The following is a 104682-nucleotide window of genomic DNA, read 5'->3' as shown; positions in this document are numbered from 1 at the left end:
CTATAAACAGATAAGTAATTCGACAGCAAAAAAGCAGAAGTTCCGACAAGACAATTATACATATCTGTTTCTTATCAAAGAAGAATTTTTCCCATAGACACAGAAAATTTTACGCCCTCAATCAGCAACATTACTGACAACTCCTATATCGACTCGTGCTCCTTAAAAATATAAACTAAAAACTTTCGTCAGTTATATTATCAGAAAATTCATAAGCCTTTCCAAACACATTTTCTATATTATTCTTTATTTCTTCTAAATTATCAATATATAAGATGCGCAAATTTTTTATCGTTCTCGTAACTGCAACATACAAAATATTTCTTCCCTTTTCATATTTCAAAGAATTACCTGCATCTGCTTTTCCATAGCTTTTAAAATATATCTCAAATAATCCACGATCCACGCCAAAATCTTTTCCTAAAATAATAACCACATTCTCATACTCCAATCCCTTTGTACTATGAAAAGTATGATAACAAATGCTTTTTTTCTCGTCTCTATTAATATAGTGAAACCAATTTAACAGTTCTTCAACCTTTATATTCAAAAGATCACTAATAACCACTTTGGTTTCGATTGCTTCATCCCATGATTTATACAATGATGTTAAAAAGTATTTCAACACACTATCATAAGATGTCTCTTCATCCATATCAAATATTTTTTCAATAATGAATTTATACGTTTTGTCCTCCGATATACTATATTGATTAAATATTACACTTAATAAATCATCCAATGTGTTACCGTCTAGTGATTGTAGCAGTGATACAAGCGCTTTTAAATTAGCAAAACTTATATTTCTATACTCATTCGTTGTAAAAATTCTCCTAAGAGGTTGCTTCGGTTCACGCACCTCTGTATATAACTTCATTAGCCTATACAACAATGCTTGTGCTTTACCTAAATGAATAGTGTCATGGCTCAACAATTCCGAATTTAATTGTTTATAACCGATCCCTTGATATACTTCTGCGTTTTTAAACACTTCGTATACTTTTAAAAAGCCACTGTATTCCGCCACCATTTGGTTTGTCGCAAATAGACAATGTAACGGGGTTTCTTCTTGTGCCTTCCACTTTTTTGCACATTTATTTATAAAATTATTTACATTTTTTGCATTACCGTAATATAACTTTACACTTCCCCCACTACTATCAGAGTAAATTGATTTTTGAATAATTTCGTCATTACGCACCTTATTAGCTACATTTATTACTTCTGTATAAGATCTTCGATTATATATTTTAGATACAGATGATAAATCTGAATGCAAATCATTCAATTTTTTTCCGACACCAGTATCGTAAATATTTTGAACCGAATCTCCAAAATATGCAATAAATAGTTCATGATGAATTTTTTTTGCATATTTATCAAGGAGATTCATTATTTTTACTACAATATCTGCTGTATCCTGATATTCATCAATAAGAATATATGGATATCGATCAATAATAAGTTGTCTCATTCTTGGATATTTTTCAACCAATTCATACCCATATTCTAACAGCGTGTCATGGCTAATACGCATTTTGTCTAATCGATCACGATTATACATAGCATCGTAAGTTACTTCTCTGTACCCCTTCTTTCCACTTTCAATATTATTCATACAATCCAAGTATCTTTTTTTCTTAAAAAGTTTGTCCACAAGTCCTTTAAATTTTGACACATTAGATATTAATCCTGCAAATTGCAAATGTATTTCTTGTGGCATAGCAGTTTTAAACTCTGCCGCTCTTAAATTGTATGCTTTATTATATTCCCTTTTATTGGCATACATAATTTCAAAGAATTGTTCTTTTGACTCTTCATCCAACGCCCGATATTTCTCGAAATCAGATTTATTTTGTAATTGATTATCTATATATGCTATTTCTCTCTTCAACTTTTCAATGTGCAAGCTTAATAGTGCTGTTTTTTGATCACAAATAATATGCCATATTCTCTCATGAATAGTAGATACCTCTACAACATCTGAAGCCCCTAACTGTTGTCTAATGTTTTCGGCCGCAACATTAGTATATGTAATACATGCGATTTTTTGATTATGAATTTTTAAGTTTTCTCTATTATGAGTAATAACATATTTTAAACTCTTAACCAAGGCATACGTTTTTCCCGACCCCGCACCAGAATTAAAAACCACACTATCAAAATCATCACTGCATTGAAATAGTTTTTCCAGCGATAATTTTTCATTATCTAAATCCTCATTATTAATTTCTGATAATCCCATTATTTTTCCCCTAATTTTCTTTCTATCCAATCTAGTCCATCAACTATATACTTCGGTAATTCTGGTATTTTTTCCTCAGACTCTTCATTGACAATTTTATAAAGTAGTCTACTTGCAAATTCACCTTTATCTTTTTCTAGCTTAACTTGCCATTTATAGGAATTTTGTATATTCTTCATATAATCAGTTTCTGTTGTGGTAATGTTCTTATAGATTCTTGGTTTCATTTCACTAAGCAAATCATTTAAAATTTCATTTGCATAATTAGTCAAAATAAAAGCCTCTTCAAAACTTGTAGCGTAAAATCCATTAACTTTGCCTTGATATGCCAAATATAAATTTCCTTTTTCTATATGTTGCGGAATATCAGACAAATTGGTTTTTCCATGCAAATTGGCTATAGTCGCATTTGTTGTTTCCCTATCTACCAAGGAATCAATTTGCGGAAATACTGCTACTTTTTTACTTTTTTTATCTTTCGAATCCGCCCCTTCATCATTTTCATCTTCACGTTTAATATCTAAATCTGTAATTATTAGCACTGGTATTCCTAATGCTTCTATAAGCCTCTTATACAAAAAACCATGGGCTCCGTTTATATTAAAAATAGAAATATAATGTTTATTTAAGTTTTCTCGCTTTTCAATATAATACGGAATTATCATGTCCTCTGCAAATCCCTCTACAAACACTGCAGCATCAGAAAAAAACAATTCTGAAATTTTATATTTTATATGTTTTTTCAAAAATTTGAATGAACTTGAGTTTACATCTTCATTCTCATTAGGCATTATTTTTTTATTACTTAAATTTGCGACAGCAGCATTATGTTTGTCTTCATATAAGTAGCAAATATTATCGAATGTATTTGCGCTATGTATCTTGCTATTCAAGATGTGTGAAGAATGTGTTGTAATAATTATTTGACTATTTACATCCTTATTCTTACTAGCTAGTAAAACTCCTATTGCATCATTAATATTTTTAATAAATAATTCTTGCATCTGAGGATGCATAAAAGTTTCAGGTTCTTCAATAGATATCAAATTAATCTTACTATTAAAAGATGCGTCCGGGTATCTTTCCATATAGTCCATAATAGCTGCTATTATCATCACTAGATTTGTATATCCCAGTCCAAACTGGTTCTCCGGAATATTGACATCACCATCAATATATTCATACTTAATAAGATCTCTCATTAGTTTATCGAATGTAATATCTGCACTTATATCTACACCCATATTTTCCATAGAAATTAGTTTCTTTAAAACTTCTCTTATAACTTCCGTATGATTTTTTTTAATATTACTTGTTAGGTTACTATTAATTTCCTCCAAATTTTCAGTTACTTTTCGCTTTTCATCCCTAAAAAGATATTCATACCTATAATTAATTATTTTATTAAAAGCATCTGTTAAACAATGCTCGTTTTTCAAATGATTTGCTTTAATACATTGTAATTCCATCAAGTTAGAAAGTTTAAAATCTATGTCAAGCTTGACATGATTTTTATCATAATAATTCAGTTGAAAATCTGTATTCTTTAATATTTTTAGGAATTTTACAAATAAATCTTTGTCCCTTCCTTCAGAAAAAAGTTCTTGCATATCTAGATTAAAGGATACTGAATCTACAATCTCATATCTGATACAAATATCCAATTCTGAATCATTCACATCTTCTACCAGCATAAATGGTATTAAATTTGAAATTCTATCGTTACTATCCTCCTCTAATTCAACAGTAATTACAAATTCTATAAAGGGTAACTCTTCTGTTTTATCAACATCGTATTCCTTCAGATAATCTTGCAAATATCTGTAATTAAAATCGTTTACACCAAATGAATTTGTATGATTTATTAAACTATCTAAAGCAGTAATTATTGTTGTTTTACCTGCATTATTTTTCCCAATAATTAATGTAGTATCCGATGCAACATCAATCTGTATTTCATCCGACCTCTTCTCTTCGCTAATATCTTCAGATTCTTCTGAAAAATCAGTTACACTATCTTCCAAGCATTGATCTTTCTTAACTATTTTTGAACTGACAAATTCTACAACATTTTGCTCAGCATAAAACTTTCTATAATTTGTAAGTTTTAATTTTTTTAAATACATCAGTTTTCTCCCTTGTCGATCAGTTATTATATTTTCTCTTTGAATGCAGAAAAACCTCTCATCGAAAACATAACGATAAGAGGCTAGCATTCCGCACTAAATACAAGCATTTCTATGACAAGTAGCCTTGCCCATAAATTGCTATGTACGCTTTATTACCTTTTCATTATATCCTAAGCATTCGTTTGCTATTTTTAATATATTACCATATATATCCTACTTTTTCAATGTGTTCATCTCATCCAAATAGTATGGGAACTAACCTTAATTTCAAAAATGGATTGTCCCTACGAACAAGCCACTTCATCAAATATATTCCTAAACTTCCAGATAATCTCATATCGGTCATCCCGATATACTCTCACTTCCTTTATCATATATTCAGCCATTTCTTTAGTCAGTGCCGGTTCTTTTGCAAACAAGGAAATATTCTCTATTTTCTTCAACTGTTCATCATCTACCTCTGCCTGCATCGCCATTTCTTTACTTAATTCAGCTATCTGATACCGCTGAAATTCTTTCATCCACAGGTTACAGCCCCTGTTTCCCTCTACAGCTTCCATCCGCTCATGCTCCAGCCGTTCCAGTGCCTGCTCTTTCTCTGCAATCCTCTGTGAAAAGCTGCTCCGGTATTCCTGGTATTCTTTTACATCAATAATCCCATCACTCAAATCTTCATACAGCTTCATTTTCATTCGCTTATACTTCTGTATTTCCTGCTGCAGCTGTTCGATCTGTGCATCATAATTAAAGACGGTTCTCTGATGTTCCGGCAGTTTATCTATATAAGAAAGGAACTCATCCATCTTGCAGACAACCTCTATCTGGTCCTGCACAGCATGGAGGACTCTCTCCGTCAGTTTTTTCTCACTGACTGAATGGCTGGTACATTCCCTGCTGTGCTTATTTGTGGAACACACATAGTAGTAATACTTTCTTCCACCGGACGGCACAGCCTTCCTTACCATGCTGTTTTTACAATCTCCGCAGAACAGATACCCCGAAAACAAATATAATTCCTTCTGCTCCGGCACTGTCCTCGTATCCCGTTTTAATAACTCCTGAACAGTCTGAAAATCATGGAACTCAATGATCGCCTCGTGTGTGCCCTCTACCCTGATCCATTCCTCCGGCTTTTTTGCTATCTGGGTTTTCACTTTATAATTCGGGGTGCTCGTTTTTCCCTGAACCATGACACCGGTGTAAACCTCATCTGTCAGAATCCGGTTAATGGCATTTACAGACCACCGGGCAACCGGATGGATTTTAAAGCTGGTGGAGTATTTCAGGCCCTGGGATTTTTTGTATTCCATAGGAGACAGTACACCATTATCATTTAAAAAATCCGCAATCCTCTGTTGGTTAATCCCCTGCAGTTTCATCCGGAAGATTGTCTGCACAATCTCAGCAGCATATGTATCCACCACAAGCCTGTTTTTGTCCTCCTGTGATTTCTGGTATCCATAGACCGCAAAGCACTGATGCACTCACCTTTCTTCCTCTTAATATCCAGCTGACTCCTGATTTTTACGGAAATATCCCGGCAGTAAGCATCGTTTACCAGATTTTTAAATGGGAGCATCAGGGAATCTGAATCATTCTTTTTTCCTTCACTGTCATAGTTGTCATTGATAGAAATGAAACGGACTCCCATAAATGGTAAAACACGCTCAATGTATTTTCCTACTTCAATATAATTTCTTCCGAAACGGGATAAGTCTTTGACGATCACGCAGTCAATCTTCTTTGCTTTGATGTCCTCCATCATCCGTAAAAAGCCAGGACGGTCAAATAATGAGGTGTGATAGCGATAGCGGCAAAAAGCTAATAAAATCAATGGTTTTGCGGACAGCGGATAGACAGGGAATGTGTTAAAAACTGAATACGCACACAAACGGCGTTACCTTAACCCCTTTGGGGGAGAAAGTAACGCCGTTTTTTTATGCCCGCAGGAAAGGAGGTGCAGCCGGAATGTATTTCACAAAGGGCAAGCAGCGGGCGTTTGAATTGCTCATGCAGCAGAAGCCGGGATTTGACCGCTATCAATCCGGTTGTGCCGGAGATGATGAAGATTGCGGCACTTGCCGTTTCTACCGCCCCGGGTGGAAATATGAGTTTTGCGTTTTCAAAGAGTGTCCCTATTGCCCCGGCAAAAGGACGCGGAAAACGCACGCCAGCATGGACAAATAGACGGGCAAAAGCCCTTGTGCCATGCGGCTTTGCAGACGCGAAAACGGCAAAGGGCATATTGCAATACCAAAACAGCCGAAAACGGCTTTCTAATTGTCCACGCATACCAAGAGAGGAAGTGAGGAAATATGGCAGTTTTCAGAGTGGAGCGAAATACGGGATATACCGTTATGAGCAACCACCACTTGCGAAACAAGGAATTGTCCTTAAAGGCAAAGGGCTTGTTGTCGCAAATGCTTTCGCTGCCCGAAGATTGGGATTATACCCTTGCGGGCTTATCCCATATCAACCGGGAGAAGATCGACGCAATCCGCGAAGCGGTAAAGGAACTCGAAAAAGCCGGATATATCGTGCGCAGCCGGGAGCGCGACGAAAAGGGACGCTTGCGGGGCGCAGATTACGTCATATACGAGCAGCCGCAGCCGCGAGAGCCGGAAGCAGCTACCAGCGGCGGACAGCCGCCTATATTGGATTTACCTACATTGGAAAATCCAACATTGGATAATCCAACGTTGGAAAAACCTACGCAGGAAAAACCTACGTTGGAAAATCCAACGCAATTAAATAAAGATATATTAAGTAAAGAACAATCAATTACTGATTTATCAAGTACCGATTCCATTCCTTTCCATTCCCTAAACCCCTTGCCCTTTGCGCATGGCGAAGCGGCTACGCCGCCGGAAAGGAAAAGAACGGAAGCGAAAAGCAATAGCGCAGTAGAGATTTACAGGGAGATTATCAAGGACAATATCGAATACGACCATCTCATTCAAAACTGCAAAATTGACAAAGACCGTTTGGACGAGATTGTTGACCTTATGCTGGAAACCGTCTGCACAGCCCGAAAGACAATCCGTATTGCCGGGGACGACTACCCCGCCGAATTGGTGAAATCCAAGTTTTTGAAGCTGAACAGCAGCCATATTGAGTTTGTTTTGGATTGCATGAGGGAGAACACAACCAAAGTGCGCAACATCAAGCAGTATCTAAAAGCGGTGCTGTTCAACGCGCCGAGTACCATTGACAGCTACTATACCGCCCTTGTCAATCACGACTTATACGGCGGCGAATGAGCATAGCCGCACTTTACCGGGAAAGGAGTTGATACCTTGCAGGAGGAAGTAACCCAAAAAACGATTGCCCTATACGTCAAAGTGGGAAAAGGCGCGGCGCGGCTTACCGAACAGGCGTTACAGAAAGCAATCCAAAAGTTTTTGGAGCAGAAAAGCAAACCCGCGCATGGGAAACAGACCATGCGGCAGCTTATGAAGCAGAACGCGGGTGTTTCCAACATCGAGATCACCGACAGCAATATTAAAGCCTTTGAGAGTACGGCGAAGAAATACAACATAGATTTTTCGCTAAAAAAGGTTAAGGGCGAGCAGACCCGTTACCTTGTGTTTTTCAAAGGCCGGGACGCGGACGTTATGACCGCAGCGTTTCAAGAGTTTTCCGCAAAGAAGCTGAACCGGGAGAAAAAGCCCTCTATCCGCAAAGCCCTTGCCGCTGCAAAGGACAAGGCGAAGCAGCTTAACGCCGCCCGCGACAAGGTAAAGAAAATGGACAGGGGGCGCGAGATATGAAGCAGATCAACTACAAAAAGCTGATACTTCCGAATATCCCCTATGTGTTCTTTGTCTATCTCTTTGATAAAGTCGGACAGGCGGTGCGGCTTGCCCCCGGCGCGGATATTTCTGCAAAGATACTGAATATCACACAAGGATTTTCCGCAGCCTTTGAAAACGCCTTGCCGAGCGTTTACCCGTTGGATTTGCTTGTCGGCATTGTCGGTGCGGTGATTATCCGCTTGATAGTCTATGTCAAAGGGAAAAACGCGAAGAAATACCGCAAGGGCGCGGAGTACGGCTCTGCCCGATGGGGAAACGCCGAAGATATAAAGCCCTACATAGACCCGGATTTCCAAAACAACATCATTTTGACGCAGACGGAACGGCTTACCATGAACAGCCGCCCGAAGCAGCCGAAGTACGCGAGAAATAAGAACGTCGTCGTGATCGGCGGCAGCGGCAGCGGAAAAACAAGATTTTTTGTCAAACCTAATCTAATGCAGCTTCATTCCTCTTACGTCTTAACCGACCCGAAAGGTACGGTTTTGATTGAGTGCGGGAAGCTGCTGCAACGGGCGGGCTACCGCATTAAGGTACTGAATACGATTAACTTCAAAAAATCTATGCACTACAACCCCTTTGTGTATATCCGCAGCGAGAAAGATATTTTGAAGCTGGTAAATACGTTGATAGCGAATACCAAAGGTGAGGGAGAAAAAAGCGCGGAGGATTTTTGGGTAAAGGCAGAACGGCTTTTGTATTGCGCGTTGGTGGGCTACATCTGGTACGAAGCCCCCGCCGAGGAAATGAACTTTATTACCCTGTTGGAACTTATCAACGCCAGCGAAGCCCGCGAGGACGACGAGGAATATCAAAGCCCCGTCGATTTGCTGTTTGCCGACTTGGAAGAACGCGACCCCGACCATTTCGCGGTGAAGCAGTACCGAAAATATAAATTGGCGGCGGGCAAAACCGCAAAATCAATCCTCATTTCTTGCGGTGCGAGGCTCGCTCCTTTTGATATAAAGGAATTGCGCGATCTTATGTCCTACGACGAATTAGAACTTGACACGTTAGGCGACAGAAAAACAGCTTTGTTTTTGATTATGAGCGATACGGACAGCACGTTTAATTTTGTTATCGCTATGCTGCAATCGCAGTTATTTAATCTCTTGTGCGACAAGGCCGACGACGAATACGGCGGCAAGCTGCCGGTTCATGTTCGCTGCCTGTTAGACGAGTTTGCAAACATTGGACAAATCCCGCAGTTTGAAAAATTGATTGCCACAATCCGCAGCCGGGAAATCTCGGCTTCTATCATTCTGCAATCGCAGAGCCAGCTAAAAGCCATTTACAAGGACGCGGCAGAAATCATACTTGACAATGCCGACAGCACCTTGTTTTTGGGAGGGCGCGGGAAAAATGCAAAGGATATTTCGGAGAACTTGGGACGTGAAACAATCGACAGTTTCAACACTTCCGAAAATCGCGGCACGCAGGTTTCTCATGGCCTCAATTATCAGAAATTGGGAAAGGAGTTGATGACACAGGACGAAATCGCAGTTATGGACGGAGGAAAATGTATTTTGCAGTTGCGCGGCGTGCGCCCCTTTTTCAGCGATAAGTACGATATAACGCAGCACCCGAACTACAAATACCTTTCCGACTTCGACAAGAAAAACGCTTTTGACGTTGAACGGTATATGTCCACCCGTCCGGCAATCGTAAAGCCCGACGAACCCTTTGACATATACGAAATAGATTTGTCCGACGAGGACGCAGCCGCCGAATAAAAACGGCGGCATTTTTATTTCCAACAACATTTTTTGAGCCGTTTTAGCGGCAGAAAGCGAGGTTTATATGGATTTTTTCAACAGCGCAGTTGACGTATTGCAGACTTTGGTAATCGCGCTTGGCGCAGGACTTGGCATTTGGGGCGGCATTAACCTCATGGAGGGGTACGGCAACGATAACCCCGGCGCGAATGCTCATGTGTCATAAAGAAACACACAAGAGATTGATAGACAGCAGCCTACTATTCCGTAAATTTTGTTTCAGGACTTTCTTTTTCAATGCCGATATGCTATAATATTTCTATTCCAAGTAAGGAGTTAAAAATATGCGGCAAGGTATTCTTAATTAACTATAATCAAATAGTGGGAACAAAGAATTGTAACCGTCCCTTGCAAGGGGCTTAGTTTTTTGTACCCTTTTTAAGAATACTTTTGCCTTATATATTTGACATATCAAAAGAGCGACCGCTGCTTGCAGTGCGTTGTATGTATGTGTATGTCTATTCGCTATATCCCCAGCGGTAAAAGTATTTTGCTGCTGGGGATTTTTATGCCCTTTGGGGGCTGAATGGAGGACAAACACATGAAAATAATCAATATCGGCATTCTTGCTCATGTAGACGCAGGAAAAACGACTTTGACAGAAAGCCTGCTCTATACCAGCGGAGCCGTTCCGGAATTAGGGAGTGTAGATAAGGGAACAACGCGGACAGACACCATGCTGTTGGAACGCCAGCGTGGGATTACCATTCAAACGGCCGTCACTTCTTTCGGCTGGAAGAATTATAAGATCAATATTGTCGATACCCCCGGCCATATGGACTTTTTGGCGGAAGTATATCGCTCACTTGCTGTTCTTGACGGAGCAATTTTAGTAGTTTCCGCAAAGGACGGCGTGCAGGCACAAACACGGGTACTGTTCCATGCGCTCCAGAAAATGAAAATCCCAACGATTATTTTTGTAAATAAGATAGACCAGGAGGGCATTGACTTACAGAGCGTTTATCAAAATATCAGAGAAAAACTTTCTGATGATGTCATGGTTATGCAAGATGTTTCGCTCACTCCGGAAGTGTCTCTGACAGACATTGAGGATATAGAAAAATGGGATTCTATTATTGCTGGAAATGATGAACTTTTGGAAAAATATATTGCGGGGGAACCTTTGAAAATACAAGATTTACAGAGGGAGAAATGCAGAAGAATGCAAAACGGTTCCCTGTTTCCTATTTATCATGGGAGTGCAAAGAACAATATCGGAACTGAAAAGCTGATTGAAGTGATTGCAGAAACATTTACTTCTGGTGCGGACAACGATCAATCCGAGCTATGCGGAAGCGTTTTTAAAATCGAGTACACAGACCAGAAAAAGCGGCTCGTTTATTTGCGGTTATACAGCGGGACACTTCATTTACGGGATACGATTCTCCTGCCCCAAAATCAAAAACTAAAAATCACAGAAATGAGGATTCCGTCAAACGGAGAGATTATACCGGCGGACACAGCCTGTTGCGGAGAAATTGTTATTTTGACCAATGACACTCTGAAGCTGAATGATACTCTCGGAAATGTAGAACTTTTGCCGCGCAAGGCATGGGAAAAAAATCCGATTCCTTTGCTTCGGACGACGGTGGAGCCGCAAAATCAGGAACAAAGAGACCTCCTGCTGAATGCCCTGACGGAAATTGCAGATACAGATCCGCTGTTGCATTACTATGTGGATACGATAACGCATGAAATCATCATTTCTTTTTTAGGAAAAGTCCAGTTAGAGGTTGTATGCTCTCTGTTAGTAGAGCGATACCATGTGAACATAAATGTGAAAGAACCTACGGTCATTTATCTGGAAAGGCCATTAAAAACAGCCAGTTACACGATTCATATTGAAGTGCCGCCGAATCCGTTTTGGGCATCCATTGGCTTAACTGTAACGCCACTTCCTGCCGGAAGTGGAACCCGGTTTAAAAGCAAAGTATCTCTCGGCTATTTAAACCAAAGTTTTCAAAATGCCGTTATGGAAGGGGTGCGTTATGGAATGGAGCAAGGCTTATACGGTTGGGAAGTGACAGATTGTGAAATTTGTTTTGACTATGGAGTTTATTACAGTCCAGTTAGTACCCCCGCAGATTTTCGTTCCCTTGCTCCTATCGTGTTAGAACAGGCATTGAAAAGAGCAGGAACACAATTATTGGAACCATACCTTTCCTTTACCCTTTTTGCACCGCAGGAATATATTTCACGGGCTTATAATGACGCACCGAAGTATTGTGCAGTGATTGAATCAACCTTGCTTAAAAATGATGAAGTTATTTTTACGGGAGAAATCCCCGCCCGCTGCATCGGCGAATATAGGAATGATTTAAATTTTTATACAAATGGGAGAAGCGTCTGCCTTACCGAATTAAAAGGGTACCAAGAAATTTCCGGGGAGCCTGTATTGCAGCCACGCCGTCCTAACAGCCGTTTAGATAAGGTTCGGCATATGTTTCAGAAAATAACGTAATATTTTGTGCGTTATCACGGATAAAAATCTTTGAATATAAGGAGAGTCTATGTTAGTTTTGTTTTCAAGTCGGTTTTGTGTAAACTTATATTGAGCAAACGGCCTTTATTTATAACCCGACTAATTTTGTATGCTAATGTCGAGCATATCTTTCTAAATTGTGAAATTCTTATTCGGAAGGAGGGGCAATGTGTTAAAGAAATTGAATGACGCGATGGACTATATTGAAGCGCACCTGGAGGACGAGTTTTTACTTGAGAAGATTTCTGAGCATATAAATGTTTCAGATTATCATTTTAGAAAAATATTTTTTGCGCTTACCAATATGACGCTGAATGAGTATGTAAAAAACAGACGACTTTCAGAAGCTAACAAAGAATTGTTGCAGGGGGCGCAGGTAACAGATGTCGCTTATCAATATGGGTATCAATCCGTAGACGGATTTACACGTGCCTTTAAAAAATGGAGCGGTATCTTACCGTCACAAGTCGCAAAGTTGAAACAATGTAAATCATGCCAAAAGTTACAATTTGTTGTAACTATGAAGGGAGGAACTTTAATGGAATATAAAATTGTTGAAAAACCTGCTTTTACGTTTGCAGGTGTAAGTAAACGAGTGCCGTTACAATATGAGGGAGTAAACAACGCTATTTTGGAACTGGCACAAAGCATAACACAGGAACAGAAAGAAGAAATGCACCGGTTGCAAAACATTGAGCCATATGAAACTGTAAATGTTTCCTATGAATCAGATACGAACTTTCTTGAAGAAGCTGGTGAATTAACGCATTTAATTGGAGTTTTAACAACTAAAAATGACATTAGCAGTAATCTGGACACATTTCCTGTTAAAGCTCATACGTGGGCAGTTTTTCCAAATGAAGGAATCTTCCCGTTTACTTTGCAGGATACAATGGCAAGAATCTACTCCGAATGGTTTATGACGGCAGATTATGAACTGGCAGAGCCGTTTTCTTTCTCTTTTACAAAAATGGACGACAAAAAGCCCAACTACGCATACAGTGAAATTTGGATTCCAGTAACAAAAAAAGAATAAGCAATTACACTCAAATAGGAAAGCCAGCCGAGCCAGCGGGCAGTCAAGATAAACGGCGCATATGCGCCGCTGTTGACAGCCCCGCCCGCCTTTGCTGGTAGGCAATCAAGGGGCGACAGCAAGGGGTGCTGCCGCCCTCTGATATTATAAATGAAACCCGTCAACCATACAACGCCCTATGTGGGAGAAAGGGGGAATCATCTATGCCTTGCACAGAAGCATACAAAGAACACATCATGTACACGTTCAATGGCTTTGCAAGACCGTCATACACTATGCGGCTATCAACGCATGGCGTGACAGGAGCAGACGGCGGCAAAAAGAAATATCCCTTGAATACCTCACAGAAGAAAAGTTTTACCCTTTAGGCACAACAGACGAATATTTTGAAGCACCCCATGAAGAACACCCTATAACGATATGCGGTCAGGCAGTTATCCTCACCAATGGAAAACTTGCCGCCGTCCTGTTATCCCTGCCACAGAAAAACCGGGAAATCATTTTCCCTTATTTTTTCAAAAATGGGCTTACAATGGGTGAAAAATTCGAAAACCAAAGTATGATGAGGCAGGTATTGAAATGAAAGTTGTTTCTATATTAAATAAAAATAATGATTACCAGAGATTTGAAGTATTGAAGCATAATCGAAATAAAAGATATAAATATAATCAATTTATTGTTGAAGGCGTAAGAAGTTTAAATGAAGCGGTTAAAAATAACTGGAAGATTATTTCTTTTATTTATGACAAGAATAATCTGTCAGGCTGGGCAAAACATATGATAGAAACAGTAAAAACAGAAGTCAATTATACTCTTACGGCACAGTTGCTAAAGGAATTAAGTGGAAAAGAAGAAACTTCTGAATTATTGGCTATTATTGAAATGAGGGAAGACAGGTTAGAAAATGTTGCGTTATCTTCCAATCCATTTATTGTGTTATTTGACAGGCCCTCTAATAAAGGAAATTTAGGTACGATGATACGTTCATGTGATGCGTTGGGAGTAGATATGTTGATAATTACTGGACATGCGGTTGATTTGTATGAGCCTGATGTAATTGTTTCGGCGATGGGTTCTTTTTTCAATCTTCCGGTGATTCGAATCATTCACAATGAGGATTTATATAAATTCGTTGAAAGCCTTAGAATAAAATACCCTGGCTTTAAGATCATAGGCACAACAGCCCACCACGAAAAGCCTATCTATCATGAGGACTTGAAAACCCCGGTTATGTTAATGATGGGAAATGAAACCATGGGATTAAATAAGGCATTTAAGGAATATTGTGATGTTTTATGTACGATTCCTATGGCTGAAGATTCCTATGCCAGTTCTTTCAATGTCAGTTGTGCTGCATCTATAATGATGTATGAAATAGTAAGACAACGAATGAATTAGACAGCATAACCCTTTTGAGAGTGAGCCAGAGAAAAGGGAGGAGCAGGCGTTCTACCTCAAAAGTCTGCAAATAAAAAAAGAATAAGCAATTACACTCAAATGGCAAAGCCAGCCGAGCCAGTCAACAGTCAAGATGAACGGCGCATATGCGCCGCCGTTGACAGCCCCGCCCGCCTTTGCAGATAGGCAATCAAGGGGCGACAGCAAGGAGTGCTGCCGCCCCGCACTATTATTCAGAGAGGGGGAATTTCCATGACCGAAGATGAAGCCTACAAAGTGCATATCCAGTACACATTCAATGCCTTTTGCAAGATTGTCATTCGTCACGCAGCCATAGATATAATCTTAAAGCTGCGCCGGAGGTGGGAACGGGAAGTTTCTCTTGACTATCTGATGAATGAGAAGTTTGTCCAGCTTGCCGAACCGGAGCAGCTTGAAGAATATCTTTTTACCGCCTGCGGCCAGACCGCCGTTCTGTACCATGCGGAACTTGCCGCCGCCCTTGCCCTCTTGCCGGAGCAGACACAGGAAGAGATTTTCCGTTACTATTTCCTGCGCCAGCCGCAGCGAGTGATCGGCGTACATATTGGCCGGACACGCAGCACAGCGGGGCGGCATATCCAGCTTGCCTTGCAGCGGCTACGGCGGCTCATGGAGGGAAAAGACCATGAGTAAACTTCTCCCCTATGAAACAATCGTCAAAGCCCATGAGGGCGACCCGGACGCAATCGACACCGTCCTTTCCCACTATGCCGGATATATCCGCTACTTTTCCAAAGTACACGGTCAGGTTAACGCCGAGGTTGAGGAATATGTGAAGCAGCAGCTAATCTCCGCACTATTCAAGTTTCGCTTTGACCGATAAGCCCCAAAACTGAATACCAGCCGCCCACCAGCGGCCAGTGAAAGCAGTAAGTCTGAAAAAGATTTGCTGCTTTTTTTGTTGTCCATTTGGCAAAATCGCAAAGTCACCCGTAGTAGGTAGGTGAAGCCAGAAAAAGCTGCCTGCTCCGTTTGGCAAATTTCAAAACGCAGTGTTGTAGGGAGTGAAAGGAAAAATTCTCTGCCCCGTAGGTTGCCAAAATCCTGTTTCCCGGATTACTAAGGCAAAAGAAAATTTGAAAAATCCCCGGACAGCGGGTAGCTGGCGGCCTTTTGAATGTATCTTTGGCGAAAGAAAAAAAAGACCGCGCACAGCGGGCTGAAAGCCCCGCCCCGTTCGCTCTATGTACGGAAAAGCCCGGACAGGGGCAGTCTGCGGCTTACTAAGAGCAAGTTTCTACCACGGTGCCAAAATCCGCAATTCTGCGGTTTTGCCCCTCGCGGGAAACTTGTTGGGGAGTGCCTTCCCCAAACCCTGCTATACGCCCTTACGGGCGAAAAAGCTGAAAACAGTTTTTGTTATTTTCCAAAAAGTTGCCCAATGGGAGGTATAGAGGGATTTTTCTGCCGAAATGCAAAAAAAAGTTTTTGTAATTTCCCGAAAAGTTAAGCAATGGGAGGAGTGAGAGGAAATTTTCTCCGCCCAAAATCCGAAAAAAGTCAGCAATAAGAATAGTGAGAGGAGGTTTTCAGCCTATGCGAAAGAAATACAACACGCCCCACCGCAGCCGCGTTGTGAAAACCCGGCTGTCCGAAGATGAATACGCCGACTTCACAGCGCGGCTTGCGCCCTATGGTATCAGCCAGTCGGAATTTCTCCGGCAGGCGATACGGCGCACGACCATACGCCCCGTTGTCCATGTATCGGCGGTCAATGATGAACTGCTCTCCGCTGTCGGGAAGCTGGCCGCCGAGTACGGCAGGATCGGCGGCAACCTCAATCAGATTGCCCGGTATCTGAACGAGTACGGCTCACCCTACAATGCGCTGTCCGGCGAGGTACGCGCCGCCATAGCCGACCTTGCCGCCCTCAAGTATGAAGTCCTCAAGAAAGTAGGTGACGCAGTTGGCAACACTCAAGCATATCAACTCTAAAAACGCCGACTACGGAGCCGCCGAACAATATCTTCTCTTTGAGCATGACGAGTTTACCATGAAGCCCGTCCTTGATGAAACCGGCAGGCTTATCCCCCGCGAGGACTACCGGCTGTCAACGCTGAACTGCGGCGGGGAGGATTTTGCCGTTGCCTGTATGCGGGCAAATCTCCGCTATGGGAAGAACCAGCGGCGGGAAGATGTGAAAAGCCACCACTATATCATCAGCTTTGACCCACGGGACGGGCCGGACAACGGCTTGACCGTAGACCGGGCGCAGGCATTGGGCGAGAAGTTTTGCGCCGAGCATTTCCCCGGCCACCAAGCCCTTGTATGCACCCACCCGGACGGCCACAACCACAGCGGCAATATCCATGTGCATATCGTCATTAACAGCCTGCGGATAGAGGAAGTACCGTTCCTGCCCTACATGGACAGGCCAGCCGACACGAAAGCCGGCTGCAAGCACCGCTGTACCGACGCTGCCTTGCGCTACTTCAAATCCGAAGTCATGGAGATGTGCCACCGGGAGGGGCTTTACCAAATCGACCTCTTGAACGGCAGCAAGAACCGCGTGACCGACCGGGAGTATTGGGCGCAGAAAAAGGGACAGGCTGCGCTGGACAAGCAGAACGCCCCCATGATTGCAGGCGGTATCACGCCCCGGCAGACCAAGTTTGAAACGAACAAGGAGAAGCTGCGGCAGACCATACGGAAAGCCCTTGCCACCGCCGCCAGCTTTGACGAATTTTCCTCTCTGCTGCTGCGGGAGGGCGTGACCGTCAAGGAGAGCCGGGGGCGGCTGTCCTATCTCACGCCGGACAGGACAAAGCCCATTACCGCCCGGAAGCTGGGCGACGACTTTGACCGCACCGCTGTCCTTTCCGTTTTGGAGCAGAACGCCGCCAGAGCCACAGAAAAGGCCGCAGCCATACTCGAATACCCCCGGCATGGGAACACAAAAGCCCCACAAACCGCCCCGAAGCAGGACGGTGTGCAGCGGCTTGTGGACATTGAGCAGAAAATGGCCGAGGGCAAAGGCCGGGGCTATGAACGCTGGGCGACCATGCACAACCTCAAACAAATGGCCGCGACGCTGAATGTGTATCAGGAATACGGCTTTACTTCCCCGGAGCAGTTAGAAGCCGCCGTTGATACCGCCTATCAGGAAATGCGCCAGACCAGCGGCGAACTGAAAGCACTGGAAACGAAGCTACAAGGGAAAAAGGAGTTGCAGCAACAGGTACTTGCCTATGCCAAGACCAAGCCCACCCGCGACGGGCTGAAAGCGCAGAAATCCGAGAAAGCCCGCGCCGCCTACCGGCAGGCAAACGAGAGCGATTTTATCATAGCCGAAGCCGCCGCCCGGTATTTCAAGGCGCATGGCATCACCAAGCTGCCCGCCCGGAAAGCGTTGCAGGCCGAGATCGAGCAGCTTATCTCCGAGAAAGACGGCCTGTATAACACCTACCACGAACAGAAACAGCGGTTCAAGGAGTTGCAGACCGTCAAGCGGAACATCGACCAGATTTTGCGCCGGGAGGAACCCCACCGCAGAAAGGAGCAGAGCCATGAGCGATAACCTGCCCCGCATGGACTACCGCCAGCACCGGCGGGCGCGGCGGCTGGTACATGAGTGCTGTAACTACGACGAGGGAAACTGCCTGCTGTTAGACGACGGGGAGCCTTGCGTGTGCGTCCAAAGCATTTCCCTTTCCCTCATGTGCCGCTGGTTCCGTGTGGCTGTCCTGCCCCTTGACGGGGAACTGGCCGCAGCCCTCTTGTACCGGGGGAGCCGGAAACGGTGTGAGGTCTGCGGGGCGGCATTTGTCCCCAAATCCAACCGGGGAAAATACTGCCCCGACTGCGCCGGACGCATGAAGAAACTCAAAGCCGCCGAGAGAAAGCGGAAACAAAGGCAGAAATGTCACGCTTTAGAGCCTTTCAAACCCGCATGAATCAAGGTTTTTTTCGTGAGTGTCAAAGGGTACGCGATACATTTATCCTTTTCCCCCGGAAACGCCGTTCTAAGGCGTGACAAAACACCACAATCAACCCGAACACAGGGAGGTGATACTATCGCTGATTATATCATGGCAGACACGCCGCTGCCTATCTATCTGCCCTACCCCCGTTTCCTGCTGAAAATGGAGATTTCCCAGACCGCCAAGCTGCTGTATTCGCTGCTGTTAGACCGTTCCACACTCTCCCAGAAGAACAAGTGGCAGGACGACGAGGGCAGGATATATATTATCTATCCAATCGCGGAGATAGCCGAAATACTGGATAAGGGCAGCACCACCATAAAGGGGGCGCTTAATGAACTGGACATGGCGGGGCTGCTGGAACGGGAACGGGGCGGCTTCTCCGCACCGAACCGGCTTTATGTCAAAGTGCCGCGAGTGCCACAGGTACAGTTTTCCGACCAACTGATGGCCGGAAATCCGACCCTCATAGAGCCGGAAAACCGTCCTACTGATGGTCAGAAAACCGACCTTATGATGGTCGGAAAACCGTCCCCTAACCAAACTACTATAAACAACCTTACAGAGAGCCAAACAAAGGGAGTGAGTGGGGAGCCGCCCGCGCCCTATGGCCGATACCAGAATATTTTTCTGTCACAGACCGAATACGACGAGTTGCAGGCAGAGTACCCCGACAGGCTGGAACGGTTCATCGAGGAAATGAGCCGCTACCTTGCCGCCAGCGGGAAAAGCTACCAGAACTATGCCGCCGCCCTTCGGATATGGGCGGGGAACGACAAAAAGGGCGCCCCGAAAAAGGGCATCCCTGACTACTCATGCAAGGAGGGCGAGAGTTTATGAAGAACGAAATCAACGCTGTTTTGGAGAATATGACGACTGCCACCCCGGAGCCGGAGGACTACACCGGCGAGGACGGTTTACTGTACTGCGGCAGGTGCCGCAAGCCGAAAGAAGCCTATTTTGCGCCGGATAAGGCCGCTATCTTTGGCCGCGACCGCCACCCGGCAGAGTGCGACTGCCAGAGAGCCGCCCGCGAGGAACGGGAGGCCGCCGAGAAGCGGCGCAGGCACTTTGACACCGTGGAGGAACTGAAACGCCGGGGCTTTACCGACCCCACCATGCGGGACTGGACTTTTGAGAACGACAACGGCAGGAACCCGCAGGCCGGGATTGCCCGCCGGTATGTGGAACACTGGGAGGATATGCGAGCCGACAATATCGGCTGCCTGTTCTGGGGCGGCGTGGGAACCGGGAAAAGCTACCTTGCGGGCTGTATCGCAAACGCCCTTATGGAGAAAGAAATCCCCGTCCACATGACGAATTTTGCCCTTATCCTCAACGACCTTGCCGCCAGCTTTGAGAACCGCAACGAGTACATTTCCCGCCTTTGCCGCTATCCGCTGCTTATCATTGACGACTTCGGCATGGAGCGCGGCACCGAGTACGGGCTGGAACAGGTTTTCAATGTGATTGACAGCCGTTACCGCAGCGGCAAGCCGCTGATCGTCACGACCAACCTCACGCTGGACGACCTGCGGAACCCGGAGGACACCGCCCATTCCCGGATTTATGACCGCCTGCTTTCCATGTGCGTCCCGGTACGCTTTACCGGCGACAACTTCCGGCAGGAAGCCGCGCAGCGGAAAATGGAGAGCATGAAGAAACTGATTACCGACTGAAAGGAGTATTGCCTATGACAGATAACAAGCAGCACGACACCCGCACCGCCCGCCGCCCCGACTGCGTGACGGAAATCCGCATGGGCAATTCCGTCCTTGTCGTGTCCGGCTATTTCAAGAAAGACACTACCACCACCGCCGCCGACAAAATGGCGCGGGTACTGGAAGCGGAAGCCGCTGCTACACAAAAACCGGCAATTTGACAAACCATAAAGAAGCAGATTTTACACTTTTGCCGCTATACAGCCCCCGCTATTCCGTGGTACAATAAAGCTACGGAATAGTGGGGCTGGCTGTCGGAAACGGAGGATTTTATGTTAAGACAAGCCACCCAAAACCTCATTACCGCCCTTTATCCGAGATTGTCCCATGAGGACGAATTGCAAGGTGAGAGTAATTCCATATCGAACCAAAAAAGGATACTCGAAGCCTTTGCAAAACAGAATGGCTTTACCAACCTGCGCTGGTACACCGACGACGGCTTTTCCGGCGCGAACTTCCAGCGCCCCGGTTTTCAAGCCATGCTTGCAGACATTGAAGCCGGGAAAGTGGGTACGGTCATCGTCAAGGACATGAGCCGGTTAGGGCGAAACTACTTGCAGGTAGGGTTTTACACGGAAATGCTGTTCCCTCAAAAGGGAGTGCGTTTTATCGCTGTCAACGATAATGTGGACAGCGCAAACGGCGGCATGGACAACGATTTTACCCCTCTGCGAAATCTGTTCAACGAATGGCTGGTGAGAGATACGAGCAAGAAAATCAAAGCAGTAAAACGAGCAAAAGGCATGAGCGGCAAGCCCGTTACCAGCAAGCCGGTCTATGGCTATCTCATGGACGAGGACGAGAACTATCTCGTTGACGAGGAAACCGCGCCGGTTGTCCAGCAGATATACCAGCTTTGCCTTGCCGGGAATGGCCCGACCAAGATTGCCCGTATGCTTACGGAGCAGCAAATCCCTACGCCGGGAACGCTGGAATACCGCAGGACGGGCAGCACCCGCCGCTACCACCCCGGCTATGAGTGCAAATGGGCGACGAACACCGTTGTTCATATCCTCGAAAACCGGGAGTACACCGGCTGTCTGGTAAACTTCAAGACGGAGAAGCCCTCTTACAAGGTCAAGCACAGTGTAGAGAACCCCGTAGAGAAGCAGGCCATTTTTGAGAACCACCATGAGCCTATCATAGACCGGGAAACATGGGAGCGCGTGCAGGAGTTACGCAAGCAGCGCAAACGCCCGAACCGCTATGATGAAGTGGGGCTGTTCTCCGGTATGCTGTTCTGCGCCGACTGCGGTCATGTGATGTACCAGCAGCGGTATCAGAACAAGAACCGCAAGCAGGACTGTTACATCTGCGGCAGCTACAAGAAGCGCACCCGCGACTGTACGGCGCACTTTATCCGCACCGACCTGTTGACCGCCGGTGTCCTCTCCAATCTCCGGCAAGTGACCGAATACGCCGCCAAGCACGAGAGCCGCTTTGTGAAGCTGCTTATCCAGCAGAACGAGATCGGCGGCAAGAGAAAGACCGCCGCAGCCACCAAGCAGCTTGAACAGGCGCAGGAGCGCATTGCCGAAGTGAGCCGCATTATCAAGCGGCTGTATGAGGACAATGTGAACGGCAAAATCAGCGACGAGCGTTTCATGGAACTGTCGGCAGACTATGAGCAGGAACAGCGGGAACTGAAAGACCGCGCCGCCGCTTTGCAGGCCGAACTGGACAAGTCGCAGGCCGCCACCGTCAACGCGGAAAAGTTTATGGGTATCGTCCGAAAGCACCTTGCCTTTGAGGAACTTACCCCCACCCTCTTGCGGGAAATGATTGAGAAAATCGTCGTGCATGAGTGTAGCTATGACGAGAACGGCACCCGCAGGCAGGACATTGAGATTTATTACAGCTTTGTCGGCAAGATTGACTTGCCCGAAGCCTAACGCCCGACCTATCCGACACAATGGCCAAGTGCCGGATAGGAACGGCAAAATTTTTTACACTTCTATTACTTCTTTATCACACATAAGCAAAGTCCCAGGGCATGAAGCAGCTCATGGCTGGCGCTGGCGTCGCCGTGGTCGGCATGGTCCTCGTACCCCTGCTCTCCAGCCTGTTCACCGTCTGATCGCTCCCGTCGTTAAGCTGTCATAAGAAATCCTTGCCGCCCCTGCCCCCAAGCGGGGGCGGCTGAAAGGAGGTTGACACCGTATGGATTTCTTACTCGATGCCCTTACTGACTGGCTCAAGGAAATGTTGGTAGGCGGCATTATGAGCAACTTATCGGGGATGTTCGATAGCGTGAACCAGCAGGTCGCAGACATTGCGACACAGGTGGGCCAGACCCCTCAGGGCTGGAACGGGAGTATTTTCAGCATGATCCAAAATCTCTCCAACTCCATCATGGTGCCGATTGCTGGCGTGATCCTGGCTATCGTGATGACGCTGGAGCTGATTCAGATGATTACCGACAAGAACAACCTGCATGATGTGGACACCTGGATGATCTTCAAATGGGTGTTCAAATCTGCCGCTGCCATCCTCATCGTCTCAAACACCTGGAACATCGTGATGGGCGTGTTTGACGCAGCTCAAAGTGTGGTGGCGCAGGCGGCGGGCATCATCGGTTCCGACGCTTCCATCGACATCTCCTCTGTCATGACCGATATGGAGTCCCGGCTGATGGATATGGACCTGGGGCCGCTGTTCGGCCTGTGGTTCCAGTCGCTCTTTATCGGCATTACCATGTGGGCGCTTTACATTTGTATCTTTATCGTGATTTATGGCCGTATGATTGAGATTTACCTTGTGACCTCGGTGGCTCCCATCCCTATGGCCACCATGATGGGCAAGGAATGGGGCGGTATGGGCCAGAACTATCTGCGCTCGTTGATCGCCCTGGGCTTCCAGGCATTTCTCATCATCGTCTGTGTGGCGATCTACGCCGTGCTGGTGCAGAGTATTGCCACCGAATCCGACATCATTATGGCCATCTGGAGCTGCGTGGGCTATACGGTCCTGTTGTGCTTTACGCTCTTTAAGACCGGCAGCCTCGCAAAATCCGTTTTCAATGCACATTAACCAGGAAGGAGGTAATCCCTTTGGCTTATGTACCTGTACCCAAGGATCTTACGAAAGTCAAAACCAAGGTCGCGTTCAACTTAACCAAGAGGCAGCTTGTCTGCTTCGGCGGCGGTGCGCTGATCGGCGTACCGCTTTTCTTCCTGCTCCGGGGGCCTGTGGGAAACAGCGTGGCTGCCATGTGTATGATGCTGGTCATGCTGCCCTTCTTCATGCTGGCGATGTATGAAAAACACGGTCAGCCCCTGGAAAAGATCGTGGGCAATATCATCAAGGTGGCCGTCATCCGGCCCAAGGAGCGCCCGTATCAGACCAACAACTTCTATGCCGTTTTGGAACGGCAGGAAAAACTCGACAAGGAGGTGTATGACATTGTTCACGGTAATCAAAAGCTGGCTGCACCGGCTGTTCGGAAAAGACGAAAAGACCGCGCAGCCGGTTAATCAGAAAAAGATGAAAAAGCTGTCCCGCGCCGACAGAAAGCAGATCGAGGCTGCCATTGCCCGTGCCAATCGCACAGACAAAAAGAAAAAATCGGCTCAGGACAGTATCCCCTATGAACGGATGTGGCCGGACGGCATCTGCCGTGTGGCAGGCAGCCGCTACACAAAGACCATCCAATTCCAGGACATCAACTATCAGCTCTCGCAGAACGAGGACAAGACAGCGATCTTCGAGGGCTGGTGCGATTTCCTCAACTACTTCGACAGCTCCATTCAGTTCCAGCTGTCCTTTTTGAACCTGGCAGCCTCTGAGGAGACCTTTGCCCGCGCCATCAACATTCCTCTCCAGGGGGATGATTTTGACAGCATCCGGGTGGAGTACACCACCATGCTGCAAAACCAGCTGGCAAGAGGCAACAACGGTCTTATCAAGACCAAGTACCTGACTTTCGGCATCGACGCCGACAGCCTCAAGGCCGCCAAGCCCCGTCTGGAGCGCATTGAGACCGACATTCTCAACAACTTCAAACGCCTGGGCGTGGCCGCCGAGACCCTGGACGGCAAGGCGCGGCTGGCACAGCTTCACGGCATTTTCCACATGGATGAACAGGTGCCGTTCCGCTTTGAATGGGACTGGCTGGCTCCGTCCGGTCTGTCCACCAAGGATTTCATCGCGCCGTCCGGCTTCGAGTTCCGCACCGGCAAACAGTTCCGTATGGGTAAAAAATACGGGGCTGTTTCTTTTTTGCAGATCCTCGCCCCGGAGCTGAATGACCGGATGCTGGCGGATTTTCTGGATATGGAAAGCTCTCTGATCGTCAGCCTGCATATCCAGTCCGTAGATCAGATCAAGGCCATCAAGACGGTCAAGCGGAAAATCACCGACCTGGATAAATCCAAAATTGAGGAACAGAAAAAAGCCGTCCGCGCCGGATATGACATGGACATCATTCCCTCCGACCTTGCCACCTACGGTGCCGAGGCCAAGAAGCTCTTGCAGGATTTGCAGAGCCGAAACGAGCGAATGTTCCTTGTGACCTTCCTGGTGCTGAACACGGCGGACAATCCCCGGCAGCTGGGCAACAATGTGTTCCAGGCCAGTTCCATCGCACAGAAGTACAACTGCCAGCTGACAAGGCTTGACTTCCAGCAGGAAGAAGGGCTGATGTCTGCGCTGCCCTTGGGCCTCAATCAGATCGAGATTCAGCGGGGGCTGACCACCAGTTCCACGGCTATCTTTGTTCCGTTCACCACCCAGGAGCTTTTCCAGAACGGCAAAGAGGCGCTGTACTACGGTATCAACGCCCTGTCCAACAACCTCATCATGGTGGACCGCAAGCTGCTGAAAAACCCCAATGGACTGATTCTCGGCACCCCTGGTTCCGGCAAGTCCTTCAGCGCCAAGCGCGAGATCGCCAACTGTTTCCTGCTCACCAATGATGACATCATTATCTGCGACCCGGAGGCCGAGTACGCGCCCTTGGTGGAGCGCCTGCATGGGCAGGTCATCAAGATTTCGCCCACCAGCAGCAATTACATTAACCCTATGGATTTGAACCTGGACTACTCGGACGATGAAAGTCCGCTGTCTCTCAAGTCCGACTTCATCCTGTCTCTGTGCGAGCTGATCGTAGGCGGCAAAGAGGGCTTGCAGCCGGTTCAGAAAACCATCATTGACCGCTGTGTGCGGCTGGTGTATCAGGACTATCTCAATGACCCCCGCCCGGAGAATATGCCCATCCTGGAGGACCTCTACAACCTGCTGCGGGCGCAGGACGAGAAAGAGGCGCAGTACATCGCCACGGCGCTGGAAATCTATGTGACCGGCTCCCTCAATGTGTTTAACCATCAGAGCAATGTGGACATCAACAACCGTATTCCTCCGGGGTCAGCAGTTCCTTCAGCTGGGCATATTCCTTGCTCCAGCTTTCCTTGTCGGGGTCAAAGGCATCGGCAAGGCCGCCCCAGCCCACATACCGAGAAAGGATTTTCTGCTGTTCCGGCGTTGCCTGCTCGGTGGTTTCCTCCAGGTATTTCAGCAGCTTGATTGCCTCGACATTGGCCTGGAACTTAGCCTTGGGGCCGCCTTCGCCCAGGTGATCGTCAGTGATACGGAAATTCTCGGCGGTGCGACGCAGATTGGCCTTATCCTGCTGGTGATAGCATTTCTCATTAGTCCCTATGGTTTGCCAATGGCTGCAATCTGGCTACTGGGCAAGGTACAGGACTTGAAGTTTATCATTCAAGATTTGGTTTATGGATAATATGAAAACCTCCGACGAATTTCGTCGGAGGTTTTATGGTTCTAGGTTATCTTCTTGAAAAAGCGGCGATGCAAAAAAGGTATCTATCCCAATCCCCATTCCTTGGCACATCTCATGAATGATCCGTAGCTTAACCGAATCATACGAGCAGTTGATGACATTTCCAATCGTAGACTTGGGAACACCGCTTTTCATATACAGTTGATATTGTGTCATTTTTCTTTCATCTAGTAATTCTAACAGACGTTTGCTTACCGCCTCGTTTAGCTTCATTCTATACACCGCCCCTGTGACTGTACTATATTTAGTATATGGGCAGTTTTGCTAAAATTGGTCCCTGTACCTGTACTAATAGAGCTATTTGCAGTATGATGGTAATAGGGGTGCCATCGTATGAACGTAACTTTTTGTGGCCATTCGCAAATCACAAAGGCAGACAATATTGCGAATTGGCTTCGCAATGTAACACAAGACCTAATTGAGCAAGGAGCAACAACTTTTTATCTTGGAGGATATGGAGAGTTCGACAGTTTAGCAGCGTCTATTTTACGGGAACAAAAGAAAAAGTATCCGCAAATCGAGCTGGTTCTTGTATTGGCATATTTGAACACTGGCCGGGATGTTTCTGGCTATGACAGTACCGTGTATCCACCGCTGGAAAACGTACCGCGCCGTTTTTCGATTTCTCATAGAAATCGCTGGATGGTAGAGTCCGCCGATGTAGTGGTGGCCTATGTTCTCCATGATTGGGGCGGAGCAGCCACAACGTTACGGTGTGCCAAACAGAAAAAGAAGCAGATTATTTCATATCGTGATGAAATGGGCAGCTGAGGTTGTCTATTTTGCTGCCACTTCATATTTCCAAAACTGTTGAACGTTAAGCTGTCGGTAAAATTATGCCGAATTTTCATCACTTTACTTTTGAACTAATATTGCTTATAATATTAGTGTGAAAGGAAGTGGTACGGTGGGACAATTTGAACAGCTGGATCAGCTGCTGGAAACACAGGATGGGATGCTGCGAACAGCTCAAGTAGTATCTGCTGGTATTTCTAAGCCTGTTTTTTATGATTATGTGCACTCACGGGAATTGGAGCGGGTCGCGCATGGAATTTATCTTTCCAAGGATGCCTGGGTCGATGCCATGTACTTACTTCATCTGCGGGTCGAACAGGCAGTGTTTTCCCATGAGACAGCTTTATTTTTTCACGATCTGACAGACCGCGAGCCGCTGGAATATACGGTCACAGTCAAGACCGGATATAATCCCTCCAAGCTGAAAGCAGAGGGCGTACAGGTATTCACCATTAAGGCGGAACTGCATGGGGTGGGCCTGACAACGGCTCAGACACCATTTGGGCATACAGTTCCTGTCTATGACCTGGAGCGCACCATCTGCGACCTGCTCCGCAGCAGGAACAACATGGAGATGCAGACTTTTCAAGGGGCATTAAAGATGTATGCCAGAAGAAAAGACAAAGACCTGCGGACATTGATGCGGTATGCCGGTATGTTCCGGGTAGAAAAAATTCTGCGGCAGTATTTGGAGGTGCTTTTATGATAAAAACAGCAAGGCAGTTGAAGGATCTGATCCGCAATCTTTCCAGAAAAAAATCTGCGGACGCCCAGCTCTTGATGCGGAACTACATGATGGAGCGTTTTCTGGAGCGTATCTCCCTTTCTGAATATCGTGACAAATTTATTCTGAAAGGCGGTATGCTGGTAGCGGCTATGGTTGGTCTGGATGCCCGTTCCACGATGGATTTGGACGCTACTGTAAAAGGAGCCAATGTCAATGTGGAGGACATAGAGAATTTGATTTCCGCTATTGTGAGTGTCCCGCTTGATGATGGCGTCAAATTCCAGCTGAAAAGTATTTCGGAGATTATGGATGAGGCGGAATATCCGGGGATTCGCGTAAATATGACTACAACCTTTGACGGTGTGGTGACGCCTTTGAAGATTGACATTTCCACAGGGGATGCCATTACCCCCAGGGAGATCCGCTACTCTTTCAAGCTGATGCTGGAAGATCGCTCCATTGATATTTGGGCGTACAATCTGGAAACGGTTCTGGCCGAAAAGCTGGAAACGATCATTACCAGAACTACCACCAACACCCGCATGAGAGATTTCTATGACATTTATATTCTGGAACAGCTGCATGGGAATACATTGGACCCTCAGATTCTCCATGATGCGCTGCGGGCCACTGCTCACAAACGCGGGACAGAACGACATCTTGCAGAAGCTGCCGAAGTTTTTGAGGAAGTGGAGAACAGCTCGGTTATGCAGAAACTTTGGGAATCGTACCGCAAAAAATTTTCCTATGCGGCAGATCTGGAGTGGAACATCATCATGGGGGCGGTGCGCAGTTTATACGCTCTCAGTGAAAAGGAATCGAGCCTATGAAGAAGCACGGCCATTATTGTAAAGTCTGCGGAGAATATAAGGCTAATGAAAAATTTTCCGGCAAAGGTCATGCGGCGCACGTCTGTAAATCCTGTGCTTCTTTGCCGCCGGAGAAGCAAGCGGAGCAAATGACAATAAACCGCTTGCTGAATCTCCCATGGAGATTATCAAAGGAGCAGATTTCCTGGCTGAAGAACCGAATGAAAGATAAGCGCCGGGAAGTTCGTGCGCTGGCAAAAGAACAATACGAGATGAGGTTTCCTCCGAAGCGGTTAGAGGACATCGAGGACAATTTTGATTTTCTCGATGAGGACGATTTAATAGAATAACAAAAGCGGTCTGCACCATGCAGGCCGTTTCTTTTTTGGAAAGGAGGTCTCCCTTATGGCAACCACACGCATCATGCCGCTGCATATCGGCAAGGGTCGGACTGAGAGCCGTGCCATCAGCGATATTATTGACTATGTGGCAAATCCCCAAAAGACCGACAACGGAAAATTGATTACCAGCTATGGATGTGACAGCCGCACTGCTGATGCAGAGTTTCTGTTGGCAAAGCGGCAGTATATTGCCGCCACCGGACGAGTGCGCGGTACAGATGATGTGATCGCCTACCATGTGCGCCAGTCGTTCAGGCCCGGAGAGATCACACCGGAGGAAGCCAACCGGCTGGGCATAGAATTTGCCAGGCGGTTCACCAAAGGCAATCATTCCTTTGTGGTCTGCACCCACATCGACAAATCGCATATTCATAATCACATCATCTGGTCGGCGGTCAATATGGATTGTGACCGGAAGTTCCGTAACTTTTGGGGAAGCACCAGAGCTGTTCGACGTTTAAGTGACACCATTTGTATCGAGAACGGACTATCCATTGTGGAGAACCCCAAGCCCCACGGAAAAAGCTACAACAAGTGGCTGGGCGAACAAGCCAAGCCCTCCCATCGGGAACAGCTACGGGTGATGATTGACCGGGCGCTGGAGCAAAAGCCAGCAGACTTTGACACACTTCTGCAACTGCTTTCCGAGATGGGCTGCGAGGTATCTCGGCGCGGGAAAGCAATCCGCCTTAAAGCTCCCGGCTGGAAGAATGTAGCCCGTATGGATGACAAGCTGGGAGCCGGGTACAGCGAAACAGAAATCCGTGCGGTGCTGGCTGGAGAAAAGCAGCACACGCCCCGCAAGAAATCCACCGTGCAGCCGGAGCCACCCAAGGTCAATTTGCTGGTGGATATTCAGGCAAAATTGCAGGCCGGGAAAGGTGCTGGATATGCACGCTGGGCCAAGGTTTTTAACTTAAAACAGATGGCGCAGACCGTGAATTTTCTTACCGAACATCACCTACTGGACTATACAGAGCTGGAAGAAAAAGCGGTGGCGGCTACCGCCCATCACAATGAGCTGTCAGCGCAGATTAAGGCGACGGAGAAACGCATGGCAGAGATCGCCGTCCTGCGTACCCATATCGTTAATTATGCCAAGACCCGCGAGACCTATGTTGCCTATCGCAAGGCCGGTTATTCCCGAAAATTTCGGGAGGAACATGAGCAAGAAATTCTGCTCCATCAGGCGGCAAAAAATGCCTTTGATGAGATGGGAGTGAAGAAGCTGCCCAAGGTCAAAGACCTGCAATCTGAGTATGCCAAACTGCTGGAGGAAAAGAAGAAAACCTACGCCGAGTACCGGCGTTCCCGTGAGGAAATGCGGGAACTTTTGACGGCAAAGGCCAATGTGGATCGGCTGCTGAAAATGGATGAGGAACAGAAAAAAGAACAAGAAAAAGACCACGGCCAGCGGTAAGCCGGTCATGGTCATAAGCGTCCATCGGACGCGTAGCCGCAGAATGAAATTCTGCGTTCAAAGGGGCTTGGGGGCGCTGCCCTCAACAAGCAAAGCAGAGGGGGAAATCACGTCAGGATTTTTCCCTCTGTGGGCCGAGTGTATTAACACCGGCATTGCTTGCCACTTTTGTTCGCAAACAATATCCGTATCCTTTACACGATGATTTACTTTTATTATCATAGTCGTAATAAGTATATAAACTACTTACATATAAGCACCTAAAATATGAAAGGGCTGATAAAATGATGACCTTTGAAAAGGTTTTAGAAGTATTCAACGATTACCTAAATAAAGATAGTGTTTTGGAGGTGGTGAACACTAAGCGAGGATACACCGTTATGATTTGGGATGAAAAAGATGAGCAATGGTTTGGTGTGGAACATTGCAAAGCCCCCGAGCTTTTACGGGATGCCTTACTTGATGGCTATCGTGATTTTTTAGAGCAACAACTTACTCATAACCGCAGGAGTTTAACCGAAACAGAAATCTTAGATATTCAAAACCGATGTGAACAGCTTTATGATTTGTGTGGAGAATAAAAAAATAACCTAAAAAGTGCGATAGCCTGTGTAGGTGTCGCACTTTTTTCAGTTGGCTTGGCTTACGAAAACAGCGTTAATTATTCCGCAGTTTCTCTTGCCTTTTTCAAGCCTTGAGCCGTAGCTTCCATCACGATAAGCTCCTTTTCTTCCATATCATTCAACAGTACATCAACTTGTTTGCGGCGATTGTTGTCGCCATCTTCATTGCATGGAAAAAAGAACTGGTCTACAGAGATGTCAAGCAAGGTAGTAATGAGATAAAATTTGTTAAGCCTTGGGTGCTGCCCCCTGTTCTCTATATACATAATAGAGCGTGGCGTAAGGTCTACCAGTTGGGCAAGATATTCCTGTGTCCACCCTTTTGCTTCCCGAGCTTTTTTTATCGCTATACCTAACGGCTTAAAATCAAGTTTTCTTTCATCTTGGTACATTTTAATATCATCCTATATCATTGTACATTTCGGGTGATGATATTTGAACGAAGTATGATTTTATGTTTAGTAGTGTATAATTTCGTATTAGTGGAGAGAAACTTGCTATTATTCGTCATTCCGTATATAATAATTATATACTCTTTGCGAAAGGAAGTTGATATTATGAATTACATTTCTGTGAAAGCCGCTTCTGAAAAATGGGGCATATCGGAAAGACGGATACAAAAATTATGTGAGGAAAATCGCATTGACGGAACTGAAAAATTTGGTCGTGCATGGATGATACCAAAAGATGCAGAAAAACCCGTTGATGGACGTATGAAAACAAGGAACAAACAGGAGGAGAATCATGGAATTTAATGAAAAGCTACAACAGCTTAGGACTGGAAAGAACTTAACGCAGGAACAACTTGCGGAGCAATTATATGTATCAAGAACAGCCATTTCAAAATGGGAAAGCGGCAAGGGTTACCCTAACATTGAGTCGCTCAAGTGTATTTCTAAATTCTTTTCTGTGACCATAGATGAACTGCTATCGGGCGAAGAACTGATTACACTTGCCGAAACTGAAAATCGTTCCAACTTGAAAAAAATTTACAGTTTCATTTATGGAATATTAGATATGATGGCGGTTACTTTTATACTTTTGCCGTTGTATGGTAACCTTGTTGACGGATATATTTATTCTGTCAATCTACTTTCATTTACAGACACTACCCCAATATATCTTGCAATCTATTGGATTGTTTTTATTGTTTTGATTGCACTTGGGATAGCGAAACTGATGTGTGTTTGTTTTGAAAAGGAATCATGGAGCAACATAATCACAAAATGCTCTCTCGTGCTGAGTACGCTTTTTATCTGCTTCTTCGCTGCGGCAAGACAACCCTATGTAACCGCCCTTATGTTTCTGCTATTTGTTGCTAAAATATTTGTCTGGATAAAGCAAACCCAAACAAAGTAAAATGCCATAAACCCTTTAAAATAGGCTCTGACACGATAAGTGTCGGAGCTTTTTTCGTGCTGACATCTATTGTGTCGGCATTGTGACGGTAGATTTCTTGGCTTCTATGCAATACTCGTGGATAATAAGATTGTGGTCAGCGAAAACAAGAACAGCAACCCACGGAAAGGAGAATCAAATATGGATTATATCATTGAAACAGAAAATCTTACGAAGCGATACGGAACAGCCACCGTTGTCGATAAGGTAAATCTTCATGTGCCAAAGGGCAAAATTTATGGTTTGCTCGGCAGAAACGGAGCAGGCAAAACCACAGCAATGAAAATGATGTTGCAGCTTGCTTTCCCAACGGAGGGAACGGTACGCTTGTTTGGCACAAACTATAAGGAAAATATCCATACCCTTTATAGCAAAGTAGGCTCTATTATCGAAACACCGGGATTTTACAGTAATTTAACAGGGTATGAGAATTTGCAAATTCTCGCTAAACTGCGAGGGGGAGTATCTAAAAGTGGAGTAGAAAAAGCTCTTGAAGTTGTGGGGCTGCATAAGGAGAAAAGAAAAGTCTTTTCCGATTATTCCCTCGGAATGAAGCAACGGCTTGGTATTGCCGCCGCCATTATGCACGAGCCGGAGCTTTTAATACTTGACGAACCGATTAACGGACTTGACCCCATTGGAATAGTTGAAATACGCTCATTTTTATCTGAACTTAGTCACAATCATGGCATTACCATTTTTATCTCAAGCCATGTTTTAAGCGAGATTGAACAGATAGCAGATATTATCGGCGTTATGCACGAGGGGCATTTAGTAGAGGAAGTGAATATATCCGAGCTTCACAAAAGGAATCGAAAATACATTCAATTTGATTTATCTGACAGTGAGATAGCCGGAAAGATTTTAGAAAACCACTACCACATGACGGATTTTACAGTGCAGGACGGTACGGTGAGAATTTATGACTTTAGCCAAAGTGTTGGAGAAATCAATCGAGAATTTGCACGAAATGGACTGCTCGTGACAAGGATAAATGATAGTGAGGAAAACTTAGAGGACTACTTTTCTAAACTGATTGGAGGTGGCGGTATTGCTTAATCTTATTTCTTGTGAATTATTAAAACTAAAGCGTTCAAAAATGGTGCTAATTAGTGTGGCAGGGGTATTATCTACCCCACTTTTGATGTTAATAGAAGCCTTGCAAACACATTTTGATAAGCCGGAGATTATCTTTACCTTGTCTGACATATACAGCGACAGTGTACTGTATATCATGCTGCTGGTAAACATTATGATATATGTGGCAATTGCAGCTTACTTGTTTAGCAGAGAGTACACAGAAAGCACCCTCAAAACCATATTGCCCATACCCATTTCAAGGACAAAACTATTAATTGGAAAATTTTGCACCCTGCTTCTTTGGATTGTTATGCTAACCCTTGTAACATGGGCAGGTATATTTATCGTTTGTGGGCTATATGACGCTGTCTTTACATTGGAGGGATATAGCTTACTAGTGGCAATAGTATGGCTCCCCAAGTTTTTGTTTGGCAGTATCCTGATGTTTTTAACAGTTTCTCCTTTTGTGTTTGTTGCTATGAAAACAAAAGGATTTGTCGCCCCGATGATTGGCTCTGCCGTGATTGTCATGGGAAGTGCCGCACTTTCAAATCAAGAATGGGGAGCGTTGTATCCGTGGACAGCCACCTATTTCTTGGTGCAGGGTAAACTTCAGAGTACCGGCTATCCTACACTGCTGTCTGTATCTATTATTATTCTTGTATCAGCAGTTGGTTTTCTTATGACCTTTCATCATTTTAAAAAGGAGGATTTGAAATAATGGTACTTGATTTTATAGAAATTTTAAAAGTTATTTTTCTTGGAATTGTTGAGGGTATTACTGAGTGGCTACCTATCAGCAGCACAGGACATATGATTCTTGTGGACGAATTTATCACACTTAATATGAGCGAAGCATTTAAAGAAATGTTTTTTGTTGTTATTCAACTTGGAGCTATACTCGCAGTGGTTGTAATGTTTTGGAACAAGATGTTTCCCTTTCAATTTAAGAACAAAGCACAGTCAATTGTTAAAAAGGATACTTTCTCGTTGTGGTTCAAGGTTGCGGTAGCTTGTGTACCGTCAGCTATTATGGGGATTCTATTTGATGATTATTTGGATGCTTACCTCCAAACCCCCATTGTGATTTCAATCATGTTAATCTTTTATGGTTTGTTATTCATTCTCATAGAAAATTGGAATAAAAAGCGTACTCCTACTACTATGGCACTTTCTGACATCAGCTATAAAACAGCAATCTTGATAGGGGCATTTCAAGTGTTATCACTTATACCCGGCACATCACGGTCGGGAGCAACGATTATAGGTGCTTTACTCATAGGAGTTTCACGAGTGGCAGCAGCAGAGTTTACTTTTTTCCTCGCAGTACCTACTATGCTTGGAGCAAGTGCTTTTAAGCTGTTAAAATTCGGGTTTGAATTTACAAGTGCAGAACTGCTCGCTCTTGTTCTCGGTATGGCTGTGGCATTTGCGGTATCTGTCTTAGTAATTAAATTCCTAATGAACTTTATCAAAAAACATGATTTTAAGGTGTTTGGTTGGTATCGAATTGTGCTTGGTATACTTGTTGTACTTATAAAATCTTAATAATGCGTTTTCTTTGTGCGCGAATAAAAATGCCAGTTGGTCCTTAAGATCAGCTGGCATTTTTGTTTCTGGGGATGGAAAACAACCCAGAGATTCTCGTTGTCGATCTCCTCCTGATTTTAGTTTGCATGGTGAATTTTGCAAATTGAATCTACAGGAGGTTAATAATGGGATTTAATTATGGATATGAGAAAAAGAAGTTTGATAGTAGATGGAAGCGTTTAGAAGTTGAGTATTGTGATGCAGGGATGAGCGAAGAACAGATCGGAGCTACTGGATCTCTGTAATGAAGTGAGTGCTGAAACCGCCAGCGTATATATGGAAATAGGAAATGATGCAAAGCGATTACATACACAATTGGATCAATGTGTAGAAAAACTCGATTCTGCTAAAAAGAGAATGCAACAAGATATGGAAAATATCTGGGAAGATTTAGCTAATGCACAAACATTAGAAGATATTGAAAATGTCCAAAGTTGCATTGCTATGGTAATGAACTATCGAATGGCTACTCGTGATTTGCAGGATTTTGAAGAACTTAATACAGCCTTAGATAATTTTGTATCAGATATTAATGTTTTGAAGGAAGCTGTGAATGATAGAAATTTATTACAGAAAGAAATTGCTTCATTAAGAAATAAATACTCTAATGCAGAATTAGATTTTGATGTTAATGCAGTTCTTGAAGATGTTATTTCGAGTGCAGAAAATGCAATCGATACAAAGGATCATGTATGGAGAACTCAGTATCTTACTTTAGGAAACCAGACAAGAGAAGAAATACATATATGGAAGGATAACACCCGAATTTTACCAGCATTTTTAAAACAAGAAACAATAGAAGCTGTTGAGAAAATGAAAGTAGAAGCCGACCAAATTGTAAGTAAAGCAATGATTGAAGATGTGGTTTTCTATTTTAAGAAATTAAATCCAGAAGAGAGAACTCGCTGTTTAGCATTGTTAATGAGTAATAACGAGGAATGTTAAATATGAGAATCTTAATGCTTGGCAATAGTTTTACTTTTGCAAACAACATGCCAGAAACCCTGGCCAACTTAATAGATGGCGAAGTGGTCCAGCATACCCGCGGTGGAGCACGTCTGGCCGAGCAGTTGAATCCTGACACCAAGATGGGAGGAATGACACAGGCAGCGCTGCAGAATGAAAAGTGGGATTATGTGATTCTTCAGGAGATGAGCAACGGCCCGATCACTTCCAGGGAAAGCTTCCTGAATAACACGGCACTGTTGTGTGAGCAGATTCGTGCTAATGGTGCAGTTCCGGTTTTGTATGCTACTTGGGCCTACAAAAGGGGAGGCAAGCAGTTGGAATCTTTTGGTATGGATTATGATGAAATGTATCAGAAGATGTATGATGCTTATCATGAGGCTGCCAATCAGAACGAAGCATTGATTGCGGATATAGGCAAGCGCTTCTATGAGGAAGCTGATAAGCAGGATATCTTTGCTGAGGATGGCTGCCATCCAAATGAGCTTGGTTCCAGGCTTGCAGCGCAGGTGATTGCTGATGTTATCTTAGCTGATCAGGCAACCAAAACAGAAATAGTGATTGAACCAAAGGCAGAGGACAACGATACAAGACTTCGAATCCTGTATCTTTATCAGATGCTTCTGACCCAGACCGATGAGGATCATACCCTGTCTACAAAGCAGATCACTGACCGTATGATGGAGCAGCACAATATTCTTGTGCATAGAACCACCGTGCCAAAGGATATTGATTTGCTTCGTGCAGCTGGTTTTGAAATTATTGGAGAGCGTAAGCGTGCCTGGGAATACTACCTGGCAGACCGCAAGTTCTCTGTGCCGGAGTTAAAGCTCTTGATCGATGCGGTACAGTCTTCAAAGTTCATTACAGAAAAGAAGAGTGAGAGTCTGATTGAAAAACTGATCTCTTTGACCAGCGAGACCAACGCAGATAAGTTAAAGAGATCTGTGCATATCACTGGTCGTGTGAAGTCAGAGAATGAAAAGGGCTATTACATAGTGGATGCCATCAATGAGGCTATCAATGCCGGCGTGAAGATTTCCTTCTATTATTTTGAACTCAATGGTAAGAAGAAGGAAGTGCTCAGGAACGATGGGAAACCATATACAGTCAGTCCATTTGATCTGATCTGGGATGGCGACTATTATTATCTGACCGGTTACTGTGATGAGAGGGAGGCTGTTCGCACCTATCGAGTAGACCGCATCAAGAAGCAACCTGAGTTGCTGAAGGAGAAGGCTGTTAAGAAGCCAAAGGGCTATGATGTATCCAAATATACAACAGAAGTCTTCCGAATGTTCTCTACTGATGAAGCAGTTGACGTGACCTTGCTCTGTGACAACCGCTGTATGAAGTCTGTGGTAGATAAGTTCGGTATGAAGATCAAGACTCGCAGTGTTGGGGAGGAGCAGTTCCGGATAACGGTTAAGGTCTGTGCAGGTCCTACATTTTATCGCTGGGTATTTGGAGCCGGTGGGAAAATCGTGATCGAGAGTCCAATTGAAACACGTAATGAATATAGAGAAATGCTTCAAAAGGCACTTAATCAACTATAGAAAGTAGGAGAAAATTAGAGAAGTATCTAGATATTAGGCATGTGCCTTCGCATATCTGAAAGATAGCTCATAGTTGTGTATGGTTCATTATATCTGAAAATAGTTATTCGAATAAAATCGAGTCGGGACAAACCGAATAAGAATTGAAAAAACACAAAAACATGTTATAATATATTCGAACGAAACCGAGTCGGAGGTGACCGAATAAAATGAAATTCATTGGGAGAAAGGAACAGCTGAGAAAGCTTAATCGAGCAATTGCCAACACTAATAAAGAGGAAGCGATGCAAACCGTCTTGATCTATGGTCGAAGACGGGTGGGAAAAAGTGAGCTGGTGAAGCAGCTTCTCAAAAGTACAACGTGCCAAAGCATTTATTATGAGTGCAAGCAGGTGGCAGAAGAAAGCAATGCACAGGGAATCTGCAATATTTTATCGGAAGAGTTACATCTTCCAAAACTTGGATATCAATCCATAGAGGAGGTTCTTGAGTACATCTTTCAAAGATCATGCGAAGAGAATATGATTTTTGTTCTGGATGAATATCCTTATCTGAGAGAAAACATCAAGGGAATGGACAGCATTCTGCAGGCGATGATTGATAAATACAGAGACTCTGCAAAACTTACATTTATTATTTTGGGATCATTTGTAGAAATCATGAGAAATCTGATGGAACCTTCCAATCCTTTGTATGGCCGTATTGATCTTACGATCAACCTAAAGCCTATGGATTATTATGAGTCTACAGAGTTTTATCCGGCATTTTCCGAGGAGGACCGAATAAAGATTTATTCTGTATTTGGAGGTATCCCATATTACAATCGTTTAGTGGATGATTCCATTTCTGTTGAAGAGAACCTGCTGGAACTTATGGTGGCTCCAGAGGCGCGTTTGGAAAATGAGGTTTCCATGTACTTAAACGCAGAAATCTCCAAAATTACAAACGCAAACGAGGTATTTGAAGCTTTGTCCAGGGGATATACCAAGTATAAAGATATTCTCGATCAATCTCATGTATCCAGTGGTCCTACATTAGTGGACGTACTTGATAAACTCTCTAAGATGGAGGTGGTCGAGAAAAGAACGCCGATTAATGATGAGGGAAATAAAAGAAAAGCAAGCTACCATATCAGTGATCCACTTTCAGCATTTTATTACCGGTATATTTTCCGGTATGCTTCGCAAAGAAAGATCATGGATCCGTCGATTTTTTATGAGAAATATATCCGCGAGGATTTTGAATCCTTCTATGTTCCGCATTATTTCGAAGAAATCTGTAAGCAGTACTTGATCCGAAAGAACAGGGCAGGAGAGATTTCTCCGGTGATTGAGAAAATTGGAAAGTACTACTATGACCTCCCGTCAGAGAAAAGAAACGGAGAATTTGATGTTGTAACACAGGACGAAAATGGATATGTTTTTTATGAAGTTAAATTTCGAAAAGAAACGATTCCGACGGCAATTGTTCGAGAAGAAATCGAACAGGTAAAGGCGACAGGAATGAATTGCTATAAATATGTGTTTGTTTCAAAATCTCCAGTTGACTTGGAGGGAATAGAAGAAACAGTGGAAGTCATAAGACTAACGAATTTATGGAATTGAAATCTAAGAGTTCTCTATCAAGGTCGTGTCCTCGAATATTCCATCATATTTATTGGTTACTCTATTTCAGATCCTGATGTTCAGCAGATCCTTGGCGATGCAGTAGAATGTCTTTCCTTAGATAAGATAGATTCTATTCAAAAAAAGGTAAGCGCCAAATATTAATGCGGTCGGATACAAAATTACCCCAGCCCTTTGCGAGTTGGAGTAATTCACTATAATTCACATGCGATTTTTGATAGATTGGAGTTTTTCACTCCAAGGGGCCAGCTCTGCAAGCTGTTCATCGGTCATATCTTTACCTGGCCGATGCTCCAGCAGAAATTTAAGATATCCGTAAATGTTCAGGCCGTGTGCTTTTGCCATCTCAACCATTGTGTAGACTACCGCACTGGCATTCGCTCCCTCTACGGAATTGCTGAACAGCCAGTTCTTCCGGCCTACTGCGAATGGACGGATCGCATTCTCGCTGAGATTATTGGTAAAGCTGCACCGCCCGTCTTCCAGATAGGTCTGGGCGATATGTACATGGCTGATGTGACGCAGGATGATATCAATATGGCACTGGTGCAGGTTTCAAAGAAATCTGAATCGGTATATCATTCTGTGGTGATGCTGCTGAAGTGCATTTTCTATTCAGCAGAGGACAACCATTTAATAAGGGAGAATCCAACGAAGAGAATCCCTTCCAGGGGAGGTATTCCTGAGAAGGAGAAGCCACCATTGACAGATGAGCAGGTGGAAATGCTTTTGGATGCAATCAAGGGCCTGCCGCCCTATGTGTTTGTAATGCTTGGATTATATGCGGGACTCAGGCGAGAAGAAATCCTGGGACTTAAATGGGATTGTGTGTTTCTGGATGAAGAGGTGCCTTATCTTTCTGTGAAAAGAGCCTGGCACACAGAGCATAATCGTCCGGTTATTACAGAACAGCTGAAAACGAAGGCTGCAAGAAGAGATATTCCACTTCCGGATTGTCTGACTGAATGCTTAAGAGAAGCAAAGGAGCAGTCGAAATCTGAATTTGTGGTATGCAATAGAGATGGAGAGGCCCTTTCCTATACACAGTTTAGGAGAGTGTGGCAGTATATTGTGACACGATCAACCAAGGAGAGAACTTATGTGAGATATGTGAACGGTGAGAAAATCAAGCATACAGTTACGCCGGTGCTTGGAGAAAAGGCTAAGCATAATAACACGGTTGTATATACATTGGACTTTCAGGTGACACCGCATCAACTGCGACATACCTATATTACAAACCTGATCGCAGCATCTGTGGACCCGAAAACAGTGCAGTATCTGGCTGGTCATGAGAGCAGCAAAATTACAATGGACATATACGCAAAAGTGAAGTATAATAGACCAAAGGAGTTGTACGCTGTTGTGAATGGAGCATTCGAACAGAGACAACTCGAGTTATTAAAGACGGAATAGGCCCCTGGTTTGGGGTGAATCAAGGGGTGAAGAAATTAGCGAAACCGCTAAAAACCCCGAAAAATAGAGAAAGGGAACGTGTGGTCAGACAAAATACGGTCTCAAAGCCGCTCGTCGTGCACCACAGTTCTCCAAGAGATAATCAAAGAGCCTGTGCTCGATTACAAAAGATTTTTATCCCGGAAGTTTCGGCTTCCGGGATTTTTTCAAAGGTAGAAGCTTCATTTAAATCTAAATTCATTTCTTAATTTTACTTTTCACTGACGGCAGGAATACTGCTGACACAAATCCAATATTCAAAATAATTCCAGACAATAAAGTTTAGAGAAAAATATGCTTAGATATGAAAATATTGATTCCAGGGGTGTAGATTTCAGAATTACTGTGGCCCAGATATGAGGAATATTGATATCGGTATAGAATCCCGAATTACTGCAGCCCATATAAGAGAAATACCGATTCCAGGGGTATAGAATTCGGAACTATTGCGGCCTAGATATGAGAATTGTCGATACCGGAGGTATAGAATCCCGAATTACTGCGGCCCATATAAGAGAAATGCCGATTCTAGGGGTATAGAATCTCGAATTGCTGTGGCCCATATAGGGGAATCGTTGATACCGGAGGTATAGAGCCTAAAATTACTGTGGCCCAGATATGAGAAATGCTGATACCGGAGGTATAGAGCCTAAAATTACTGTGGCCTAGATATAAGAAGTACTGATTTCGAAGGTATAACTCCTAAAATAGCTGTGGCTCATATATTGAAAATATTAATTTTAGAGGTATAAATACAAGTAAAAGGTTAACTATTAAATTTCAAGTTTACATTGTGAAAACAGGGAGGAATTCATATGACAGGTCTTAGGGAAATGTTATTACAAGAACAGGACCGGCTGGAGAAAATTCTTCAGAAAACCACGGAACGTCTGAAGGATGCGCCTCAGGGAAGACTTCGATTATCTACCAACAAGAAATGGACGCAGTATTATCATTGTGTTCCCGGCGGAAAGCAAAGTGGGGAATACATTGCAAAAACCAATGAGAAATTGATTTCCGGACTTGCTCAGAAGGACTATGACAAAAAGATATTGAAACTGACGGAAAGAAGGCTGTCGCAGATTAGGAAAATTACGGGAGATTATGATGAAAAAGAAATTGAGAAGATATTTTTGAAGGAACATATGACAAGGCAGAAGTTAATCGAACCGGTTGAACCTACATGGGAACAGCAACTAAAGGACTGGATATCCGAAACATATAAGGGAAAAGAATTTCAGGAGGGAACACCCCTGATTTTGACTGAGCGGGGAGAGCGGGTGCGTTCAAAATCAGAGAAAATCCTTGCAGACTTTTTTTGTCGGAAGAGGATTCCGTATAAATATGAGCATCCATTGTATCTGAAGCATTTCGGCACAGTCTATCCTGATTTTACATTTCTCTCGAAAAGAACAAGACAGGAAATTTACTGGGAGCATGACGGCAGAATGGATGATCCCATATATGCCCAGAATGCAGTAAGAAAAATACAAGCTTATGAAGAAAACGACATCTATCCAGGAGAAAGGCTGATCCTTACTTTTGAGACAGAAAGGACGGCATTGGATATGCAGCTCATAGAGAAACTTGTTTGCAGGTATTTGACAGAATAAGAGCTGCCGCACAGACAAAATTACGGCAGCTCTTATGGGAATTGACGGTTCGCATAACCAGCTATTTGTTGGCCCATGGTGTTATTTATTTTAATTTGGCATAGGTATCGTCATCTACAGCTTCCAGCCATTCGTTGCTGGTTTCTGTTCCCGGAGCCTCAAATGCGATATGAGAGAACCAGCTGTCTGCTTTGGCTCCATGCCAGTGTTTTACTTCCGGTGGGATTACAATGACAGTTCCTGGCTCCAGGCTTACAGGATCTTTGCCTTCTTCCTGATACCAGCCGCTTCCTGCTGTGCAGATAAGGATCTGTCCGCCGCCGGTTTTTGCATGGTGGATGTGCCAGTTATTGCGGCAGCCTGGCTCAAAGGTGACATTTGCCAGAGAGATAGGACATTCTCCTGGTTTTGTCAGAGGATTTAAATAAGAATTTCCAATAAAATACTGGGCAAAAGCAGAGTTTTCCTGTCCCTGACCAAATACGTTTGCCTTATCGAATGTTTCCTTGTCCTGAATCTTCATAAAAAATACCTCCTTAAATCGTTCTTTTGGTATCCTGATTTTTGCGGATGCTGTAGCGGAGATAGTCCAGATGACTTAGCTGCTTTTCACGGAAGTGGATATCCGCCAGAATACTCTGCCGCTTTCGCTCAAGGATATTCAGACACTGAGCTTTTGCGTCGCTTTTTTCCAGCAGCAATTTCATGTAGGTTTCTATCTCAGAGCTTTCAAAGCCGATATCGTGGAGAGTCATGATCATGCTCAGGCGTTCCAGGTCTGTATCATCATACTGCCAGGAACCTATTACTTTCTTTACGGCTCCGCATAATCCCCAGCGCTCATACTCATGAAGAATCTCAAGGGGTATGTGATAACGCTGGCTTGCTTCATCGATAGTCATCTTTTCACTCCTCTCTGCCCGCAGACTTTTTGTCCGCTGATACCATAAATGTAGGTGTCCATCTCTGAACACTTATATTTTAGTTCCTTTGCAAAAATCTGTCTAATGCTTATATTCAATCATCATAAATGCCTGAAAGATATTTTTAGACTTTTCCGGGAAAAATAGAAAAAAGGCATGAACAGAGATAAAACTTAAGCATTAGACAGGTAAAGAACCTGGAACTATAATTAAACATAGATAAAAAACTGTATTACCCTCAGTGTACAGAGGGATTTTTAGGTACTGAGAATAAAATCAGTACAGGACAAAACAGGGAGGTAAGCTTTTATGCAATATACAAAACTGGGAAATTCAGATCTGACAGTCTCCCGTATCTGTATGGGATGTATGGGATTTGGAGAAGCTGGAAACGGGCAGCACAGCTGGACCATCGATGAAGAACATTCCCGTGAGATAATTAAAGAAGGACTGGAGTTAGGGGTTAACTTTTTTGATACAGCAGTAGGATACCAAAGCGGCACCAGCGAGCAGTATGTAGGCCGGGCTTTGAGAGACTTTGCAAAGCGTGAAGATGTGGTAGTGGCTACCAAATTTCTTCCGCGGACACAGGAGGAAATCCGTCAGGGTATTACCGGGCAGGAACATATTGAACGGCTGATCAACACCAGCCTGAAAAATCTGGGATTAGACTATGTGGATCTGTATATTTATCATATGTGGGATTACGAAACACCTCTTTATGATATTATGGAAGGGCTGAATCGAATCGTAAAAGAAGGAAAAGCCAGGTATATCGGAATTTCCAACTGCTTTGCCTATCAGCTTGCCAAGGCAAATGCCCTGGCGAAAAAAGAAGGGTTTCCTAAATTTGTATCCATACAGGGCCATTACAATCTGATTTTCCGTGAAGAGGAAAGGGAAATGGCAAAGCTCTGTGCGGAGGACAATATTGCTATGACGCCTTACAGCGCTCTGGCAGGAGGCCGTCTTTCCAAACGTCCGGGAGAGACTTCCAAGCGTCTGGAGGAAGACAGTTATGCAAAGTTCAAATACGACGCTACAGCACAGCAGGATCAGGTGATCATTGACCGGGTGGCTGATCTGGCAGATAAACGGGGAGTATCCATGACAGAGATTTCTCTGGCCTGGCTGCTGACCAGGGTGACAGCACCGGTGGTGGGTGCCACAAAACTGCACCATATCCAGGGAGCGGCAAAAGCAGTGGATCTTGTGCTGACAGAGGAAGAGAAAAATTATCTGGAAGAGGCCTATGTTCCCCATAAGCTGGTGGGAGTAATGGCTCAGAATACACCGGCTGCAGCAAAACAGGAGCATGTATGGTCCACAGGCAGTCAGAAAATAGTGACAAAATAGAAAAATAAATAGATCGCAGGAGGATAATAAAATGAATTACAGAGAAACAGATCCAGAATTTGCAGAACGTTTTGAACATTTTACCTTTGAAGAGGTAGTCCAGGAAGAAGGCCAGCAGCTGGAAGAAACCACCCGCCATATGGCGATCATCGCTACCCTTTTAGGATGCCAGGGAATCGATGAGTTTAAGCTGGAAGTGCCACGGGCTTTGGATGGAGGACTTACTCCGGTAATGATCAAAGAGGTAGTTTATCAGGCAGTGGACTATCTGGGAATCGGCAGAGTCCGTCCTTTCCTGGATGCAGTTAATGAAATCCTGACCCAGAGAGGCGTGAAGCTGCCTTTAGAGGGACAGGCTACCACCACTATGGAAGACCGTCTGGAAAAAGGTGCACAGGCACAGGTGGATATTTTCGGCGAAGGAATGAGGGAAGCCTGGAAAAACGGCCATATCAACCGCTGGCTGGCTGCCAACTGCTTTGGAGATTACTATACCCGTACAGGTCTTAACCTGGCTCAGAGGGAAATGATCACTTTCTGCTTCCTGGCTGCTCAGGGAGGCTGTGAACCTCAGCTCATCGCCCATGCAGGAGGAAACATGAATCTGGGAAATGACAAAGAATTTCTCACGAAAGTGGTATCTCAATGCCTGCCCTATATAGGATATCCAAGGAGCCTCAACGCTATTACCTGTATCAATAAAGCGGCAGAGGCCAGAAAAGATTCCTAAAGGGACTTTGCAAAAAAATATTTATAAAATTTTTGAACATCAGGACAGTGCCTGGAACAAGGAGAGGTTGCCTTGGAACGGGGGCTGTCCTTTTTTATACCAGAACAGGAAATGCCTCAATGAGGTATGTAGCATCAAAAAGATACAGGATATATGAACAGGACATTTTATGTCTGGATAATTTTTCCTCATTTCACCGTTTATGTCCTGGTTTTTTTTGATTCGGCGATGTATCCTGAAGGCAGAAGAGGAGGTGAAGGCCATGGACATGAAAAAAATCGGAGCATTTCTGAAAGCCCTTCGCAAAGAAAAAGGACTTACCCAGGAACAGGCAGGTGAAATTTTTATGGTAACGGGACGGACAGTTTCCCGCTGGGAAACCGGTGTCAATATGCCGGATTTAGGACTGCTGGTACAGATTGCAGAATTCTATGATGTAGATCTTAATGAAATTTTCAGCGGAGAAAGGAGAAATGAGGATATGGATAAAAAACTGAAGGATACCTTATTAAAGGCAGCGGATTACAGCGAGCTGGAAAAGGAAAAGAAGGCAAAGGCAGGGAATGCAGGTTTTATGCTGATGTTTTCTGTCTGTGTAATTGCTATTGTAATACAGATGGCATTGACTGCAGATCTGGGAAGGGCGGCAGGAGAGACGGCAGCAGTCATTATCGGAGGAATCGTATATCTGGCACTGATCCTATATAATGGACTGTGGGAGAGAAGAACTGAGAAGAAGCTATGGCTTACAGATTTGGTAGTCAGTATCCTTTGCGGGGGATTTTTTTCAGTATTGTACGGCTGTTGTATACTGAAAATGGGAGCAGAGAGAATAGAGGCAGTACGTCTGGGCACAGAATTTTTTGTAGGAATTACAATTGTTGGATTCCTGATTCTGAGAGGGATTGCCTGTATCAATAAAAAGCAGAGGGACAAAGGGAAGAAGGTGGAACTGTGATCTACGAGGAAGAAGCTGATTATATCATGCGTATGATAAAAGAGATGGCCAGAGTTCTGTTTTCTCTTATGTTGGGAAAGAAATATACCCAGGTAGAACTGCCAAAGGAGAATAAGTTTTCCGTTTCGGGAAAGGGACTGGAGGATTTTACAGGACTGGCAGACCAGGGGAAGATCAATGAAGCGGAGAACATGCTTTTGGAATCTATAGATTATAAGAACCGGGAAGAACTGGCTGCGGCCATTCTGTTTTATGAATATGTCAGTGAAAAGGGAGAGGAATTTCTGAGAGAACACGGATATTCTCTGGAGGAGGCAGCAGAGGGAATGAAACAGATTGGGGAGCATGCCGGATATGGAGAACTTATAAAGGATCTGGAGCTGTAAATCTGAATCTTTAGGAAAGTCTAGCTTGCTATTATCGATATTCGATGTTATAATGAAATTAAGAAGAATATCGATATTCGATAAAAGGAGCGATGCTATGGCCAGAGCAAAGTTTCAGACTTTAACGGAGCAGATGTTTTATATCCTTCTCTGCCTTCGGCAGGAATGCTGCGGTATGGATATCATGGAGAGAGTCCGTGAGATGACAGAGGGCAGGGTGAACGTGGGACCGGGAACCCTGTATAATCTTCTGGACCAGTTCTCTCAGGCGGAAATGATCGTAGAGACAAAGGTAGAGGGGAGAAGGAAAAGCTATATCCTTACAGAGACAGGAAAAGAAGCACTTCAGGCAGAGTATGAGAGGATATGCGGTCAGGCGGCAGATTACCGCCGCTATATGGAGGTGCAGGAAGATGAGCAGGGGGAAGCTTGAACTCGTATGGACGTATTATTTTGACCATACCACAATGGAACAGCACTTTGAAAAAATGGCCAGGAAAGGCTGGATTCTGGATCGAATGGGGATTTTCTGGCACTACCGCTGGTCAGAGCCAAAAGAGCTTCATTATGCAGTAGCATATTTTCCGGGAGGCGGGGTTTATGCGCCTCCTACCGGAGAAGAGCTGACCTTTGAAGAATACTGCCAGATGGCGGGCTGGGAGCTGGCGGCAGAGCATGGAGCCATGAAGATTTTCTGTAACGAAAGAGAAAATCCCGTTCCTCTGGAAACTCAGGCAGATATTCAGGTAAAGAATATCCGCAAGGGTTCAAGAAGAGTCCGGATCGCAGATGGGATCCTGGGAATAATCGGCTGGCTGCTTACAATTTATTTCTTCTTGAGCCTTTATTTTGACGGAGCAAGGACTCTTTCTGACGGAAGCGGCTTAACTCTGGCCTTTACGGGATTTATGCTGGGAGTGTATGGATCAGTGGAATTTATCACTTTTCGGCGCTGGTATAAGAAGGCAAAAGCAAATGCTAAGAGAGACCAGTCTTTTACACCAACAAAAGGGTATCCGGCGCTTTCAAAAATAATTATGCTTTTGACCATGGCTGCTGTAGTTTTTTATGCCTTTACAGCAGGAGGCGGCCTGGTGCTGGCCGTACTGGCAGGATATTTTATCGTTTATTACTTTCAGGATATCATCAGAAACCGTATGCGGGACAGAGGCTCTGCCACTGCAGCAAACATAGGCGTAAATCTTGTCCTGGCCTTTCTTATTTTCTTTGTGGTGTTTAATGGTTATTACTATTTTAGTTCTTTTGAAACCGGAGATTATTATGAAGAAAGAGGATTTCACTTGCAGTGGCAGGAAAATCCTCTGACTCTTCAGGAACTGGCAGGACCGGAGTTTAATAGGAAGGGGTACATTGATACCGAGAATATCCAAAGCTCGGCTTTCCTTTCCAGATTGGAGATTGAACAGTTTTATGATGAGGCTTTGTCGGGAGCAAAGGGGACTCCGGGATATTATCTGGAATATGTGGTGACAAAGGTAAAGCTGGCTCCTTTTTACGAATTTGCCAGGTCCTCCATGGAAAGAACTTATAGAAGCGGAGAAAACTGGCAGACCATGGATTCCTGGGGAACGGGAGAGAAGAACGAGCTCCAGGCTCTGCAGTCGGCTTTTGACAGAGAAGGACAGAAAATTTTCCGCTATCTCCTCTGTATGGGAGACAGAATATTGAAAATAGATCTGAGCTTTGAGCCTACAGCCAGCCAGCAGGAGGTGATCCTGGAACGGCTAAGAGAGATTTAACAAGCATTGACAAAGACATGTAAACAAGAGTATTATATAGAAGATAAGCAATGGTGCTTCGGCCTCAGGCTGAGGCACCTGTTTTTTTATTGTTTGCTTTTACGCGATAAAAGATTAATGCGATAATACTGCGATTAAAGGGAGATGTACAGATGAAGAAAAATATGTTCAAAGACATTCTGATCACCGGATTTGCTATGTTTGCCATTTTTTTTGGCTCTGGCAATCTGATATTTCCGCCTCAGGTAGGGCTTCTTTCCGGTGAATATGTATTCTGGGCCATTGGAGGACTGGCCTTATCGGGAATTTTATTTCCCATGCTGGCAGTGGCCGCAGTAGGAAACGTAGGGTACGGACTCCAGGATATGATGAAGCATGTGACCAGCTGGTGGCATTACCTCTACATGGGACTGGGGCTGCTGGTGGTTATCTTCGGAACCATTCCCAGATGCGGAGGGGTGGCTTATGAGACAGGATTTGAGGGCATCTTCGGCTCCCTTCCGGTGTATGCAAGAATTCTCTTTCTGCTGATTTTTTTCGGCGTTTCCTATTACTTTGCCATGAATAAGTCTAATGTTATTGACCGGATCGGGAAGTATCTTACGCCGATCCTTCTGATCACCCTTCTGGTCATTATCCTTCTGGCAATTTTTCAGCCTATGGGAGCCATTGGAGGCGGCCTTCAGGAAAGCGGCCAGGAAGCCTTTCTCAGTGCTTTTCTCACAGGATATAATACCGGAGACGTGGGAACGGGAATTATCTGTGCAGGGATTTTTATAGCAGCTTTCCGGGAAAAAGGCTATACTGGAAAAGAAGAATATAAGAAAATGATGTTTGGAATCATTGTGATAGGTTTTCTTCTGCTCTTCATTGTCTATGGAGGCCTGGCCTATCTGGGAGCCCAGGGAGGAAGCGACTATCCAGCAGATGTGGATACTACCTATCTTCTCACAGATCTGGTAAGAAGGCTGGCTGGCTCAGGAGGAAGTATCGTTCTTTCTCTGGCTGTGATTTTTGCCTGTCTGACTACGGCGGTGGGCATGATCGCCACTACAGGACAGTGGGTGGAAGAATGGACAAAGGGGAAAATTCCTTATAAATGGGCTTCTCTGATAATCACCATTGCCATTTTTCTGGTATCTTCCACCGGAGTCAGCAATGTGCTGACCATTTCAGGGCCGATTTTCACCATTCTCTTCCCTATGTCTGTGGTAATGATGATACTGGGGCTGTTTAAGAAATTTGTGCCCAATGACGGAGCATGGAAGGGAGCAGTGATCGTATCTGCAGTTATGTCCCTTTTTGACGCTCTGAATGTGGCCCAGTCTTCCGGCTTGATACCAATAGATGTTTCCGGTATTATGAATATTATCTATAAGATACCTTTTGCCAGACAGGGATTCGCCTGGGCAGTGCCTACGATCATTGGATTTTTTGTGGGGGCAGTGATTTATAAAGTCAGGGGAAAGGAAAGTATTCCCTATACCATATGATGAGAAGCAGAGTGGGGAGTTTTCCCCGGACTATGGAGGTGCAGTACATAAATGAAAGCTTGTATTTATGAAAATGGAAAAATATTCACATCAGATAAGGAAAATCTGTATGGAGAAGCCATGCTGGTGGAAGATGGTTTTATCCGGAAAGTGGGGAAAGCAGAAGAAATAGAAAAACTGGCTTCCCAGGACTGCCAGAGGGTGGACCTTCAGGGCCATCGTGTGATACCGGGGTTTATAGATGCCCATATGCATCCTATGATGCTGGCAGACTACAGCCGGCAGATTTCTGCCCTGCCGCCGAAAATCCATTCTATTGAGGAACTGATCCAGGCAATACGGGAGAAGAGAGAAGAGCAGGGACCGGGGAAATGGTGCCTGGGATGGGGATATGATGAAGGAAAATTTGCAGAACGCCGTTCTATTAACCGCTGGGACCTGGATAAGGGATGCAGTGATTCTCCTGTGTCCATTATCCGGACTTGCGGACATATCCGCTGTGTAAACAGCAAGGCCCTGAAGATTGCCGGAATAGACAGGAATACCCCGGACCCGGAAGGGGGAGAAATCGAGAGAGATGAAAACGGGGAGCCTACAGGAGTTTTGAAAGAAAACGCCAGAAATCTGGTCACACCTTTTATGCCCGTATCGGAAAAAGAAGAAGCTGTGGAAAATCTTGTAGAGCTGGGGAAACTTCTTATATCCCAGGGAATCGTAGCGGTAACGGACATGGGAAATCTGGATGAGGGAGATAATTATCCGCTGTATCAGGAAGCGGCAGAGAAAGGATTTCTTCAGGAAGTAGGCGTCTACTATATGTGGGACTTTTTCATGGACAAAGAAGACTTTCAGATTCCTCAGAAGCGTTTTGATAAAAAGCAGCAGATTTTTGTTTCAGGGTTGAAACTTATCGGAGACGGAAGTGTTTCCGGAAGGACCGCCTGGATGGCAGAGCCTTATCTGAATTCTGATTCCTGTGGGATTTCCGTGTGCAGCCAGCGGCAGATGGAGACAGCAGTTGACTTCTGCAAAAAGAACCACTGCCAGCTTTCTATGCATGCCATGGGAACCAAGGCCATTGAGAGAGTAGTGGACCGGGCTGCCAGGGAAGAAAAGTGGAATCTGGGACCAGAGCCCTATGTACGGGTGGAGCACATTACCCTTCCATCTGAGGACAGTATTGAAAAAGCGGCAGGAAAAGGGATCGGATTTGTGACCCAGCCTATTTTCCTGTATGCGGAAATAGAAAGTTATCTGAAAAATCTGGGCACAGAGAGGATGAAGACCTGCTATCCAGTAAGACATCTTTTAGATAAGGGGGTACGGCTCTGCTTTTCTACAGACGCTCCGGCTACTTCCTGGGCAGTTCCCTCTGATCCTTTTACTAATATCAAGGGCGCTGTTACACGAAAAGCCTATGACGGAACAGACTGCGGCCAAGAACAGGGGGTAGATATAGAAACCGCTTTGCTCCTCTATACCAGGGAAGCTGGGGAAATGGCAGGATTTGACCGTCTGGGACAGCTGAAAGAAGGGTACAAAGCCGACTTTCTGATTCTGGACCGGGATATTTTAGAGATACCTGCCAAGGAGATCGATCAGGTCCGGGTAGCTGAAACATATATCGGGGGCCGCCGAGTTTATAAAGAGGGAAAGTTTTTCCCATTCTGAGTCCTATGGACGGATAATTATGAAAATAAAACACAAGGAGAGAAGCCTATGTTTACATTACCAAAATACTATGAACCGGATTTTTCATCAGAAAAGTTAAAAAATGCTCCGGACGTCCGATGGGAAGAAGCAGAGGCAGACGGAGTGGCACCGGAGAATTACCACAGCACCTCTATGTATCCGGAATATTTTAAGATCCATGGAGAATGGAAACTGCCGGAAAAATCCCGGATGGATTCCAGTGTGGTCCTGGAAAAAGATGGGACCTTAAAAGTTGTGGAGAACCGGAATCTGAAAAAAGGGGACCGGGTGATACTGGGAAGGACAGAGAAGGGAGAAGAGGGAATCTACCTTCATACCGGGGGTTTTGAAGATCCTGAAGAGACAGAGAAGGATCAGTTCGTATTCCGTCAGGGAAGAAGCCGGGAGACCTCTTACGCCAGAGATTATGACCGTTTTTTTGAACTGCTGAACTATGAGCGGGAACATGGGAATATCCTCTGGGTCATGGGGCCGGCTTTTGCTTTTGACGCCGACGCCAGAAGGGCCATGGAAGCCATGGTGGAGAATGGATATGTAGACGGACTTATGGCTGGGAATGCCCTGGCTACCCATGATCTGGAAGGGGCTATGTTCCATACGGCCTTGGGACAGGATATTTATACACAGAAATCCCATCCAAACGGCCACTACAACCATCTGGACGTGATCAACCGGGTAAGAAGAAGCGGCTCTATCGCCCAGTTTATTGCGGATTATAAGATTGACAACGGCATTATGTACAGCTGTGTGAAAAATAAGATACCTTTTGTCCTTACCGGTTCTATCCGTGACGACGGTCCGTTGCCGGAGGTTATCGGAAATGCCTATGAGGGACAGACAGCTATGAGGAACATGGTAGAAAAGGCCACTACCGTAGTCTGCCTGGCTACGATGCTCCATACCATTGCCACAGGAAATATGACGCCTTCCTATACAGTAACGGCGGATAAGGAGATCCGTCCCGTCTTCCTCTATACTGTAGATGCAGACGAGTTTGTAGTGAACAAGCTTCTGGACAGAGGCAGCCTTTCCGCTACGACTATTGTGACTAACGTACAGGATTTTATTATGCTTACCGTAAAGGGACTGGGAATTCTCTAAAACTTTTCTTGACTTTGCAGAGGGCCTGTGATAAATTTCTAGTTGTTAAAAAAATTATAAAAAATGATTGCCGCCGGGTAACGCCTTATTCATTCCGATAGGCCTTAGAAGGGATGAATCAAGGCGTTCTTTCTTTTGCCCGGAGAGAAAGGAAGAAACTAGAAAATGCAAGAAAAATCATGTTTTGGCATGTTTATAAAATATGCCTCCCTGAATGTGCTGGGAATGATCGCCCTTTCCTGCTACATTCTGGCGGACACTTTTTTTGTATCCAAGGCCCTGGGTGCCAACGGACTTACGGCGCTGAATCTGGCTATTCCGGTATACAGCTTTATCAATGGAAGCGGTCTGATGATCGGTATGGGAGGAGGAACCAAATACTCCATTTTTAAGAGCCAGAAAAATAAAGACCGTGCAGATCAGATTTTTACCAACGGCGCAGCGATGACTGCCATGATGGCAGGAATCTTTTTCCTGCTGGGGCTGTTTGCCGCCGGTCCTTTAATCCGACTGCTGGGAGCAGACGACACGGTTTATGAGATGGGAAAGACTTACCTTAGGGTAATCCTGATGTTTGCGCCGATGTTTATGACAAATAATCTTCTGCTGTGCTTCATCAGAAATGACGGGGCCCCTCAGCTGTCTATGACGGCCATGATCGTGGGCAGTCTTTCCAACGTGGTTCTGGACTATGTGTTTATGTTTCCTCTGAATATGGGAATTTTTGGAGCTGCCTTTGCCACAGGACTGGCTCCGGTGATCAGTATCGGGATTTTATCCTCTTATCTGCTGAGAAAGAGAAACCAGTTCCATCTGAAAAAATGCAGGATACTGCCTAATCTGATCCAGGGTATCTTTTCCAGCGGTCTGCCCTCACTTGTCACAGAGGTTTCTTCAGGAATCGTTATGATCGTATTTAATATGATCATCCTGGGACTTGCAGGAAATACGGGAGTTGCAGCTTATGGTGTAATTGCAAATCTTTCTCTGGTGGTAATTTCCATTTATACAGGTATTTCCCAGGGAATCCAGCCTCTTATGAGCAGCTATTACGGATCTGGAAACCGAAAGAATATAAGCAGTACTCTCCGATATGCCATGTGCGCCGTGGTCCTGGTATCTGCACTGATATATCTGTCCATTTTTTTTGGAGCGGACACGATTGCTTCTGTTTTCAACAGCGAGCAGAACCAGGCCCTCCAGAGCATTGCCCAGACCGGACTGAGGATTTATTTTACAGGTTGTGTTTTTGCAGGCTTTAATATTGTTCTGTCAGTATACTTTACCTCTACAGATAATCCTCTGCCGGCTCATATCATCTCGTTGCTGAGAGGCTTTATTTTCATCATTCCTATGGCATTTCTCCTTTCTGCTCTGGGAGAACTGCTGGGAGTATGGGCAGCCTTCCCGGTCACAGAGTTTCTGGTGTGCCTGACGGGCCTGGGCCTTTTCCTGAAACAGTCTGGCGCCCGTCACAGATCAGGAAGCTTTCAAGACCGGCTCTGATGAAATGGTCTACGGCCTGCTGGATTTCTCTCCAGTCCGTGCATTTATTTTTCAGCATTTTTTTATTAATGGCCAGACAGCCGTTCATCTGAAAATATAAGACAGCCTCCGCCTGTTCAAAGGTAAGGAGGCTGTTCTGCATGAGATGGGTGATAAATTCCTCCTTGGAAAGTTCACAGAGCTTTTCCAGAAGACAGGAGGAAGCCACATCGTCAAAAAACAGAACCTGGAGCCGGGTGTCTTCCTGTACTTTCTGACAGAAAGGAAAGGTACAGCCGATTTTTTCAGAACAGAGCACATGGTCCAGGACGCTGGCAGTGTCTGTGATCACATCTTCCAGAAGGCTGTCCAGTACATCATCTATATCGTAATAATGGAGATAAAAGGTTCCACGATTGATTTCTGACATACGGCAGACTTCCGTAACAGTGATTTTGGAAAAAGGTTTTTCCTTCAGAAGAGAAAGAAAAGAGTCTTTAATAGTCTGCTGGGTATATCTGGTACGCCGGTCTATAACTTTCGTCTTATTTTTCATATGCGCCTCCCTGTTTATAGACAGTTTTATAGATTTGTTGAGAAACATAGCAGATTTAAGAATCTGATGATTGCTTTCTGCTGGATTATATTATAATATCCATGATGTAAGAAAATCAACAATGTGTTCATTAAAATAGCCCTCTGCCAGAGGGAAAATTTAGTAGGAGGAATAAATCATGGGACATATTATTGCTGTTTCCGGAAAAGGCGGAGTAGGGAAGACCACATTATGCGGACTTTTGATCCAGTATCTCTGTGATACAGGGAAAAAACCGGTACTGGCTGTAGATGCAGACGCCAATTCTAACTTAAACGAAGTTCTGGGAGTAGAGCCGGGAATCACTCTGGGTGAGCTGAGAGAGGAGATTGAACGGGCCGGATCAGACCCGAAATATAAGATTCCAGCAGGAATCACCAAAGCAGAGTATCTGGAGAGCCGTATGATGGATGCTGTTGCAGAGGAAGATGACTATGACCTGATGGTCATGGGACGGTCTCAGGGACAGGGGTGCTACTGTTTTGTAAATGGTCTGGTACAGACTCAGGTGCAGAAGCTTCAGAGCCATTATCCTTATATTGTGGTGGACAATGAAGCGGGAATGGAACATATCAGCAGAGGAATCCTGCCGGCCATGGAGGTTGCTATCTTAGTCAGCGACTGTTCCAGAAGAGGAGTCCAGGCCGCAGGAAGGATCGCCAGACTCATGGAAGAGCTGAAGCTCCACCCAAAGAAAACCGGGCTCATCGTAAATCGGGCTCCCCATGGCAAACTGGACCAGGGCACTTTGGAAGAGATTAAAAATCAGGGCCTTGAACTTCTGGGCGTGGTACCTCACGATGATATGGTCTATCAGTACGACTGTGATGGAAAACCAACGGTACAGCTGCCGAAAGATTCTCCAGTGCGGATGGCGCTGAAAGAGATCATTGAGAAGCTGGGGTTATAAGATATGAAATCAAGTGGACATGGGAGCATGCCCGTCACCTGGCTCATTGTCTGTAGAAATAAAAATAAAATATAGGAAATCTATTGCAATTATCGAGTGTCGATATTACACTGAAAGTAGGAAATATCGACACTCGATAATTTGTTTTTGGGGAATGATTTTTCGGAGAACGGGGGTGTTCTTTATGAAGAAAAAAATTGTGTTTAGAAACTATGGATACAGGGAATGTGACAGCTTCGCCCGGTTTTTGGAAAAGATGGCAGCTAAGGGTTGGTTCTTCAGAGGCTGGCGATTTGGAATGATATTTGAAAAAGAGGCGCCCCGAAAAGAAATTTATGATGTAGAGGTGTTTCCGGAAGGTGACGAAAATGATGTAAAACCGGAACCTAACACGAAAGAGTATGCTCAATATTGCCGCGAGGCCGGATGGGAATTGATAGACAGCACCAGAAAGCTTTGCGTATTCCGGAAAATCAGAGAAGATGCCCTGCCTATTGTTACAGAGAGAGAAAGATATGAGAATATACGGGAAGCTGAGTGGAAGGCCTTCAGGGGAAGACTTGCCTTTACTTGCCTTATGGCAGTCAGTGAATGGTATGTGCTGTTCAATATAGACTTTGCCAGAAATATTTTTTCTGATATCTGGATAGCAGTGTTTATTCTATGGAATCTATATTTTCTTAAAAATGCTGCCAGGTGTGTTAGCTATCTGCTTTGGAAAACAAGAACAGAGAAAATGCTGGGACAGGGAAAGACTCCTTTTTACGGCAGCCGGGTAAAAGAAATTTCTCCATGGAAGACGATTCAGAAAATTATTTCATGTGTTGTCTTTTTGGGGATTATAGCCATTGTCCTGTTTTTGGCAGACTCCGGAACCATGCAAATGTATCTGGTATTTATTGTAGGAATGATATTGATGATGGTACTGTTACCGGCACTTCGTCCTTCCAGAGAATGGAATATGTTGCTTCAGGTGATTTTCGCCTTCCTTATCATTTTCATAGGTTTTTCCGCTCTTATGGTAAATATGGCAGAAGATTCTCCGGCTGCTAAAGAGAATACTCAAGTCATAGAAAATACATATGGAACCGGAGAATTGGAACTTACCGATGAATTGGAAGGGATTTTGGAAGTGCCAGACGCTATTCAGTCCTTTTGCCTGATGGTTATCCCAGGACAGATGACCCCTATGATGAAAACGAGATTATCTGCCAGGTATACCAGTCCCCTTATCAATGGATTCTGGACAGAATCTATTCTTTATATACAAAAGAAGAAGGGGAAATCCCTCCAGACGCAGAGGCATGGGAGGCCATCGAAACAGAACAGAATAGGAATAAAAATTATACAACTGTAAAGTATGGGGACAGATTGTTGTATATTATCGGAAAGAAGAATCTGGACAAAGAGGAAATCCTCTTTATCCGTCAGGCGTTGGGGCTATAAAAATGTTTGAAAAGGAGGCTTTAAAGAATGGCAAGGGAACAGTTTCAGACATTGACAGAACCTATGTATTATATTCTGCTGGCCCTTACCGAGGAATGCTGTGGGGTGGACATTATGGAAAAAGTCCGGAAGATTTCCGGCGGCAGAGTAAAGGTAGGCCCAGGGACTTTGTACGCCATGCTGTCTAAATTCGAGAAAAACCAGATCATACGGCTGACCGGTGAAGAAAACCGGAGGAAATCCTATATTATTACAGAGGCAGGAAGAAAAATGCTTTTGGAAGAGTATGAACGGCTGAAGATTATGGCAGAAGACGGCAGAATATTTATAGAAAAAATGAAAAATCAGAAGAAGTGAAAATAAGATTGAGGCAATGGAAGGGATATGATAAAATGTCTCAAAATAGAGAAAAAGAGAGGTGCGGAAGAATGGGGCATTTTTATTATGTCAGGCATGGACAGACAGTATGGAATGTGGAGAACAAAATCTGCGGAGCAACAGATATTCCTCTTACGCCTCTGGGATATGAGCAGGCCAGAGAACTGGGCGAAGAAATCCTTCGCCAGGGATTGAAGATTGATAAGATTCTCTATTCTCCTTTAATCCGGGCAAAAGAGACAGCCAGACAGATTTCTGAGGCTGCGGGGATTCCTATGGAAGAGGAAATACGACTGAAGGAGCAGAACTTCGGCATGTACGAGTCTACGCCCAGAGATGGGGCAGAATTTCGGAAAGCAAAAGAGAATTTTGTTTCCAGCTACAATGGGGGAGAATCTATGCTGAAGCTCTGTCAGAGAATCTACAATCTGCTGGACGACCTTAGGGAACGCTCTGATACAGAAACGGTTCTGCTGGTGGCCCACAATGGGATCGCAAGGGCTGTGCACTCCTATTTTTATGATATGACCAATGAAGAATTTGCGGCTTTCGGCATGAAAAACTGCCAGATCCGAAGATACGATTTTTAAAAAGAAAGGGAAAAAGATGAAACTTTTAATTAAACAGCGGGTGTTTTCCTGGACAGACACTTTTGATATTTACGATGAAGAGGGGAATGTGAAATATTTTGTAAAAGGAGAATTTCTGTCTCTTGGACACAAGCTTCATGTCTATGACAATAAGGGAGAAGAAGTAGGACTGGTGCGGGAAAAACTTTTTCAGCTGCTGCCGGTTTTTGAAATTATGATCCATGGACAGGAAATGGGACGTATCCAGAAAAAACTGACTTTTCTCAAACCCAGATATGAGATTGATTATAAAAACTGGAAAGTACAGGGAGACTTTCTGGAGTGGAATTATGATGTCACAGACAACTTTGGAACTGTGGTACATATCACTAAGGAACCTTTACATTGGGGTGATACTTATGTCCTGGATTTTGCCAGTGAGGAAGATGAGCTTCCGGGGATGTTGACAGTGATCGCCATTGATGCGGCCAACTGCGTAAACCAATGATAAAAAATCTGATAAAACTTGACAAGTTCCTCTTTTTGGGTATAAACTGTAAGAAGTTTATTGCGATAAAAAGGTGAAGTGATACAAGGGTGTATGGACTTTGATGGTGTCATATACCCTTTTTCCTTATCTTTCTGCCGCAGAGAAATTTGAAGGAGGAGTACAAAAGTGTATGAGACAATCTATTCTGCCGTCCAGGCGGTAGATGATCTGGTCTGGGGCTGGGCCATGATCATATTGCTTTTAGGCACCCATATTTTTATGACCATCCGGACAAAAGGCATCCAGAGAAAGGTCTTTAAAGGGATTAAGCTTTCTGTGACGAAAGACCCTGATGCGGAAGGGGAGGTAAGCCAGTTCGGCGCTCTTACCACAGCTTTGGCGGCAACCATTGGTACAGGAAACATCATCGGTGTGGGAACGGCCATTGCCCTTGGAGGACCCGGCGCGGTACTCTGGTGCTGGCTTACCGGCGTATTCGGAATTGCCACAAAGTACAGCGAGGCTCTGATCTCTGTGAAATATCGTGTAAAGACAAGAGACGGACGTATGCTGGGCGGGGCCATGTATGCTCTGGAGAGAGGTCTTCATGCAAAATGGCTGGGCCTTCTTTTTGCCATCTTCGGCGGTCTGGCTTCTTTCGGGATCGGCTGCGCCACCCAGGTAAATGCCATTGCTTCTGTATGTAATGAGAACCTGGGGATCCCTACCTGGATTATTGGTATCGTAGTGGGTGTTCTGGTGGCTATGGTTATTTTCGGCGGGATCAAATCCATTGCCAATGTATGTGAGAAGCTGGTTCCTTTCATGGCCTTCTTCTATGTATTTGGCTGCATTATCATCCTTTGCTTTAATTATGACTTTATCATTCCTGCTCTTCAGACAATCTGTACCCTGGCCTTTAAGCCGGGAGCAGCAGCCGGCGGTCTCATTGGCGGCGGTATTATGCAGGCTATGCATTACGGAGTTGCAAGAGGTCTGTTTTCTAATGAATCCGGTATGGGTTCTGCACCTATCGCTGCAGCGGCTGCCCAGACCAGAAATCCTGTGCGCCAGGCGCTGGTATCCAGTACAGGAACCTTCTGGGATACGGTAGTAGTCTGTGCTATGACAGGCCTGGTACTGGTAACCAGCATTATGAAAAATCCGGATATCGATATGGGAAGTATCAGCGACGGCGGCGTGCTGACGACTCTGGCATTTAATCAGATACCGGGCCTGGGTCCGGTGATCCTGGTAATGGGTATCATTACTTTCGCTTTCTCTACGGTTCTGGGCTGGGCTTATTATGGAGAGCGGTGTATTGAATACTTTGCAGGAAAGAAGATTATGATCCCATATCGTGTCCTGTACATAATCGTGGCAGTGATCGCGCCTATCGCACCGTTAAACCTGATCTGGCTGGTAGCGGATATCCTGAACGCACTGATGGCTATACCAAACCTGATCGCTGTGCTTCTTCTGTCGCCGGTGATCGTTATGGAGACAAAAAAATATCTGAACAATCTGGATATGAAGGACGATACACCGGTTCCTTATGAGGATGAGGTATAAGTAGTTTTCACAGAGGCTCTTTTGTGTTAGAATAGTCCCGTTAGGGGGAAAGAAATATGCAGAAAAATCTGACACAGGGGCCGATCACAAAGACATTAGTATTTTTTGCCCTGCCTATGATCGGCGGAAATATGCTGCAGCAGCTTTATAATATTGCAGATACCCTGATCGTAGGCAGGTTTATTGGTTCCGGGGCATTGGCGGCGGTAGGTTCTTCCTATACCCTGATGACCTTTCTCACATCTATCCTGCTGGGGCTGTGCATGGGCAGCGGGGCGGTATTTTCTATCCGCTATGGAGAGGGCGATATGGAAAAGCTCCATGAAAGCCTGGGAGCTTCCTTTGTTCTGATCCTTGCAGTGGCTGCAGTGCTGAATCTGGCAGTTTTTCTTCTGATAGATCCCATTATGTATCTTCTTCAGGTCCCCGAAGAAATCTATGCTATGATGCGGGAATATCTCTGGGTGATCTTCTGGGGGATTCTGGCTACATTTTTATACAATTATTTTGCCTGTCTTCTCAGAGCAGTGGGGAATTCTGTGGCACCGCTGATTTTCCTGGCAGTATCCTCTGTGATGAACATTGTTCTGGATCTGTGGTTTGTCCTGGGATTTCATTGGGGAGTGGCAGGAGCGGCTTTTGCCACGGTGCTGTCCCAGTATGTGTCCGGGATCGGTCTGGCAGTCTATACTTACTGGAAAACTCCAGAGTTCCGCATCCGGTTAAAATATCTGAGGCCGCGGCTGGCTATGCTCCGGGAAATCGCCCAGTTCTCTTTTCTCACCTCTGTCCAGCAGTCGGTGATGAATCTGGGAATTCTTATGGTCCAGGGCCTGGTAAACAGCTTTGGAACAGTGATCATGGCGGCTTTTGCGGCAGCGGTAAAGATTGATTCTTTTGCCTACATGCCTGCCCAGGAGTTCGGCAACGCCTTTTCCACCTTTGTGGCACAGAACTATGGTGCAGGAAAAACGGACAGGATTAAAGAAGGCATTAAAAAAGCAGTAATGATGTCTGTGGCTTTTTGCCTGGTGATTTCTCTTCTGGTATTTATCTTCGCCAGACCGCTGATGATGATTTTTGTGGATCCTTCAGAGACAGAAATCCTAGCAGCAGGAGTGGAGTATTTGCGGATCGAGGGAGCCTTTTATTGTGGAATCGGTTGTCTCTTCCTCCTCTATGGACTGTACAGAGCCATTAAAAGACCGGGGATGTCTGTGGTACTTACCATATTTTCTCTGGGAACCAGAGTAGTGCTGGCCTATATCCTGTCTGCTGTGGACTTTATCGGCGTTACAGGGATCTGGTGGTCAGTGCCTATTGGCTGGGCTCTGGCGGATTTTGTGGGATTTCTGTATTACAAAAAGAATAAGAAAAAGCTGTTTACCAAGATTTAACCAAAAACAGGTAACAGGTAAAATAAAGGAAAGTTATAATTTCTGTAAAGGAAAGAATAACTTTCCTTTTTACATTTGTGGGATACGTCCGGCAGGCGACTGCCGTGAGCTGTCCTATCGAAAAGTATATATGGTAAAGGAGACCTGCGTATGGTAAAAATCTATGTCATTGACACCAATGTTCTCATCCAGAACCCTCAGGCTCTGCTGAGTTTTGAAGACAATCAGGTAATCCTTCCGGTAGTGGTGCTGGAAGAACTGGACAATCTGAAGAAAGCAGAAGGGGAGAAAGGAAGAAACGCCAGAGCGGCCACCAGGATCCTGGAGGAGCTTCGCCTGAAGGGAAACCTGCTGGAGGGAGTAAAGCTGGAATCTAAGGGAATAGTCCGGGTGGAAAAGAATTACATAGATGTAAAGCTCCCGGAGGATCTGCCGGAAGACAAAATGGATAACCGGATTTTAAAGGTCTGCAGAGGACTGGCAGATACTTCCGGAGAACAGGTGGTCCTGGTGACAAAAGATATCCTTCTGCGGATCAAGGCTCAGATCATAGGAATCCGGGCAGAAGATTATACTACTGAGCAGGTTGTGGAATATGAAGGACAGTATAAGGGAAGAATTGAGGTATATGTGCCGGAAGAGAAGTTTAAGGATTTCAAGAAAAAAGGGGTTCCGGTAGAGGAGGTTTACCTTTCCGATGAGTTTGGAAACAGAAAAGTGCCCCGATTAGAAGAAAATGAATTTGTGATTCTGAAGGCAGATCAGTCTGCCAAGAAGACACAGCTTGGAAGAGTGGAAAAGGGAGTTATAAAAAAACTGGAATACCGGAAGAGTATGCCCTATGGAGTATCTCCCAGAAATGCAGGACAGTATTTTGCCCAGGAGGCCCTTATGCAGCCTGCAGAGAAAGCTCCTCTGGTGATCATTAAGGGCATGGCAGGGACCAGTAAGACTTTCTACACTCTGGCCGTAGGTCTGGAAAAGGTGCTGAACAACCCCACAGGAGAATACCGGAGAATCCTGATTTCACGCCCAAATGCCCAGTTTGATTCCGATATCGGCTTTCTGCCGGGAGATGAGCAGGAAAAAATCTCGCCGTTGATGCGTCCAATTATTGACAATCTGGAGCAGCTTATTGATTCCAGCGAAGAGGAGCGGTATGAGGATGAGAGGGAGCTTCAGGGAAAAATAGAGGAAATTTTTGAGCGGGGACTGATCCAGACTGAAGCTTTGAATTATATCCGGGGCCGTTCTATTGTAAAAACCTACCTGATCATTGACGAGGCTCAGAATATGACGCCTAATCAGGTGAAGGGGATTATTACCAGAGCAGGAAAAGGTACCAAGATCATACTTCTGGGAGATACCAATCAGATTGACCGGCCTATGCTGGATGAAAGGACCAACGGACTGAGTTACGCTTCCGAATATATGAAAGGAAGCCCTCTTTGCTGGCAGGTTACTTTCTCCCCGGAGGAGTGCGAGCGTTCTCTCCTTGCCATGGACGCGATTACCAGATTATAAAAGGAGTTACAAGATATATGGCTGAAGAGAAAAAAGGTGAGATCACCTATCGGCAGATTAAGAAAAATGAAGAAATAAACCTGCTCATAGAACGGGGAAATCAGGTGCTGAATGTGCTGGGATTTACGGAACATTCCAGGAAACACGCAGCAAAAGTGGCAGAGACCGCAGGAAAGATCCTGAAAGACCTGGGATATGGAGAAAAGGAAATACGGCTGAGTAAGATTGCCGGATATATGCATGACATCGGCAACAGCATCAATCGCCACGATCATGCCCATACAGGAGCACTGCTGGCTTACGGGATACTGAAAGAGATGGGAATGCCTCTGGAGGATGTACTGACTGTTACCACTGCCATCGGAAATCATGACGAATCTACAGGCACTGCGGTGGATGTGGTGTCTGCCGCTCTGATCCTGGCAGATAAAACAGATGTGCGAAGGAACCGGGTTCAGAATTCCTCCATTGCCAATTTTGATATCCATGACCGGGTAAACTATGCGGCCCTTACATCCACTCTGGAGGTAAAGAGGGAAAAACGGGTGATCCAGATGGACCTGGAACTGGACGACGAGATGTGTACGGTAATGGACTACTTTGAGATCTTCCTGAAACGGATGATCATGTGCAGAAGAGCTGCGGAAGTTTTGGGATGTAAATTCAAACTGGTGGCTAACGGAAATAAAATATGCTGATCTGGCCGCCATAAGCGATAAAATCCAGCGCAGGACTGAAAACAAGATATTGAAGATGTAAACAAAGCGGGGCTGTCGCATTAGTCATATGTCAGGAATAAAATGTATAAATATTCTCGATTTTGATTAATGTGACAGCTCCCAATGTTTCTTTAATCAGAAAACTGCTTAATATTTCTGGAAAGTCAGCTCTGTGTCGCAGCTCCCGGCGGTGATCATCTGATAAATGCCCAGTATGCCGCATTTTACCATACTTTCCACTGCCGCATCGGTATAAAAAGCCATGTGCTGCGTCATGATCACATTCCGGAACTGATGCAGGTAAAACCAGTTCCGGTCAGCAAGGATATCGGTCTTGTGATCCTGATGGATGATCTTCTCTTCTCCTTCTGCAGTATCGATCCCCAGAGCGCCGATGTGCTCTGATTCGATACCTTCGATCAAAGCCTCCATATCTGCCAGCTCTCCTCTGGCACAGTTGATGATCACTACCCCTTTCTTCATTTTCCTGATACTTTCCCGGTTGATGATCTCTCTGGTAGAATCAAAGAGAGGCATGTGCAGAGTGATAATGTCAGACTCTGCATAGAGGGTATCCAGATCCACATAAATGGCAGGAGGGGTGACAGCAGGATTTTTTCTTACATCATAGGCCAGGATCCTGCAGCCAAAACCGGAAAGTTCCCGGATTACCTGAGCGCCTATCCGCCCTGTCCCCATAACCCCCACAGTAAGGTCTTTCATTTCCCGGCCCATTAATCCGGCCAGAGAGAAGTCGTTTACCTGGCCTCTCCAGAGGGCCTGTTTATACTGCCTCAGACACATGAGCATCATCATAATGGTAAAGTCTGCAACGCCATTGGGAGCGTAACTGGCATTGCATACATGGATGCCCAGTTTCTTCGCATATTCCAGATCAATGTGATTGTATCCAATGGTTCTGGTAGAAATATAGTGGACGTTAAGCCTGGCCAGGGCATCCAGAAAGGGCCCATCAATCCTGCCCTGTCCCAGAATGGAGATTCCGTCGTATCCTTTTGCCATAGATACATTTTCCAGAGAAGGGATTTCTGTGGTTATCCGGATTTCTATGGGCAGTTCCTTTTCTAACTTGCGGATGGCATCCAGCTCATCCTCCCGTGTTTCATAAACCAGTATTTTCATAGTATGTCTCCTTCTTGGGGCTGTCGCATTAGTCAATATCGAGAATATTCCTGAAATATGACAATGCGACAGCCCCATAATAGCAATATGGGTAAAATATGTCTCTAGATTATGATAGAGGGGGAAAAGATCGATTGCAACTGCAAATATCCTATGATAACATAAGATAAACTTATAATATGATACCAAAGTCAAGAGCCTGTTCATACGTGGGTGCAGGACCTTAGGGCTGCTTCGATATTTTATATGAGGAGGCCGGGCTTTGGGGGCAGAATATTTGTCGGGAGAACTATATTATGAACATCAATCAGCTTCGATATTTCATTGGGGTAGCAGAGTACCAGAGTTTCACAAAAGCTGCTGATCGCTATTATATTACACAGACAGCCATTACCCAGCAGATCCGTGCTCTGGAAAGTCATCTGGGCGTACAATTGTTTGATCGGAATACTCGTCCTGTGAGACTGACACCGGAAGGCAGCGTATTTCTCAGAGAGGCAAAAGGGATCCTGGAACGTGTGGAACAGGCGGAACACAGGGTCCGGGAAGCCTCCGTGGGACTGGTAGGCAGTCTGAAAGTGGGCTATATCAAGGGGTATGAAAGAAGCAGTCTCTCAGACAGGCTTCGCAGTTTTCATAATAAATATCCAAACATTCTGATTTCCTGTTACCGCTGGGATACAGGAGTCCTGGAGACCGGCCTTCAGAAAGGAGACTACGATATCATCTTTACATGGAACAGTGAAGATAGTGCAAAAAACGAGGATACCGGCTGTATCTGTGTGGAAAGATCGCCGCTGACGGTAGTGCTGTATGACGGTCATCCCTTTGCCCGCCGACAGGTGCTTAGGAGAGAAGAACTGGCACGGGAAGCGATTATTTATATGACTCTTTCAGAAGACGGAAATTCCTTTGGGGACCTTCATTTCCTGGAACTGTATCAGAAATCCGGCTGCCAGCCTCATATCCTGTTTCAAAGCAATGATATAGAAAGTATATTAATGATGGTTGCCGCAGAGGAAGGTATATCGATACTTCCCTCTTTTGTTACCAGCAAAATTACCAATGGAGACAATCTGAAATTTATTCCCCTGGAAGGATCCGAAGAATTTGTGGATATTTACGCTCTGTGGAAGAAAAACAGGAAAAACCAGATCCTGGAACATTTTCTGGAAGAAATCCGTTGAAAAGAACCCTTTATCGACTTATTTCTTCGTTTATATTATGCTATTATTGTTATCATAAACAAATTCAATAAAAGAAGATCGGAAGCTTATACCCGGTTTGACAGAAAACTGACAGAGAGGTGCTTAAATAAATATATGGGGAGGGATGAAATCTATGAATTTTGATATGGCCCAATTTGATTCCTACCGAGAGGATAATCGGCGGGAAGTAAAAAAGGCGAGGGGCGGCCTTCCAAACTCGTTATGGGAGACATATTCTGCTTTTGCTAACTGCTATGGCGGAATCATTATTCTTGGTGTAAAGGAAAACAAAGACGGCAGCTGGTATATGACTGGGCTGGACAATGCAACAAAACTGAGAAAAGACTTCTGGGACACAATTAATAATAAAAATAAAGTTTCAGTAAATCTGCTGACGGATAATGATTTGGAGATATATGAAGAAAACAACCATGTTATAATGGCTATCCATGTCCCTAAGGCAAAGCGTGAACAGAAGCCGGTATATATAAATGGAGACATGTTTAACGGTACTTTCCGCAGAAACTGGGAGGGGGATTATCACTGTGACCGCAGCGAGGTGCTTGCAATGCTCCGGGATCAACCGGAAGAAACAGCAGATATGAAGATTCTGCAGGATATGTCTCTTGAAGTGCTTAATTCAGAAACTGTGCGTGCCTATCGCAACCGGCATATGGCTTATAGAACAGAACATGTATGGGAAAGACTGAGTGATGAAGAATATTTGGAGAGGATAGGCGCTGCAAGGCTGTCTGCCAGAGACCATACTTTACATCCCACGGCTGCCGGACTTCTTATGTTTGGAGAAGAGTATAAGATTTTATATGAATTTCCTGAATATTTTCTGGATTATCGGGAAGTCCTCGATCCGACAATCCGCTGGACGGATAGGCTGCAGTCCAGTTCCGGTGACTGGACAGGGAATATCTTTGATTTTTTCTTTCGGGTTTACGGGAAACTTGTGAAAGATCTGAAGATTCCTTTTAAGCTGGAGGGAATAACACGTATAGATGATACACCTGTACACAAGGCATTGAGAGAAGCTTTGGCAAATTGTATCGTAAATACAGACTTTTATTTCCCGAGAGGGATTGTGATTCGGAAAGATGCAGATTCCATTGTAATGGAGAATCCGGGAAGCATTCGGACTGGAAAAGCACAGATGCTCAAAGGCGGCATATCAGATCCCAGAAATAAAGCATTGATGAAAATGTTTAATCTGATCGGTATTGGCGAGAGAGCCGGCAGCGGCGTACCGGATATTTACAGTGTGTGGGAACAGCAGGGATGGAGGCGACCGGAGGTTATAGAAGAGTATGGTCCAGACAGAACTATTTTGAAATTATCATTTGTAAAAAATACAGATAAAAAAGCGCTGATAAAAAACGCTGATAAAAAAGCGTTGATAAAAAACGCTGATAAAAAGGGACTTACAAGTAAAACCAGGCAACAGTTAGAAAAAATTATAGAATGGATGGAGCCGGACAGAGAATATAGAATAGCGGAAATAGCAGAATTCCTCGGGATTAAAGAAACAAGAACCCGCGAATTGGTGAGAGAACTGATACGGCTTAAAAAAATAGAAGCAGAAGGAAAAAATAAAGGGCGCAGATATAGGTTGAAGTAGTTGCATACAAAGAACCCTTTATCGACAGATCCCCCTTTCTGTGCTATGATTATATTTACACGATCATAGAACAGAAAGGGGTATTTTCATGGAAAATACGTCTGAAAATAGACAGAAAAACCAGGCTTTAATTCCTTCAAAGCATATCAGTATCGGCCTTCTGGCCCATGTGGATGCAGGAAAGACCACTTTGGCGGAAAGCCTTTTGTTTCATACAGGAAGTATCCGGAAGATGGGAAGAGTGGATCATCAGGACGCTTTCCTGGATACCAATGAGATGGAGCGGGCCAGAGGTATCACGATTTTCTCAAAGCAGGCAGTTTTTAAACTGAAAGACAAGGAGATCACCCTGCTGGATACTCCGGGGCACGTGGACTTTTCTGCGGAAATGGAGCGTACCCTCCAGGTGCTGGATTACGGGATTCTGATCATCAGTGGTCCTGACGGGGTACAGGGGCATGTAGAGACTCTCTGGAGACTTTTAAAACAGTATCAGATCCCTACAGTACTCTTTGTGAATAAAATGGATCAGGAGGGAACAGAAAAAGAGAAGATACTGGACCAGTTAAAGAAGCGTCTCCACGAACACTGCATAGACTTTTCCCAGGACAGAGACCGGGAAGAATTTCTGGAAGAGGCTGCTATGTGCGGGGAGCCTGCGCTGGAAGAATATCTGGAAACAGGAAATATCTCTCAGAAGAAACTTGGGGATATGGTAAAAAACAGGGAGCTCTTTCCCTGCTTTTTCGGTTCAGCTCTGAAATCCCAGGGAATTACGGAATTTCTGGAAGGGCTGGAGAATCTTTTGGAATGTCCTTCTTATTCTGAATCATTCGGCGCCAAGGTTTACAAGATTTCCAGAGACGACAAGGGGACTCGGCTGACTCACATGAAGATCACCGGAGGAAGCCTGAAAGTAAAACAGCTGCTTTCGGGAGAGGGATGGGAGGAAAAGGCGGACCAGATCCGGATTTATGACGGCCAGAGTTTTCAGACAGTAGAAGAGGCCGGGGCCGGCTGTGTCTGCGCAGTTACAGGTCTTACTAAAACCTGGTCAGGAGAAGGCCTTGGGGAAGAGACGGCTTCTGCTCCTCCGGTGCTGACTCCGGTGCTGACCTATGAGATCCGGCTGCCCCAGGGCACAGATGTTCATGGAATGCTGATTCGTCTCAGGCAGTTGGAGGAGGAGATTCCGGAACTTCAGATCCTCTGGAATGAACAGCTGGGAGAGATCCATGCTCAGGTTATGGGGAAAGTGCAGATTGAGATCCTGCAACAGATGATCCTGGAGCGCTTTGGCATAGAAGTGGAATTCGGCTCCGGGAATATCGTATACAAAGAAACCATCAAAGAGCCGGTAGAAGGCATCGGACACTTTGAACCTCTTCGTCATTATGCGGAGGTCCATCTTTTGCTGGAGCCTTTAGAGAGAGGGGCAGGACTGATTTTTGCCGCAGACTGCAGCGAGGATGTTCTGGACCGAAACTGGCAGAGACTGATCCTTACCCATCTGGAGGAGAAACACCATCTGGGAGTCCTTACCGGTTCGGAAATTACAGACATGAAGATCACTCTGATCGCCGGAAGGGCCCACCTGAAACATACGGAAGGGGGAGATTTCCGTCAGGCCACCTACCGGGCGGTGCGCCAGGGACTGAGAAAGGCAGAAAGTATCCTTCTGGAGCCGGTTTATGAATATTCCCTGGAGGTGCCTCAGGATACGGTTGGCCGGGCTATGGCCGATATCCAGCGGATGAGCGGAACTTTTTCCACTCCGGATATTCAGGGTGCATATGCTTTTCTTACAGGAACCGCTCCGGTGTCTGAGATGCGGGACTATCAGAGAGAAGTCACAGCCTATACCAGAGGAAGGGGGCATCTGTCCTTTGTATTGAAAGGCTATGAACCTTGTCACAACAGTCAGGAGATCATAGAAGCGGCGGCTTATGATCCGGAAGGGGATCTGGAAAATCCTACAGGATCTGTTTTCTGTTCCCACGGAGCCGGCTTTAATGTGCCCTGGGATCAGGTGGAGGAGTATGCCCATATCGATACAGGATTTGGGAAGGAAGAGGAGCCGGAAATGGAGATCCAGTCGGCACCGGCTCCCAGTTTTGAGGAGATCCGCCTGACCCAGCAGGAACTGGAGGAGATTTTTGTCCGTACTTACGGCCCTATAAAGAGACCAAGGTATAACCAGGAAGAGGACTTTGCAGTCAAGAAAGCTCCGGAAAAGACCAGAAGGTATAAGAAACAGGAGCCGGAGAAAGAATATCTTCTGGTAGACGGATACAATATTATTTTTGCCTGGGAAGATCTTCAGGAACTGGCCAAGGTGAATATTGAAGGGGCCAGAAATAAGCTGATGGACATGCTCTGTAATTATCAGGGCTACAAAAAATGCACCCTGATCCTGGTGTTTGACGCCTATAAGGTGGAAGGAGGACAGGGAGAAGTCCAGAAATACCATAATATCTATGTAGTCTATACAAAAGAGGCGGAAACCGCCGACCAGTATATTGAAAAGACAGTCCATGAGATCGGAAGGAAGTACCATGTAACTGTGGCTACCTCTGACGCTTTGGAACAGGTGATCATCATGGGGCAGGGAGCAGCCAGACTTTCTGCCAGAAATCTGAGAGAAGAAATCCAGATGATGAACCAGGAGATCCGGAATCACTATCTGGAAAAGACAAAGAAAAGCGGCAGCTATCTATTTGAAAGCCTGCCGGAACATATGACAGATTTTATGGAAGATGTCCGACTGGGAAAAAAAAATTTCGAGGATTTAGGAAAAAAGTCTTGACCTTCCACCTGGTAGAAGGTGTATAGCAAAGGTAAAAGAAAGCATATGTCCTGTACTGCAGGGAAAACGAGGCTGCAGAGAAATCCAGGATCAGAGGCAGGAGGTTACAGACTATGAAGATAGGAGAAGCGGCAAAGAAAGCGGGGATATCCCCCGGCAATATCCGGTTTTATGAAAAGAAGGGACTGCTGAAGCCAAAAAGAGAGGAAAGCAGCAGCTACCGGAGCTATACAGAAGAAGATGTAGAAAGACTGAAAAGAATCACCTGTTTCTGCATCTCACATTGTATTCTGGAGCGGATTGTTTCTTATCTATAACCTGAGTTTTTTAAAATACTGGTCAAATAAAAGAAAAACAGCAGAATAGAGCTAAATAGAAAAGCCCCCGGGCTGTTCTGTTTCACAATGTTGAAAAGGACAGTTCCGTGGGCTTTTATCTGTAAAGACAGAGACGTACAAAAGCGCAGCGCCTGATATTTTAGTATCTTCTCCAGGTACCTCTTACGAAGAGCAGCAGGATGGGAAAGATCTCCAGTCTTCCTGCAAGCATATCGAAGGTCAGCACCAATGTGGAAAAGTTTGAATATACAGAAAAGTTCTGGGTAGGACCGATCATTTCAAGGCCAGGGCCGATATTATTGAACGTAGCGGCTACAGCTGAAAAGTTGGTGATCAGGTCAAAATCGTCTACGGCGATGAGAAGCACAGAAAATGCGAAAATCAGCACATAGGCAATCAAAAATACATTTGTGGAACGGATGACTTCATGGTCTATGGAATGCCCATCCATTTTCAGCTTTTTGACACTTCTTGGGTGTATCAGAGTCTGCAGCTCTTTGCCGATAGTCTTTACCAGGATCACCAGCCGGGATACTTTAATACCGCCTCCGGTACTTCCTGCACAGGCGCCTACCAGCATCAGGAGCAGCAGGATCGTCCTGGGGATTTCCGGCCATAGATTAAAATCTGTAGTAGCGTATCCGGTGGTAGTGATTATGGAACCTACCTGGAATGCAGCCTGCTGGAAAGCTTCCCCGAAGCCGGAGTACATATCTGTTACCATAACTGCGATCACAACAGTAGAAGCCAGGATAATGCCGAAGTACCAACGAATCTCTTCGATAGCAAAAGCCTCTTTAAATTTTTTGTGAAGGATCAGATAATAGGCATTAAAATTGACACCAAAGAGGATCATGGAAATAGTTACCACTACCTGAAGGTATACCGAATAGCTTGCCACACTGTCGTTTTTGATCCCGAAGCCACCGGTTCCTGCAGAACCGAAGGTAATGGTCAGGGTATCAAAAAGCGGCATGCCCCCGATCAGCAGTAAGATGATTTCTATGATAGTCATTCCCAGGTAGATCAGGTATAAGGTTTTTGCCGTGGAACGGACGGTAGGGGTCAGTTTGCTTACAGAGGGACCCGGGCTTTCTGCCTTCATCAGGTTCATATGAGAACCGCTGCCGGTAATATGAAGGATAGACAGCAGGAAGACCAGAACTCCCATACCTCCGATCCAATGGGTAAAGCTTCGCCAGAAAAGAATACATTTAGGAAGAACCTCTACATCCGTGATGATACTGGCACCTGTGGTGGTAAAGCCGGACACCGTCTCAAAAAGGGCGTCTATGGGATTGGTGATAGAGCCGCTGATGAGAAAGGGGAGAGACCCCATAATACTTAGTATGATCCAGCTCAGAGCTACTGAGACAAATCCTTCCTTGGTATAAAATATTTTGTTTTTTGGCTTTTTATGTACCAGCACACAGCCGAAAAGTACACAGAGCAGGCCGGTGATCACAAAGGACCAGCCGCAGAATTCCTGGTAGATAATAGCTGTAATGCAGGGAGGCACCATAAAAGCTGCCTCGAAGAATAGTACATAGCCGATTATATATCTTACAATTGCATAATTCATGTCTGCCTCCGGTCTTATCTTTTCAGTATATCTTTTAAGTCTTTCAAGCCTTTAACAGTAGTTACTACGATTACTGCGTCTCCTACCTGTATGGTGTCCTGACCTCTGGGAATATGGACTTTTCCGCCCCGGTTAATGCAGGCCACCAGAAGATTATTTTTCAGATTCAGCTGAGCCAGAGGAATATCTGTTACTATAGAAGATTCTCTTACATAGAACTCCAGAGCTTCTGCCTGGCTGTCCAGGATCTGGTACAGGGTTTCTACATTACTTCCTACAGAATTGCTCATGGCTCTGACATACTGAAGGATATAGTCAGCAGTGATATACTTGGGATAGATCACGCTGCCAAGATCCAGTTCATCTACCACATCATCGAACATCAGACGATTTACCTTAGTAACCAGCTTGGCCTTAGAAACCTTTTTGGCAAAAAGAGAAAGGAAGATATTCTCTTCGTCCAGATTTGTAAGAGTTACAAAAGACTCTGCCTCTGCCAGTTCTTCTTCAAAAAGAAGTTTTTTATCAGTTCCATCACCGCAGATGATGGTGGCTTCCGGGAGAAGATCGCTTAATTCCTCACACCGCTCTCTTCTGGATTCAATAATTCTTACTTTAATCCGCATTTCAATCAGCAGAGAGGCCAGATAATATCCCAGAGTGCCGCCGCCTACAATAAGGGCATTTCTTACCTGATGGGTATGTACCCCGATTTTTTTGAAGAACAGGGCGGAATTTTTGGGAGAGGCAATGATGGATACCAGATCATTGTCCTGCAAAGTAAAGGAACCGGAAGGAATATAAACATTTTCCCCACGTTCCACTCCGCATATCAGGATATCGGTACGGAATTTTTCTATGACTTCCATAACAGACATTCCCTGGAGACGGAATTCCGGAAGAACTTTAAACTTCAGCAGTTCCACACGGCCTTTGGAAAAGGTGTCCAGTTTGATGGCAGAGGGAAACCGAAGAAGCCGGGAAATCTCCATCGCGGCTGCCAGTTCAGGGTTAATGATCATGGAAATTCCTAAACGCTCTTTCAAGAAATGTACTTCTTTATTGTAGATAGGATTCCGCACACGGGCAATGGTATGACAATCGCTGACTTTCTTGGCAATCAGACAGCAGAGAAGATTCAGCTCATCAGAACCGGTTACCGCGATCAGGATATCTGCCTCTTTTAGTCCGGCTTCGGACAATACCCGGATACTGGAGCCATTTCCTGTGATACCTAATAAATCGAGATCTTCTGAAAGCTGCTGTATTTTTTCTGAGTTGGTATCGATGACAACTACCTGGTGTTCTTCGTTGCATAGCTGTTCTGCAAGCGTCCATCCTACCTTACCGCAGCCAACAATGATAATATTCATGGTTACCTCCAAATTAGTGATAAATTATTTGTAAAATATTATGAAAATATAAAAAAAGATTAAAATATCAGACCTATTATAGCACTGCAAAATTTAAATGCAACAAGATATGATAAGATTTTACGAATTCCTTACATTTTCATAGATTGCTGTATAAAAGTTTTAGGAGAAAGGACTTTTGGGGGATTTTCTGTTATTCCAGAGGAATTATTGACAAGAAGGCGTACTGAGAGTAATATATAGATGACAGATATATAGAACATCTATATAAATATAAAATGGATTTTTGAAAGGAGGCAGTGTTTATGAAAGCCGGGAAAATTGATAAAAGCCTTCTCTCGGGAAGCACTACCCTTCTCCTGCTTCAACTATTGTCAGAGAAGGACATGTACGGCTATGAGATGATCGAGACATTAAAAGAGCGTTCGGAGAACATCTTTGAGCTGAAGGCGGGAACTCTTTATCCCCTTCTTCACGGGTTGGAGGGGAAGAAATATCTGGAATCCTATGAGAGGGAGGCCGGGGGAAAGATCAGGAAGTATTACAGGATCACCAGAGCAGGAAGAAAACATCTGGAAGAAAAGAAAAAGGAGTGGGAGACTTATACCGGCACAGTAGGCCGTGTTCTGGGAGGGCCTGCCTATGGAAGTATATGAGTATTTAGATCAGGTGGAGAAACAGATACGCCAGGAGGCTGTGCGGGAAGAAATCCGCACAGAACTGCGGCAGCATATTGAAGACCAGGCGGATTTTTATCAGGAATCGGGCATGAGCCGGAAAGATGCTGTGGAAAAAGCAGTAGAAGATATGGGAGACCCGGTGGAGACCGGCGTGCAGCTGGATATGGTCCACCAGCCGCAGCTGGATAAGAAGCTGATGCTGGCAGTGGCACTGATATTAGCTGCAGAAGCAATCCTTCAGATATTCTATTATTTGAGGGTAGAAAGACAATCCCTGGTTATTTCTGTTGTGGCGATGCTGATGTTTGGCCTGATAAATTTTCTGTGGATGCTGATGTTTGCTGCGAGAAGCTTTTTTTCCCAGAAATTTCATAAGGCCTCTACCTGGTTTGTCATGTGGCTGTCGATTGCTGTTTTAGGGGTTGTTTTCGGAGGAACAGGAATCAGCGGAACAGAGAGAGCTGGCCTTACCAGCCCGGAAGTTCTGCAAAGAATGGCAAGTATGCTCATTACTATGCTTCCGGCTATATATGGAGGAATGATTTTTGGCTATCGGGAGAAAAAGAAGGGATTTGCTAGGCTTATGGCTATCTTCGCCGGAGATCTTATTCTGGGCTTTCTGATCGGCGGCGGTATCTGTATGACACTGTTAGTACCTGCCCACATGGCTCTCCTGACAACAGGGATAAAAAAGAACTGGTATGGGGAAAAAAGGAAGAAACTTTTGGGAAGGATGTGGATTCTTTCCGGCATTTTGTCTCTCACGGGGATTTTGGTATCTGTTCATCAATACAGATACAGGCAGCTATGGAAGGATAATATACACAGTTATCTGGCAATGCCCGATCTGCCCGGGATCCTGAAGGTTCTGACCGGTGAATATTTTCCAGTAAGTCTTTGTGTATGTGCAGCAGTAATTTTGGGCTTCTTTCTATGGATGATCCTGGATATCCGGAAACTGACCAATGATCTGTGCCGGATACTGTGCCTGGGGATTTTAGGAGGTTTTTTGGTACAGACATTATATTCTCTGGGCTGTCTTGCCGGACTGGGACCATATGAATATGCATTTTTTCCTTTGCTGTCGGTATGGTACAGCGGCATGGGCGCCATACACTGGTATCACTACTGGTTTCTGGGGATTTTCCTGAACTGCCATAAATCCGACAGGATCATTCCGAAAAAAATGAAATAAAGACCAATGTAAAAGGACTGTCTCAAGATCCGAAACAGGAAACAATAGTTTCTTGTTCCGATGGATTGAGAGACAGTCCTTTTGACGTGGCATTTTTACCTGAAATGAATTCCGCTCCAGTAAACGTTATCCTTCACAATGGTCTCAGGAGGCAGTTCCACTCCATCCAGGGCCCATTTTTTAAATTCTTTAAAGCCAACCCGGTCAATAATATAGCCTACATGTTCCTTCCCACCGGGAGCTTTTGGGTCAATGTATTCTTTTGCGAATTTATAAGTATTCAGGATTACTTTTACAATGGTATCCTCGTCAGCCCAGAGAAGAAAATCTTCTCCCAGTCTTGGGTTTTTCTTTCCGGTACGTCCCATAATGGTGAGACGATAATATTTTTTCCGGCTCCTTGTCCAGGCTCTGGTAGGGCATTTGGTGACGCAGACCCCGCAGCCTACACATTTTTCTGTGTTCCGGACGATCTTATAATTTTCCATGTGGAGAGCGTCTACAGAAAGCTGGTCGCAGCCTTTGATACAGGCGCTGCAGCCCACACAGCGGCTGGGATCGTACTGAGGTTCCGTCATGCCGATAATGCCGAAATCGTGCATTCTGGCTTTGATACAGTCGTTGGCACAGCCGGTAAGGGCAATCTTAAAATGCAGATCATTAGGGAAAATAGCTTTCTCAATCCGTTTTGCAAAGGCCGCCGTGTTGTAGTTTCCGAAAGGACAGACCCGGTTGCCCACACAGGCGCTGACGTTTCTGGTGCCGGAAGAGGCGTAGCCGGTGCCGGGAGTCTCCTGATTGATCTCCAGGTTTTCAATAATGGGCTGAAGTTTTTCATTGACCTTTGCCATGTCCCGGATAGAGATCCCTTCGATCTCAAAGCCCTGGCGGGTAGTGATATGCACCTGGCCGTTGCCGTATTCTCTGGCAATCGCTGCTACCTGGGCCAGCACCTCTGCGTTACATGCCCCTCCGGGAACACGGACTCTGGAGGCTACGATATCTCTGTGTTTGGTCACACGAAAAGCGTTCTTTTTTAACTTCTTTGTATTTACATCAACATGCATCATTCCAACCTCCTTAATCCAGCAGTTTTTTGCCTTCAGTATAATTAAATACCGGGCCGTCCAGACAGATATAGGTGTCTCCCATCCGGCAATGGCCGCATTTGCCCAGACCGCAGCACATCTTTCTCTCCTGGGAGATCCAGATCTGGTGGTCTGCAATATCCAGCTTCTTAAATTCTGCCACAGCGAATTTCATCATTACGGGAGGCCCTACTACGATGACAGCTGCATTTTCCTTATTCTCAAAAGTAATATCCGGGATATATTTTGTCACCAGTCCCACGTTCCAGCCAGGCTCTTCGGCTGCGTCTACGGTAATGGTGAGATCCATTTTCTGGCTTTTCCACCGCTCGATGTCTTCTTTAAAGAGCACATCTTTGGGAGATTTGAATCCTGCAATGACGGTAAGGGATGTTACTTCTTCCGGGTGACTTCCGAAATAGTCGATGATCCCCTTTACAGGAGATACCCCTGTTCCTCCGGCTACCACTGCAAGTTCCTTTCCCCGGTAATTTTCCGGAAGGAAGCCGTTGCCGTAAGGCCCTCTCATAAAGAGACTTTTTCCTTCCTGGTTTTCAAAGATTTCATTGGTCACTTTGCCTACTTTCCGGATGGTCAGATCTACATAATCCTCTCCAATGCCGCTGACAGAGATGGGAGCCTCTCCGTATTTGGGAACAGAGACTTCAAAGAACTGACCAGGTTTTACCTCTCCCACATAGTGCATGCGGAAGGTGTATTCGATATCAGTATGGCGGATGACTTTCTGAATCTGGGACAGAAAAGGCATATAGGCGTTATTCATGGCTGTTCCCTCCTATCGCTGATAATTTATTTAAACATTCTATGTAAGAAATATATTCTGGACACACATTCTCACATCTGCCGCAGCCTACGCACATAGGGTAGCCGAAGCGGTTTTTGTAATTCTGGATCTTATGGAGCACCTTGAACCGCATACGCTCTCCCTGATCTTTGCGGAAGCTGATGCCCCCGGCAATGTCGCTGTATCCGTCTACCTGGCAGGAAGCCCAGACTCTCCGCCGTTCTCCTGCATTTTCATTATCCCGGTAGAAGATATCCTGCATGGTAAAGCAGGTGCAGGTAGGACAGACAAAGTTGCACCGTCCGCAGCCGATACATCTGCCGCTGTATTCTTTCCATACTTCATGAGAAGCAATATTTTCCGGGAGAGTTTCCGGGATCGGAACAGTTTCTTCATTTTCTTTTACATACTGGATTTCCTGGCTGTCCCGGGGAACGGAGATATCTTCTGCATAGGTAGAAAGAGCTTCATCTTTCAGCTCCAGGTAAAGACCTTCTTCAGTAGGGTGGGCGTAGCCGTCATAGTTTTCCGCCTGATTGGTTCCCATGGAGACACAGAAGCAGGATTTAAAGGACTGGCTGCAGCCCATTAAGATAAATCTGGCGTTTTCCCGGATATTTTTGTAGTAGAAATCTTCCGGTCCGTTGTGAAGATAGATCTCATCCAGACGTTTTAAAGCATTCAGATCGCAGGCTCTTAAAAAGATCAGCCGCTTCCTTTTCTCCTCGGGGATTTTTACGCTGTTTTCTGTAAAATACATGATGGTATCAGAAATAGGCAGCAGCGCCTCCTTAAAGCTGTAATCGGATTTTTCATCCCAGACAATTTCATCAAAGGACTCTATGATACCGTAGCGGACGATATCTGTGTCAGAATAACATCCGGCGCCGGCATAAAGCCTGGGAGCAAATACATCATAGTCTTTTTTCAGATTTTCCAGAAGCCGGGACAGGGCTTCCTTATTCCAGAGATTTCCCATAAACACACTCCTTTACATTTTATAAAATTCGGCCAGACCGTCAGGGTTTGGAAGGATGAAATGGCGGTCACGGCAGATAAGCAGCCCCCTGGCCGTCAGGCTTTTGCAGGCTCTGGAAACATTTTCCCTGGGCACGCCTACAAAGTCCGCCATTAAAGTCATGGTAAAAGGCAGGCGGATATACACCCCTTCTTCCCGCCGTTCTCCGAAGTCTCTCCCTAATTTCCACAGCTTTGCCGCAATCTTCCGCTCCGTGACCATACTGCCTGAGGTATTTTTCAGCTGATGGGCCAGACGCCAGAGATACCGCTCATATTCATCCAGTACCGCCTGGGTGAGAGGAAAGCTTTCCTTCATAAAGCCCAGAAAGCTCTTTTTGGGAATTTTCAGTACCAGGACCGGCGTGATAGATTCACAGGAAAGAGACAGGGAACGGGAACTGTTTATATCATGGTTCAGAAGATGGCCTTTCCCCAGAAAAAACAGGATTTTCCGCTGTCCGTGTTTGGTGATGTTGTAGACAGATACTTCCCCCGACAGGAGAAGGAGCACATTTTGGATATTTTCACCGTTGGAAAAAAGCAGGTTTTTTTTCGGTATATTCTGGATATGTCCGGCATTTAAAAGAGTCTGGACAAGCTCCAGGGGCAGACGGTGAAAAAATTTCAAGGCCTTTAGCTGGCTGGCAGATATAGTTTCCATGACTTCCTCCTTATGGAAATAGATTCCTGGTTTCAGTATAGCATAGAATAAATCTGCTGTCTGTGATATACATCACAGTAGGCTTTGCATAGTGCGGGGATAAATCAAGATAGACAAATCCTCTTAGAATGGATTATACTGTAAGAACAGATGATAATATCTGCTCTGACAAATGAAGTATTGACAGAAAGGAAGTTTGTTATGGGAGAGCGATTAACCCAAAGCGATGTGAAAAAGATCCAGGAGGAGATTGACTACCGGAAACTGGTGGTAAGGAAAGAGGCCATCGAGGCTGTAAAAGAAGCCAGAGCCCAGGGTGATCTTAGTGAGAACTTTGAGTATTATGCAGCCAAGCGGGATAAGAATAAAAACGAAAGCAGGATCCGTTATCTGGAGAGAATGCTGAAAACCGCCACGATTGTTTCTGACACCTCCAAAACAGGAGAGGCAGGTATGAACAACTTTGTGGAAGTTTATTTTGAAGATGATGATGAGACAGAAAGGTATAAACTGGTGACCTCCATCAGAGGAAATTCCCTGGATAACAAGATCAGTATAGAATCTCCTCTGGGAAAGGCTATCCTGGGACATCATGAGGGAGACAGGGTCTATGTGAAGATCAATGATAATGCAGGTTATTATATTCAGATCAAAAAAATAGAAGATACCACAGATGATGAGGCAGACGCTATCCGGAGCTTTTAGCGTAAATACAGAATAGAGAGCGGATTCCCTGGCTGAACAGGGAAGAACTGTAGCTGAGGTGAAGAAATGATTTACTGTGTGGAAGACGAAAGAAATATCAGGGAGCTTCTGGTATATACTCTGGGCAGCAGCGGTTATGAGGCAAAAGGAGTGGCCAATGGCAAAGAACTGAAAAAGGCTTTAAAAGAGGAAATACCGGATCTGATATTGCTGGATATTATGCTTCCGGGAGAAGACGGATATGCAGTTCTGGAATATCTGAAAGGAAGGCCGGATACCCAGGACATCCCTGTGATCATGGTCACCGCCAAAGAGGCGGAGTATGACAAGGTCCGGGGACTGGAAGGGGGGGCAGATGATTTTATCACCAAACCTTTCGGTATGATGGAGTTTCTGGCCAGAGTCAAGGCCGTGCTGCGCAGAACAAAAAAGCAGGAGATTCCCAGAGAGTACCACTATAAAGAGTTGACGGTAGATATGAAAAGCCGCAAAGTCTGGGAAAATGGGAGAAGCGTAGACCTTACTCTGAAAGAATTTGAATTACTGCGGTATCTGCTGGAAAATCAGGGAACTGTGCTCAGCAGAGAAAAAATCCTGGAAAAAATCTGGGGATATGAGATTTATGGAGAAACCAGGACCGTAGATGTTCATATCCGTACTCTGCGGCAGAAGCTGGGAGATTCCGGCAGTCTGATCGAGACTGTACGTGGAGTAGGATACCGTATAGGAGAAGAAACATGAGACAGAAGATCATGACCCATGTAACGGTGCTGGTCGTTCTGACTGTACTTCTGACTTATCTGGCGGCCAGCCTGGTCATGTACCATAAATACAGAGGAGACATGGAGGCAGATGTGATCAAGGAGGCAGAATATATCCGATATGCCCTGGAAAACGTAGGGGAGGAATACCTTGAAAAAGATCTGGGCCAGCTGACTACCAGCCGGATCACAGTGATAGATTCCCAGGGGAAGGCAGTCTATGACTCGAATCCTGAGGAGGACCAGAAAGATTTTCAAGAACTTCAGGAATTTCAAAACGCAAGGGAAGAGGGGGAGGGCCAGTCCCTTCGGTTTTCGGATATGCTTTCCCGTCAGACCTTTTATTATGCAGTTAGGCTGGATGATGGAGATATTCTCCGGGTGGGAAAGACCACAGACAGTATTTTTCAGACCATGGTTTCCAGCTTTACCCTTTTGGGAATCATTATGATTTTAATCCTGGTTCTGGGATTTCTTTATACGAAACATCAGGCGAAAAAACTTATTGAACCCATTAACCAGCTGGACCTGGAAAACCCCCTGAAAAATGTGGTTTATGAAGAGCTTCGCCCACTTTTGAACCGGGTGGACCAGCAGAACCGCCAGATCGCCAGTCATGTGGAGGAGCTGCAGCAGGCGGAAAAGGTAAGGCGAGAATTTTCGGCAAATGTATCCCATGAGCTGAAAACGCCTCTGATGTCTATTTCCGGTTATGCAGAGATCATGAAAAATGGAATGGTCCGCCAGGAAGATGTTCCTGAATTTGCCGCCAGGATTTATGATGAAGCTGCCAGGCTTTCCAGTCTTGTTCAGGATATTATTGAATTATCAAAACTGGAGGAAAAAAGCGGTGAACTGCCTTTGGAGACCGTGGACCTTTATGAACTGCTCCAGGATATCTGCAGGAACCTGACCCTTCCGGCAAGTAAAAAGAATATTTCTATTCAGACAGAAGGCAGCTCTGTGAAAATACGAGGGGTCCGTCATGTGCTGTATGAAATGTTTTATAATCTGGTGGACAATGCTGTGAAATACAACCGGGAAGGGGGCTGGGTAAAGGTTTCTCTTAAGGACCGGGAAAATGGCGCTGAATTTACAGTAGAAGACAACGGTATCGGCATTGCCAGAGAAGAACAGGACCGAATCTTTGAACGCTTCTACCGGGTGGATAAAAGTCATTCCAGAAAGACGGGAGGAACTGGTCTGGGGCTTTCTATCGTGAAGCATGGGGCGGCCCTGCATCATGCCGGCATCAGCCTGGAAAGCTGTCTTGGAGAAGGAACAAAAATTCAGATATTTTTTCGGAATCCGGAGGTAAGTGAGAAAAAATAGGAGAGGAGCAGGCCTATGGCTTATATTGAATTTCAGCATGTGAAAAAAATTTATGGCAAGAAAAATGAGGCAGTGATCAAAGCCCTGGATGATACGAATTTTTCTGTAGAGGAAGGGGAGCTGGCGGTGATACTGGGGGCCTCCGGTGCTGGTAAGACTACGGCTCTGAACATTTTGGGCGGAATGGACCAGGCTACAGAAGGAGAAGTAATCGTAGCAGGAAAGCACCTGAATAAATTTTCTGAAAAAGAATTGGTGAAATACAGAAGAAATGATGTTGGTTTTGTATTCCAGTTTTATAATCTGGTGCCTAATCTGACTGCCCTGGAGAATGTAGAACTGGCAGTGCAAATCTGTAAGGATTATCTGGATCCGGGAGAGGTACTGAAAAAAGTAGGGCTGGGAGACCGGATGAAGAATTTCCCCGCTCAGCTTTCTGGCGGGGAGCAGCAGAGAGTAGCTATAGCCAGGGCTATAGCAAAAAATCCAAAGCTTCTTTTATGTGACGAGCCTACAGGAGCCCTGGATTATAATACAGGAAAGCAGATACTCCAGCTCCTTCAGGACACTTGCAGAAAAGAGCATATGACAGTAATCATCATTACCCACAATTCAGCCCTGGCGCCTATGGCAGACAGGATTATCCGCTTTAAAAGCGGAAAGGTTACAGATATTACATTAAATGAAAATCCAACGCCGATTTCAGAAATCGAGTGGTAAAAGGTAAAAAGAAAAGAGGGCAGACAATATGGATATCAGAACAGAAGTGAAAAAAATGAAAGCAGACAGCCCTGTTATGGCAGCTCTGTCTCCGGAGACGAGGAATAAAGCCCTGGAGGCTGCGGCAAAGGCTCTGCTGGAGAATAAAGAGGAAATTTTCCGGGCCAACAGGGAAGATATGGAGAACGCCGAAAAATCCGGATTAGGCCAGGCGGTGATGAAGCGGCTGAAATTCGATGAGCATAAGCTGGAAGATGTAATCAAAGGAATCCAGGATTTAATCAGACTGCCAGACCCCCTTTCTCAGGTACAGCTTGCAAGAGAACTGGACCAGGGATTGGAACTGTATCGGGTTACCTGTCCCATTGGCGTGATCGGAATTATTTTTGAGGCCCGGCCTGATGCCCTGGTACAGATTTCTTCACTCTGTATTAAAAGCGGCAACTGTGCGGTTCTCAAAGGGGGAAAAGAGACTGCCAGGACCAATAAAGTACTTTTTACTGTAATCCATGAGGCAGTTACAGGCTGTGGCCTTCCCCAGGGCTGTATGCTCCAGGCTGAACTGCACAATGAGATTGACGAACTTTTAGCCTGTGATGACTGTGTGGACTTGTTGATCCCAAGAGGCTCCAATCAGTTTGTACAGTATATTATGAACCATACAAAGATTCCGGTAATGGGGCACGCAGATGGTGTCTGCCATATCTATGTAGATGAAACATATGATATGGAGAAGGCGATTCCAATTATTGTAGATGCCAAGACTCAGTATACTGCAGCCTGCAATGCTGTAGAGACGCTTCTTGTAAACCGGAAGGCAGCAGGAGAATTTCTCCCGGCTGTAGAGAAGGCTCTTACAGAGGCAGGTGTAAAGCTTCGGGGAACCAGAGAGGTGGGAGAAATCGTTTCCTGCGAGGTTATGGAAGAAGAGGAGTTCCATCGGGAATATCTGGATTTGATCCTTTCTGTAAAGATTGTAGAAGACCTGGAAGAAGCAGTTGCCCATATTAATACATACGGTTCTCATCACACGGACTGTATTATCACAGAAAACAGAGAACATGCCCTGGAGTTTATGCAGCTGGTAGATTCCGCAGGGGTATATCAAAACTGTTCTACCAGATTTGCCGACGGTTTCCGGTATGGATTCGGAGCAGAAGTGGGAATCAGCACCGGAAAAATCCATGCCAGAGGTCCTGTAGGACTGGAAGGACTGGTAACTTATAAATATAAGCTTTTCGGCCAGGGGCAGATCGTGGGAGAGTATGCATCAGGAAAGAAGTCTTTCCATTTTCGCGACCTGGATAAAAAGGAATATCTATGACGGGAAAAGGAAAGATTCTGGGACTTAGCCTTATGCCGGTCCTAATGTGGCTGTTTGTACAATGTGCGGTGGTTCTGGGATTTCCACCCGTAATGAACTGGCTTGGAAGTGTACTGTCCGCTTTAGGGGCAGATACCGGAGGCTTTTACAGTTTTCTTGAGATTAATGATACCTATTGTATCTATATACTGATGGATGCGCTGGTTCTGATCCCTGGCGCACTGTGGTTTTGGCGCCTGCCTGCCAGAGAAGAGAAAAGGCAGGGGGGATTTTTTGGAATCTCTCCCGGAGGTGTTCTGCTGCTGGTGCTGGCAGGGCTGGTTCTGCAGCTGATTTCCAATTTCCTTTTGATCATGGTATTTACCACTTTTCCTGAATTGATGGAATCCTATTCTCAGGTTCTGGAAAATCTGGGTATGAACAGTCCTACGTTTCTTTCTCTGCTGTACACGGCGGCAGTGGCTCCCATTGCAGAGGAGCTGCTTTTCAGAGGGTTGACTCTGAGAATTCTGGAGGAGGCATTTCCCTTTTGGGCAGCCAATCTTCTCCAGGCTTTCTATTTCGGCCTGATCCATGGGAATCTGGTCCAGGGAGGATACGCTTTTCTGGCAGGAATGGTACTGGGATATCTGGTGAAAAGAAAGGGTACTTTGGCAGCCGGGATACTGTGCCATTTTGGAGTGAATTTTTCAGGAGTATTATTAGGACTTTTATAGGAGCATGAGCGATGAAACATTTACAGATGATGATGAAACCGGCATCTTCAAACTGCAATCTCCGCTGTTCGTATTGTTTTTATGAGGATGAGTGCAGAAACAGAGAAATACCTTCCTATGGCCTTATGGCTCTGGATACGCTGGAGATATTGGTAAAGAAGGCTCTTGAGGAGGCAGAGGATTCCTGTACTTTTGGATTCCAGGGAGGAGAGCCAATGCTGGCAGGACTTTCCTTTTTTCAGAAATTTATTGAATTTACAGAGAAATATAAAAAGCCGGAAACCAGACTGTCTTTTTGTATACAGACCAATGGAACTTTAATAGATGATGACTGGGCGGAATTTCTGAAGAAGAACCGCTTTTTGGTGGGAATTTCTCTGGACGGTATTGGAGAAATCCATGACCGCAGCAGAAAAGATACTCAGGGAAAGGATACTTTTAAGAGAGTACTAAAAAATGCGGAATTTCTCCAGAAGAAGCAGGTAGATGTGAATATTCTCTGTGTCCTCACAAAACAGAGTGCCAGAAAAATCCGTTCAATCTATGAGTTTTTGAAAAAACATGGATTTTATTATCATCAGTATATTCCATGTCTGGATCCTCTTGGAGAAGAACGAGGCAGGAGGCCCTGGTCTCTGACTCCGGAGTATTATGGCTCTGCTCTGAAAGAATTGTTTGACTTATGGTATAAAGATATTATGGAAGGACATCCGGTTTCTATACGGGAATTTGATAACTGGCTGGCTATGCTCCAGGGGAATCCCCCTGAAGCCTGTGCCCAGATGGGCAGGTGCTCTATGCAGAATATTGTGGAGGCCAATGGAGATATATTCCCTTGTGATTTTTATGTGCTGGACCAGTACAGAGCAGGAAATATCCAGGATGAGGATTTCCATTTTGGCCGGGAAGATTTTTCAGAAATAGATTTTCTCAGAGAAGGCAGAGAAAGGGGCAGGGAATGTCCTGACTGTCATTGGTATCCGTTGTGCAGAGGAGGCTGCCGAAGAGATTATACAGAGGAAGGAAGGAATTATTTCTGCAGAGCCTATCAGGAATTTTTCCCTTATGCTATTGAGAGGCTGGAAAGGCTGGCTGCCAGGGGCGGCAGATTCTGAATCAGAGGAAAAGAATTCTGAAAGATATGCAAAAGAGTACTTGAATTTTTTGGTATTTAGTGGTAGAGTTAATAAGGGAACATAAAAAATGTTTCAAAACAAGAAATATAGTGCATTTCTCAAAGGAGGAACAGAAAATGGCAATTTTAGTGACAGGCGGAGCCGGTTTTATCGGAAGCCACACAGTAGTGGAGCTGCAGAATGCAGGCTATGAGGTAGTTGTTTTAGACAATCTTTCCAATGCCAGTGAAAAATCACTGGAGAGAGTGGAACAGATCACAGGAAAACCGGTGAAATTTTATAAAGCCGATATCCTTGACAGAGAAGCGTTAAATAAAATATTTGACCAGGAGCAGATTGATTCCTGTATTCACTTTGCAGGTCTGAAAGCTGTAGGTGAATCTGTACAGAAGCCCTGGGAATACTATGAGAATAATATTTCCGGAACATTAACATTGGTAGACGTTATGAGAAAGCATAATGTAAAGAACATTATTTTTTCCTCCTCAGCTACAGTATATGGTGATCCCGCTTTTGTTCCCATTACAGAGGAATGCCCCAAAGGACAGTGTACAAATCCATATGGCTGGACAAAATCCATGCTGGAGCAGATCCTTTCAGATATCCAGAAAGCGGATCCGGAATGGAATGTAGTTCTGTTAAGATATTTTAATCCTATCGGCGCTCATCCAAGCGGACTGATGGGAGAGAATCCAAACGGTATTCCAAACAATCTGATGCCTTACATTACTCAGGTGGCTGTTGGCAAGCTGAAAGAGCTGGGTGTATTCGGAAATGACTACGACACTCCTGACGGAACCGGCGTAAGAGATTATATCCATGTAGTAGACCTTGCCAAAGGCCATGTAAAGGCTCTGAAAAAACTGGAAGACAATTCCGGACTTTCCATCTATAACCTGGGAACCGGAAAAGGATACAGTGTGCTGGATATTGTAAAGAATTTTGAAGAAGCTACGGGAGTGAAAATTCCTTATGTGATCAAACCCCGCCGTGCAGGGGATATTGCTACCTGCTATGCCAGTGCAGAAAAAGCAGAGAAAGAGCTGGGCTGGAAGGCAGAGCATGACATCAAAGACATGTGCAGAGATTCCTGGAACTGGCAGTCTAAGAATCCAAATGGATATGAGGGCTAAAAGAAAACTGGAATATGGCAATAGAAAAAGGAGCTGCTGCAGAAACGGGGCTGTCGCATTAGTCAAAATCGAGAATATTTATACATTTTATTGCTCAGTCTGTGCCGCTTTGAGCCTATAGTCTCAAAGCTATGCTCGACAAATTCGCATAAAATGTATAAATATTCCTGAAATATGACTAATGCAACAGCCGTTTCCTGCGGCAGCTCCTTTTTATTCCCGCGGGCAACGAGCCAAGCGGGCATGCTCGCATGTCCATTTGGCGACTGCCGCGAGGGTCTTTGACTAATAAAGTTTTTTGTGTTCGTAAACAGGTTCGGTAGTAAGCTGAACCCCTAATTTCTTGAAGATTTTTTTATCTACAGAAGAAAGCATTACCGAGGAGTGGACCTGACAGCCTTTCAGCTTGGGTAACTGTTCCAGAGCAAGCTTAGCGATATCACTGGTAGCAGCACTGCTGGAGAGAGCAATGAGGACTTCATCGGTGTGGAGCCTTGGGTTTTTGCTGCCCAGGTACTCAGTCTTCAGTTTTTGGATAGGCTCGATAGCCACCGGAGAGATTACATGAATTTTATGCTGAATGCCGGCCAGCTCTTTCAATGTGTTCAGAAGAAGAGCAGCAGAGGCTCCCAGAAGATCAGAAGTCTTTCCTGTAATAATCTGTCCATCTTCCAGCTCAATAGCAGCAGCAGGTCCGCCTGTCTGTTCTGCCCGCTCTTTGGCAGCAACAGTGACCTTTCTGTTTTCCGGAGAGATTCCTGCCTGCTTCATCAGCAGCTCAAGTTTGAATACTTCTTCGTCGGTGCTTGTCTCCTCCACGCGTCCTGCCAGAGCCTGATAATACCGGCGGATGATTTCCTGCTTAGAAGCTTCCCGGCATACCTCGTCATCTACGATACAGTTTCCAGCCATATTTACGCCCATATCTGTAGGAGACTGGTAGGGGCACTTGCCGAATATACGCTCGAAGATTGCGCTAAGTACAGGGAAGATTTCCACATCTCTATTATAGTTTACTGTAGTTTCGCCATAGGCTTCCAGATGGAAAGGATCGATCATATTTACGTCGTTAAGGTCGGCAGTAGCTGCTTCATAGGCCAGATTCACTGGATGTTTCAGCGGAATATTCCAGATAGGGAAGGTCTCAAATTTGGCATAGCCTGCATGGATGCCCCTTTTATGCTCATGATAAAGCTGAGAGAGACAGGTTGCCATTTTTCCGCTTCCAGGTCCAGGAGCAGTGACGACTACCAGAGGGCGTGAAGTTTCTATGTATTCGTTCCTGCCGTATCCTTCGTCGCTTACGATAAGGGGAATATTGCTTGGGTATCCCTCGATTGGGTAGTGGATATAAACCCGGATGCCCATACTTTCCAGTTTTGTCTTAAAAGCATTGGCACTGTTCTGTCCAGAATACTGGGTGATCACTACACTGCCTACAAAAAGTCCTCTTTCCCGGAAGGCATCAATGAGACGGAGGACATCAATGTCATAAGTAATCCCCAGGTCACCTCTCACTTTATTTTTCTCAATATCACCGGCACTGATGACAATGACAATTTCCGCATGCTCTGAAAGCTGCATTAACATACGGAGCTTACTGTCCGGGGCAAATCCAGGCAATACTCTGGAAGCATGATAGTCATCAAAAAGCTTCCCTCCGAACTCCAGGTACAATTTATTGTCAAACTTGCTGATACGCTCTTTAATATGCTCAGACTGCATAGATAAATACTTCTCGTTGTCGAATCCTATTTTCATTTATTCGTCGCCCCTTCTTTCCTAATTTTTTATATTACTGCGTTAGTATACTACAAATGCCGGGAGAAATTCTAGCCCAGGAAGAAAAAATATTTTATTTTGTTTACATTCAACAGAAATTTACAAAAGTTTAAGAAATGTGTTCTCTTTTTCATCATGTTCATATTGACTTTATAAAGCAGAAATCTTTATAATATAAAAGATAATGTGAGGAGGAATGAGATGAATCAAAATCAGAACAATGAGCCGAAAAATGACGGACCCAAAAATAGACAGTCTCTTCTGGTACTCCTGATCTGTATTATGATAAGTCTGGTCTGCATAAACCTTTTAAGCAGAATGACCCGCAATATGACCAGTGAAATATCTTACAGTGAGTTTATAGAGATGCTGGAAAACGGAGAGGTAGAAAGCGTAGTTTTAAGATCAGATACCCTTACCATTACTCCCAAGACCCAGCGGTCTATGGCAGGAACAACGGAGATTTATACCACTCTGATGGAGGATGAAAGTGAACTGACCCAGCGTCTGGAAGATGCAGGAGTGGATAATTTTTCCAAAGAGCCTCCGGATATGACTTCCAGTATTATTTATAGTCTGCTGAGCATTATCCTTCCGGTGATCATTATGGTAGGACTGCTGAGCTGGCTGTTCCGCCGCATGAACAAAGGCGGAGGAATGATGGGCGGCGTAGGCAAGAGCAAAGCAAAAGCTTATGTCCAGAAGGAAACAGGAGTTACCTTTAAAGACGTAGCCGGTGAGGATGAGGCAAAAGAATCTCTTCAGGAAGTAGTGGATTTTCTCCACAATCCTGGAAAGTATGCAGCTATTGGAGCCAAGCTTCCCAAAGGAGCCCTTCTTGTAGGACCTCCGGGAACAGGAAAAACTCTTCTGGCAAAAGCAGTGGCCGGTGAGGCCCATGTCCCTTTCTTCTCTTTGTCAGGTTCTGACTTTGTAGAGATGTTTGTAGGTGTGGGAGCCTCCCGTGTAAGGGATCTTTTTGAAGAGGCAAAGAAAAATGCCCCATGTATTATCTTTATTGATGAGGTAGATGCTATTGGAAAAACCCGTGATTCCCGCTACGGAGGGAATGACGAGAGAGAACAGACTCTGAACCAGCTTCTGGCGGAAATGGATGGATTTGATTCTTCCAAGGGACTTCTGATCCTTGCTGCAACCAACCGTCCGGAGGTTCTGGACCCTGCACTGCTTCGTCCGGGACGTTTTGACAGGCGTATTATTGTAGACCGTCCGGATCTGAAGGGACGTGTAAACATCCTGAAAGTTCATGCGAAAAATGTTTCTTTGGACGAGACTGTAGATTTGGATGCTATCGCTCTGGCTACATCCGGTGCAGTGGGCTCTGATCTTGCAAATATGATCAATGAGGCAGCTATTCTGGCCGTTAAGCATGGGAGACAGGCAGTGTCTCAGAAAGACCTGCTGGAGGCCGTAGAAGTGGTCCTGGTAGGTAAGGAGAAGAAGGACAGGATCTTAAGCTCCGAAGAGAGGAAGATTGTATCCTATCACGAAGTTGGACATGCGCTGGTAAGCGCTCTTCAGAAAGATTCTGAACCGGTACAGAAGATTACCATTGTGCCAAGGACCATGGGGGCTTTGGGATATGTAATGCATGTGCCGGAAGAAGAAAAATATCTGAATACCAGGAAAGAGCTGGAAGCCATGCTGGTAGGTTATCTGGGAGGCCGTGCAGCAGAAGAAATCGTATTTGATACGGTGACTACAGGAGCTGCAAATGATATTGAACAGGCTACTAAGGTGGCAAGAGCCATGATCACACAGTATGGTATGTCTGACAGATTCGGTCTTATGGGACTGGCAGAGACTCAGAACCAGTACCTGGATGGACGGGCAATGCTGAACTGCGGCGATGCTACAGCTACAGAAATCGATCATGAAGTCATGAAGCTTCTGAAAAAATCCTATGACGAGGCAAAACGTCTTCTCAGTGAGAACAGAGATGTTATGGATAAGATTGCTGCTTTTCTTATTGAGAAAGAGACCATTACCGGCAAGGAATTTATGAAAATTTTCCATGAGGCAAAGGGGATGAAAGAGTCTGATAAAGAACCGCGGATCAGCGACAACACTCAGACAGAAAAGAAGGAAGATATCCAGCCCCTTTCTCAGAATACAAAAGAAGAGGAAAATTCTTCTGGAAGTGACCAGGAGTAAATTACAGAATAAGGAACTGCTGCATTAAATGGATATGCTGAAGAAAGCTTAATGTAGCAGTTCTTTTTTCGTTGAAAGAACAGGAAAGGTAGAGTGGCATGTTTGACATAGAAGAAGAGCTGAAGAAACTTCCTGCACGTCCGGGAGTGTATATCATGCATGACGATAAAGACGCCATAATTTATGTGGGCAAGGCGATCAGCCTGAAAAACCGGGTGCGGCAGTATTTTCAGAAAAGCAGGAATCTGGGCATAAAAAAAGAGCAGATGGTGGAACAGATTGCCAGGTTCGAGTATATCATCACAGACTCTGAGCTGGAGGCCCTGGTGCTGGAGTCTAATCTGATCAAGGAACACCGGCCAAAGTATAATACCATGCTGAAGGATGACAAAAACTATCCTTTTATAAAAGTGACAGTGGGAGAGGCTTTTCCAAGAATTATGATGGCCAGAAAAATGAAAAAAGATAAGTCACGGTATTTTGGCCCTTATACCAGCGGCGGAGCAGTAAAGGATGTAATTGAGCTGACCAGAAAACTCTATCATCTCCGTTCCTGCAGCCGCAGTCTTCCGAAAGATATTGGGAAAGAGCGGCCCTGCCTGTATTATCACATTAAGCAGTGCAATGCTCCCTGCCAGGGCTATATTTCCCAGGAAGACTATAAAAAGCAGGTAGAAGGTCTGCTGGATTTTCTGAATGGCAATCACAAAGAGATTCTCAAGGAGCTGCGGCAAAAAATGCTTTCTGCTTCAGAAAAAATGGATTTTGAAGAAGCAGCACAGTATCGTGATTTGATACAGAGCGTGGAGAAGATTGGAGAACGTCAGAAGATTACAGATCAGCACAAAGAGGACAAAGATATCATAGCTGCTGCCATGGAGGGGGAAGATGCAGTGACACAGGTATTCTTTGTCCGGGATGGAAAACTCATTGGACGGGACCATTTTTATATGAAGATAGCCCCTGGAGACGATAGAAAAGGAGTCTTATCTAGTTTCCTGAAACAGTTTTATGCAGGGACTCCCTTTATTCCAAAAGAAATCATGCTCCAGGAAGAAGTGGAAGACCTGGAACTGATCAGCCAATGGCTGGAAAAGAAAAAGGGACAGAAAGTGAGGATTGCCGTTCCTAAAAAGGGGACTAAGGAAAAACTGGTGGAGCTGGCTTATCAGAACGCCCAGATGGTTCTTCAGAGGGACCGGGAGCGGATTAAGAGAGAAGAAGGCCGAACCATAGGAGCAGTGAAGGAGATAGCAGAGCTTCTTGGGCTGAAAGAAGTGAACCGGATTGAAGCCTTCGATATTTCCAACATCAGCGGCTTTCAGTCTGTAGGTTCCATGGTGGTCTATGAGAAAGGGAAGCCTAAGAAAAGCGACTACCGGAAATTTAGAATTAAGTGGGTGAAAGGACCAAACGATTACGCAAGCATGGAAGAGGTTCTTACCAGAAGATTTGTCCATGGACTGGATGAGCAGGAGGAGAGAAAGACAGAGAATCTGGAGGATGCCTATGGAAGCTTTACCAGATTTCCGGATCTGCTGATGATGGACGGAGGCAGAGGCCAGGTGAATATTGCTTTGGAAGTGCTTCAGAAGCTGAATCTGAATATACCTGTATGCGGCATGGTGAAAGATGACCACCACAGGACCAGAGGCCTGTATTATAATAACGTGGAAATCCCCATAAGCAGAGACAGTGAAGGTTTTAAACTCATTACAAGGATTCAGGATGAGGCCCACAGGTTTGCCATAGAATATCACCGTTCTCTGAGAAGCAAAGGACAGGTACACTCTGTACTGGATGATATTCCCGGCATCGGACCTGCCAGAAGAAAGGCTCTGATGAAGCATTTTAAGGGACTTGAGGGAATCCGGGATGCCTCCCGGGAAGAACTGGCCGCAGTGGATTCTATGAATGAAAAGTCGGCTGCAGAAGTGTATGAGTTTTTTCATAAAGGGGAAACTAAACTTCCAGAGGATTGTTGAACTTGTGCATACCATATGATAAAATAGGAATAGATTTTTAAGATAAACTGAAGGAGAGAGAGACATGAAAGGTGTAGAACTAAAAAAGATGATACAGGAACTGAACCTGTATAATAAAACACCGGATATTGACATATCTGCCAAAAGGATTAACACACCGGAGATTAACCGTCCGGCTCTGCAGCTTACAGGATATCTGGAGCATTTTGCCAATGAACGGGTCCAGATCATTGGTTATGTAGAGTATACCTACCTTTTGCATCTGGAAAGAGAGGAGAAGGTGAAAGCTTTTGAACGCTTTGTTTCCAGCAAGATTCCATGCGTGGTGTTTACTACCATGACAGAACCTGATGAGGATATGCTGAATTTGGCCCATAAATATGATGTGCCGATCCTGGTGACCAGAAATACTACTTCTGCTTTCATGGCTGAAATTATCCGCTGGCTTGGTGTGCAGCTTGCACCTTGCATTTCCATCCATGGCGTTTTGGTGGATGTATACGGTGAAGGCGTGCTGATCATGGGCGAGAGCGGTATCGGAAAGAGTGAGGCCGCTTTGGAACTGATTAAGAGAGGACATCGTCTTGTCAGCGATGATGTTGTGGAGATACGTCGTGTCAGCGATGTAACGCTGGTAGGTTCCGCTCCTGATATCACCCGGCATTTTATTGAACTGAGAGGTATTGGAATCATAGATGTAAAGACTCTTTTTGGTGTGGAAAGTGTAAAGAACACACAGTCCATTGATCTGGTGATCAAGCTGGAAGAGTGGAACAGGGATAAGGAATATGATCGTCTTGGAATGGAAGAAGAATATACAGAATTCCTCGGAAATAAAGTTGTATGCCATTCTCTTCCTATCCGTCCAGGACGTAATCTGGCAGTTATTGTAGAGTCTGCGGCTGTTAATCATAGACAGAAAAAGATGGGATATAATGCTGCTCAGGAATTATACAGACGTGTTCAGGAGAACATGGAGAAGAAAAGAGAAGAGGGAGATGAGTAACAGTGGAAAAGAAATACTGTTTTGGAATTGATGTAGGAGGCACTACAGTTAAGTGCGCACTCTTTGAAAATAATGGGGACATGATTGAAAAGTGGGAGATCAAGACTCACGTAGAGAACCAGGGAGAACGGATCCTGCCGGATATTGCAGATACTGTGCTGGCAAAGATGAAGGAAAAAGGACTGGATAAGTCTCTGGTATGGGGAATCGGCATTGGCCTGCCAGGTCCTGTAGAAGAAAGCGGAGAAATTGCCTGTGCAGTAAATCTTCACTGGGGAAGAAAAAATATCGAAAAAGAGCTGGGAGATATGACCGGTCTTAAAGTAAAAGCAGGAAACGACGCCAACGTAGCTGCCCTTGGTGAAATGTGGAAAGGCGGTGGACAGGGAGCTAAAAACCTGATACTGGTTACTTTAGGAACTGGCGTAGGCGGTGGAATCATCATCAATGAAAAGATTGTTACCGGCGCTCATGGCGCGGGAGGGGAAATCGGACATGCACCGGTAAATCCAGAGGAATCAATCCCCTGTAACTGTGGAAACAAAGGATGCCTGGAGCAGTACGCTTCTGCAACAGGAATTGCCCGTCTGGCCAGAAAGGCTATGGATAATACCAATAAATCATCTTCCCTCAGATATTGTCCAAGCGTAAATGCGAAAGATGTATTTGACGCCTATAAAGAAGGCGATGAGCTGGCAGCTGAGGTAGTAGAAGAGTTTTCTGAATACATGGGCAGAGCTTTGGCTGCTTTTACCTGTGTGACAGACCCCGATGTGATTGTTCTGGGAGGCGGTGTTTCCAAAGCTGGAGAGCCTCTTATTGACTGTGTAGAAAAGTATTATAAAAATTATGCATTTACTGCCTGCAAAGAGACACCGATCCGTCTGGCAATTCTGGGAAATGACGCAGGAGTATACGGAGCCGCAAGACTTGTTTTAAGTGAATAAAAATAGAATATAAAATACCTGCTGTCTGAGGGGAATGGAAACATCCATCTGCCTGACAGCAGGTATTTTTTGGATACGTTGAATTCTATATTTTTAAAATAGCTATTGTATTACTTCTCCGGTGTCCGCTGGCGTTTCTCCGCCTCCGGCATCAGCAGGAGGGGTCTCAGTAGTTTCCTCAGCAGGAGTAGTTACCTCTGGCTGGGTTTCTTCAGGAACTTCTACTGGAGTTTCTGGTGTAGGCTCTTCTACAGTTGTTTCACTGTCCTCTGAGCTTCCCTCATCTGAAGAAGAATCTTCAGAATAACTGGAACTGTAATCATAACTATAGCTGTAAGTATAATGGCCGGAGCAGTACTGAGTAGGTAGCTGTTCTGTATCAAAATATTCCGTTACAGCATTACAGCTTGAGGTTGCCAGAAGGCCTGTGCTTGTACAGATAGATGCTTCCTCTACAGTAGAAGGCATCTTAAACTCTGTATCAGGAAGATCTGCATGGATCCTTTCCATAATATTCCGCCATAAGGTCTGCTGATAGGTGCGGTATGTTCCCTGAGGAAGAACCGAGTTGTCATCATAGCCTGCCCATACAGAACAGGTATAATAAGGAGAAAATCCGCAGAACCAAAGGTCCCGGTAATCATCTGTGGTACCGGTTTTACCTGCCAGATGCATACCGTCAAACTGCACTCTAGTACCGGTGCCTTCTGTAATAACATCTTCCAAAACATTTGTGAGAAGATATGCAGTGCTGGGCTTGATCACAGTAGTCTTTTCAGCAGTATTGTCAATGATCACATTTCCGTCAGAATCCAGTATTTTTGTATAGAATACCGGTTTGATATAAGTACCATTGTTGGCAATTGCAGCATAGGCAGCAGTAAGTTCCAGATTGCTTACACCCTGGGTGATACCGCCAATAGCTGTGGCTGCATTTACATCTGTGTAGATGCTTCCGTTAATTTCTGTAGGTTCAGTAATAAGAGAAGTGAACCCGAATTTTTCCAGATATTCAATTCCTAATTCTGGGGTTATCTCAATCATACATTTTACAGCAGGTATGTTGTAAGAATGTACAATGGCTTCCCGCATGGTAACTGTTCCGTGATACTGCCTGTCAGCGTTGTAAAGAGGTTCTCCATTGTCATAGGTAAAAGGCTCGTCCTCAAAGGTGGTAGCCAGTGACATGCCTCCTTCATTGAGAGCTGCTGCATAAGCAGCCAAAGGCTTGAAGGTAGAACCCGGCTGCCTGTTGGTATTTGTTGCCCGGTTAAGACTCAGGCTGGCGGATTTCTCGCCTCTGCCTCCTACAATTGCTTTTACATATCCAGTATGCTGGTCAATGATAGTCAGAGATGACTGAGGCTGAGGAGTGAAATGGACAGTTTCTGCCACTACCTCATCGCCCTCTGTCAGAATAGCTGCTTTATAGGCATCAATATGAGCCTGGGCACTTTCCTCACTGTCAAATAAAAGGGTAAAGTCAGAACTTTCATTCTCAATGAAGTACTGTTCTAACATTTCTTTGCTGTAATTTTCCTCTTCTCCGTTAGCATGCTTTACGGTAAGAGCATAATCCAGTTCTACCTGACTTCCAGCAGGAAAATTATCTGGGTCACTGTATTCTTCATCACAAATCTGTTGGATAGCAGGGTCCTGAGTTGTGTAGATTCTTAATCCGCCGCTCCAAAGGGCGTTATAAGCCTGCTGTTCTGTATAGCCCCGCTTGTCCTGAAGATCCTGGATGACCTGCTCAGTCAGCTCGTCAATAAAGTAGCTGTAGGTGGTATCCTGACTCTCGTTTTCTTTTTCTACACTTTGGATCCTTTCGTACACATTGTCTGCAAGACACTCGTCATACTGTTCCTTGGTGATGTATTCCTGTTCAAGCATATGATCCAGGACTTCCTGCCGGCGTTCTGCATTATTTTCCGGATTGGTCACTGGATTGTATCGGGTAGGATTTTGCGTGATGCCGGCGATAACGGTACACTCAGACAGAGTCAGATCACTGACATCTTTGCCGAAATAATCCTGGGCAGCAGCCTGAACTCCGTAATTTCCATTTCCAAGGTTAATCGTGTTCAGATAGTTCTGTAAAATAACATCCTTGTCTTTTATCTGCTTTTCCAGTGCCAGTGCCAGATACCATTCCTGGAATTTACGTTCGAAACGTTCCAGGGTGGATTCGTTTACCCAGTCAGTGAAAACCGTATTTTTTATAAGCTGCTGGGTGATAGTACTGGCTCCCTCTGAAAAGTTTCCGCTGGTAATGCCTACTACAGCGGCGCGAAGGATACCTCTTATATCAATACCATTATGTTCATAGAAACGTTCATCCTCGATAGCAACCACGGCATGCTGGAGATCCAGGGGAATCTGATCAATCTCTACAGGCATACGGTTAGAATCCGGAGCTGTCAGTTTCTGAAGCTGCTCTCCGTTTGCATCATAAACAAAAGTAGCCTCTCCTACAGGAACGATATTGATTTCTGAAACGTCAGGGGCGTCGTCGATAAGGCCTCTCATTGCCCCGATTCCCATACATCCGCCAATAGCAATTACTGCGATCAGAGAGATGAAAATGATACGCAGAATAGAAACATTGGCTTTCTTTCCCATCATAGTTGAACGGGAGGACAGAGCATTACGTTTCTTATTCGTAGCCCGTTTTCCAAAATTCATGTAGTCTTGCCTCCTTTTCCCGTCCATTATAACAAATGAGGTTCTCTAATTCAAGAAACTTTAGAATACACACAGTATTTTCACTTTTTCATCATAAATATTCCCTGTTTCAGGGAAAGTATGCTAAAATGCAAAATAGTTGGATATAGAAAAGAGGTATTTTATGCTGGAAACATATAAAATGGTTTACGAAGGCGGAGAGGGAGAAATCCTGGAGAAAAAATCCCGATTTATCGCTACAGTACGGCCTGTAGAGAGTGAAGAGGAAGCTCTGAGCTTTATTGAGAAAATGAGAAAGAAATACTGGAACGCTACCCATAACTGTTTTGCCTATGTCATAGGTGAACGGAGGGAAATCATGCGGTTCAGTGATGACGGAGAACCAGGGGGAACTGCGGGAAAACCCATACTGGATGTGCTCCTGGGAGAAGAGCTTTACAATACAGCAGTGGTAGTAACCAGATACTTTGGGGGCACCCTTCTGGGAACCGGAGGTCTGGTGAGAGCCTATTCCAAAGCAGCCCAGGAGGGGCTGGTCAAAAGCAGGGTGATCACGAAGAACCATGGAGTGCTGATAGAAATAGGTACAGACTACAATGGAGTGGGAAAACTCCAGTATCTTTTTGGACAGAGCAATGTGCCCATCATGGACAGCCAGTATACAGAATCCGTGAAAATGCAGATCCTGGTGCCGGCAGGGGAGAAGGAGCAGATAAAAAAATCTGTGACAGAAGCCACCAGCGGACGGGCTTCTATCACAGATATAAAGGAACTGTATTATGCAGTTTCCCAGGGGGAATATCTCCTTTTTGAAAATTGAGAGATTCCGCATAGGATTACTTAACACTTTTCAGGTTCTGGATATTCTGTGCCGAAAGTTTCTATAGTCATGGACAGGATTTTCTGCTCTTCCATAGGACGGTCACTGTAATCTGTAGGAGTCTCGGCGATCTTATTTACCACGTCCATACCTTCGATTACTTTTCCGAAAGCTGCATAGGAGCCGTCCAGATGAGGAGCTGCTTCATGCATGATGAAAAACTGGCTGCCGGCAGAGTCTGGATGCATAGCTCTTGCCATGGAAAGAACTCCTGGTGTGTGGGCCAGAGCATTTGGGAATCCATTTTGAGAAAATTCGCCTTTGATAGAATAGCCGGGACCGCCCATGCCAGTGCCCTGAGGACAGCCGCCCTGGATCATAAAGCCTCGGATAACTCTATGAAAGTTGAGGCCGTCATAGAAACCGGATTTTACAAGACTGATAAAATTGTTGACAGTATTTGGGGCGATTTCCGGATATAATTCAGCTTTCATAACATCGCCGTTTGCCATGGTAATGGTTACAATTGGGTTTGCCATATGCATTCTCCTTTATTTTATGAATGATCTGTTTGAGGCCGGGGCTATGCCGCGGCTAAACGGTTACTTATGTATTATAGAAGGAAAAAATAAAAGGTGCAAGCCGGAAATTTCTGTGCTATACTAAGGTACTGATATGACCATAATTGGACGAATGGTTTGCCTGAATTTCCAACTGCTGCTTTGGCGTCAGTGGACTGGCAATGTGAGGATAGATTCATGATAATAGAAACGAACAGTGCAAAAGAAACATTTCAATTAGGAAAACAGATAGGAGAAAAAGCACTTCCAGGACAGATTTATACCTTAAACGGAGATCTGGGTGTGGGAAAAACGGTTTTTACTCAGGGAGTTGCCTGCGGACTGGGAATCCAGGAGCCGGTGAACAGTCCGACCTTTACTATTATCCAGGAATATGAAGAAGGCAGACTTCCTTTCTATCACTTTGATGTATATCGTATCGGAGACATTGAAGAAATGGAAGAAATCGGATACGACGATTACTTTTTCGGAGACGGAGTATGCCTGATTGAATGGGCGGAGCTGATAGAAGAGCTTCTGCCGGAACAGGTGATCTCTGTAACAATAGAGAAAAATCCTGAAAAAGGGTTTGATTATCGGAAAATTACTGTAGAGGGATTGGAATAGAGGAGGAACTCCATATGAAAATATTAGCATTGGACAGTTCAGGCCTGGTGGCCTCTGTAGCTCTGGTGGAAGACGACACACTGGTGGCAGAGTATACGATGAACTATAAAAAGACGCATTCCCAGACTCTTCTCCCCATGCTGGACGAAATCAAAAAAGCTGTGGAGCTTGATCTGGAAACTCTGGATGCCATTGCAGTGGCAGCAGGTCCAGGGTCTTTCACCGGACTGCGTATTGGTTCCGCAACAGCAAAAGGTCTGGGGCTGGCTCTTAATAAGCCTCTTATTGGCGTACCAACTTTAGAGGCTCTGGCATACAACCTTTATGATACGGCTCCAGGTACTCTGGTCTGCCCGATCATGGATGCCAGGAGAAAACAGGTGTATACAGGAGTCTATGCTTTTGAGAACCATAATCTCATCACCATAAAAGACCAGGCAGCTCTGCCTATGGATGAATTGATCAGAGAGTTAAACAGTCTGGAAAGACCGGTGATTTTTTTAGGAGACGGAGTGCCTGTTTTCAGAGATATGATCGCTGAAAGGTGTCAGGTGCCATATTCCTTTGCTCCTGCCCATCTAAACAGGCAGAGAGCCGGTGCTGTAGCTGCTTTGGGGGCTGTCTATTACAAAGAAGGAAGAACCCAAAGGCCAGAGGAACATCAGCCGGAATATCTTAGAGTATCCCAGGCAGAAAGGGAAAGGGCAAAACGCCTGGCTAAAAATGGAGAAGCTTGAAATCCGAAAGATGAAAATGGAGGACATTCCCTGGGCTGCGGCTGTAGAGAAGGAAAATTTTTCAGCTCCATGGAAAGAAGATAGCTTTCGGGAAGCCTTGGAAAAAAAAGAAAATATTTATCTCATTGCGCTGATAGATGGACAAAGAGCCGGCTATATCGGCATGTGGACAGTTCTGGATGAGGGTGAGATTACCCAGGTTTCTGTCAGAAAAGAATACCAGGGGATGCATATTGGACGGAGCCTGATGGAAGCTCTGGAAGAAGAAGGGAGAAAGGCAGGGGTTGCCTCTTTCTTCCTGGAAGTCAGAAAAAGCAATGCCGCTGCAATCCATTTATATGAAAGCTGCGGCTTTTTGTACCAGGGAATCCGGAAAAATTTTTATGAGAATCCCAGAGAGGATGGGATTCTCATGCATAAAGACCTGGAGACAGTCCAAGGTACATGAGAAGCTGCTATCTTTTGCTAAGTTTTCATCTAATTCCCACTGGGTTTTCTCAAATGTCTTTTGTATAATAAGGCAGGTAAAAGCAAAAATTTTCGATACTGAGGAGGAAAGGTATGAGAAAATACGAAAATCAAAACGAACGTCAGATACAGGAGATTTTTTGCAACTGCTGCGGAAAGAAGATCCGGATAGAAAAAGGCATAGTCCAGGAAGGGGTTTTCCATGGACAGGTACAGTGGGGATATTTTTCGAAAAAGGATGGTGAGAGCCATACCTTTGATCTCTGTGAAGAATGTTATGACAGGCTGACAGCAGGATTTCAGATCCCTCCTGAGAAAAATATGGAGTGGGAATTGTTGTAGTGCAAAAAAAACTATGCTATTATAGGTATATTTAGTAGTTACAGGAAGAAACGAGGAATAGATTATGCTGGACGTATGTCTTTTAGGAACGGGAGGTATGATGCCTCTTCCAAGAAGAAAACTGACATCCTTAATGACCCGGTATAACGGCAGTAATCTGATGATTGACTGTGGAGAGGGAACCCAGGTGGCAGTAAAAGAAAAAGGCTGGAGCTTTAAGCCCATCGATGTGATCTGCTTTACCCATTTTCATGCAGACCACATCAGCGGTCTTCCGGGACTTCTTCTGACCATGGGGAATGCGGAACGGACAGAACCTTTGACTTTGATAGGACCAAGGGGACTGAACCGGGTGGTTTCTTCTCTGAGAGTAATCGCTCCGGAACTTCCTTTTGAAATTCAATGTATAGAACTGACAAAACCAGAAGAGACCTTTGAGTTTTTCGGGTATCATATTACGGCTTTTAAGGTGAATCACAATGTTACCTGCTATGGATATACTCTGGAAATTAAAAGACAGGGGAAATTTGATCCTCAGAGGGCAAAGGACCAGAACATTCCTCTGAAATATTGGAATCTTCTTCAGAAAGGAGAAACCATTACGGAAGGAGATACTCTTTATACTCCGGATATGGTGCTGGGACCTGCCAGAAAAGGAATAAAACTTACCTATACAACTGACACACGGCCAGTGAAGTCTATTGCAGAGCATGCAGAGGGAGCGGACCTTTTTATCTGCGAGGGAATGTATGGAGAGCAGGATAAGGAAGAAAAAGCCAAAGCATATAAGCATATGACATTTAAAGAGGCTGCTGTTCTGGCCAGAGAAGCACAAGTAAAAGAAATGTGGCTGACGCATTATAGTCCTTCTTTGGTACGGCCTGAAGAGGCTCTTCCAGAAGCACTGAAAATATTTCCGAATACGGTTGCTGCCAGAGACCGTCAGTCTACAGAACTGCAGTTTGAGGAAGAATAGAGGAGATAAAAATGGGAAAAGAAGAAGTATTGATCCTTGCAATAGAGAGTTCCTGTGATGAAACCGCTGCAGCGGTAGTGAAAAATGGCAGGACGGTTTTATCAAATGTTATTTCGTCTCAGATTGATCTGCACAAACTTTACGGAGGAGTTGTGCCTGAGATCGCATCCAGAAAGCACATTGAAAAAATCAATCAGGTAATTGAAGAAGCCCTCCAGGAAGCAAATATATCTCTGGATGACCTGGATGCTATTGGAGTTACTTATGGACCGGGCCTGGTGGGTGCTCTTTTGGTAGGAGTTGCTGAGGCAAAGGCTATCAGCTTTGCAAAAAATATTCCCCTGGTGGGAGTACATCATATAGAAGGGCATATTGCGGCTAATTATGTGGAAAATCCAGATTTGGAGCCCCCTTTCCTGTGCCTTGTGGTTTCAGGAGGACATACCCATCTGGTGATCGTAAAGGACTACGGTGAATTTGAGATTTTAGGCAGGACCAGAGATGACGCTGCCGGGGAAGCTTTTGATAAAGTTGCCAGAGCTATAGGCCTGGGGTATCCTGGCGGTCCCAAAATAGATAAGCTGGCAAAAGAAGGGAACCCTCAGGCCATGGATTTCCCCAAAGCCAAGATTGAGGACGCCCCCTATGACTTCAGCTTCAGTGGAGTAAAGTCGGCGGTGCTCAATTATCTGAATAAATGTAGAATGCAGGGTGAGGAGATTGTAACGGCAGATGTTGCTGCTTCCTTCCAGCGGTGTGTAGTAGAGGTGCTGGTAGAGCATGCCATGGCAGCAGCAAGAGATTATCACATAGATAAGCTTGCAATAGCCGGAGGAGTGGCTTCTAACAGCGGCCTGAGATGTGCTATGGAAAAGGCCTGTGAAGAAAACAATATTAAGTTTTATCATCCGTCTCCTATTCTATGTACAGATAACGCAGCAATGATCGGTGCCGCTGCTTATTATGAATATAAGAAAGGGACCCGCCATGGCTGGGATTTGAACGCTGTGCCCAATCTGAAATTAGGAGAGAGATAAAATGAATTGTACAGCTATTGTACTGGCAGCAGGCCAGGGAAAGAGAATGAACAGTAAAATACAGAAACAGTTTATTACTCTGAAAGAGAAACCTATACTTTACTACAGCCTTGCCTGCTTCCAAGAAAGCCCGGAGATTCAGAATATTGTTTTGGTCACTGGAAAAGAAAGCATAGATTTCTGCAGACGAGAGATTGTAGAAGCTTACGGCTTTTCAAAGGTAAAGAAAATAGTTCCAGGAGGAAAAGAACGGTATGATTCTGTCTACCAGGGACTTCTTGCCTGTGGAGACTGCAGCTATGTATTTATACATGATGGAGCCAGGCCCTTTATTACCCAGGAGATTCTAGCCAGAGCTTTAAAAACAGTAAAAGAATATAAAGCCTGTGTTGTAGGGATGCCTTCAAAAGATACAGTAAAAATAGCAGACGAAAATCAGATGATTGCCGAGACGCCTAAGAGGAGCCTGGTGTGGACAATACAGACGCCTCAGGTCTTTTCCTATCCTCTTATCAGGGCAGCATACGACAAAGCACGGAAAGATAATATGGAAAGCATTACAGACGACGCTATGGTGGCAGAACTCTATGGAAATGTTAAAATCCCTCTTATAGAAGGCAGCTATGAAAACATTAAAATAACTACTCCAGAGGACCTTTTAATTGCCGAGAAAATCCTGGAAAAAAGGATGAAATAAAGAAAGTTAAAAAAAATAAAAAAACCTATTGACAGATTGGCTGGAGAATGCTAGAATACTACCTGTCGCTGACCGAGCGACACAATGGAGAGATATCGAAGTGGTCATAACGAGGCGGTCTTGAAAACCGTTTGTCCGCAAGGGCGCGTGGGTTCGAATCCCACTCTCTCCGCTTCGGAGAATGAGTTTTAAGACCTCCGATATTATATAGAAGATTTTTAATCAGGCTAAGGAGAAATACCCAAGAGGCTGAAGGGGCTCCCCTGGAAAGGGAGTAGGTCGTTAGTAGCGGCGCGAGGGTTCAAATCCCTCTTTCTCCGCTGACGGTTTTAAGATTAAGGATTTAAAAAATCTTGACAAAACTTTGAGTTTGTGGTAATCTTAAGAAACTGTCAAAAGGAACTTTTGGAAAATCTTGAAAAAAGAAATTTTCAAGAAAATGAAAAAAAGTTCTTGACAAGCCAGAAAAGATGTGATAATCTAATATGGCTGTCGCAAGACAGGGACCTTGATAACTGAACAGTGAAACACATGAACTGAAAATTCTTTTACATTCATTTTT

General features: G+C 44.9%; 99 protein-coding genes, 2 tRNA genes and 7 pseudogenes. 86 read left to right on the top strand and 22 right to left on the bottom strand.

Annotation, left to right across the window (positions count from 1 at the left end):
• Window positions 1-175 precede the first annotated feature (175 nt).
• From B5G00_RS11950 to B5G00_RS11935, 4 genes are all read right to left on the bottom strand, one after another.
• Window positions 176-2245, bottom strand: a complete 2070-nt coding sequence (locus B5G00_RS11950) for a UvrD-helicase domain-containing protein (protein ID WP_087273010.1) — start codon at window positions 2243-2245, stop codon at window positions 176-178.
• Window positions 2245-4371 (bottom strand): ATP-dependent nuclease, encoded by a 2127-nt coding sequence (locus B5G00_RS11945; protein ID WP_087273007.1) that lies wholly within the window; start codon window positions 4369-4371, stop codon window positions 2245-2247. The genes B5G00_RS11950 and B5G00_RS11945 overlap by 1 nt, the downstream gene beginning before the upstream one ends.
• Before the next feature lie 287 nt (window positions 4372-4658).
• Window positions 4659-5798 carry a recombinase family protein gene (locus B5G00_RS11940; RefSeq protein ID WP_140403154.1) on the bottom strand — a complete coding sequence of 380 codons (1140 nt, stop codon included), beginning with the start codon at window positions 5796-5798 and terminating at the stop codon, window positions 4659-4661.
• Window positions 5750-6208 (bottom strand): recombinase family protein, encoded by a 459-nt coding sequence (locus B5G00_RS11935; protein WP_275532371.1) that lies wholly within the window; start codon window positions 6206-6208, stop codon window positions 5750-5752. The genes B5G00_RS11940 and B5G00_RS11935 overlap by 49 nt, the downstream gene beginning before the upstream one ends.
• A gap of 134 nt (window positions 6209-6342) precedes the next feature.
• Here B5G00_RS11935 and B5G00_RS11930 point away from each other — a divergent pair, with 134 nt between their 5' ends.
• The 22 genes and pseudogenes from B5G00_RS11930 to B5G00_RS11810 all read left to right on the top strand — a co-directional run.
• Window positions 6343-6561, top strand: coding sequence for a hypothetical protein (locus B5G00_RS11930; RefSeq protein WP_002604486.1), 219 nt, complete (start codon window positions 6343-6345; stop codon window positions 6559-6561).
• A gap of 128 nt (window positions 6562-6689) precedes the next feature.
• Entirely contained in the window at window positions 6690-7634 is a 945-nt protein-coding gene (locus B5G00_RS11925; protein WP_002604485.1) for a DUF6017 domain-containing protein, read from the top strand.
• A 36-nt stretch (window positions 7635-7670) separates the two neighbouring features.
• On the top strand, window positions 7671-8144 hold the full coding sequence (locus B5G00_RS11920; RefSeq protein ID WP_002604484.1) for a PcfB family protein: 474 nt from the start codon (window positions 7671-7673) through the stop codon (window positions 8142-8144).
• A complete protein-coding gene (locus B5G00_RS11915) occupies window positions 8141-9922 on the top strand; it encodes a VirD4-like conjugal transfer protein, CD1115 family (RefSeq protein ID WP_002604483.1) in 1782 nt (593 codons plus the stop codon). Before B5G00_RS11920 ends, B5G00_RS11915 begins: the two co-directional genes overlap by 4 nt.
• A gap of 67 nt (window positions 9923-9989) precedes the next feature.
• Window positions 9990-10118 (top strand): annotated as a pseudogene (locus B5G00_RS11910) (Maff2 family mobile element protein); the annotation flags it as partial.
• 387 nt (window positions 10119-10505) lie between these two features.
• The gene (gene tet, locus B5G00_RS11905; RefSeq protein ID WP_070087585.1) at window positions 10506-12425 is read left to right on the top strand and encodes a TetM/TetW/TetO/TetS family tetracycline resistance ribosomal protection protein; all 1920 of its coding nucleotides are present in this window, start codon (window positions 10506-10508) and stop codon (window positions 12423-12425) included.
• A 190-nt stretch (window positions 12426-12615) separates the two neighbouring features.
• Entirely contained in the window at window positions 12616-13482 is an 867-nt protein-coding gene (locus tag B5G00_RS11900) for an AraC family transcriptional regulator (RefSeq protein ID WP_070087584.1), read from the top strand.
• Window positions 13483-13685: 203 nt separating this feature from the next.
• A pseudogene (locus tag B5G00_RS19820) lies at window positions 13686-13999 on the top strand (sigma-70 family RNA polymerase sigma factor); the annotation flags it as partial.
• A 62-nt stretch (window positions 14000-14061) separates the two neighbouring features.
• Complete coding sequence (locus tag B5G00_RS11885) at window positions 14062-14880, top strand: TrmH family RNA methyltransferase (RefSeq protein WP_070087583.1); 819 nt, start codon at window positions 14062-14064, stop codon at window positions 14878-14880.
• A gap of 252 nt (window positions 14881-15132) precedes the next feature.
• Window positions 15133-15555 (top strand): sigma-70 family RNA polymerase sigma factor, encoded by a 423-nt coding sequence (locus B5G00_RS11875; RefSeq protein WP_070087582.1) that lies wholly within the window; start codon window positions 15133-15135, stop codon window positions 15553-15555.
• Entirely contained in the window at window positions 15548-15745 is a 198-nt protein-coding gene (locus B5G00_RS11870) for a helix-turn-helix domain-containing protein (protein WP_070087581.1), read from the top strand. The genes B5G00_RS11875 and B5G00_RS11870 overlap by 8 nt, the downstream gene beginning before the upstream one ends.
• 713 nt (window positions 15746-16458) lie before the next feature.
• Window positions 16459-16857, top strand: coding sequence for a plasmid mobilization protein (locus B5G00_RS11860; RefSeq protein ID WP_070087580.1), 399 nt, complete (start codon window positions 16459-16461; stop codon window positions 16855-16857).
• On the top strand, window positions 16829-18439 hold the full coding sequence (locus B5G00_RS11855; RefSeq protein ID WP_070087579.1) for a relaxase/mobilization nuclease domain-containing protein: 1611 nt from the start codon (window positions 16829-16831) through the stop codon (window positions 18437-18439). The genes B5G00_RS11860 and B5G00_RS11855 overlap by 29 nt, the downstream gene beginning before the upstream one ends.
• Window positions 18429-18815, top strand: coding sequence for a cysteine-rich VLP domain-containing protein (locus B5G00_RS11850; RefSeq protein ID WP_070087578.1), 387 nt, complete (start codon window positions 18429-18431; stop codon window positions 18813-18815). The genes B5G00_RS11855 and B5G00_RS11850 overlap by 11 nt, the downstream gene beginning before the upstream one ends.
• A 132-nt stretch (window positions 18816-18947) precedes the next feature.
• Window positions 18948-19682 carry a replication initiator protein A gene (locus B5G00_RS11845; RefSeq protein ID WP_442856281.1) on the top strand — a complete coding sequence of 245 codons (735 nt, stop codon included), beginning with the start codon at window positions 18948-18950 and terminating at the stop codon, window positions 19680-19682.
• Window positions 19679-20521: an ATP-binding protein gene (locus B5G00_RS11840; protein WP_002571012.1), complete on the top strand. Its 843-nt coding sequence runs from the start codon at window positions 19679-19681 to the stop codon at window positions 20519-20521. The genes B5G00_RS11845 and B5G00_RS11840 overlap by 4 nt, the downstream gene beginning before the upstream one ends.
• 14 nt (window positions 20522-20535) lie before the next feature.
• The gene (locus B5G00_RS11835; protein ID WP_002571011.1) at window positions 20536-20724 is read left to right on the top strand and encodes a transposon-encoded TnpW family protein; all 189 of its coding nucleotides are present in this window, start codon (window positions 20536-20538) and stop codon (window positions 20722-20724) included.
• Between the two features lie 111 nt (window positions 20725-20835).
• Window positions 20836-22455, top strand: coding sequence for a recombinase family protein (locus B5G00_RS11830; protein ID WP_002571010.1), 1620 nt, complete (start codon window positions 20836-20838; stop codon window positions 22453-22455).
• Between the two features lie 86 nt (window positions 22456-22541).
• A pseudogene (locus tag B5G00_RS19630) lies at window positions 22542-22640 on the top strand (Maff2 family mobile element protein); the annotation flags it as partial.
• Between the two features lie 83 nt (window positions 22641-22723).
• The gene (locus tag B5G00_RS11820) at window positions 22724-23593 is read left to right on the top strand and encodes a VirB6/TrbL-like conjugal transfer protein, CD1112 family (RefSeq protein WP_002578790.1); all 870 of its coding nucleotides are present in this window, start codon (window positions 22724-22726) and stop codon (window positions 23591-23593) included.
• Between the two features lie 20 nt (window positions 23594-23613).
• Complete coding sequence (locus B5G00_RS11815) at window positions 23614-24036, top strand: PrgI family protein (protein ID WP_002578789.1); 423 nt, start codon at window positions 23614-23616, stop codon at window positions 24034-24036.
• A gap of 10 nt (window positions 24037-24046) precedes the next feature.
• Window positions 24047-25915 (top strand): annotated as a pseudogene (locus tag B5G00_RS11810) (VirB4-like conjugal transfer ATPase, CD1110 family); the annotation flags it as partial.
• Here B5G00_RS11810 and B5G00_RS19965 read toward each other — a convergent pair.
• Window positions 25911-26186, bottom strand: a pseudogene (locus B5G00_RS19965) (hypothetical protein); the annotation flags it as partial. The pseudogenes B5G00_RS11810 and B5G00_RS19965 overlap by 5 nt on opposite strands.
• Here B5G00_RS19965 and B5G00_RS11800 point away from each other — a divergent pair.
• Window positions 26172-26300, top strand: a pseudogene (locus B5G00_RS11800) (CD1845 family protein); the annotation flags it as partial. The pseudogenes B5G00_RS19965 and B5G00_RS11800 sit on opposite strands and share 15 nt — an antisense overlap.
• A gap of 33 nt (window positions 26301-26333) precedes the next feature.
• Here the strand turns inward: B5G00_RS11800 and B5G00_RS11795 are convergent.
• Window positions 26334-26573 (bottom strand): helix-turn-helix domain-containing protein, encoded by a 240-nt coding sequence (locus tag B5G00_RS11795; protein WP_002578494.1) that lies wholly within the window; start codon window positions 26571-26573, stop codon window positions 26334-26336.
• Window positions 26574-26693: 120 nt separating this feature from the next.
• Between B5G00_RS11795 and B5G00_RS11790 the strand changes: the two genes are divergently transcribed.
• The 6 genes from B5G00_RS11790 to B5G00_RS11760 all read left to right on the top strand — a co-directional run bounded on the left by B5G00_RS11790 (window position 26694) and on the right by B5G00_RS11760 (window position 31093).
• Window positions 26694-27131 carry a hypothetical protein gene (locus tag B5G00_RS11790; protein WP_002578495.1) on the top strand — a complete coding sequence of 146 codons (438 nt, stop codon included), beginning with the start codon at window positions 26694-26696 and terminating at the stop codon, window positions 27129-27131.
• Window positions 27132-27267: 136 nt separating this feature from the next.
• Window positions 27268-27861: a type IV toxin-antitoxin system AbiEi family antitoxin domain-containing protein gene (locus B5G00_RS11785; protein WP_002578496.1), complete on the top strand. Its 594-nt coding sequence runs from the start codon at window positions 27268-27270 to the stop codon at window positions 27859-27861.
• Complete coding sequence (locus B5G00_RS11780; protein ID WP_002578497.1) at window positions 27858-28712, top strand: nucleotidyl transferase AbiEii/AbiGii toxin family protein; 855 nt, start codon at window positions 27858-27860, stop codon at window positions 28710-28712. The genes B5G00_RS11785 and B5G00_RS11780 overlap by 4 nt, the downstream gene beginning before the upstream one ends.
• Window positions 28709-29041 (top strand): hypothetical protein, encoded by a 333-nt coding sequence (locus tag B5G00_RS11775; RefSeq protein WP_002578498.1) that lies wholly within the window; start codon window positions 28709-28711, stop codon window positions 29039-29041. The genes B5G00_RS11780 and B5G00_RS11775 overlap by 4 nt, the downstream gene beginning before the upstream one ends.
• Window positions 29042-29096: 55 nt before the next feature.
• Complete coding sequence (locus B5G00_RS11770; protein ID WP_002578499.1) at window positions 29097-30512, top strand: relaxase/mobilization nuclease domain-containing protein; 1416 nt, start codon at window positions 29097-29099, stop codon at window positions 30510-30512.
• Between the two features lie 284 nt (window positions 30513-30796).
• Entirely contained in the window at window positions 30797-31093 is a 297-nt protein-coding gene (locus B5G00_RS11760) for a hypothetical protein (RefSeq protein WP_002576327.1), read from the top strand.
• A gap of 80 nt (window positions 31094-31173) precedes the next feature.
• Here the strand turns inward: B5G00_RS11760 and B5G00_RS11755 are convergent, their stop codons facing one another.
• Window positions 31174-31527 carry a helix-turn-helix domain-containing protein gene (locus B5G00_RS11755; protein ID WP_002576326.1) on the bottom strand — a complete coding sequence of 118 codons (354 nt, stop codon included), beginning with the start codon at window positions 31525-31527 and terminating at the stop codon, window positions 31174-31176.
• A gap of 165 nt (window positions 31528-31692) precedes the next feature.
• Here B5G00_RS11755 and B5G00_RS19625 point away from each other — a divergent pair, with 165 nt between their 5' ends.
• The 8 genes from B5G00_RS19625 (at window position 31693) to B5G00_RS11710 (ending at window position 39329) form a co-directional block, all read left to right on the top strand.
• On the top strand, window positions 31693-31890 hold the full coding sequence (locus tag B5G00_RS19625) for a helix-turn-helix domain-containing protein (protein ID WP_009246557.1): 198 nt from the start codon (window positions 31693-31695) through the stop codon (window positions 31888-31890).
• Window positions 31880-32494: a bacitracin resistance transcriptional activator BcrR gene (bcrR, locus tag B5G00_RS11745; protein ID WP_002576325.1), complete on the top strand. Its 615-nt coding sequence runs from the start codon at window positions 31880-31882 to the stop codon at window positions 32492-32494. Before B5G00_RS19625 ends, bcrR begins: the two co-directional genes overlap by 11 nt.
• Before the next feature lie 180 nt (window positions 32495-32674).
• Window positions 32675-33592: a bacitracin ABC transporter ATP-binding protein BcrA gene (bcrA, locus tag B5G00_RS11740; RefSeq protein WP_002576324.1), complete on the top strand. Its 918-nt coding sequence runs from the start codon at window positions 32675-32677 to the stop codon at window positions 33590-33592.
• Window positions 33585-34334, top strand: a complete 750-nt coding sequence (locus B5G00_RS11735; protein ID WP_002576323.1) for an ABC transporter permease — start codon at window positions 33585-33587, stop codon at window positions 34332-34334. The genes bcrA and B5G00_RS11735 overlap by 8 nt, the downstream gene beginning before the upstream one ends.
• Window positions 34334-35161, top strand: a complete 828-nt coding sequence (gene bcrD / locus B5G00_RS11730) for a bacitracin resistance undecaprenyl-diphosphatase BcrD (protein WP_002576322.1) — start codon at window positions 34334-34336, stop codon at window positions 35159-35161. The genes B5G00_RS11735 and bcrD overlap by 1 nt, the downstream gene beginning before the upstream one ends.
• 291 nt (window positions 35162-35452) lie before the next feature.
• Window positions 35453-36148 (top strand): hypothetical protein, encoded by a 696-nt coding sequence (locus tag B5G00_RS11720; RefSeq protein WP_140403153.1) that lies wholly within the window; start codon window positions 35453-35455, stop codon window positions 36146-36148.
• Window positions 36149-36150: 2 nt separating this feature from the next.
• Window positions 36151-37725 (top strand): WYL domain-containing protein, encoded by a 1575-nt coding sequence (locus B5G00_RS11715; RefSeq protein ID WP_087272990.1) that lies wholly within the window; start codon window positions 36151-36153, stop codon window positions 37723-37725.
• A 209-nt stretch (window positions 37726-37934) separates the two neighbouring features.
• Window positions 37935-39329: an ATP-binding protein gene (locus B5G00_RS11710; protein WP_087272987.1), complete on the top strand. Its 1395-nt coding sequence runs from the start codon at window positions 37935-37937 to the stop codon at window positions 39327-39329.
• A gap of 222 nt (window positions 39330-39551) precedes the next feature.
• On the opposite strand, the pseudogene B5G00_RS11705 reads toward B5G00_RS11710, so the two are convergent.
• Window positions 39552-39842 (bottom strand): annotated as a pseudogene (locus B5G00_RS11705) (IS66 family transposase); the annotation flags it as partial.
• Between B5G00_RS11705 and B5G00_RS11700 the strand changes: the two are divergent.
• Together B5G00_RS11700 and B5G00_RS11695 are read left to right on the top strand one after the other, a co-directional pair.
• Window positions 39726-40766 (top strand): tyrosine-type recombinase/integrase, encoded by a 1041-nt coding sequence (locus tag B5G00_RS11700; protein WP_242971343.1) that lies wholly within the window; start codon window positions 39726-39728, stop codon window positions 40764-40766. The pseudogene B5G00_RS11705 and the gene B5G00_RS11700 sit on opposite strands and share 117 nt — an antisense overlap.
• Before the next feature lie 854 nt (window positions 40767-41620).
• Window positions 41621-42418 carry a hypothetical protein gene (locus B5G00_RS11695; RefSeq protein ID WP_087272984.1) on the top strand — a complete coding sequence of 266 codons (798 nt, stop codon included), beginning with the start codon at window positions 41621-41623 and terminating at the stop codon, window positions 42416-42418.
• Between the two features lie 85 nt (window positions 42419-42503).
• Here B5G00_RS11695 and B5G00_RS11690 read toward each other — a convergent pair whose 3' ends face one another.
• Both B5G00_RS11690 and B5G00_RS11685 read right to left on the bottom strand, forming a co-directional pair.
• Window positions 42504-42941: a cupin domain-containing protein gene (locus tag B5G00_RS11690; RefSeq protein ID WP_087272982.1), complete on the bottom strand. Its 438-nt coding sequence runs from the start codon at window positions 42939-42941 to the stop codon at window positions 42504-42506.
• A gap of 13 nt (window positions 42942-42954) precedes the next feature.
• Window positions 42955-43320, bottom strand: coding sequence for a MerR family transcriptional regulator (locus tag B5G00_RS11685; RefSeq protein WP_087272979.1), 366 nt, complete (start codon window positions 43318-43320; stop codon window positions 42955-42957).
• 330 nt (window positions 43321-43650) lie between these two features.
• On the opposite strand from B5G00_RS11685, the gene B5G00_RS11680 reads away from it, so the two are divergent.
• The 10 genes from B5G00_RS11680 to B5G00_RS11635 all read left to right on the top strand — a co-directional run bounded on the left by B5G00_RS11680 (window position 43651) and on the right by B5G00_RS11635 (window position 54344).
• Window positions 43651-44697, top strand: a complete 1047-nt coding sequence (locus B5G00_RS11680) for an aldo/keto reductase (RefSeq protein WP_087272976.1) — start codon at window positions 43651-43653, stop codon at window positions 44695-44697.
• 31 nt (window positions 44698-44728) lie between these two features.
• On the top strand, window positions 44729-45427 hold the full coding sequence (locus B5G00_RS11675) for a carboxymuconolactone decarboxylase family protein (protein ID WP_087272973.1): 699 nt from the start codon (window positions 44729-44731) through the stop codon (window positions 45425-45427).
• 262 nt (window positions 45428-45689) lie between these two features.
• A complete protein-coding gene (locus tag B5G00_RS11670; protein ID WP_087272970.1) occupies window positions 45690-46385 on the top strand; it encodes a helix-turn-helix domain-containing protein in 696 nt (231 codons plus the stop codon).
• The gene (locus tag B5G00_RS11665) at window positions 46382-46771 is read left to right on the top strand and encodes a DUF6483 family protein (RefSeq protein ID WP_087272967.1); all 390 of its coding nucleotides are present in this window, start codon (window positions 46382-46384) and stop codon (window positions 46769-46771) included. The genes B5G00_RS11670 and B5G00_RS11665 overlap by 4 nt, the downstream gene beginning before the upstream one ends.
• Before the next feature lie 97 nt (window positions 46772-46868).
• A complete protein-coding gene (locus B5G00_RS11660; RefSeq protein WP_087272964.1) occupies window positions 46869-47204 on the top strand; it encodes a PadR family transcriptional regulator in 336 nt (111 codons plus the stop codon).
• Window positions 47185-48531: a DUF2812 domain-containing protein gene (locus tag B5G00_RS11655; RefSeq protein WP_162613503.1), complete on the top strand. Its 1347-nt coding sequence runs from the start codon at window positions 47185-47187 to the stop codon at window positions 48529-48531. The genes B5G00_RS11660 and B5G00_RS11655 overlap by 20 nt, the downstream gene beginning before the upstream one ends.
• 152 nt (window positions 48532-48683) lie before the next feature.
• Window positions 48684-50024: a branched-chain amino acid transport system II carrier protein gene (gene brnQ / locus B5G00_RS11650; protein WP_087272959.1), complete on the top strand. Its 1341-nt coding sequence runs from the start codon at window positions 48684-48686 to the stop codon at window positions 50022-50024.
• A 51-nt stretch (window positions 50025-50075) separates the two neighbouring features.
• On the top strand, window positions 50076-51695 hold the full coding sequence (locus tag B5G00_RS11645; protein WP_087272955.1) for an amidohydrolase: 1620 nt from the start codon (window positions 50076-50078) through the stop codon (window positions 51693-51695).
• A 48-nt stretch (window positions 51696-51743) separates the two neighbouring features.
• Entirely contained in the window at window positions 51744-52838 is a 1095-nt protein-coding gene (locus B5G00_RS11640) for an ornithine cyclodeaminase family domain (protein WP_087272953.1), read from the top strand.
• A 165-nt stretch (window positions 52839-53003) separates the two neighbouring features.
• Complete coding sequence (locus B5G00_RS11635; RefSeq protein ID WP_087272950.1) at window positions 53004-54344, top strand: MATE family efflux transporter; 1341 nt, start codon at window positions 53004-53006, stop codon at window positions 54342-54344.
• Here B5G00_RS11635 and B5G00_RS11630 read toward each other — a convergent pair.
• Window positions 54250-54879, bottom strand: coding sequence for a TetR/AcrR family transcriptional regulator (locus tag B5G00_RS11630; protein WP_087272946.1), 630 nt, complete (start codon window positions 54877-54879; stop codon window positions 54250-54252). The two genes, B5G00_RS11635 and B5G00_RS11630, sit on opposite strands and share 95 nt — an antisense overlap.
• A 178-nt stretch (window positions 54880-55057) precedes the next feature.
• On the opposite strand from B5G00_RS11630, the gene B5G00_RS11625 reads away from it, so the two are divergent.
• From B5G00_RS11625 to B5G00_RS11585, 9 genes are all read left to right on the top strand, one after another.
• Window positions 55058-55828 carry an ATP-binding protein gene (locus B5G00_RS11625; protein WP_087272943.1) on the top strand — a complete coding sequence of 257 codons (771 nt, stop codon included), beginning with the start codon at window positions 55058-55060 and terminating at the stop codon, window positions 55826-55828.
• A 184-nt stretch (window positions 55829-56012) separates the two neighbouring features.
• Window positions 56013-57185 carry a DUF2812 domain-containing protein gene (locus B5G00_RS11620; protein ID WP_140403151.1) on the top strand — a complete coding sequence of 391 codons (1173 nt, stop codon included), beginning with the start codon at window positions 56013-56015 and terminating at the stop codon, window positions 57183-57185.
• Between the two features lie 116 nt (window positions 57186-57301).
• Window positions 57302-57631 carry a PadR family transcriptional regulator gene (locus tag B5G00_RS11615; RefSeq protein ID WP_087272935.1) on the top strand — a complete coding sequence of 110 codons (330 nt, stop codon included), beginning with the start codon at window positions 57302-57304 and terminating at the stop codon, window positions 57629-57631.
• Between the two features lie 71 nt (window positions 57632-57702).
• A complete protein-coding gene (locus B5G00_RS11610; protein WP_087272932.1) occupies window positions 57703-58242 on the top strand; it encodes a histidine phosphatase family protein in 540 nt (179 codons plus the stop codon).
• A 16-nt stretch (window positions 58243-58258) separates the two neighbouring features.
• Window positions 58259-58729 carry an LURP-one-related/scramblase family protein gene (locus B5G00_RS11605; RefSeq protein WP_087272929.1) on the top strand — a complete coding sequence of 157 codons (471 nt, stop codon included), beginning with the start codon at window positions 58259-58261 and terminating at the stop codon, window positions 58727-58729.
• 228 nt (window positions 58730-58957) lie between these two features.
• Window positions 58958-60283 (top strand): alanine/glycine:cation symporter family protein, encoded by a 1326-nt coding sequence (locus tag B5G00_RS11600; protein WP_087273013.1) that lies wholly within the window; start codon window positions 58958-58960, stop codon window positions 60281-60283.
• Between the two features lie 56 nt (window positions 60284-60339).
• Window positions 60340-61680 carry an MATE family efflux transporter gene (locus tag B5G00_RS11595; RefSeq protein WP_087272926.1) on the top strand — a complete coding sequence of 447 codons (1341 nt, stop codon included), beginning with the start codon at window positions 60340-60342 and terminating at the stop codon, window positions 61678-61680.
• Between the two features lie 150 nt (window positions 61681-61830).
• The gene (locus B5G00_RS11590; protein ID WP_087272922.1) at window positions 61831-63204 is read left to right on the top strand and encodes a PhoH family protein; all 1374 of its coding nucleotides are present in this window, start codon (window positions 61831-61833) and stop codon (window positions 63202-63204) included.
• A 17-nt stretch (window positions 63205-63221) separates the two neighbouring features.
• Entirely contained in the window at window positions 63222-63902 is a 681-nt protein-coding gene (locus B5G00_RS11585) for an HD domain-containing protein (protein ID WP_087272919.1), read from the top strand.
• Between the two features lie 168 nt (window positions 63903-64070).
• Here B5G00_RS11585 and B5G00_RS11580 read toward each other — a convergent pair whose 3' ends face one another.
• Window positions 64071-65066 (bottom strand): D-isomer specific 2-hydroxyacid dehydrogenase family protein, encoded by a 996-nt coding sequence (locus tag B5G00_RS11580; protein ID WP_087272916.1) that lies wholly within the window; start codon window positions 65064-65066, stop codon window positions 64071-64073.
• A gap of 296 nt (window positions 65067-65362) precedes the next feature.
• Between B5G00_RS11580 and B5G00_RS11575 the strand changes: the two genes are divergently transcribed.
• The 4 genes from B5G00_RS11575 to B5G00_RS11560 all read left to right on the top strand — a co-directional run bounded on the left by B5G00_RS11575 (window position 65363) and on the right by B5G00_RS11560 (window position 71024).
• The gene (locus tag B5G00_RS11575) at window positions 65363-66253 is read left to right on the top strand and encodes a LysR family transcriptional regulator (protein WP_087272912.1); all 891 of its coding nucleotides are present in this window, start codon (window positions 65363-65365) and stop codon (window positions 66251-66253) included.
• Between the two features lie 154 nt (window positions 66254-66407).
• Window positions 66408-67901 carry an ATP-binding protein gene (locus B5G00_RS11570; protein WP_087272910.1) on the top strand — a complete coding sequence of 498 codons (1494 nt, stop codon included), beginning with the start codon at window positions 66408-66410 and terminating at the stop codon, window positions 67899-67901.
• An 88-nt stretch (window positions 67902-67989) separates the two neighbouring features.
• Window positions 67990-70707: a translation factor GTPase family protein gene (locus B5G00_RS11565; RefSeq protein ID WP_087272905.1), complete on the top strand. Its 2718-nt coding sequence runs from the start codon at window positions 67990-67992 to the stop codon at window positions 70705-70707.
• Window positions 70708-70820: 113 nt separating this feature from the next.
• The gene (locus B5G00_RS11560; protein WP_087272902.1) at window positions 70821-71024 is read left to right on the top strand and encodes a MerR family transcriptional regulator; all 204 of its coding nucleotides are present in this window, start codon (window positions 70821-70823) and stop codon (window positions 71022-71024) included.
• Window positions 71025-71184: 160 nt separating this feature from the next.
• Here B5G00_RS11560 and B5G00_RS11555 read toward each other — a convergent pair whose 3' ends face one another.
• Entirely contained in the window at window positions 71185-72627 is a 1443-nt protein-coding gene (locus B5G00_RS11555) for a TrkH family potassium uptake protein (RefSeq protein ID WP_087272899.1), read from the bottom strand.
• A 14-nt stretch (window positions 72628-72641) separates the two neighbouring features.
• Complete coding sequence (trkA, locus tag B5G00_RS11550) at window positions 72642-74000, bottom strand: Trk system potassium transporter TrkA (protein WP_087272896.1); 1359 nt, start codon at window positions 73998-74000, stop codon at window positions 72642-72644.
• Window positions 74001-74305: 305 nt separating this feature from the next.
• On the opposite strand from trkA, the gene B5G00_RS11545 reads away from it, so the two are divergent.
• Entirely contained in the window at window positions 74306-74656 is a 351-nt protein-coding gene (locus B5G00_RS11545; protein WP_087272893.1) for a PadR family transcriptional regulator, read from the top strand.
• Entirely contained in the window at window positions 74643-75875 is a 1233-nt protein-coding gene (locus tag B5G00_RS11540; RefSeq protein WP_087272890.1) for a permease prefix domain 1-containing protein, read from the top strand. Before B5G00_RS11545 ends, B5G00_RS11540 begins: the two co-directional genes overlap by 14 nt.
• A 95-nt stretch (window positions 75876-75970) precedes the next feature.
• On the opposite strand, the gene asrC is transcribed toward B5G00_RS11540, so the two are convergent.
• Genes asrC through B5G00_RS11520 form a run of 4 tightly spaced genes read right to left on the bottom strand, consistent with a single transcriptional unit; the run spans window position 75971 to window position 79449 of the window.
• Entirely contained in the window at window positions 75971-76942 is a 972-nt protein-coding gene (asrC, locus tag B5G00_RS11535; RefSeq protein WP_087272887.1) for a sulfite reductase subunit C, read from the bottom strand.
• 13 nt (window positions 76943-76955) lie between these two features.
• Complete coding sequence (asrB, locus tag B5G00_RS11530; protein WP_087272884.1) at window positions 76956-77747, bottom strand: anaerobic sulfite reductase subunit AsrB; 792 nt, start codon at window positions 77745-77747, stop codon at window positions 76956-76958.
• The gene (gene asrA / locus B5G00_RS11525) at window positions 77740-78747 is read right to left on the bottom strand and encodes an anaerobic sulfite reductase subunit AsrA (RefSeq protein WP_087272882.1); all 1008 of its coding nucleotides are present in this window, start codon (window positions 78745-78747) and stop codon (window positions 77740-77742) included. The genes asrB and asrA overlap by 8 nt, the downstream gene beginning before the upstream one ends.
• A gap of 12 nt (window positions 78748-78759) precedes the next feature.
• Complete coding sequence (locus B5G00_RS11520; RefSeq protein WP_087272879.1) at window positions 78760-79449, bottom strand: Crp/Fnr family transcriptional regulator; 690 nt, start codon at window positions 79447-79449, stop codon at window positions 78760-78762.
• A gap of 201 nt (window positions 79450-79650) precedes the next feature.
• Here B5G00_RS11520 and B5G00_RS11515 point away from each other — a divergent pair, with 201 nt between their 5' ends.
• From B5G00_RS11515 to galE, 8 genes are all read left to right on the top strand, one after another.
• Window positions 79651-80154, top strand: a complete 504-nt coding sequence (locus tag B5G00_RS11515; RefSeq protein WP_087272876.1) for a GreA/GreB family elongation factor — start codon at window positions 79651-79653, stop codon at window positions 80152-80154.
• Window positions 80155-80220: 66 nt separating this feature from the next.
• Window positions 80221-80895 (top strand): response regulator transcription factor, encoded by a 675-nt coding sequence (locus tag B5G00_RS11510; RefSeq protein ID WP_087272871.1) that lies wholly within the window; start codon window positions 80221-80223, stop codon window positions 80893-80895.
• Window positions 80892-82247 carry a sensor histidine kinase gene (locus B5G00_RS11505; RefSeq protein WP_087272867.1) on the top strand — a complete coding sequence of 452 codons (1356 nt, stop codon included), beginning with the start codon at window positions 80892-80894 and terminating at the stop codon, window positions 82245-82247. Before B5G00_RS11510 ends, B5G00_RS11505 begins: the two co-directional genes overlap by 4 nt.
• Window positions 82248-82262: 15 nt before the next feature.
• Complete coding sequence (locus B5G00_RS11500; RefSeq protein WP_087272864.1) at window positions 82263-82967, top strand: ABC transporter ATP-binding protein; 705 nt, start codon at window positions 82263-82265, stop codon at window positions 82965-82967.
• Window positions 82968-82995: 28 nt separating this feature from the next.
• Window positions 82996-84291 (top strand): glutamate-5-semialdehyde dehydrogenase, encoded by a 1296-nt coding sequence (locus tag B5G00_RS11495; RefSeq protein WP_087272861.1) that lies wholly within the window; start codon window positions 82996-82998, stop codon window positions 84289-84291.
• Window positions 84288-85007: a CPBP family intramembrane glutamic endopeptidase gene (locus B5G00_RS11490; protein WP_087272858.1), complete on the top strand. Its 720-nt coding sequence runs from the start codon at window positions 84288-84290 to the stop codon at window positions 85005-85007. Before B5G00_RS11495 ends, B5G00_RS11490 begins: the two co-directional genes overlap by 4 nt.
• 11 nt (window positions 85008-85018) lie before the next feature.
• Window positions 85019-86122 (top strand): anaerobic sulfatase maturase, encoded by a 1104-nt coding sequence (locus B5G00_RS11485; protein WP_087272854.1) that lies wholly within the window; start codon window positions 85019-85021, stop codon window positions 86120-86122.
• 137 nt (window positions 86123-86259) lie between these two features.
• Entirely contained in the window at window positions 86260-87276 is a 1017-nt protein-coding gene (gene galE / locus B5G00_RS11480; RefSeq protein ID WP_087272852.1) for a UDP-glucose 4-epimerase GalE, read from the top strand.
• A 285-nt stretch (window positions 87277-87561) separates the two neighbouring features.
• Here the strand turns inward: galE and B5G00_RS11475 are convergent, their stop codons facing one another.
• Window positions 87562-89037 (bottom strand): DUF1846 domain-containing protein, encoded by a 1476-nt coding sequence (locus tag B5G00_RS11475; RefSeq protein WP_087272850.1) that lies wholly within the window; start codon window positions 89035-89037, stop codon window positions 87562-87564.
• A gap of 222 nt (window positions 89038-89259) precedes the next feature.
• On the opposite strand from B5G00_RS11475, the gene ftsH reads away from it, so the two are divergent.
• From ftsH to B5G00_RS11455, 4 genes are all read left to right on the top strand, one after another.
• The gene (ftsH, locus tag B5G00_RS11470; protein ID WP_087272847.1) at window positions 89260-91233 is read left to right on the top strand and encodes an ATP-dependent zinc metalloprotease FtsH; all 1974 of its coding nucleotides are present in this window, start codon (window positions 89260-89262) and stop codon (window positions 91231-91233) included.
• A gap of 98 nt (window positions 91234-91331) precedes the next feature.
• Complete coding sequence (gene uvrC / locus B5G00_RS11465) at window positions 91332-93218, top strand: excinuclease ABC subunit UvrC (protein ID WP_087272844.1); 1887 nt, start codon at window positions 91332-91334, stop codon at window positions 93216-93218.
• Window positions 93219-93282: 64 nt separating this feature from the next.
• A complete protein-coding gene (gene hprK, locus B5G00_RS11460) occupies window positions 93283-94224 on the top strand; it encodes an HPr(Ser) kinase/phosphatase (protein ID WP_087272841.1) in 942 nt (313 codons plus the stop codon).
• Between the two features lie 2 nt (window positions 94225-94226).
• Window positions 94227-95171, top strand: a complete 945-nt coding sequence (locus tag B5G00_RS11455; RefSeq protein ID WP_087272839.1) for an ROK family glucokinase — start codon at window positions 94227-94229, stop codon at window positions 95169-95171.
• Between the two features lie 102 nt (window positions 95172-95273).
• Here B5G00_RS11455 and B5G00_RS11450 read toward each other — a convergent pair whose 3' ends face one another.
• Window positions 95274-97856 carry a transglycosylase domain-containing protein gene (locus B5G00_RS11450; RefSeq protein WP_087272838.1) on the bottom strand — a complete coding sequence of 861 codons (2583 nt, stop codon included), beginning with the start codon at window positions 97854-97856 and terminating at the stop codon, window positions 95274-95276.
• A 163-nt stretch (window positions 97857-98019) separates the two neighbouring features.
• Between B5G00_RS11450 and B5G00_RS11445 the strand changes: the two genes are divergently transcribed.
• Complete coding sequence (locus B5G00_RS11445) at window positions 98020-98676, top strand: YigZ family protein (protein ID WP_087272835.1); 657 nt, start codon at window positions 98020-98022, stop codon at window positions 98674-98676.
• A 20-nt stretch (window positions 98677-98696) separates the two neighbouring features.
• On the opposite strand, the gene B5G00_RS11440 is transcribed toward B5G00_RS11445, so the two are convergent.
• Complete coding sequence (locus tag B5G00_RS11440; protein WP_087272832.1) at window positions 98697-99215, bottom strand: peptidylprolyl isomerase; 519 nt, start codon at window positions 99213-99215, stop codon at window positions 98697-98699.
• Between the two features lie 219 nt (window positions 99216-99434).
• On the opposite strand from B5G00_RS11440, the gene tsaE reads away from it, so the two are divergent.
• The 9 genes from tsaE (at window position 99435) to B5G00_RS11395 (ending at window position 104440) form a co-directional block, all read left to right on the top strand.
• Entirely contained in the window at window positions 99435-99863 is a 429-nt protein-coding gene (gene tsaE, locus B5G00_RS11435; protein ID WP_087272829.1) for a tRNA (adenosine(37)-N6)-threonylcarbamoyltransferase complex ATPase subunit type 1 TsaE, read from the top strand.
• Between the two features lie 14 nt (window positions 99864-99877).
• Complete coding sequence (gene tsaB, locus B5G00_RS11430; protein WP_087272826.1) at window positions 99878-100600, top strand: tRNA (adenosine(37)-N6)-threonylcarbamoyltransferase complex dimerization subunit type 1 TsaB; 723 nt, start codon at window positions 99878-99880, stop codon at window positions 100598-100600.
• Window positions 100587-101048: a ribosomal protein S18-alanine N-acetyltransferase gene (gene rimI / locus B5G00_RS11425; protein WP_087272823.1), complete on the top strand. Its 462-nt coding sequence runs from the start codon at window positions 100587-100589 to the stop codon at window positions 101046-101048. The genes tsaB and rimI overlap by 14 nt, the downstream gene beginning before the upstream one ends.
• Before the next feature lie 113 nt (window positions 101049-101161).
• A complete protein-coding gene (locus B5G00_RS11420; RefSeq protein WP_087272820.1) occupies window positions 101162-101410 on the top strand; it encodes a hypothetical protein in 249 nt (82 codons plus the stop codon).
• A 64-nt stretch (window positions 101411-101474) separates the two neighbouring features.
• Complete coding sequence (locus B5G00_RS11415; protein ID WP_087272817.1) at window positions 101475-102386, top strand: ribonuclease Z; 912 nt, start codon at window positions 101475-101477, stop codon at window positions 102384-102386.
• An 11-nt stretch (window positions 102387-102397) separates the two neighbouring features.
• Complete coding sequence (gene tsaD / locus B5G00_RS11410; RefSeq protein WP_087272814.1) at window positions 102398-103423, top strand: tRNA (adenosine(37)-N6)-threonylcarbamoyltransferase complex transferase subunit TsaD; 1026 nt, start codon at window positions 102398-102400, stop codon at window positions 103421-103423.
• Window position 103424: 1 nt separating this feature from the next.
• On the top strand, window positions 103425-104120 hold the full coding sequence (gene ispD, locus B5G00_RS11405; RefSeq protein ID WP_087272810.1) for a 2-C-methyl-D-erythritol 4-phosphate cytidylyltransferase: 696 nt from the start codon (window positions 103425-103427) through the stop codon (window positions 104118-104120).
• 86 nt (window positions 104121-104206) lie between these two features.
• Window positions 104207-104292 (top strand) — tRNA-Ser (locus tag B5G00_RS11400).
• A gap of 59 nt (window positions 104293-104351) precedes the next feature.
• A tRNA-Ser gene (locus B5G00_RS11395) sits at window positions 104352-104440 on the top strand.
• Between the two features lie 23 nt (window positions 104441-104463).
• Here B5G00_RS11395 and B5G00_RS19115 read toward each other — a convergent pair.
• Window positions 104464-104682, bottom strand: a 219-nt coding sequence (locus tag B5G00_RS19115) for a hypothetical protein (protein WP_206423790.1), incomplete at its 5' end; no start/stop codon positions are given.

Source organism: Blautia sp. An46 (assembly GCF_002161645.1).
Taxonomy (GTDB): domain Bacteria; phylum Bacillota; class Clostridia; order Lachnospirales; family Lachnospiraceae; genus Blautia; species Blautia ornithocaccae.
Note: the sequence above shows the minus strand (reverse complement) of the source record. Positions and strands in the feature narration are given on the sequence as shown.

Coding starts and splice junctions, on each gene's coding strand:
- B5G00_RS11945 (WP_087273007.1), bottom strand. CDS start 4,371: ATGTATTTAAAAAAATTAAAACTTACAAATTATAGAAAGTTTTATGCT.
- B5G00_RS11755 (WP_002576326.1), bottom strand. CDS start 31,527: ATGTACCAAGATGAAAGAAAACTTGATTTTAAGCCGTTAGGTATAGCG.
- B5G00_RS11490 (WP_087272858.1), top strand. CDS start 84,288: ATGACGGGAAAAGGAAAGATTCTGGGACTTAGCCTTATGCCGGTCCTA.
- B5G00_RS11595 (WP_087272926.1), top strand. CDS start 60,340: ATGCAGAAAAATCTGACACAGGGGCCGATCACAAAGACATTAGTATTT.
- rimI (WP_087272823.1), top strand. CDS start 100,587: ATGGAGAAGCTTGAAATCCGAAAGATGAAAATGGAGGACATTCCCTGG.
- bcrD (WP_002576322.1), top strand. CDS start 34,334: ATGGTACTTGATTTTATAGAAATTTTAAAAGTTATTTTTCTTGGAATT.
- B5G00_RS11780 (WP_002578497.1), top strand. CDS start 27,858: ATGATAAAAACAGCAAGGCAGTTGAAGGATCTGATCCGCAATCTTTCC.
- B5G00_RS11915 (WP_002604483.1), top strand. CDS start 8,141: ATGAAGCAGATCAACTACAAAAAGCTGATACTTCCGAATATCCCCTAT.
- B5G00_RS11715 (WP_087272990.1), top strand. CDS start 36,151: ATGAGAATCTTAATGCTTGGCAATAGTTTTACTTTTGCAAACAACATG.
- B5G00_RS11820 (WP_002578790.1), top strand. CDS start 22,724: ATGGATTTCTTACTCGATGCCCTTACTGACTGGCTCAAGGAAATGTTG.
- B5G00_RS11620 (WP_140403151.1), top strand. CDS start 56,013: ATGAAGAAAAAAATTGTGTTTAGAAACTATGGATACAGGGAATGTGAC.
- B5G00_RS11625 (WP_087272943.1), top strand. CDS start 55,058: ATGGGACATATTATTGCTGTTTCCGGAAAAGGCGGAGTAGGGAAGACC.
- B5G00_RS11860 (WP_070087580.1), top strand. CDS start 16,459: ATGCGAAAGAAATACAACACGCCCCACCGCAGCCGCGTTGTGAAAACC.
- B5G00_RS11835 (WP_002571011.1), top strand. CDS start 20,536: ATGACAGATAACAAGCAGCACGACACCCGCACCGCCCGCCGCCCCGAC.
- B5G00_RS11630 (WP_087272946.1), bottom strand. CDS start 54,879: ATGAAAAATAAGACGAAAGTTATAGACCGGCGTACCAGATATACCCAG.
- B5G00_RS11710 (WP_087272987.1), top strand. CDS start 37,935: ATGAAATTCATTGGGAGAAAGGAACAGCTGAGAAAGCTTAATCGAGCA.
- B5G00_RS11685 (WP_087272979.1), bottom strand. CDS start 43,320: ATGACTATCGATGAAGCAAGCCAGCGTTATCACATACCCCTTGAGATT.
- B5G00_RS11445 (WP_087272835.1), top strand. CDS start 98,020: ATGCTGGAAACATATAAAATGGTTTACGAAGGCGGAGAGGGAGAAATC.
- B5G00_RS11640 (WP_087272953.1), top strand. CDS start 51,744: ATGTTTACATTACCAAAATACTATGAACCGGATTTTTCATCAGAAAAG.
- B5G00_RS11635 (WP_087272950.1), top strand. CDS start 53,004: ATGCAAGAAAAATCATGTTTTGGCATGTTTATAAAATATGCCTCCCTG.
- B5G00_RS11950 (WP_087273010.1), bottom strand. CDS start 2,245: ATGGGATTATCAGAAATTAATAATGAGGATTTAGATAATGAAAAATTA.
- B5G00_RS11545 (WP_087272893.1), top strand. CDS start 74,306: ATGAAAGCCGGGAAAATTGATAAAAGCCTTCTCTCGGGAAGCACTACC.
- B5G00_RS11930 (WP_002604486.1), top strand. CDS start 6,343: ATGTATTTCACAAAGGGCAAGCAGCGGGCGTTTGAATTGCTCATGCAG.
- B5G00_RS11795 (WP_002578494.1), bottom strand. CDS start 26,573: ATGAAGCTAAACGAGGCGGTAAGCAAACGTCTGTTAGAATTACTAGAT.
- ispD (WP_087272810.1), top strand. CDS start 103,425: ATGAATTGTACAGCTATTGTACTGGCAGCAGGCCAGGGAAAGAGAATG.
- tsaE (WP_087272829.1), top strand. CDS start 99,435: ATGATAATAGAAACGAACAGTGCAAAAGAAACATTTCAATTAGGAAAA.
- bcrA (WP_002576324.1), top strand. CDS start 32,675: ATGGATTATATCATTGAAACAGAAAATCTTACGAAGCGATACGGAACA.
- trkA (WP_087272896.1), bottom strand. CDS start 74,000: ATGAATATTATCATTGTTGGCTGCGGTAAGGTAGGATGGACGCTTGCA.
- B5G00_RS11515 (WP_087272876.1), top strand. CDS start 79,651: ATGGGAGAGCGATTAACCCAAAGCGATGTGAAAAAGATCCAGGAGGAG.
- B5G00_RS11925 (WP_002604485.1), top strand. CDS start 6,690: ATGGCAGTTTTCAGAGTGGAGCGAAATACGGGATATACCGTTATGAGC.
- B5G00_RS11690 (WP_087272982.1), bottom strand. CDS start 42,941: ATGAAGATTCAGGACAAGGAAACATTCGATAAGGCAAACGTATTTGGT.
- B5G00_RS11680 (WP_087272976.1), top strand. CDS start 43,651: ATGCAATATACAAAACTGGGAAATTCAGATCTGACAGTCTCCCGTATC.
- B5G00_RS11760 (WP_002576327.1), top strand. CDS start 30,797: ATGATGACCTTTGAAAAGGTTTTAGAAGTATTCAACGATTACCTAAAT.
- B5G00_RS11570 (WP_087272910.1), top strand. CDS start 66,408: ATGAATTTTGATATGGCCCAATTTGATTCCTACCGAGAGGATAATCGG.
- B5G00_RS11770 (WP_002578499.1), top strand. CDS start 29,097: ATGGCAACCACACGCATCATGCCGCTGCATATCGGCAAGGGTCGGACT.
- B5G00_RS11870 (WP_070087581.1), top strand. CDS start 15,548: ATGAGTAAACTTCTCCCCTATGAAACAATCGTCAAAGCCCATGAGGGC.
- B5G00_RS11585 (WP_087272919.1), top strand. CDS start 63,222: ATGGCTGAAGAGAAAAAAGGTGAGATCACCTATCGGCAGATTAAGAAA.
- B5G00_RS11840 (WP_002571012.1), top strand. CDS start 19,679: ATGAAGAACGAAATCAACGCTGTTTTGGAGAATATGACGACTGCCACC.
- B5G00_RS11565 (WP_087272905.1), top strand. CDS start 67,990: ATGGAAAATACGTCTGAAAATAGACAGAAAAACCAGGCTTTAATTCCT.
- ftsH (WP_087272847.1), top strand. CDS start 89,260: ATGAATCAAAATCAGAACAATGAGCCGAAAAATGACGGACCCAAAAAT.
- B5G00_RS11580 (WP_087272916.1), bottom strand. CDS start 65,066: ATGAAAATACTGGTTTATGAAACACGGGAGGATGAGCTGGATGCCATC.
- galE (WP_087272852.1), top strand. CDS start 86,260: ATGGCAATTTTAGTGACAGGCGGAGCCGGTTTTATCGGAAGCCACACA.
- B5G00_RS11510 (WP_087272871.1), top strand. CDS start 80,221: ATGATTTACTGTGTGGAAGACGAAAGAAATATCAGGGAGCTTCTGGTA.
- B5G00_RS11500 (WP_087272864.1), top strand. CDS start 82,263: ATGGCTTATATTGAATTTCAGCATGTGAAAAAAATTTATGGCAAGAAA.
- B5G00_RS11645 (WP_087272955.1), top strand. CDS start 50,076: ATGAAAGCTTGTATTTATGAAAATGGAAAAATATTCACATCAGATAAG.
- B5G00_RS11850 (WP_070087578.1), top strand. CDS start 18,429: ATGAGCGATAACCTGCCCCGCATGGACTACCGCCAGCACCGGCGGGCG.
- tet (WP_070087585.1), top strand. CDS start 10,506: ATGAAAATAATCAATATCGGCATTCTTGCTCATGTAGACGCAGGAAAA.
- brnQ (WP_087272959.1), top strand. CDS start 48,684: ATGAAGAAAAATATGTTCAAAGACATTCTGATCACCGGATTTGCTATG.
- B5G00_RS11695 (WP_087272984.1), top strand. CDS start 41,621: ATGACAGGTCTTAGGGAAATGTTATTACAAGAACAGGACCGGCTGGAG.
- B5G00_RS19625 (WP_009246557.1), top strand. CDS start 31,693: ATGAATTACATTTCTGTGAAAGCCGCTTCTGAAAAATGGGGCATATCG.
- B5G00_RS11560 (WP_087272902.1), top strand. CDS start 70,821: ATGAAGATAGGAGAAGCGGCAAAGAAAGCGGGGATATCCCCCGGCAAT.
- B5G00_RS11475 (WP_087272850.1), bottom strand. CDS start 89,037: ATGAAAATAGGATTCGACAACGAGAAGTATTTATCTATGCAGTCTGAG.
- uvrC (WP_087272844.1), top strand. CDS start 91,332: ATGTTTGACATAGAAGAAGAGCTGAAGAAACTTCCTGCACGTCCGGGA.
- B5G00_RS11440 (WP_087272832.1), bottom strand. CDS start 99,215: ATGGCAAACCCAATTGTAACCATTACCATGGCAAACGGCGATGTTATG.
- B5G00_RS11485 (WP_087272854.1), top strand. CDS start 85,019: ATGAAACATTTACAGATGATGATGAAACCGGCATCTTCAAACTGCAAT.
- B5G00_RS11660 (WP_087272964.1), top strand. CDS start 46,869: ATGGCCAGAGCAAAGTTTCAGACTTTAACGGAGCAGATGTTTTATATC.
- asrC (WP_087272887.1), bottom strand. CDS start 76,942: ATGCATGTTGATGTAAATACAAAGAAGTTAAAAAAGAACGCTTTTCGT.
- B5G00_RS11605 (WP_087272929.1), top strand. CDS start 58,259: ATGAAACTTTTAATTAAACAGCGGGTGTTTTCCTGGACAGACACTTTT.
- B5G00_RS11600 (WP_087273013.1), top strand. CDS start 58,958: ATGATCATATTGCTTTTAGGCACCCATATTTTTATGACCATCCGGACA.
- tsaB (WP_087272826.1), top strand. CDS start 99,878: ATGAAAATATTAGCATTGGACAGTTCAGGCCTGGTGGCCTCTGTAGCT.
- B5G00_RS11590 (WP_087272922.1), top strand. CDS start 61,831: ATGGTAAAAATCTATGTCATTGACACCAATGTTCTCATCCAGAACCCT.
- B5G00_RS11875 (WP_070087582.1), top strand. CDS start 15,133: ATGACCGAAGATGAAGCCTACAAAGTGCATATCCAGTACACATTCAAT.
- B5G00_RS11790 (WP_002578495.1), top strand. CDS start 26,694: ATGAACGTAACTTTTTGTGGCCATTCGCAAATCACAAAGGCAGACAAT.
- B5G00_RS11540 (WP_087272890.1), top strand. CDS start 74,643: ATGGAAGTATATGAGTATTTAGATCAGGTGGAGAAACAGATACGCCAG.
- B5G00_RS11520 (WP_087272879.1), bottom strand. CDS start 79,449: ATGGAAACTATATCTGCCAGCCAGCTAAAGGCCTTGAAATTTTTTCAC.
- asrB (WP_087272884.1), bottom strand. CDS start 77,747: ATGAATAACGCCTATATGCCTTTTCTGTCCCAGATTCAGAAAGTCATC.
- B5G00_RS11555 (WP_087272899.1), bottom strand. CDS start 72,627: ATGAATTATGCAATTGTAAGATATATAATCGGCTATGTACTATTCTTC.
- B5G00_RS11575 (WP_087272912.1), top strand. CDS start 65,363: ATGAACATCAATCAGCTTCGATATTTCATTGGGGTAGCAGAGTACCAG.
- B5G00_RS11610 (WP_087272932.1), top strand. CDS start 57,703: ATGGGGCATTTTTATTATGTCAGGCATGGACAGACAGTATGGAATGTG.
- B5G00_RS11450 (WP_087272838.1), bottom strand. CDS start 97,856: ATGAATTTTGGAAAACGGGCTACGAATAAGAAACGTAATGCTCTGTCC.
- B5G00_RS11830 (WP_002571010.1), top strand. CDS start 20,836: ATGTTAAGACAAGCCACCCAAAACCTCATTACCGCCCTTTATCCGAGA.
- B5G00_RS11885 (WP_070087583.1), top strand. CDS start 14,062: ATGAAAGTTGTTTCTATATTAAATAAAAATAATGATTACCAGAGATTT.
- B5G00_RS11505 (WP_087272867.1), top strand. CDS start 80,892: ATGAGACAGAAGATCATGACCCATGTAACGGTGCTGGTCGTTCTGACT.
- hprK (WP_087272841.1), top strand. CDS start 93,283: ATGAAAGGTGTAGAACTAAAAAAGATGATACAGGAACTGAACCTGTAT.
- B5G00_RS11775 (WP_002578498.1), top strand. CDS start 28,709: ATGAAGAAGCACGGCCATTATTGTAAAGTCTGCGGAGAATATAAGGCT.
- B5G00_RS11495 (WP_087272861.1), top strand. CDS start 82,996: ATGGATATCAGAACAGAAGTGAAAAAAATGAAAGCAGACAGCCCTGTT.
- B5G00_RS11415 (WP_087272817.1), top strand. CDS start 101,475: ATGCTGGACGTATGTCTTTTAGGAACGGGAGGTATGATGCCTCTTCCA.
- B5G00_RS11670 (WP_087272970.1), top strand. CDS start 45,690: ATGGACATGAAAAAAATCGGAGCATTTCTGAAAGCCCTTCGCAAAGAA.
- B5G00_RS11420 (WP_087272820.1), top strand. CDS start 101,162: ATGAGAAAATACGAAAATCAAAACGAACGTCAGATACAGGAGATTTTT.
- tsaD (WP_087272814.1), top strand. CDS start 102,398: ATGGGAAAAGAAGAAGTATTGATCCTTGCAATAGAGAGTTCCTGTGAT.
- asrA (WP_087272882.1), bottom strand. CDS start 78,747: ATGGGAAATCTCTGGAATAAGGAAGCCCTGTCCCGGCTTCTGGAAAAT.
- B5G00_RS11655 (WP_162613503.1), top strand. CDS start 47,185: ATGAGCAGGGGGAAGCTTGAACTCGTATGGACGTATTATTTTGACCAT.
- bcrR (WP_002576325.1), top strand. CDS start 31,880: ATGGAATTTAATGAAAAGCTACAACAGCTTAGGACTGGAAAGAACTTA.
- B5G00_RS11615 (WP_087272935.1), top strand. CDS start 57,302: ATGGCAAGGGAACAGTTTCAGACATTGACAGAACCTATGTATTATATT.
- B5G00_RS11675 (WP_087272973.1), top strand. CDS start 44,729: ATGAATTACAGAGAAACAGATCCAGAATTTGCAGAACGTTTTGAACAT.